This is a genomic window from Microcoleus sp. Pol10D4 (assembly GCF_036701555.1).
Taxonomy (GTDB): Bacteria; Cyanobacteriota; Cyanobacteriia; order Cyanobacteriales; family Microcoleaceae; genus Microcoleus.
Genome location: NZ_JAUBRA010000006.1, coordinates 1 through 113660 on the forward strand (window position 1 = coordinate 1; position 113660 = coordinate 113660).

Below are 113660 nucleotides of genomic sequence, written 5' to 3' on the forward strand. Positions count from 1 at the left end.
TTTAGAAAGTTTTTTTAGTTATTTAGCAATGCACAAATTTAGGTGTTTGTCAAATTAATTTAGATGCGTTTACCCTGCATCTTGGAGATTGTGATAAAATCTATCCACAGCAATGTGCGCGCACGGTCAAAGTGTCATAAACCATGCCAGCGCAACCTCAACTCGGACACTACCTTTAAGAGGATTTAACCCATGACTGTGGATGAAGCTCTCGCCATTGTCGAAACAGTCCTAGATGACGACGAACAGTTAAACGACGTGCAAGAGCTAATCTTCAAACAGTCCTGGGAAGGCAGACAGTCTTATGAGGAAATTGCTAAATTTTCTAAATATGATGATGAATATATTAAAGCCGCTGGCTATAAACTCTGGAAGTTACTCTCAGACGCTTTTGACGAAAAAGTAAAAAAAAGTAATATTAAAGCAGTTATAAAACGATACTTACGGCGACATCAAGTGACATTACATCGAACTCAAGTAATTGGAGTAAATCTCAGCGGTGCTAACTTAAGCGGAGCCAGAGTATTGCTCACAAACTTAAGTGAAGCCGATTTTTATCAGACTGATTTAAACAAATCAATTGTAACTGAGGATAAGACGGCATCAGATGAAATTATCAAGGCTGAAGACGCACATAACCAGGGAATGTTGTCAAGCATAGAAGAAGGGATTTATCACTGGAATGATTTGCGCTTTCACAGCCAAGAACAAGTGAAAATTGCCGAAGCACTCGATCGCACAAACACCCTCTTTTTCCCCAACTCCAAAGCCCGCCTCACAACACCCGCAGGTAGACAAAACCAAGAACCAGATTTCCTCATATTCCACCAAGGCAAATGGGGTATTCTGGAAATATCGCATTCCGATACAGAAAAAGATGAAACGCGCGATCGCCTGTTTGCATCTCACGGTATCAGCATCATCCACTACTGCGACGCTAACAGATGCACAGAAGAACCCGATCGCATTGTCCAAGAGTTTTTAGACATATTGAGTCACGGATAGGGCGAGTGGTTTTTTCATAAGGGCGATCGCATAGGGGCCCAGAAACCGGGTTTTTTACGATAATACTTCGTTGTATCCCGCAGATTCGGTAAAAAACCCGGTTTCTTTGCTTGGAGTGCGTAAGTGCATACGGGCGATCGCACTCCGTAACAAAGTAGATTGTGCCTTGACAAATTACTCACTTTGTGATAAATACGAGTGGTGGAAATTTTTAAGGGCGATCGGGATCTACTTCTGCAAAACGGACGATCGCGATCGATCCTAACTCATTCCCCAGCAGCTTCAGCCGATGCAGCGAATCTATCCGCTACAGCTTTGCCAATTAGCGCCACCTGACTCAGAGGCAAGAACCTAATTTTATTGACAATATCTTGAATATCTAACGGATCTGAAACTGGCTTCCCATCCAAAAATCTCAGAAGTTCTTCCAGCGAATAACCAGCTCTCGCAGCGAGCTTAGCCAAGTTTTCAGTATCAGGAACCGTATCGCCCCTTTCCCAAAGCTGAACAGCGGTAGCGGAAACGCCCAAAAGCTTACCAAACGCTCGCTGACTCATTGTTCCGCGAGCAGTTTTGATGATTTCGCTAAGTTTTTGTCTATTTTCGATGTTCACGACTCGAAGGTTACTCAACCGTATCTACCAGTCTACTTACGAAGTGATACATCAACTATATTTCCCAGACGACTCAGCCGCCGCCGCGAGTCTATCCATCACGGCTCTACCAACCACGGCTAACTCACTAATTGGTATACATTGAATTTTTTTCAGCAGATCGTTAGTATCTACCGGTTCACGCATGGGTTTGCCTTCCAGATGAGCCAGCAGCTCTTCAAGTGTAAACCCGGCCCTCACAGCAATCTGAGCCAAATTTTCTGTATCTGGGATGCTCTGACCTTTTTCCCACAACTGAACCGCAGTCGCAGAGACGCCCAGAAGCTTGCCGAATGCCCGCTGACTCATCGAACCGCGAGCTAGTTTGACAATCTCGATCAATTTTTTCTTAGCTTCTGCGTTCACGGTATCAGCCACCAGATAACCACAATTCCCAGTTTACAGAACATCAACCATACTTCCCAGAAGCTACAGCAGCAGCAGCCAGTCGCTCCATACCAGCTCGAACAATCACTGCTAAGTCACTAAGTGGCATACATTGGATTTTTTTAAGGAGCTCGTTGGTATTAACAGGTTCCGGCATTGGTTTGCCTTCGAGATGAGCCATTAACTCTTCCATCGTAAAGCCCGCTCTTGCCGCAATCTGAGTCAAATTTTTCGTATCCGGGAGTACCTGGCCCTTTTCCCAATACTGAACAGCAGACCCAGAGACTCCCAATAGCCTACCAAAAGCGCTAAAACTCAGGTCGCCACGGGCTAGCTTCACAACTTCGCTCAGTTTCTTCCTAGCTTCTGTGTCCACAGTATTAGTCACCAGATCAACACAACTCCTAGTTTACTTATCTACCAAAAAATCTGTCTTTCTTGCTTGACAGCAAAAAGTTTACCAGTTAGAGTGTAAATACTTTTGAAATCATAATTGTATTTGTAGCCAATCAGGGGCAGTAAAAATGACTCGCAAGACACGCAATACACGTCAAAGCCTTACAGCCTCCGGTTGGCTAAAACCCCAGTGCTGGCAAATCTCCAAAAAAGAAGCAGCCGAAGCCCTGAGAATGCCCGTCAACCGCATAGTGAAAGTCTACCCCAAACACCATCAGGTAATAGTTGTTTACCTGAACAAAAAAGGACAAAAATGCAGTTCCTTTTTCAGCTACAGACTATTTGCCAGATGGCAACAAGAGGCGATCGCAGCAATTGCCAGTTGTCGAAACCAGCAAATCCTAGCACCCCTAGAAGTCATTGTACAATACGACCTCGAACATTTCAAATATCCCGTCCAAAGCGCCGATGCAATTTGGGAAGCCCTACTCAACCAGATCTCCCGCGTAACAAGGGAACTGAGGCTGAGCAAACAATGCGCCTAGTCCCCCATCACTCCATCAATTAGTAGAAGCAGCCAATTCAGCCAAACGTTCCTGCTGATCCTGAGAAATGCAAGTTTGAATAATCCCCTCAATATCCCCTTCCAAAACACTATTGAGGGAGAAATTTTCCCCCAAACGGTGGTCGGTAGCCCGATTGTCCTTATAGTTGTAAGTGCGAATCTTCTCCGATCGCGAACCCGTACCAACCTGAGCCAAACGCCGCGACTTCACCTCATCCTGCTGCTCCCGCAACTTCATCTCATAGAGCTTAGCCCGCAAAATCTGCATCGCCCGCTCCTTATTCTGCAACTGACTGCGCTCCTCAGTACAGAAAATCCGAATTCCCGTCGGCTTGTGAAACAAATCCGCAGCAGTTTCCACCTTGTTCACGTTTTGACCGCCAGCGCCGCCCGATCGAGCCGTGCTCATCTCAATATCCTTCGGATCGATGTGAATCTCCACATCATCAACCTCCGGCATCACAGCCACCGTCGCCGTCGAAGTATGCACCCGGCCGCCAGCCTCAGTCACAGGCACTCGCTGCACCCGGTGTACCCCCGCCTCAAACTTCAGCTTGCTGTAAACGCTGTCGCCTGTAATTTCCAGAATCACCTCTTTAAAGCCGCCCATTTCCGCCAGCGACTCGCTCACCAACTTCACCTGCCAGCCTTGAGTTTGAGCGTAACGGGAATACAGCCGCAGCAAATCTCCCGCCCAAATACTAGCCTCATCTCCGCCAGTACCCGCCCGAATTTCCAGCATAATATTCTTGTCATCGTTCGGGTCGCGGGGGAGCAGCAAAACCTTCAAATGACTTTCCAAATTCTCCAGCTTCGCCTCAAGTTCCTGAACTTCCAGCGCAGCCATTTCTTGCATATCTCGATCGCCCGCGGCTTCCTTGAGAACCTGTCGCGCGCCCACCAAATCTTCCTGAGTGGTTTTCCACAGAGCAAAAGTATCGACCACTTCCTCCAAGGACGATCGAGCTTTTGCTACACGTTGAAACTCTTGATTGTCTCTAGCCACATCCGGGTCAGCCATGCGGCGAGTCAACTCATTAAAAGTTTGCTCTACCGACTTCAATTTATCCAGCAAATAAGATTCAGCCATTGTCAGTTGTCCTTTGTCAATCGATTTTAGATTTTAGATTTTAGATTTTAGATTTTAGATTTGAAGAACAGTCGGGATAGAATCTCGATAGAACTCAACTGCCTGCATAGCGAAGTCTTCAATCTAAACTCTCCCATCCGAGGGCGGATCGATTTTAGATTTTAGATTTTAGATTTTAGATTTTAGAACTCAAGAGCAGTTAGGATAGAATGTCGATCGAACTCTACGCGATAGAACTCAACTGCCTGCATAGCGAAGTCTTCAATCTAAAATCTAAAATCCGAGGGCGGTAAGTTGCCAGTAAAAAGAACTACTCTCAACAAACTGCGGACAAATGACAATCCGGCTACTTCTTCTTTTTGCCTTTACCAGCAGCCTTAGCAGCATCTGCTTTCGGATCTTCCATTTTCAGCGGTCCAGAGGAAGCATCTGCCTTCGGCATTTCTACCTCGGTCATGCCGTATTTCCGCATAAAGCGCTCCACACGACCTTCAGTATCAATAATCTTCTGAGTGCCAGTATAGAAAGGATGATTTCCCGACCAGACATCAACTTGAAGCTTGGGTCTAGTTGATCCCACAGTCATCACAAGTTCCCCGTTGCAATAAACCTGAGATTCGGGATACCACTCAGGGTGAATGCCTTCTTTTGCCATTGTTTTTTACTCTCTAATTTTTGACTTTACAACCATTTTAGCTGCCGCAGGACTTGTACACCAACAACAGCACGAATTTTGCCTTATATCTGTTGGAACCAGGAATCAGGAATCGGAAATAAACTTCAAAAAAAGGCAGATAAAATCTGGATAGATAATTTTTGCCTTTTCCTTCGTCCTTCTTCCTTCGTCCTTCTTCCTTCTTTCCTGGATTACCGTTTCGAGTATTGAGGAGCTTTGCGAGCTTTCCGCAAACCGTACTTTTTCCGTTCTTTGGCCCGCGGGTCGCGAGTCAAATAGCCCTCAGTCTTCAGAGGCTTGCGGTTGTCCGGGTCTAATTGACACAGTGCTCTAGCGACACCCAAGCGAATCGAGTCAGCCTGACCTGTCAAGCCACCGCCTTCGACTTTTACCAAAATGTCGTACTCATTTTCCAGACCCAAAGTTTCCAGAGGGGCCTTAGCCAGAGCCAAATAAGTAGGATTGAATTGCAGGTACAAATCCCCCTCTTTACCATTGACAGTCAGTATGCCAGTGCCGGGAACCAAGCGCACCCGCGCTACGGAACACTTGCGGCGGCCGGTACCCCAGTACACAGCGCGACCCGATGTATCTGTTGCTTGCATTACTCATTTCCTCCCGGAATCGTGTGAACAATTAATTCTTCTGGTTTTTGAGCTTGGTGCGGGTGGTTGGGGCCAGCGTACACCTTCAATTTAGTAAACAGTTGTCTGCCCAGAGAAGTGTGAGGCAGCATTCCTCGTATAGCTTCTTCGACAATTCTTTCGGGCAAACGTGCTTGCAATTTGGCAAAAGTTTCTGTTTTCATCCCGCCCGGTCTTCCAGAATGGCGGCGGTAGATTTTCTGCGTGCGTTTTTTGCCAGTAACAGCGATTTTGTCCGCATTGATGACAATTACGAAGTCGCCGGTATCCATAGAAGGAGTGTAAGTCGGTTTGTGTTTCCCCCGGAGGTACATGGCAACTTCTGTTGCCAGACGGCCCAGCCGCTGGTCAGCGGCATCGACCACGTACCACTTGTGCTCTAGGGAGTCTTGAGTAGGGACGTAAGTTTTGTTCATTGTTTGTTGTTAGTTGTCTGTTAACTGTTAACTGTTGTTAGGTGTCAGTTGTCAGTTGTCAGTTGTCAGTTTTTAATTGTTAGTTGTCCTTAGTTTTTTATTAGTAGTTACCTAATGACTAATGACTAATGACTAATGACTAATGACTAATGACTAATGACTAATTTTGGCTGGGTGTCGTACCAGACATCTGGGGGAAAGGGAAATTCTGAATAGCCAACCCGCAGCAGGCACAAACCTTGAGCGGGAGCGGCATATTTTACCATTTCTCGGCGTTCGTTGACCCAGATATCGGTGAAATTGTCGATCGGCCTTTCCCCGCGACCCACCTGCACCAGCAACCCCACCAGCAGCCGCATCATCCCGTACAGAAACCCGCTCGCTTGAACCTCAATATAGATAAGAGGCCCAGAACGCTGACACTCGGCTGCTTGCACGTCCACCCAGGAATGGGGGCGGGCAGAACCCGCGCGGTGGAAAGCAGCCAGGTGATGCCGCCCGATGAGCGGTGTCAAAGCTGTCTGAATCAAAGATTCATCCACAGGGGAGTGATAGCAGTGCCAAGCAAAAGGACGCACAAACAAATTAGGGGTCGGGTCTGTATAAAGGGTGTAGCGATAGCGCCGCCAACTGGCTGAGAACCGAGCGTGCCAGGTAGGTTCCACCTTTGCCGAAGCTCGAATTAAAATATCTTTTGCCAGTCGAGAGTTGAGAACGCTTGCCCAGCGGTGAGCCGGAATTGGGCCGTGGGCATCAAAATGCGCTACTTGAGCAGCAGCGTGAACTCCTGCATCTGTTCTCCCAGCAGCGTGCAGCGTTACCGGGCGTTCCAGAACAGTCGATATTGCTGTTTCAATTTCTTCTTGTACTGTACGCTGGTTCGGCTGTCGCTGCCAACCGTGAAAGTTAGTGCCGAGGTATTGGATCACCAGAGCAACGCGCTGTATCGATTGGGGATTTTCGATTGGGGAGTTTGGATTGTCAGTCATAAATCACAAATCTCCAACCCAAAATGGAATTAAACCAGTTCAACGATCGCCATTTCGGAATTGTCTCCTTGACGGGGGACTGTTCGTACTACGCGGGTGTAGCCCCCGTTGCGCGAGCCGTACCGTTCTTGTGCCGCCTCAAACAAGGCGTGTACTAACTGTTTATCGTAGATATAGCCCATAGCTTGGCGGCGAGAAGCCAAGGAGCCATCTTTGGCCAGGGTAATCATCCTGTCCGCCTCTGAGCGCAGCGCTTTGGCGCGGGCGAGAGTGGTAGTGATTTTACCGTGGCGGATTAATTCGGTGGTCAGCGAGCGCAGTAGGGCGCGGCGCTGGTCAGCCGGTTTGCTCAGTTGGGGAACGCGACAGCGGTGACGCATAGCAGTTGGTAATTGGTAATTGGTAATTGGGCGCCGGGATAGATAGTCTGCGAACTCGGGGGGTGAATTCTTTAACTTAAAAACTCACCTACTTAAAATTCAGAACTTTTTTACCCGTTACCCGTTGATTAACTTTTAGCTGATTTTTCCTGTGGCAAGGTAATGCCCAAGCGTTTTTGTAAAGCTTCAATCACTTCTTCTGCGGACTTCTGCCCGAAGTTCTTGATCTCGAGCAAGTCTTCTTGGGTATAATCCAATAAGTCTGCAACTGAGTTGATCTGAGCCCGCTTGAGGCAGTTGTAAGCCCGGACGGACAACTGCAATTCTTCGATCGGAATTTGGCTGGTAGGATCGGCTTCACCGGGATACTCTGGTTTGAGAGAATCTTGGGTGATGTCTTTGAGAGGTGAAAATAAATCTACCAGGATGTTGGCAGATTGACTCAAAGCTTCTTGAGGAGTCACGCTGCCATCAGTCCAGATTTCCATAATCAGTCGGTCTTTCTCGACCGTCCCGCCTACCCGAGCATCTTCAACGCTGTAGTTGACTCTGCGAATCGGCATAAAGATGGCGTCAATTTGGAGAAAATCCAAAGCCGATCCATCATCGCGACTGCGGTCTACTGCTCGGTATCCGATGCCTTTTTCAATTCTGAATTCCATTTCCAGAACTGAGCCTGGGGAGAGAGTTGCAATGTACTGGGATCGATCGATCAATTCCACCTCTGAGGGCAAATCGAATCTATCGGCCGTAACTGTGACTGGCCCCTCAATCCGCAACCTGCCGATTTGCGGCTGCTGAGAATGAGTTTTGAGGACGACCTCTTTCATGTTCAGGAGAATTTCTAGAACATCCTCACGTACCCCTTCGATCGTGGCAAACTCGTGATTGACGCCCGCGATTCTGACTGAAGTTACTGCTGTTCCTTCCAAATTTGACAGCAGAACTCGCCGAAGCGCATTCCCAACAGTTGTTCCTTGACCGCGATCGAGCGGTTCCAGGACAAATTTTCCGTACTGACTGCGGTCTTTGTCAGTGTTAGACTCTATACATTCAATTTGAAACTGCGCCACGGAGTGACCTCCCTTTTCCACTTTGGATTTTTGATTTTGGATTTTAGATTGCAGAGCATACCCCTGAACGGATTTCGGATTTTGGATGGACGGGGCAACAGTTAGAACCATTAGTTTTTGACTTTAAGCAGTTAGCCATTATCCAAAATCTAAAATCTAAAATCTCAAATCGTTTTAGACTCTACGCCGCTTGGGAGGGCGACAGCCGTTGTGAGGAATTGGGGTAACATCTCTAATCAGGGTGATTTCCAGTCCCGCCCCTTGCAGCGCCCGGATTGCAGTTTCTCTACCTGCTCCAGGCCCGCTCACCATTACTTCTATTTGGCGCATTCCTTGGTCGTTGGCTCTGCGGGCAGCACTTTCTGCTGCTGTTTGAGCGGCAAAGGGAGTTCCCTTTTTAGCTCCTTTAAAACCGCTGGAACCTGCCGATGCCCAGGATATCACTTCGCCGTTGAGGTCGGTAATAGTTACAATCGTGTTGTTAAAGGTAGACTGGATGTAGCCTACCCCATTGGGTACATTCCGTTTCTGCTTTTTTGCACCAGATTTCTTGCCTGTTTGTTGTCGCGCCATATTAGTCTCTTTAACGTTTCTCTCAACTAATGTCCCGAAGCGCTAGGAGCCAGCAGCCCCCAGCGTATTTTTCCCAAAAAGATGTTACTTCTTGGAAGGTGCCTTTTTCTTGCCCGCAACTGTTCGGCGGACGCCACGACGGGTTCTGGCGTTGGTACGGGTTCGTTGTCCCCGCACCGGCAGACCCAAACGGTGACGCCGACCGCGATAAGTTCCGATGTCCATCAGGCGCTTGATGTTCATTGACTCCCAGCGCCGGAGGTCCCCTTCGATTTGGTATGTGGTTTCTACATGAGCCCGCAGAGCTGTCACGTCGGCCTCTGTTAAATCCTTGACGCGAGTGTCAGGATTTACGCCTGTTGCAGCGATAATTTTTTGGGCCCGCGACAAGCCTATTCCGTAAATGTATGTCAGACCTATTTCGACGCGCTTATCGCGTGGAAGGTCTACCCCGGCAATCCGTGCCACACTTTTTGTCTCCCTAGTTTTCCTGTTTGGCTACAATGTTCAATTAGGATGCACCTGCGTGCAGTGCCCAATCTTCTTTTTTTCTAACCTTGGCGTTGTTTGTGTTTCGGGTTAGTGCATATCACCATCACTCGACCGCGACGGCGGATGACGCGACATTTCTCACAAATTTTTTTGACAGATGCTCGAACTTTCATCTTTCTTCCTGCCTGGAGAACCCCGCTCTACCGGATAGCAGGCACGCTGGGACTGCCCGTAGAGCGGTGGGAGGAGAGGCTGGGCAAGGTGTAGGCCTCTCCTCGATTAAATTGTATAAAGTGCGGGTTGTTTCATGAAGGAGCCCGCTTGCACCCACTCCCATTGCTGGGTAAAGTTCGCCTGCGCCAGAGTGTTGGCGAGCCATACTTTTACGGTGTAACAATGACTTAACCCGGTACACCGGTGGGTTGTTGACGCCCTTCTCGGCAACACTACAAACGTAGCATTATAGCATAAATTTGAAGCTTTTTACCAAATTCTCTCTAATTAAACTTAGAATTAGTTTTTAGAAAGTTTTATCTAAGCCTATTTTTTCCGAAGGCGATAAGTAATCCTGCCTTTGGTCAAGTCGTAGGGAGTCAATTCGACTTTGACGCGATCGCCAGGCAGAATTTTGATGTAGTTGCGACGGATCTTGCCGGAAATGTGAGCCAGCACGTTAAACCCATTATCTAGGTCAACGCGAAACATCGCATTGGGCAGGGATTCCGTCACTGTCCCTTCCATTTCAATTAAATCTTGCTTAGACAATTTGGTATTTACCTCAACTCTACATTTGATTAACTAGGAGTGTCCCGCTGTTTGCCTTAAAACCTATTTACTGGTAGGAGTCAAACGGGAAGGGGGGCAAAAATTCGGGCGACTCGATCGACTTCTTGACTCAACCAACCGCTCGCTTTAGCTTTACTTGAGTAAAGTTGTGGCAATTAGTATCGAGTTCAATCCGGTCTCTAGCAACCCTCACAAAACCTGATAGCACAAAAAGCTCCTAGTTAACATATCTTAGCAAAAGCTTGTGAGTAACAAGCTGTGTTGAGAGGGTTCAAGAGTCGCGCGAGAGAGCTTGTCGCAGTTCTGCTGTGACTAATTCCATCGCTCGATCGCCATCAACCGCAACTAACTGTTGGCGGCCGCTGTAAAAATCTATCAAAGGCTCAGTTTGCTCGCGATAAACTTGCAATCGGCGGCGGATCGTCTCCTCATTGTCATCTTGACGCCCCCGCGACAGCAGGCGAGCCACCAAAACATTGTCAGGAACGTCCAAATTGACAGCTCTGAGAGCGCAGTCCTTTCCAGACGTACTTCCTTCAACATCGCAGAGCAGTTTGTCAAAAAAAGCTGCCTGCGCGACTGTGCGGGGAAAGCCGTCGAGAATCCAGCCAGCACGAGCATCTGGCTGATTCATACGTTCTTGCACGATATCCATCAATACCTCGTCAGGAACCAACTCTCCTCGATCCATGTAGGATTGTGCCTTTTGACCCAAGTCGGTTTTCGCTACCACGCAGGCGCGCAGGATTTCGCCCGTAGAAATGTGGGGTATTTTCCAGAGAGCGGCTAAGAGCTGAGCCTGAGTTCCCTTTCCGGCCCCTGGAGGCCCCATAAAAATCAATTGCATTGCGATTACTTCACCATTCCTTCATATCGTTGGGAGATGACGTAAGTTTGAATTTGCTTAGCAGTTTCGATCGCCACACCTACTAGAATCAGTAGGGAAGTTGCGCCAAAACCTCTAAAAGTTTGCACACCGATCGCGCTTTCTACAGCAGTTGGTACAATGGCCACCAGACCGAGAAAAATCGCTCCCAAGAAAGTCAAACGGTTCAAAACCTTCTCCACATAATCACTCGTTTTCTGACCCGGACGAATTCCAGGAATGCTGGCGCCCATTTTCTTCAAGTTCTGAGACATATCTACGGGGTTGACAATCAACGAAGCGTAGAAATAGCTAAAGAACAGAATCAAAGTCAGATAAAACAGCGCGTAAGCCCAAGGAGCCGGCCCGTCTGGCCTCAAAACATTAGCAACTTGAACCAAAAACGGGTTATTGAGAGACTGAGCCAGGAAAGAAGGCACAATCAAAACCGAAGATGCAAAAATAATCGGCATCACTCCGCCTTGATTCAACCGCAGAGGCAAATAGCTGCGACTTTCCCGGTAAACTTTGCGGCCGACTTGGCGGCGGGCAGAAATAATCGGGATGCGACGAGTACCTTCCTGAACGAAAACAATCCCGACAATCGTCACCAAAAAGACCAGCAGCAGAACGACTACGCGGCCGACAACTTGCGTGTCCCCGCTTTGAGCCAATTCAAAAGTTTGTCCCAAAGAGCGCGGCAAAACCGACACAATGTTGATAAAAATCAGTAGCGACGCTCCGTTCCCGATACCTCGTTCCGTCACCACTTCCGATATCCACATTACAAACATTGAGCCTGCTGTCAGAGCCAAAGCAGTTTGTGCTATGAATAAAGGCGATGGAGATTGAGCAAAAGGGCTCACCCAAATCGCAATGCCAATACTTTGCAGAATTGCCCAGCCCAAAGAAACGTAGCGAGTAATTTGAGAAATCTTGCGTCGCCCTGCTTCTCCTTCATTTTTCTGCAAGTCTTCTAAGCTTGGCAGAGCCGCAGTTAGAAGTTGCACAATAATTGAAGCATTAATGTAGGGCAAAATCCCCAACGCGAAAATCCCCAAAGCTGACAAGCCGCCTCCTGAGAACAAATCCAGAAAGCCAACTAAAGGGCTATTTTGAACGTTTTGGGCAAAGGCGACTCGATCAATGCCGGGGACTGGCAAGTGGACACCCAGGCGTACTAAAATCAGTAAGCCAAGGGTTACGAGGATGCGGCCTCGTAAACCAGCAGCTTGAGCCATCTGCATGAACGTCTCTTGTGCAGTTGGCGCTTTCTCTCTACTAACGTCCATAGTTACGATTTTGGATTTTAGATTTGGGATTTTCGACTAAATCATTTTCTGATAGCAAGCTTGAGGATTTGAGATTTGGACAGACTCTCAAACCTCAAATCTTCACGCAACTAATTCGCAACTTCCGCCTGCCGCTTCAATTTTGGTGCGAGCACCTGCGGTAAAAGCCGAGGCGCGCACTTGCAAAGGCACATTCAGTTCGCCATCTCCTAAGATTTTTAGCGGCCCGTTGTCTGTGTTGACAATTTTTGCTTGGATCAAAGACGTGAGAGTAACTTCTGTGTTTGCTGGCAGCGATGCTAATTTACTTACATTAATGGTAGTGTACTCTTTCCGGTTCACTAGAGGGAAGCTTTTCAACTTGGGGAGACGGCGGTAGAGAGGATTTTGACCTCCTTCAAAACCGGGTCTAGTGCCGCTACCGGCTCTAGATTTTTGACCGCGCATCCCTTTGCCGGAGCTCGCGCCTTGACCGGCAGAAATACCTCTGCCCAAGCGTCGGGGGCGCTTTTGGGAGCCTGCTTTGGGTCGGGCGTCTTGCAATCTCATAGTTTTAGTAATTGGTAATTGGTAATTGGTATTTAGAGAGGGGGTACGCAGTAGTTTTGAGTGCGTGAGTTTTAAGTGGCGGCTTTTTTTATTTTCACCGCAAGCACTTAACACTCAAAACTTACAGTTTCCCATTCTCGCGTGCCCTAACCGTAGAGATTTTCTACTGGAATTCCGCGCTCTTGAGCAACTTCGGACAAGGTGCGGAGGGTGGAGAGGGCATTGACTGCGGCTCGGGCGTTGTTTAAGGGATTTCCAGAACCTAGCTGTTTGGCTAAGATATTGCGGACTCCTGCTAGTTCGAGAACAGTTCGCACCGCTCCCCCTGCAATTACCCCGGTTCCCGGGGCTGCCGGCCGCATCATCACTTTAGCTCCGCCACCGTCACCGTTGATGGGGTGAGGGATGGAGTTAGATTTGGTGAGGGGGACTTCAATTAAGTGCTTTTTGCCGTCAGCGACGCCTTTTTTAACGGCACCGATTACGTCGCTAGCTTTGCCGACTCCTACTCCAACTTGACCGCGTTCGTTGCCGATAATGACTATGGCGCGGAAGCTGAGTTTTTTACCACCTTTGACTACTTTGGTAACGCGCCGAATCTGAACAACCCGTTCTTGCCATTCGGATTCTTTTTCGCGCCCTTTGTTGTTGCTGCTGCTTTTTTTCTTGTTGCGCTGTTCTTTTTGTTCTGCCATAGTTTTGTTCTTTGGGAATTGGGGATTAGTAACTGGTAGTTGGAAATGAGAAATTAACAATTAGGAATTAAGAATTTTGTTGTATATTCTTTTTTCCTTCTTCCTTCTTCCTTCTTCCTTCTTCCTTCTTCCTAAAAGTCTAACCCCGCTTCGCGAGCTGCTTCTGCGAGGGCTTTGACACGACCGTGATAGAGGTTGCCCCCCCGATCGAATACGACTTTGACTATGCCAGCGCTGGAACAGCGTTTGGCAATCAACTGACCGACTTGCACGCTCGCGGAGCAGTTGCCGCCAGAACTGAGAGTTGACTTCAATTCGGGATCGAGGGTTGACGCGGCGGCTAAAGTGTGCTGGGCGGTGTCGTCGATTACTTGAGCGTAGATGTGCTGATCTGAGCGAAATACCGCTAGTCTGGGACGTTCGGAGGTGCCGAACACCTTGCGCCGAACACGGCGGTGTCTGCGCTGGACTGATTCTTTGCGAGTAAGCTTCATTGTTACTTCTTACCTGTTTTGCCTGTTTTACCAGCTTTGCGCCGGACGACTTCGCCGCTGTAGCGTATGCCTTTGCCTTTATAGACTTCGGGCGGACGCACCGCGCGGATGCGGGCGGCTGTATTGCCTACGAGTTCTTTGTCAATGCCGGAGACAATGACGTTGGTGTTGCCTTCAACTGCCATTGTGATGCCTTCTGGAGGGGGCATTTCAACGGGTTTGCTGTAACCGACGTTTAAAATCAGGTTCCGTCCTTGAACCTGTGCCCGATAACCTGTGCCGATAATTTCGAGACGCCGCTGAAAACCTTGGGATACACCTTCGACCATGTTGGCCACTAGGGTGCGGCACAAGCCGTGCAGTTGTCGGGCGACGCGAGATTCGTCTCGGCGGGTAACGAGTAAAGTCTCGCCTTCAATTCCCATGAGGATTTCGGCTGGGATAACTCGGGAAAGTTCACCTTTAGGGCCTTTGACGGCTACTTTTTGACCGTCTAGGGTGACGGTGACTTTCGTGGGGATGCTAATCGGACGCTTGCCAATTCGCGACATAGTTTTTTGTCCTTTGTTTTTAGTTATTAGTCCTTGATTATTAGTGCTTAGTTATTAGTCCTTAGTGATTGATTTTTGAGTCTGTTGCCAACGACCAGTGACTAATGACTAATGACTAATGACTACCAAACATAACAAAGCACTTCACCGCCCAAACCTTGGCGTCGAGCTTCTCTATCCGTCATAATGCCGCTGGAGGTGGAAATAATGGCAATGCCAATTCCGCCTAATACTCTGGGCAATTCTTTACGGTTCGAGTAAACGCGCAGTCCTGGTTTGCTGACTCGCTTAAGTGCCGTGATAATGGGCTTGCGAGTTTTACCTTTGTACTTTAGAGAAAGCACTAAATGTCGCTTGACCCCTTCTGCTTCTGCTTCTTCAAATTCGCCGATGAAGCCTTCACTTTTGAGGACTTGGGCGATGCTGCGGGTCATTTTTGTAGCTGGAATTTGCGTTGTTTGGTGGCGCGCCATGCAAGAATTGCGAATGCGCGTCAACATATCTGCTATGGTATCGTTAGCTGCCATCTTTTGCTTCTTACTCTAGTGCTTAGTTGTCCCGGAACGGCATTCCCATTTCTTTAAGCAAGGCGCGTCCTTCTTCGTCGGTGTTTGCTGTGGTGATAATTGAAATGTCCATGCCTCGAATTTGATCGATGCGGTCATATTCTATTTCTGGAAAAATTAGCTGTTCTCTCAGACCCAAGCTGTAATTTCCGCGCCCGTCGAAGCTTTTGGGGCTGATGCCGCGGAAGTCGCGGATTCGGGGGAGTGCGAGGTTGATCAGCCGATCGAGAAAATCGTACATCCGATCGCCGCGCAGCGTCACCATAACGCCGACGGGTACTCCTTTGCGGATTTTGAAGCCTGCGATCGCTTTTTTCGCCCGTGTCACCACTGGTTTTTGCCCGGTGATGATGCTAATTTCGTTGATCGACGAATCGAGTGCCTTAGCGTTTTGAGATGCTTCTCCCAAACCGCGGTTCACTGTGACTTTGACGAGTTTGGGAACCTGATGGATATTAGTATATTTAAACTGATCCATCAGTGTGGGAACGATTTTTCCTTGATAAAGAACTTTGAGTTTGTCCGGCATAGTTTTTGTGTTTCGTTAACTGTCCCTGGGCTTGGTCAGGGAATTTGTCGATTGTCCATCCCACCGATGTTAGTTGTTAGTTATGAGTTAAAAAGTCACTTGTCAGAAGACGGACTAATGACCGATGACTGATAACAAATCACTATTGATCGATGATTTCTCCAGTTTTTTTGAGCTGTCGCAGTTTCCGGCCGTCTTCGCTAAATGTATAGCAAACGCGGCTAGCTATTTTTTCTTTTTCGGAATAGTGCATGACATTTGAGCTGTGAATGGGAGCCTCAAACGTCAGTATTTTCCCGGACTCTCCCTCTTGCTGGGGCTTGACGTGCTTTGTTCTGATGTTTACACCTTTAACAATTACTTTGCTGACTTTAGGATATGTCTTTAAGATTTCTCCGACTTTTCCTTTCTCTTTGCCAGTAATTATTTGCACGGTGTCGCCTGCTTTGACGTGCATTCTGTAGCGCTGCGGCTCGCTAGTTGGTTTACCCTTTTTTCCGTACATTTTAAAGTACCTCCGGGGCTAAGGAAACGATTTTAGTAAAGTTTTTATCGCGCAATTCGCGGGCGACGGGGCCGAAGACGCGAGTGCCTTTGGGGTTGCCGTCTACGTTGATAATAACGGCGGCGTTATCGTCAAAACGAATGCTCATGCCACTGTCGCGGCGCAAACCTTTGCGGGTTCTGACAATGACAGCCCGAACGACATCTGATTTTTTGACGGCCATATTGGGGATGGCGTCTTTGACGACGGCAATGATGACATCGCCGACTCCGCCGTAGCGACGGTTGCCGCCTCCCAATACGCGGATGCACATCAGTTTGCGGGCTCCGCTATTGTCGGCGACATTGAGGTATGTCTGGGGTTGAATCATGGTGATTGTTGACTGTTAACTGTTGACTGTTAACTGTTGACTGTTAACTGTTGACTGTTGACGACTAATTGATTAATCAAGTACCGATCGGGCGAGCGCGAGATCGCAATTAACTCTTAGCCGTTTTTTGTCCCAAAAATCTCAGCAACCGTCCAACGTTTGGTTTTGCTCAGTGGGCGAGTTTCAGTGATGCGGACGCGATCGCCCGATTTGCACTGATTTTCTTCGTCATGAGCTTTGTACCGCTTGGTGCGGACTACGATTTTGCCGTATTTGGTGTGGGAGGAGCGGTTTTCGATTGCTACCACGACGGTTTTATCCATCTTGTCGCTGACTACTACGCCAACTCGTTCTTTAATTGCCATAGCTACCTATTTTTGTTGTGCAATTGACTGTTTTTAGCTACTGTGCGATCGTCGGCTCGGCTGCTTCTGACTCTTGGCTGACTGCTGCGGTTGCAGCAGGCTGTGCTACCTGTTTAGATGCGGCTAATTTTTCTGCCGTTTCTTTCTCAGCAACGATTTGGCGCTCGCGTTCAACTGTCATCAATTGAGCTAGCCGGTGTTTGGCGTGCTTGAACAGGTGAGGCTTTTCCATGCGGCCGGTAGCTTGCTGGAGCCGCAATTCCATTAGTTGGCGCTTGACGGCTAAAATTTGCTCTGCTACTGCAGCATCGCTTAATTCTCTAGCTTCTTTAATCTTGGTCAAAGACATAATTGTGTGCTTTCTCGTTAGCGAGCGGTATGACAGAAGACAGAATTGTCTCGCTTGGCTGAAGGTCGAAGGAAAGAAAAGTTATGAAAGCCAGATTTTAAAATGCTGTAGCCGTTTAAAATGCTGATTAATACAGACCTAATTCTACCTTCGCTCTTCGCTATGACTGGCCTTCTTCGCGAGTGATGAACTTGGTTTTAATTGGTAATTTGAAAGATGCCAAACGCATGGCTTCGCGGGCAGTTTCTTCACTTACGCCGCCAATTTCAAACATTACCCGGCCCGGTTTGACCACGGCAACCCAAAACTCTGGTGAGCCTTTACCAGAACCCATCCGGGTTTCTGCTGCGCGCTCGGTGACTGGTTTGTCGGGAAAAATGCGAATCCAGATTTTGCCACCCCGGCGGATATAGCGGGTCATGGCGCGGCGTCCGGCTTCTATTTGGCGGGAAGTAATCCAGGCGGGTTCGACGGCTTGGAGCGCGAAGTCGCCAAAGCTAACTGTATTGCCGCGGGTGGCAATACCGCTCATTCGCCCGCGCTGTTGTTTGCGGAATTTCGTTCTTTTAGGGCTTAACATGGCGAAAGGGAGTTGGGTAATTGGTAATTGGTAATTGGTAATTGGTGATTGCTAATTGCTAATTGGTTTGGAACAACTCACACTTAACAAATGACAACTAACAGTTAACAATTAGCTAGCCTTCGTTCGATCGATCTTCAAAGTTCTGGCGGCGGCGCTTTTGTTTGGTGCGGGGCACTGCTGCATTTGGTGCAGCCTCTTGTTCCTGTCCGGGAATAATTTCGCCTTTGAAAACCCAAACTTTAATGCCCAGAATACCGTAGATGGTTTGAGCAGTGCAGTAGGAGTAGTCGATGTCTGCCCGCAGCGTGTGCAAGGGGACTCTTCCTTCCCGTGTCCATTCGGTACGGGCAATTTCTGCACCGTTGAGGCGTCCGCTGACTTGAATTTTGATGCCTTGGATGCCGACTTTTTGGGCGCGGGTGATTGCTTGGCGAACTACTCGGCGGAAGGATACGCGCCGTTCTAGTTGCTGAGCGATGTATTCCGCGATCAGTGTGGCATCGGCATCTACTCGCTGGACTTCGACGACGTTGATGCGGATTTGGCGGTTGCTACCGAGTTGCTGCTGCAAACCGACGCGCAAGGTTTCGATGCCTGCTCCGCCGCGGCCTACGACAACGCCTGGTCTGGCGGTGAACACTTCTAGGTCGATTTGATCGGCTTTCCGCTCAATTCTGACCGATGAAATGCCAGCATTGCTGAGGGTTTTACGAACGTACTTGCGAATTTTATAGTCTTCTTGCAAGAGTTCTGGATAGTTTTTGGGATCAGCAAACCAGCGAGAGCGGTGCTCTTGGGTAATGCCGAGGCGAAAACCAATTGGATGTATTTTTTGGCCCATAATAGTTGATGAGTTAATTGGTAATTGGTAATTGGTAATTGGTAATTGGTAATTGGTGATTACCCATTTTTTTCAACTTTAAGCTGTTTATTACCTCTTACGTTTTTCCCTGGTTTAGTTTTCTACGAGCGGAGCTACTACTACGGTAATGTGACAGGTTGGCTTGCGGATTTGGTAGGCGCGACCTTGAGCGCGGGGTCTAAAGCGTTTGAGGACTGGGCCTTGGTCTGCGTAAGCTTGAGAAACTACCAGCTTGGATTTATCCAATCCTGCGTTGTGTTCGGCGTTTGCTACTGCCGATCGCAAAACTTTGACGATTGGTTCGCAGGCGCGGTAGGGCATGAATTCAAGTAAAATCAGCGCTTCTTGGTAGCTTTTGCCGCGAATTTGGTCGAGGACTCGGCGCACTTTGAAGGGGGATGTCCGGATGTAACGGGCGATCGCCTTAATTTCGGATGTGGTATCTATAACCATTTCGATTTGGGTAATTGGTAATTGGTAATTGGGAAAAAGGTAATTGGTAATTGGGAAAAAGTTTGTCCGATTACCTATTACCTGTCACCTAATTCGGCTATCTTTTTGCCTTTTTATCACCACTTTTCGCGTGACCTCTAAAGGTGCGAGTGGGGGAAAATTCTCCGAGTTTGTGACCTACCATTTGATCTGTGAGGTAGACTGGTACGTGCTGTCTGCCGTTGTGAACGGCGATCGTGTGACCTACCATTTGGGGCAGGATTGTGGAAGAGCGCGACCAAGTTTTAATTACTTGTTTTTGGCCTGCGGCGTTGAGTTTTTCGATTTTTGTCATCAGAGCATCTGCGACAAAAGGCCCTTTTTTTAGCGATCGAGACATGATTTTTTTAGTAATTCAGGAGTCATTAGTCAGCTTTCACCAGTCATTTGTCATCAGTCCTCAGTCATTAGTTAGCAGTTAATAACTAAGCACTGAAGACTGCTGACTGATGACTAGCTTTGTCTGCCGCCCTTGCCGCGCTTGGAAGATTTGCGGCGGCGCCGGACGATTAAATCGTCGCTGCGCTTGTTTTTGCGTCGAGTTTTTGCACCCAATGCTGGTTTACCCCAAGGAGTGACAGGCCCCGGACGCCCAATAGGAGCTCTGCCTTCGCCACCGCCGTGCGGGTGGTCTACCGGGTTCATGACGCTACCGCGAACGGTGGGTCTGCGACCTTTCCAGCGGGTACGACCTGCTTTACCCAGGCTGATGTTTCTGGCGTCGGTGTTGCCGACTTGACCGATGGTGGCGTAGCAGTCGGCGCGGACTTTGCGCTGTTCACCGGATGGCAGTTTGAGGGTGACGTAGCTACCTTCTTTTGCCATTAGCTGAGCGCTGGAGCCGGCGGAGCGAACGATTTGTCCGCCTTTTCCGGGTACTAGCTCGACGTTGTGGATGCTGGTACCGAGGGGAATGTTCTTCAGGGGGAGGGCGTTGCCAATTTCGATCGGCGCGTCTGGGCCTGAGACAATTACTGTACCGACGTTTAAGTTGAGCGGGTGCAGGATGTACCGTTTTTCGCCGTCTTTGTAGAACACGAGGGCGATGCGGGCGTTGCGATTGGGGTCATATTCGATCGCCTTGACAGTAGCGGGAATGCTGTGTTTGTCGCGGCGGAAGTCGATGTCTCTATACAGCCGTTTGTGACCGCCTCCCCGGTGGCGACAGGTGATGACGCCTCGGTTGTTGCGGCCTTGTTTGGTGTGCTTATTGCTGGTTAGAGACTTTTCTGGCTCTGATCTGGTAATTTCAGCAAAGTCCGAGACGGTTTGTTCTCGGGTGCTGGAGGTATAAGGTCGGTAAGAACGGATGCCCATAATCGATCTATTTTAGATTTTGGATTTTGGATTTTGGATTTGACGTTTATCGATTTTAGATTTTAGGTTGAAGATTGGCGATCTTTGGTTAACTTACGAGTTTTCTGGTTCGAGAATTTCCACCAGTTAACCGCAATTTAAAATCTAAAATCTAAAATCTAAAATCCAAAATCGTCTAGACTTCTGGGAATAGGAGTTTGCGGATCGAGTCTCCGTCGGTCAGAGTTACGGTTGCTCGCTTGTAACAAGGTTTAAAGCCGACGAATTTGCCAACTCGACGCTTTTTGCGCGGCGGGTTTTGGGTGTTGACGCCGATGACTTTGACCTTAAATAGTTCTTCGATTGCAGCTTTGATTTGAGGCTTTGTCGCTTTGGGGGCTACGTCGAATGTGAATTGATTTAATTCCATCATTCGGGTAGCTTTCTCGGTGAGAATCGGACGCTGGATCAAATCTGCGTAGTCGCGGGGGTCGATTTTACTCACCGTAAATCTCCTGAATTTTAGCTATGGCTGTAGATGTGACGATAATTTTGTCAGCCGCGAGAACGTCGTAAACATTCAGGGAGGTTGCCAAGATGACGTTTACTAATTCGATGTTGCGTCCTGATAAGTAGACGTTTGGTTGCGGTTCTGGCAAGATTAACAGAACTTTTGTATCTGGTTCGATGCCCCAGCGGGCGATCGCACTCAGCAATTCTTTGCTTTTCGGTCTCTGAAATTGCTCTGCAAATTCTTCAACCACAATGATGTCTTCGGTACGACTGAAGAAGGCTGTCCGCAAAGCGAGACGGCGTTCTTTTTTGTTCATCTTGACTTCAAAGTCTCTCGGCTTTGGCCCGAAGATGACACCGCCGCCCCGCCACAGCGGAGAACGGATAGAACCTGCTCTGGCTCGGCCGGTGCCTTTTTGACGCCAGGGTTTGCGACCACCGCCTCTAACTTCCGATCGAGTTTTGGTGCAAGCATTTCCTTGACGGGCGTTATTCAGTTGCCGCGTCAATGCTCTGTGAACGATGTGAGACGCATTTTCTTCTTTGGCTACGCGCAGTTCTAAAGTTGTTTCCCCAACTTCTTCGCCTTGCCAATTTCGGACTACACAATTAACCATATCTTTTGTCCTTTGTCTGTTGTTAGTTGTCTGTTGTTAGTTGTCTGTTGTCTGTTGTCTGTCGTCTGTTGTCTGTTCTCAGGTCTTAGTTTTCAGGTCTTAGTTTTCAGCTTTTAGTTCTTAGTTATTGCTTGCTACTAACGACCAACCACTATCTACTGACTGCTGACTACTGACTATTTACTACTGACTAACGTCCTACTTTTTTCTCAGGCACAACATTGACTAAGGCGCCAGCTTTGCCGGGAACTGCTCCCTTAATTAGCAGCAAGTTCTGCTCTGTATCCACCCGGATAATTGTTAGTTTGCGGACGGTGACTTGAACGTTGCCCATACGTCCCGCCATTCTTTTCCCAGGATAAACGCGACCAGGAGTAGTTCCAGGCCCGATCGATCCAGGCTCGCGGTGGTTCTTGGAACCGTGAGACATCGGGCCTCGTTTAAAGTTGTGGCGCTTTTGAAAACCTGCAAAACCTTTACCGATGCTGGTACCGATGACATCTACTATTTGTCCCGGTGTAAAAGTATCTGCTTTTAGTTGTTGACCTAATTCAAAGGAACTGGTGTCTTCCAATCGGTATTCCTGCAAGTGGCGCAATGGATTCGCCCCCGACTTGGCAAGGTGTCCTAGTTCTGGCTTGTTGAGAGCCTTTGGTTTGACTTCGTTGTATCCAACTTGAACGGCACCGTAGCCGTCAGTTTGTTTGGTTTTGATTTGAGTTACTGTACAAGGCCCTGCTTGTATGACGGTGACGGGGATGGCTCTCCCTTCGGCGTCAAACACTTGAGTCATGCCTAGTTTAGTGCCAAGAATGCCTACAGACACGGATTTTCTTCCTTTTATTTACGCAAGAGGTTTCGGATTGCGAAGTTTTCGTCAATCCGCTTGCTCTTGTGCAGAAACATTTATTTCAGTGTTCCTGCAATTAACTGTTATCAACCAACAGCCTTCCTCGGTGTTTAAAATTTGAGTTTTAAATTTGGGAGCGAGCTTGTGGAAGTCTTGCAAGGGTTGAGATTTACGGCTTTTTACCTGCTAGATCTCCGAGTTTTGTCTCGGTCTTGCTTGTTTGCACCAGGACTTGAGCAGCAAACCACTCAGTATCCTTTACGGCGACAATTCAAAATAGTACATGAAGTGTTTGCCGTTTGTCAAGGCCGCGATGAGAATTTTTCGCCTCAACTTTAGGATTTATAATATTTCCAGCTCGCAAGCAGCGATCGACCAAATTTTGATACAGCAGGAAACACAAATTTATGGGACTGATTACGACGGGATCGGATCTAATTCGGGATTTGGAAAAGTCGGGGTCGCTGGCCCTGTACGTTCCTTTAGAGGGAGGATTTGAGGGGCGCTACCTGCGGCGGCTGAGGGCTGCGGGCTACGGTGCGTACACGATTTCGGCGCGGGGTTTGGGTGATTTGGCGATGTATTTGACTGGGGTTCACGGGGTGCGGCCACCGCATTTGGGCAAAAAAACTACTGGCAATGAATCGGCAGTGGGTTATACGTACTACGTGCCGCCGATGTTGAAAACTCAATTAGACAATTTGCCACCGAAAGCAAAAGGACTGGTGTTGTGGATTATTGAAGGGCAGATTTTGTCGAGTCAGGAGATTGAGTATTTGACTGTTTTGCCGACGTTAGAACCGCGAGTTAAAATAGCAGTTGAGATGGGGGGCGATCGAGCTTTTAGCTGGAAGCCACTTAAAGATGCTTTAGTTGCAGCTTAAATTCCGGTATTTGCGATCGCAAATCAACTAAAAAACGCAGCGAGCAACTAAAGCTCAACAGCTTCTGCTCGCTGGTTTTGCTATTTTTGGGAAAAACTTAATTAACAGGAAAAATCTTATGCTTCAGAACCGCGATTATACCATCATCATTGACAAAAGCGGCAGTATGTACACAAAAGACCAGATGGGCGGTAAAAGTCGGTGGGCGCTCATGCAAGAATCGACGATCGCATTGGCGAATAAATGCGAAGAACTTGATCCTGATGGCATAACAGTTTATGTGTTTTCTGGTCGCTTCAAGCGATATGACAACGTAACAGCAGCTAAAGTAGTGCAAATTTTCCAAGAAAACGAACCTTCGGGGACTACCAATTTAGCTGCTGTTCTGCAAGACGCCCTGAACAGTTATTTTAATCGCAAAGCATCCGGTAAGACAAAGCAAAATGGGGAAACAATATTAGTGGTGACGGACGGGGAACCGGACGATCGCAAAGAAGTGATGAAAACGATTATAGAGGCTTCGCGGAAGCTCGATCGAGATGAAGAGTTGGCGATTTCTTTTATTCAAGTAGGAAATGCGCCCGAAGCTACTAAGTTTCTCAAAATATTGGATGACGAACTGCAAAGCGCCGGGGCTAAATTTGATATCGTTGATACTGTCACGATGGATGATATTGAAGGAATGACCCTGACAGAGGTATTGCTGAATGCAATAACTGATTGAGGAGGCGGGCGAAGTTCACGCGATTATATTTGGATCAGTTGACCCAGCAGCATTTTTTAGGGGGGTTTAAGTTATGGAATCTATCGAACGCCTGTTAGGTGAACTTAAGGCAGAGTATCAAGCATCTCAAAAAAATGCTGAGTTGAAAAGTCAGACACCGGTACAAGCACAAGCGCCTGTGCCACAAGCAGCAGTGCCGTCAAATCAAACATTTAAAACATCAGATATAAATTTGTATGCTGGTTCTTTGGATAAGGATTTAGCTCAAATTAAGGCTGAGTACGAAGCGCAAAATAAAGCTCAGGAAGCAGTTTCACAGCAACCGCTTAAGGCTGAGCACGAAGCACCAAATAAAGCTCAGGAAGTGGCTGCACTGGAACTACTGCCAGCAGAAAAAGTCGCGGGGCTGCAGTTGGACGTACAAACGCACAGACAGAAAGTTAGGCAAGCTCAGGTTTGGCTGAAAAAGTTGGATAAAAATTCCGATGAGGGATATTGGTTCGATCAGTTTGCTTTTAAGTATTCTTCGAGGATAGATGCGGCAATCGAGTATTTGCAAGTGGTGAATGAGTTTGATTGATTGAACTACACGGTATTCACAATTTGTCAGGCCACCTTTTGGTTAATTGCCAGTTCTATTTGTTGTAAGGGTATGGCAGTGCTGTGTCTTTGCAAGACGTAAAGTAAATATCCTTTGTATTACGCGGGATTTAGGATAGGGCACTGCCGTATCCCTACAAATTGCCAGCCAATAAATATCATTTATAGGGACACAGCACAGTTATTTCCTGTGGCTGCGACAACCACGGGGAGGATTGATCCTATACTAATTTTTTGGCGACCGATGTAGGATGCAACAAAAACAAAGCCGCCTTTTTTGCTGTATCTTCAGATAACTGAATTTGTTTTAACTCAACAATACCTTCACTGATAAAAGTATCTCTCAAAGCAGCTTTTTCTCCGCTGTTAAAACTCGTTTCGTAAAACACTTCTCTAATTCCAGCGGCAATGACTAATTTCAAACAATAGATGCAGGGTTCTAAAGTGACGTAAATACTAGCCCCAGCAGTAGATATACCGTGTTTAGCAGCTTTGGCGATCGCATTTGCTTCCGCGTGAACCGCCCTTGATGGCAAAGTTTTACTGGCGTCGCAACTACTCAAACCAGGATAGCAGAAGCCTTGAGTAGTACAGTGTGCCGAACCTGACGGCGAACCGTTGTAACCCGTTGCTAAAACTTGCCTGTTTTTAGTTATCACCGCGCCTACAGGAAAAGCCAGACAAGTCGATCGAGTAGCAGCCAATTTTGCTAACATTAAGAAGTATTCGTCCCAACTCGGTCTTTCTTCTTCTAGATTCATCGTCTATCCTGGATGTATTGCTTGCTCGTTTTCAGACACTCGGCAGCCTTCTGCAACTCTATTCCCAAATAACCAATATGCTCGCCTTTGATAGCCGGGGAAGCCGCACAAATTTCTCGCACTAACTTGAGAGGGTTTTTTCCAGAATAACAGGTGACAACTTCGCCGCTGCCGGGGGTGGTTTGCGTGACAACTATCTGATTGTCGGCTACTTCAACTAAAAAATTGCCTGCTGCATCGAAAAAGTCTCGATCTTCGCAGATTTTAGCATATTGGGTTTGAATTAGTCGATCGGCATTTTCAAAGGTATCGTCATACAAGTGAGCCGATTGACTCAGCGTTACCAACGGGCCCATTGTCAAATTATAATCGGAACGCCTCGCAATTTCATCTCGAATGTGCTGCTGCAAAGCCCGCAAACCCATTGCATTTGCCGGCCACGCCGCAAACATATCGTTACTGCGAAGAGTTGCTGTTAGGGATATTTCTTCATCCACAACTCGCACCCAAATGTGATTTAAACAAGGACTGCCGCTGTGCTGGTGGTCGGAGGAACCGTCAGGTCTTCTGTTAACATTTCCGCCCGCATCCCACAAACTAATTACAGCACTTGCCGCGTCAATTTCCTTAATTAGTTTGGCAATAACTTCTTCAATTTGATCTCGTCCAAACCACGACCGCATCCGCTGGGCGTAGGTATATTTAATGCCTTCGTTATAGGGGGCATCTTCGAGCATTTGCGGTTTGTACTGTTCGAGAAAATCACGGTCTATTGGTAAGTAATTCGGTTCGGGAAAATAGAACTCCGCAGGTTCATCTGTAATCACTGCCATTAAGTCGATTAATTCTTGCCACTGTCCGTCGTAACCAGTCGGCCGCAGGGTGCCAGTGGTCTTAATTCGGTGGATGATTTTTACCCAAGTTTCGGCGATAGTTTTGCCTTCGATTCTGTGTCCGTATTTCTGGCCGGGGAGTACAGTCGGGACGATTTCGACTAATGGAAAAGTTACGGTTTCTCCCCAAGGTTCAACCACTGCTTTTTCGGAAAAAGACTTGACAATAGTCACTGTTTCTGCTATATCTATGGCTTCTTTCCATTCGATTGAATGACGCAATAGTTCTAAGGCTTCTGCTGCTATTTCAATATCAATGTAGCCAAATATTGAAGATTTAATTAACCAGCAATCTCTACCAGTATCGCTTTTGCCGGCTTCAAAGCCGTTGCGAAAAAAGTCAATCAAGCACGCTGCGGCACCGGAGTTGCGGTCTTCTTTGGTAGCGTTGAGAATTACTAAAAAGCGGACGTGGGGATTGCACAGCAAGTTTCTAATTAAGAAGTTGATGCCGCGAGTAGGCGAGTAAAGTTGTCCGATGACAGCAAATTCGTTGGGTTGTAAATGTTTGCCGATCGCACTTTTTACTGTCCAGCCGCTGACAATGGCTGTTTGCCCCGTTCCGCAAATTAATTGATTTGGTTTGTATAGGGGTTTGTACTCAAATTTATTGACGAGATTTGTGGCTGTCATGGTTTACCGTTTTTTGCACCGCGTACTACTATATCAATAGTTTGGATGGTTTGAAGGGGCGCTATCAATCATCTTTATGCTGCCGCTGCAATGATTTGTTATGCTGCGTCAACGCAGATCGTTGCCTGAATGTCTTTTACAGCGAGATCCTTCACCGGAATTGAAATCACAAATTCTGTACCTTGACCTAAAGTTGAGTTGACTTCTAGAGTTCCAGAGTGTTTCTGGACTACGATTTGACGGGCGATCGCCAATCCTAGCCCTGTTCCGTACCCCACGCCTTTGGTGGTAAACAAATGCTCAAAGATTTTTGGCTTCACCGCATCCGTAATGCCAATCCCATTATCCTCAATTCGGATCACGGCCTGAGACTCCGACAATTGGGTTTTGACAGTAATCTGGTTGGGGTTGGCTTTGATCTGAGCAAAACTGCGTCCTTTATTTGATTCCTCCAGGGCATCGATCGCATTTGCCAGCACATTCATAAATACCTGATTCAACTGTCCGGCAAAGCATTCTACCTGTGGCAGATCCCCATAATCTGTGATGACTTGAATTTCCGGGCGAGATTCGTTAGCTTTGAGGCGATGTTTGAGAATCAAGAGCGTGCTGTCAATCCCGTCGTGGATATTGTAAGGAATGGGGCGATCGCAATCAGAACGCGAGAAGTTTCTTAAACTGGTGCTGATTGTGTGAATGCGCTCGACTCCTTCTTGCATCGAATCGATTAACTTGGGTAAATCCTCTTGTAAATATTCCAAATCTATTTCCTCCACGAATTCCTGTAGTGAGGCACTTGGATAAGGGAGTTCTTTTTGGTATAACTCAATTAGTTGAAATAGGTCTTTAATATAGTCCTGAGCTGGTTTCAGATTGCCAGCAATAAAGCAAAGCGGGTTATTAATTTCGTGCGCGACACCCGCGACTAAATTTCCCAAAGCAGACATCTTTTCGGTGTGGACTAAATGAAGCTGAGACTGTTGCAGTTGTGTGAGTGCTGCTTCTAAATCAGCCGTTTGCTCAGCTACACGCTGTTCGAGATTTTTAGTTAACTGTCGTAGCTGCAAATGAGTTTTTACCCGTGCTAGCACCTCCTGTTCTTGAAAGGGTTTGGTGATGTAGTCCACAGCACCCAGGACAAATCCTTTCACCTTACTGTCGGCATCGGAGAGAGCAGTCATAAAAATGATCGGAATACTGGCTGTTTTCGGATCTGCCTTCAGACGTTTGCAGGTTTCAAAGCCGTCAATTCCTGGCATTTGAACGTCGAGCAAGATCAGATCGGGAGGATAAGCTTGGACTCGCTTAAGAGCGCGATCGCCGTTGATTGCGGTTGCTACTTCGTACCCCGCATCACTTAAAGTTTCACAAACTACTTCTAAGTTTGCAGGGGTATCGTCCACCACCAGAATTAATTCAGGACTAGACATCGGCTTTCTTCTCTGTGAGATGTTGTTGTAGCAACTCTTCAATCTCTTCGGCTTTAAATTGCTTGGCCAACTGAAGAATTTGTGAGGCAAAATCAGCGTAGCGAGGGTTAGAGTGAGCAATATGCTCTGTGTGCGATCGTAGGCGTTTTAAGTTGCCTTGCTGCGCCAGTTCTAGTAACGTCCTTAACTCTACAGGGGAAGGAATAATAATCCCTTCTGGGTTTGCTAATGCAGTGGTTGGAGTGGGTACCCCAGAGTCGTTCGAGGCTGTCATTCCATATTTCCACTTTAATTCCAAATGAGTGGCTAAGAGATTAAATAATTCACTGACTTCCACTGGCTTGGCCAGGAAATCATTTCCCCCTGCATCTAAACTCATCTGTTGATAGGCTTGTGAAACTGATGCAGAAGAGACAATGATCTTCTGGTGGGGCAAATCTTTTGCACTGCGAATTTGTTTGAGCAGCTCAAAGCCGTCCATGACTGGCATTGCCAAGTCTGTAATCACTAAGTCAGGTTGAGAATGTCGTATTTTTTCCCATCCTGCTTGTCCATTTTCGGCCTCACTAACTTGGAATCCTAGTGGCTCTAACAAGTTGACGAGAACGGCTCGGTTTTCCCAACGATCGTCTACCACAAGTATGCTACGTCGTTGTCCTTCGTAACCAATAATTTGTTTTCCTGTTGTGAAGGAGTTTTGCTGTACCCAATCGGTGGCGATCGCCAGTTCCACCTCAAAAAAGAATTCACTGCCGACTCCGGGTTGGCTCTTAACTTGGATTTGTCCGTTCATGAGTTGGACAATCCTTTGGCTGATCGCGAGCCCTAAACCCGTGCCCTCGGCTTGGCGCTGGCGATCGCCCACTTGTTCAAAAGCATGAAAAATTTTATCCAAATGATCGGGCGCAATTCCTACACCCGTATCCTCAACTTGAAATTTGAAAGAGCGAGTGGACGGATTGGGAGGATTCTCAACTACGGCAACCTTGAGCGTGACAGAACCTTTGTCGGTGAATTTAATCGCATTTCCCACCAAGTTGAGTAACACCTGACGCAGCCGTTTTTCATCGGCAAAAATCCCTTCACGCAAATGTGGATCGGGCTCGTAAACGAAGCCAATGTTTTTTTGGTCGGCACGAATGCGGCAGATTTCAGCGACACCTTGGACGAATGAGGGAAAGTGAATCGCTTTAGGTGCGAGTTCTAGTTTGCCGGCTTCAATTTTGGACAAGTCCAACACATCGTTAATCAGCGTCAGCAAATGAGAACCGCACTGGTAAATGACCTCTACTCCGTGACGTTCTTTTGCGGGCAATGCGCTGCTGCGATTGAGGATTTGAGCATAGCCCAAAATACCGTTGAGGGGAGTGCGGAGTTCGTGGCTCATGTTGGCAAGAAATTCGCTTTTTGCCTGGTTCGCGCCATCGGCTACAAGTTTTGCTTCTTTCAGTTCTGCGGTGCGTTCCTCAACCCGGCTTTCCAGTTCGATAAAGGAGGTTTTGAGTTGACCCGCCATCTGATTAAAGGAATCTGCCAGCGATTCTAATTCACTAATACCTTGCACCTGAAGTGTTTGATCCAACTGCCCCGAACTAATCGCCTGACTGGCTGTTTGTAGCTGCAAAATCGGTTTGGTAATCCAACGCGAAGTAAAAAGACCCAGTATAGTCGTCACCACCAAAGCCCCTAGACACAGCAAAATTGTGGTGCGAGTATTGGCATTGATTTGTGCCATGAAATCTGATTCAGGCACCACAACGACGCTGAACCAATCGATACCTCGTTCGTCTCGAATGGCGGAAACCTGCACGAACTGCCGTTGGTTTGCCAGCATAAAATCAAGCTGTTGATTCTGTGCAATAGCGTTGAAGTTGCCAAATCGATCGAGGATAGCTTGCGCTGTGGCACGAATTACAGAACTTTCAGACTTGACTGCAGGAATTTGTTGCAACTCTTCATTTTTAAGATCCATAATGTAAGGCTGACTGATCGTTGAACTGGCAATCAGATTGCCCGATCGATCGACGATAAACGTTTGTCCCGTTTGACCCACCTTCAACTCGCTCAGAAAACGATGAATCTTGTCCAGCCGAAAGGTACTTTTTTGCACTCCTAGTAACGTTCCACCGCGATTGTAAATCGGCTGGGATAGAGCCATGGTAGCCGATTGATACGAACTGCTAACATAGGGCACAGATGTCCAGGCTGGTTTTCCTGCTTTCTGTACAACTTGATACCAGGGTCGAGTCCGGGGGTCAAACTCTGCCTGAGTTTTGAGCAGTGCGACCCGTTGACCTCGATCGTCAAGTTTGTAGAATTGGCGTTGAGGTAGACGCGCTTTGTCACTGAGGCGAGAAACGATGCCGTCATTGATTGTTGTATCAAGAGCAATATTCGTGCCATCCTCTAAACCAATTTGCACGTCTTCGAGGGTATTTTGGCTGACTAACCGCCACAAAGTTCGTTCCAGTTTGGTGAAATCTGTTAAATCAAGCTGACCCTCTTGGGCCGCAACTACGATCACTTGTCCGGCAATATAAGGTTTTTCCAAATAGTTCAGAACTTGCAGGTTGAGGCGATCGCTCATTTCTTGACGTAACTGACTGGCAACATCATTGACTGCCTTCTGTCCATTCCGCAGGGAAAAATATCCCGTTAGTCCAACTGCTACGAAGATTTGTAGTACAAACGGGACAATCAAGAGCGATCGCAGGGAAAGTTTGCGCTTAAGTTTAAATAGATTCAAGGATGAGTTTGGCAGAGACATGGTAGTAGCTTCTCTAGAAAATAGACTTGAGGAATTGGTAGCTTGATGTTCAATCGACCTTGGTAGAGCTTTCAAGGCGCTTAAATTCCTGGCTAGACACCGACGCTAATAATTAATCTTGTACCTCCAACAAGCAGTCGCATTAGCAAGTTGCCAGTGGTTTTCTTTTGTTCACGGAAGTGCAACAATCGCTAAGTTGGTTGATGTTCCGTTGATTGGTGGAGTGGCTGGGAGAATGTGATCGGCTCGGATATGTTAGCCGAGTGTGATTTTTAGTAGATCGGGCGATCGTTCTGGCTGAAATTTAAAGGCGATCGCACGCACTCCACCAAAAATCTCTCAACCCCATTACAATCGAAGACTACCGCTTATATAACCCACTTGAGATCTTTTGGGCGAGGGGAGCATCTCATATTTGTAAAAACACTTCTTCTAGCTCCTTCTTTCTTCCTCTTTCTTCCTGTCTCCTGCCTCCAATGGCTCCTTCTTTCTTCCTCTTGCCTCGCAGCCCCGCGCCTCGCAGTATCGGGCCTCCAAACTCCAATTTCTAGCTTGACTGCTTTCATTGAGATGCTCCCAGGGCGATCGAGTAAAATTGACAAAAAGAGGTAAATTTAATCAGATTGGGGTTGAAAATGGTTTATTCCAGCGATGTCACGGACAAGGAGTGGGAAATTATTGAGCCATTACTGCCCCAAAAGAAGAAAATCAGACCTCCGGTGTGGACTTGCGCGGCAAATCCTTTTCGCGGATATTTTATCAACTCAAGAACGGTTGTAATTGGTCAGACTTGCCCAGAGATATACCACCATATTCTACTGTCTTCTGGCATTACAAAAATTGGTGTGAGGACGGTGTACTTGATCGGATCATGACCGAGTTAAATAGTAAGGTGCGCTAACAAGTCAAAAAAAACCGCAGTGGACAACCCTAATCATGATTGACTCACTCATGGGAGAAAAACACGCTTCTATGCTAGTGAGGAGTCTAAAGAGTTTTGTTTCTACAAATAAATGCACGCTTTGGCGTCAAAAGATATCTAGTTGTCGATATACTTGGCTTTCCCTTCTTTACCCATTGTACTAAAGCTATCTTATCTGATGATCTGCAAGCTGATTGAAATGCTTTCCCAAAACATCAATTACTTCAAATCTAAACCTGCCGAACTTCCCAAAACTAACATCTTGTTAGACAACGGGTACCACCCTGAGAAACGCAACTCTTGCCTTGGAGGAGATTTATCCTCAGATTATGGCTAAGATTCAATTTGAACTGGCAACCGGGCAATCAAAAGCCGAAAATCACGCTAAAGGGCAATCTGGATTTGGGCCATCGGCGGCTAGATGGGGGAAGAGAACCTTCAAACGCTTGGGTGGAAAGATGCAAAAGCTGGCGTCAAAAAATTCGATCGCACACTCACTCGTTCAAATGCCAAACTCAAGCTTTGCTTTATTAGACTGATGCTTAAAAGACTAGCCACCGCGTAAAAGATCTCAAATGGGTTCTATAGATTAGCGGGAATTTGCCGATCGCACTCAGCTTGAGTCTGTCCCAAATTTGTCGCTGCTGAATTTACCGGGAAAACTGGTTGCAGGCAAACTGCTACAGGTACTGGGAACAAAAAAATTATCAAAAAAATAAAAAAGTGCGATCGACCGCGTTAGCAATTGCCGATAATTAGCGGCCCACTTATTTTGCACTATCGGGCTGATTCCCGGTTGATGCGTAGATACCATGCCACCAAACCCAACATTTCTCCGAGAAACTGGGTTTACCAGGCTTTGTCCTAATTAAGATACAATAAGAACCACAAAGAAAGTGCGATCGACATTATTTGATAGTCAAGCTATGCAATCTACAACTCAGTCCGAGACAGAACTGGCGATGGACGCTCCCAAACACGGATTGCCCGTTACAATCATTACAGGATTTCTCGGCAGCGGCAAAACAACCCTGCTCAACCACATCCTGACCAATCAGCAGGGTTTGAAAACAGCAGTTTTGGTAAATGAATTTGGCGAAATCGGCATCGACAACGAACTGATTGTCACCACCGACGACAACATGGTTGAGCTGAACAACGGCTGCATCTGCTGCACAATTAATGAAGATTTAGTTAATGCAGTTTACAAAGTTCTGGAACGTCAAGAAAATCTCGATTATCTGGTAGTCGAAACAACCGGACTCGCCGACCCGCTGCCAGTAGCGATGACTTTTTTAGGCACAGAACTGCGCGACCTGACTCGTCTTGATTCGATAGTTACAGTAGTAGACGCAGCCAACTACAGCTTAGATTTGTTCAACTCTCAAGCAGCTTACAGTCAAATAGCTTACGGCGATATAATTATCCTCAACAAAACTGATTTGGTTGAAGAAGCAGATTTAGATTTGTTGGAAGTTAAGATTCGCGATGTCAAAGAAGGTGCTCGAATTCTGCGAACAGTAAAATCGCAAGTTCCCCTACCGCTAGTCCTCAGCGTCGGATTGTTTGAATCGGACAAATATTTCCAATCTGAAAAAACTGCTAGCAGTCACGACCATCACGACCATCACGACCATCACGACCATCACGACCACAGCCATCACGACCATCACGACCACAGCCATCACGACCATCATGACCACGGCCATCACGACCACGGCCATCACGACCACGGCCATCACGACCACTCCGACCATTTAGAAAATGACGGATTTACCTCAATTTCTTTCCAAAGCGATAAGCCGTTTTCTCTGAGAAAATTTCAATATTTCTTAGACAAACAACTGCCAACAAATGTGTTTCGCGCGAAAGGGATTATGTGGTTTGAAGAAAGTCCCAAACGGCATATTTTTCACTTGAGCGGGAAGCGATTTTCGATGGATGACGACGAGTGGAAAGGCGATCGCAAAAACCAGCTTGTTCTCATTGGTCAGGGTTTGGATACCGAGACGTTGCGCTCGCAACTCGAAAACTGTCTTTGTATGCCTTCAACCAATCGCGGCAAAGGTTTTGGGAAAAACTAACAGTAAAATATTCTTTTGTAGTGGTTCCCAGGCCAAGAGCCTGGGAACCGATGTCTAGAGGCTCTGCCTCTCTGGTTCTCAGGAAGATAGGAGGCAGAGAATAAGAATTTGCGTTACAAGACTCTTGGCCTGGTAACGAGTAATTACCTATTACCAATTACCGATTTCCCATGCGAGTCATCATCCAGCGAGTAAAATCATCTCAAGTCGAAATAGACGGTCAAATTGTCGGCAAAATTGGCTGCGGACTTAACTTGCTGGTAGGTATTGCAGACACCGACACCGAAGCAGAACTCGATTGGATGGCTCGCAAATGCCTGGAATTGCGTTTGTTTCCCGACTCGGCCACGGATACCGGGCGCTGGAACAAGTCAGTACAAGACATCGGCGGCGAGTTGCTGGTTGTCAGTCAATTTACGCTCTACGGGGACTGTCGCAAAGGTCGGCGACCTTCCTTTGACCGAGCCGCAGCTCCTGAACGAGCTGAAATTTTTTATGATAAATTTGTCGAAAAGTTGCGCCAGAGTGGCTTAAAAGTTGAAACAGGCGTGTTTGGAGCGATGATGCAAGTCTATATAGAGAATGACGGGCCTGTGACTTTGGTATTAGAGAAAGAATCAGGGTGAATTGTTGGCAAACAAAGCTTTATGTGCTTCTTTATTATTCCTTCTTCCTTCTTGGATCAGATCAAATTTTCAGATTAACCGGGTTTCCTAACTGCTGTTGCGTAGGTTCTGAAGACATTGCAGATAGCTACACTCTGCGAAGTCTCGATTCCACAATCTCTAACGGCCAAAACCGCCTCAAATAGCCAGTTATTAGATTGTCCACTCAGCGGCCTCGCAGCACCCTCAATTTTCCTCCCGATCGCCCCACGCACATAACAGCTCAGAATGCTTGTACAGTAAGGCTTTAACGGCAATAAAACCAATCTTCCACAGCCAGCGCTTAGAATCAGATTCAGCAGCCAAAAACTGTTGCATGAGAGAGTGGAACACTGGCATAACTACGGTTATCTCTACTTCCGTAACATTCAATGTATAGAGAGTTGAATCAGCACAGCAAGCGAAACGGCCAGCAACTGCCACCTCACTCTCTGACAAATGTCCTCGCACACCCGCTGTGCCCTACCACCCGATAAACGCCATGACTCTCAAAGCTGCCACCAACACCGTCAACTGCAACACCGCTTCTGACATCAACAGCATTCCGGCTGCATCCAGCGAACAAACCGCCGAAATCAATACTCTTCCCAGCATCGATATCCTCGCTTTGGCTAACTTCGCTCTCAAAGAATTGCAAGGGGAAATGAAAACTGCCAGCCGCAGCGCTCAACCAGTGGCGATGCGGATTGCTAAGGAAGTCGAACGGATTTGCCAAAAGAGCGATCGCATCCAAATTTCCGGCGAAGTTGAAGCTTGGCAAATCACTTTGGCCGAGCACCGGTTGCAAAAAACCCTGCAATACTACCGCCTCGGTTCCAAACAAGGCCGCGTCGAACTGCATTCTCACCTCGCGGCGATGATTTACCGCCATGTTGCTTCTTTCCGATCGAACTTGAACTTCCAAGCTCGCTACAACATGATTGAAGACTTTTTGCAAGGCTTTTACATCGAATCTCTGCGAGCTTTCCGCCGCGAACACCAACTCGATGTCACCTACCAACCCCGCACCCAGCTAGAATTGGCTGAGTACATGGCTTTTACCGAACACTACGCCAAGCGCCAAATTGGTTTGCCCGGCCGCAACCGCCAACGCCTGATCGTGTTGCGCGCTCAAGGATTTGCCAAGGGCCAGCCTCCCGAAACTGCGATCGACATTGAAATGGCTGTAGAGTCGGGCAAGGGAGAAGATGCGGAAATGTACAGCCGCTCTCCGGCGCTGCAACAAGTGCGCGAGCAAATGGTATCGGAAACTGTCGATCCGGCTGATGCTGTGCTGCGCGATCGAGTAGTATCGGAATTGATCGTCTATCTGGAATCGCAAAATCAGCCAGAATGCGTGAATTACTTAACTTTAAAATTGCAAGACCTTTCGGCTTCGGAAATTGATCGCGTGCTCGGTTTGTCTTCCCGCCAGCGCGACTACTTGCAACAACGTTTCAAGTACCACGTCGAAAAATTTGCCCGCACTCAAAATTGGAAACTCGTCCACGAATGGCTGGGTGCTGATGTCGATCAAAAGCTGGGAATGACTTCGGACAAATGGGAAGCATTTCGCGCTCAACTTGCGCCCGAAATGCAGCAACTGTTAGAAATGAAGCGGAATCAAGAAAGCGACAAGGCGATCGCCACCGCGCTCAAATGCACTCCCAAACAAGTCCAAAAACGCTGGGCGCAACTGTTGGAGCTGGCTAGCCAGACTCGCAACAGCAACCAAGCTTAAGTGGTACTCAAATATGAATGCAACTGTTTTCTTGAGACTGGAAAATGCGATCGGGTGCGGCACCTGCACAGGACTGCCCGCCCCGGCGTCCGCTCTCAAATCAACAAGCGCTCCTACTAAATTATCGCCGCTTTTTGGCCTATTCAATTTATTTATTAAAACAACATTACTTTTTTTAATATTTTTCGTTCCCTGGTTAGACCGGGGAATTTGTTTTTATTAGTCATTAGTCATTAGTCATCATTTATGGGAAATTGCTTGCTTAAGAGGCGGCATCACCTATATTCATAATGATATTTAAACATAGGGAGTAGCATGATCAAGGCAAAGTTTTTCAAATATATTGCCCCAAAATATTTCACACAAAAGTCTACTTTTAAAGTAATAAATTATGTGTATAAGGTTTTTTGGGTCGTTAGTATAAAGTATGAAAGCCTAATTTATAAAGGTATTTTTTTATAAAAATAGTTAAAAACCGATTGTGAAAGTTGAGGGTGCGAAAGGTGTATAAAAAATGACGAGTCATCTATCCAAAGACAGAAAAAAATTAAAATAAATATACTAATCCTACTATTCTGTTTCACTTAATCCTTCATAAGAAGGAACCATCAAATTTGAGATCTATCTAAAATGGGGGCATAACTAGATGTAGATAAAAAGGGAAGCCACTCTTATGTTACTTTACAAAATTGAAGATTTTAATCCCAACTACCGCGAAGCTGCTTTTAATGGCGAAGATATCAAAGGTCTGGATATCTATGCTGGAAATACAGATGAGAAGATTGGCTCTATTGATACCGCGCTAGTTGATGAGACAGGGCGTTTCCGATATTTTGTGGTTGACACGGGTTTCTGGATATTTGGCAAGAAGGTATTAGTTCCAGTTGCTCTTTGTCGAGTTGACGTTGATGCAGAACGCATCTACGCGACGGGTTTGAAGAGTAAAGACCAAGCAGAAAGACTACCCAGGTATGAGGATGGGATGGTGGTTGATTACGATTATGAAGAACAAGTGCGGGGTGTTTATCGTACTCTAACGGTAGAAGGGTCTGCACCTGTAGAAGCATCATTGCCTTTAGAAGCATCTGCACCAGTTTCTATGCCGCGTCCGGTCTCTAATCAAGCTAGGGCTACTGGTTATGACCGCAACACCTACACTTACGAACAAGAGCCTCAATTGTATCAGATGAACGATCGCGAGCATCACAAATTCCGACTCTACGAAGAACGACTGGTTGCAGAAAAAAGCCGTCACAAAGCTGGCGAGGTAGCAATTGGCAAGCGAGTAGAAACCGACACGGCACGAGTTTCTATTCCAACAGAAAAAGAGCGAGTTGTAATTGAGAGTGTAACTCCAGCAAAGGCAGGTGCGCCCGTAAATCGGGATACTCCCTTTAAGCAGGAAAAGGTGATGCGTATGGAAGTTTACGAAGAAACTGCTGATGTCAAAAAAGAAGCTTTCGTGCGCGAAGAAGTTAACATCAGGAAAGAAGTTGAAACGGAGATTGTTGAGGCAACGGAAACACTGCGTCGTGAAGAGTTGGACGTGAAGAGGGAAGGACGTTAGAGTACCAATGAATTGAACAAGGGTTTGTAGTTGCGCTGTCTTCGACCATCTGTGCGTTGAAGCGCAAAGACGAACCTAAAAAATCACTACAACTGTAAAAATAGAGGTGATTTTTTATGTTTAATTGCTGCCGTTTGCCGCTAATAAGTGCAGCATTCCTAGCTTTCTCGTGTAGCATCGGTGCGACAAGTTTTTTAGTAAAGCCTGAGCCAGTTGCAGCTCAACAAGCTCAGCAGAAGTTCCTGATGTCCCGCCTAATTACTGGGCGCGTCCATTTATTCAATTTTTAGCTGAAAAAGGCATTGTTACCATTTATATTTTTGTATTATTGGGTTTAGCCCTGCCGTGGCAACAATGGCTAGAACTTGGGTGGAAAGGTTTGCTACTAGCAGTAGCAGTATTGCTGTTACGCTGCCCTCCTGCTTTTTTGCTGTTGCGTCCCCTTTTGGGTCAGTTAAAAAGCTGGCAGGATACTTTGTTTTTAGGATAGTTTGGTTCCATCGGTGCGGCAGCGATTTTCTATGCCATGCTGGCGCTACGTAAAACGGGATTAGAGTCAGCTTGGGTCATTGGTAGCCTAATTATTTGCGAGTCAATAATCGCCCACGGCTTTACTGCTGTGCCGTTGGCGAAAGCTTATGCTAAAATGCAGCGTAAAAGACAAACTTCTAATGATTTGGTAGGTAGATGAACACCCCCAACCTGGCAGAAAAACAAGCCATAGAACAAGAGCAAAGCGAGATTTTTCAACAGCTAGAAGATTGGCTGGAAATTCCTATGCTGGTGCTGGCATTTGTGTGGCTAGCCCTATTTATTATTGAATTAACTTGGGGATTAAACCCACTGCTAGAAGTCATTAGCACTACTATTTGGATTATCTTTATTGCAGATTTTCTACTTAAATTTGCCTTGGCGCCCCGCAAAATTTCCTATATCAAAAGCCATTGGATAACGGCTTTTTCTCTGCTGTTGCCTGCTTTGCGTACCTTGAGGATTGTACGAGTTGTGCGAGCATTCAAAACAGCACGGGCTGTACGAAGTTTGCAGTTGTTGCGAGTTATGACTGGTACGAATCGAGGTATGCGGGCATTAGCTGCGAGTGTTAGCCGTCGCGGATTTGGTTATGTCGTAGGACTAACGATAATTATTACCTTGGTAGGTGCAGCAGGGATGTATGCTTTTGAAAAAGATGTCGCCGATGGTTCCTCCGGGTTAAATAATTACGGCACAGCCTTATGGTGGACCGCAATGCTAATGATGACAATGGGTTCGGAATATTGGCCCAAAACGCCAGAAGGTCGCATACTTTGCCTTGTTCTGGCACTCTATGCGTTTGCGGTTTTTGGTTATGTAACTGCGACCATCGCCACATTTTTTATTGGTCGCGATGCAGAGGATGACGAAGCAGAATTAGCAGGAACGAAATCAATTGCAGCACTTCACACTGAAATTGCTGCCTTGCGGACTGAGATTCAGCAATTATTGAATCAGAATTCAAAGTCTTGAATTAGGTAGATGCCAAGATCAAGTTTTGGTCAGCGCTGGCACTACTTTTTCGCCAAATACCTCAATAAACTGCTCTTGTTCTCGGTTAACGTTGTGCAAAATTAGTTGATCAAACCCCAATTCAATATCTTTTTGCAACCACTCAATATGCTGTTCTTGGTCTGCCGAGATGCGGAGGTGTTGATATAACTCCTGTGGTTGCACAAACTCCCCGGCGGCATCAAATTGATCGGGTGCTATCAGTTCTGTCAGCATTTTGCTTTTGAAGATGTTACTGCGCCATTGATGATGAGCGCCTTGTAGTGCTTTCTCTGCATTACTGTCATAGGAAAGCTGCACTTTCAAAATCATTGGTTTTCCTTCTCCGCCACCGCGACGAAACGCATCGACGACTTTTTTTAACTTTTCAGGTGGGCGAGAAGTAGTAATTAATCCATCTGCCCAACTGCCCAACCATTCTGCGGTTTCTGGGGTAATTCCCGCGCCGATAATTAATGGGAGAATTTCCGGGCGGGTATAGAGTTTTGCATCTTCTACGCACACTAAACCGCGATGGGTGACGGTTTCTCCTGCCCAAAGGGCGCGGATAATATCGACACATTCTTTGAGGCGCGCGTTGCGATCGCTCTTAGTAGGCCACTTATCCCCAGTAATATGTTCGTTCAACGCTTGACCGCTGCCAACCGTTAGCCAAAAACGATTTGGAAACATTTCTGCCAACGTTGCCGCAGCTTGGGCAATAATAGCCGGATGATACCGCTGTCCGGGAGCGCAAACAACCCGATAGGAAAGCGTCGGCGTTGCTTGCATTGCTGCACCCAACCAAGACCAAGCAAAACCACTTTGTCCTTGCGCTTCACTCCAAGGATGAAAGTGATCGGAAGAAAGGGCATGGGTAAAGCCAGCTTGTTCTGCCATTTGGACATATTTCAGCAGTTCGCTGGGCTTAAACTGTTCGTGGGAAGCATGATAACCAATTTGTGCCATAAGTTTTTAGGAATTTTGAGTTGAGTAGGGGCGGTGCCCCCGTGCCCGCCCTGAATTGTGAGTTAAAATCTCCCGACTTAAAAGCAGATGATTGAATCAAAACCCCTTATAAAAGTTATGAGTTTGGAGTTAGATAAGTAAACAAAATCTAACTCAAAATTCATAACTTTCTGTATAACGGGCAAGCTTATGAACGGAAAATTCGCCGATAGCGAGCTTCAATTACCGAGTAGATACCATAGGCAATTAAACCCAAAGGTACTAGAGCCAAAATCACTGGACTAAAAGGCTGTTGTGCCAGAATTCCCAACACATCGCCCAATCCCTTCGTTTGACTGGCATCCGATAGCCTTGCTGCTTGAATTAAGAAAAAACCGATTATAACGAAAACAACTCCACGGGCAGCAATTCCGAATCGACCCAACCGTGTCGCCCAAGTTTGCTCGGTTTGGCTCATTTCATCTAGCTTGAAATGGCGACGAAATTTGGCTTTATATGCTTCGTAAAAATAAGAAAAACCTACACCAATAACAATTGAGCCTGCCAATCCTACCAGCCATTGTCCAAACGGTTGCGCTAAAATTTGGGCTGTCAAATCTTGGGTTGTATTGCTATTACCACCGCCCGAACCCATTATCAGTTTTACAGCAGTTAAAGCCAAACCTGCGTAAGCTAAAGCACTTAAGGCGTAGCCAATGCGTTGGGCAATTCGCTTGGCATCCATTTTCTGTCCTTGGTGTTCTGGGTCGAGAATTGTCTGAACAATACGCCAAAGGGCATAACCAATAATGCCAATCGTTACAAGAAATAGCAGAAATTTACCGAACGGTTGGCTAACAATTTCTGATAATGCACCGCTAGTATCTGTTGTCCTGCCGCCCATACTAAAGACGGCTTGTGCTGCTAGAAAACCGACAATAAAGTAAACTAAGCCTTTGGAAGCATATCCCAATCTTGCCAGTCGCTCAAACCAGGCATGAGAAGCTGCTTGCCGAATTGACTGTTTAATGTTGTCGGTGGGTGAGTTGTCTCGTTTCATATTTTTTGACAATTTAGTTGTTCACGACTGCTGCCATAGGCAATGGTGCATTTCTTTCCAGTTAACTGAGTTTTTAAACAAATAATTTATGTTATTATCTATTAATTAATAAATAGCTTGTTTAGAGATTTTTGTCATCTGTCTTGAGCGGGACTCTCATCGGTTGATTGATTGATAAACTTCACATAAAGTGGGCTTGACAAATATAGCTTTATGGGTTATCTGCTGGCTTCCCTGATGGAGCAGTCTGCCAGCGGTCTAGTATATCTTTGATTAAAACTTCTTTAACCCAAATTTGAATAACAATTAGAATTGGTAGCGCTAAAAATAATCCCAAAAAGCCAAAGAAGAATCCGAATGCTGTCAAGAGAGCTAAGGTGTAAGCGGGAAGCAGAGATACCTGCTTTTCCATAATGATAGGTGTGACTAAGTTGCCTTCAACTTGTTGAATTAGGAAATAAAGCAACAACACCGCGCCTGCTTTTGAAGGCGAATCTAATAAAGCCAGCAGCAGCGGTGGAATTACGCTTAAAATTGCGCCCATATAGGGAATTAAGGCCAATATAAATGCCAGAATCCCGTTCACAAAAGGCAGTGGAACTTGCAAAACAAACAAACCAATAATGCTCGTAATACCAATAAAACTCATGCTTAATGCAACGCCTGCCAGCCAACCCATTAAACCATCTTCGCATTTTGAGAAAATTTCATCGGCTCGCTGACGGTAAAAAGCCGGAAAAAGGCTGATAATTGCGTGGCGGTATGGCATCGGATTTACCAGAAGCATGATTGTCAAAACGGTAATTAATAAGGTATTGAGAATCAAGCTTAGATAGTTGGAAAACAACAGATAAATATGCGAACTTGTCCACCGAAAAAGCGTTTTAATTTCTTGGGTTAAATCGTCAATACTGGGAAGGTTATCAAAAATTTGTCCGGGTAATTTTGCTTGCAACCAATAGAACCCAACTCGCAGTTGTTCTATTCCTAGCGGGACGAGTTGGGACAACTCTTGAAATTGATTGCTCAGGCGCGTTACGATGAGAGTTAGCAAGACAGCGCTCGCTGTGACTAGAATCGCAATTGCTAAGGCGATCGCCACTCCCCGCTTTGCACCCGACTGCTGCAATCTTCGCACTAAACGGTTGAGAGCGATCGCTAAAATTACGGCTGTAAAAAACAGTAAAACAATCGTTCTAATTTTCCACAAAATATAGAGCGAGGCTACCAAAGCAAAAAAACCGATCCACTTTCCTAAACCCATAACAAAAGCCTCTCTATTCACCCACACTTAACTCTAGCAGGGAGATTTTTTTGGCTAAACTTTCTACAGCGAGAGTGAGCGATCGCATCAATTCCGAATCCTCACTGTATTCTGCAGAAGCCAAATTTATCAGCCGCTGACTTTGGCTAACTTCTATTTCCTGACTCCACTCTTGTGCGGTAGTATCTTTATAAACCCCAATCGTTATTCCCTGTTGTTCATTCAAAAGCGAAAAACAAGGAATATCTGATGCCCCATCACCCACATAAATGACTTGCGTTAGCGGGATGTGCAATTCTTCCGCCGGAACATCCCGATAAACAAATGTCTTGCCATCGTCTTTTGGAGCGTTGTCAACGCCTTTGGCAAGTTGAAACAAATAGCGAGTTTTTTCCGTGTGAGTTACAATTTTTTTGAGAAACTCAATCTCGCCCTCTTTACCATAATGGAACTCGCAACCCCACATCGCCTTAAACTGGGGGGCGATGCAATTATTACGGGCAATTTCCACCATACCGCAGCTAATTAGATAAAATTCAACTTCCACTTTGGGGTTGATTGCATAAGCGCTTTGACGTAGGCGATCGAACATTTCCGGAGCGCCATCAAAGGGCGCTAATTTTTTTCCAAAATTTGCTAGATATTCCTGGGTTATTTTGTTTCCTTGACGCTTAGATTCCTCGATAATTGCGTAAAATCTGGCTAGAATATCGTCCCAACCGCTATCAATTAAAGGTTGAATTCGCTCGCGACGAAAGGCGAGGGCATCAATATTGAGGCTTTCTAACAGACTATCGACGGTATCAGGGACAAGGGTATCGTCGAAGTCAAACACGACGGCGATATAGTTAGATAAAGGTTTGGTTGCGAGAGTCATAACAATTTGAAAGTGAAGGTTAACTAACAACAGCAACTTGATAGTTGCGATTTTCCCTATTTTGGGGAATAGTCCAGAAACAAGTAAAGTGAATCGGAGATGTTTGCTTGTGGTCGATTGCAATATCTAAAAATTCTATTCCGATTGCAGTTGAGGGGGAGTTTGTATCTGTTACAGTTTGCCAGTTATCCCCAGACAAATGTAACTATTATTTTTGCGAAATTATGGCAATTTCACCTGCTAGCGCCACTATAAAAACCCTGTTTAACTTCCTCCTCCACTCGTGCCAATTATCCCGGTCAGTTGTAAAAGATAGATAACTGCAAAGCAGGCAAAAAAGATTCCTGCAATTACCGTTCCACCCCAGATAAACTTCGAGGGTCGCAATTCCTTGGGCAGCATTCGATGATTCACATAAAGCGTTAATCCAGTCACAATGGGAATGTGAGCTGCTTCAATGCCTCCAGCCATTTGTAACAAGGAAACGGGTTCGCCGAAAATCAGATAAATCGCAATGGGTAACGCAGCTAACAGGACTATAATATAAAATCGCTGCAAAAATTTTTCATTCGTCCAACGACCCTGCACGCCAAATCCTTGCAGTAAAATTTGCGTGCCATCGGCAAACATCCGCCCAAAGCCATCTTGGACTGAAAGCGTGGTGCTACAAAAAGTAATAAAAACAATTGCCACCATAAACCAAAAGCCAAATGGCCCCCAAAGGTCGCCTAGCAAACTACCCAAAATTTCTGCTACTTGTTGTTCTTTTGGCACTAATCCTTGGGGACGCAACAACTCGCCACCGAGAATCAAAAAAGCGAGTGCCGCTAACAGCGCACCCACGACTGCTAAGGTGTTGGAGAAACTCATTAAAGTCACCCACCCCTGCAACCTTTTTACTTGTTCGTGGCTGATTTGATTAAAATCAAGGGGTTGTTCTTGTTTGAGGGAAGCAGCACCGTATCCTCTGGCTTCCACCCAATAGGAATACCACATCAATCCTGCTGCCCCTGCTAGCATAAAACCCAGCCAAGGTAGGATTTCTTGATATTGCACGTTTTGGGGAATTTGAGGCACTAACCCCGCTGCGAATTGTCGAAGGTTGGGAAAAACAAAAATCGCCGCGGCTACCACTGCCAACGTGCGGCCGATGCCGATAATTGAGGAAATTTTTTCCACAACTTCATACTGCCCCATGAACACAATTGCTGCCGTCACAGCGATAATAATCACCGTCCAAAGTTTAACTGTTCCTCCTGTTACTAGAATCAGTGCTGTAGCGGCGGCACCTGCAAGTCCGGCAACTGTGGAAATTGCTACTACCACCTGCGGCAATAAAATCAGCCAAATCGTCCAATTTTTCGGTCCAGGAATTTGCTTAAAACCTTCTAAAATCGTTGCGCCCGTACAAACCGAAAACCGCCCGACTTCATTGTTGATAAACCACTTGAGGATAACAGCCGCTAGCAGCGCCCACAACAGCGAGTAGCCGTAAAGTGCTGCAATTCGAGGTGTAAATAGTAACTCACCAGAACCAGCAGCCGACAGCATCCATAAAAAACTCGGCCCCAACCATTTAAAGCGGTCCCAACCCTCTGGCGGCTGCGGGATTTGTTGACTTGTATTTTCACCCTGTTGGTTAGTTATTTGTGCAGAAGAACTGCGATCATCGCTATCTCTATTCATTGTTATTACTAGATTAGTAACTGGTCAACACCGATCGATTTACCCACGATTTATGGTGAGGTTGAAATTGTGGATTTTCATATTCCGGTGCTTCACAGCTTGTTAAAACGACGCTTGCTGGTGGCTTTTACCCAAAGCCGGATTAAACCAAAGACAACTGCGATCGCCAGCAAAAACGTTACATTGAACTGAATGTCAAAGTCACTTGCATGATTGTGCCAACGTAAAACTCACCGCAGGTCTTTGCCAATTGCAAATGAGGGTACGCGCAAAGCCAAAAAAACTGCTGCTAGTCCCAAAAAAACGGCAATGTCCACAACGAATCCGATCGCACTCAGGCTTGACTAGGTTCTCAAGTTTGAGAGAGGACTTTTCCTTCCCAATTACAGCGAGCGAACCAGCTAGAAGCATCCACAATCGCATTCGTGGTTGAATTTTTGAATTGGTCAGGTTTTCTTGTACTCAAGGAATTAATTTTGTACAAAGATACCTCCTAAGACTGCCACTCTTACATTTTTACCCTACACCTATGTCGGGCAATGATTGTGCAAAATTAAAGCAAATAGCCAAATATATTACTTAAGATATATTGCTTTTACATTCAATTTTAAAATCACCCAACTTAAGATAGATGCTGCACGGCTATTTTTTCTCTACAGAGACTTTTTAGAAAAACCCAAAGCTCATTCTCAGGTTAGGCGCGTCGCTATTGTTTAGTTTGTATCCTGAGACTACGGAGTTCATATAATTTAACAAGAGCGAGATGACACAAAATAGCGATCGAGCCAGCCAAGCAATAGAATTGCTGGGTCAACAAAAATTGGAACTAAGCGATCGCGATCGTGAAGAGATCATTGAGCGCATCCGTCCCACTGCCTTAATCATTTACGAAACGATTAGGATTGAGGGTGAAAGTGAGTTGTGCCGTCCAGTTTCAGCCCTAGCTTGGTCTGGATTAGCCGCAGGACTATCTATGGGATTTTCCCTGGTGGCTCAAGGTTTACTCCAAGCAAATTTACCGCAGCAATCTTGGAGTTCCATCATTGTCAGCTTTGGGTACAGTATCGGCTTTGTCATCGTGGTGATGGGGCGTCAGCAGTTGTTCACTGAAAATACTCTGACTGTTATTCTGCCTTTGTTAAGCGCTCGCAGACCCAAACTTTTTATGCGAGTGCTGCGATTATGGGCAATTGTGTTAGCAAGCAATTTGTTAGGTGCATTCATATTTGCCTCAATAGTTGCACAGCCTGGAGTCTTCCCGCCTGAAATTCAAACAGCGTTTAGCGAAATATGTTTAAGAGTTATCGATGGAGGATTTTGGATAACTTTATTGCGGGCAATCTTTGCTGGTTGGTTAATTGCTTTAATGGTCTGGCTTCTCCCCGCCGCTGAGTCTTCCCAACTGTGGGTAATTGTTATCATCACTTCCCTGGTTGGGGTAGGTGAATTTCCTCATATTATTGCCGGATCGCTGGATTTTTTCTATGCAGTGGCAATTAAAGCTGTTTCGTGGCCAGAATATTTTGGCAAATTCATGATACCTACTCTAATTGGTAATATTTTAGGCGGAGTTACCTTAGTGGCTGCCTTAAACCATGCCCAAGTTGCTCAAGATGATCTCTAGAAATTGAGTTAAAATAAACCACAAAAAGGTCAAGGAAAACCCCGATTTCTCTTTCTCTAAGAAATCGGGGATGTGCGATCTTAAGATAGAAGGAGAGTGATTATGACTACAAACTGGCGTGGCTATCGAGTTGCAGCTTGGGTAGGACAGGCGTTATTAACAATAGCAGTAATAGCTGCTCTGAGTCAGGGAAAATGGCAAAATGCCTTGGGGTTAGCCTTATTCTTGGTAGCATCCCTGGCGTTTGTGGTGAGGGAAGACCGTTTGCCAACGCTGTTTGATTTCCTGTTTGTGCTTGCTGCTTTACTCAACGCCGGAGGCTGGGTTTTGGGGCTGTTTTATCAACCGGGACCTTATGATGAAATTGTTCATGCTTTCACGACTTTTGCCGTGACTTTAGCATTGAGTTTTTTAGCATACAGTTCAATGCTGACTATTTTTCACAACCATAAACTGCTGTACTTGCTAACAATAACCAGTTTTGGGATTGCGATTGGTGCTTTGTGGGAAGTTGCCGAGTGGACGGCTGGTATTGTTCTCTCAACCGAAGTGATTGAGAGTCTGAATGATACGATTGTTGATTTGATTATGGATAGTTTGGGAGCTGCAATAGCTGCCCTAACTAGCTTATGGACGTTGCAAGAATGGATGCGCCCCAGTGCGACAGTGGGGAATCAAGCATCTATGGGCAATAGTCCGAGCGATCGCACTTAACTCAAAGCAAATTCATCATTTTTTCTTCAATCATCTTTCATCAGATAGATATTTTCTTATTGCCTCCGACAGATGGCAAGCTTTGGAGAGTTGAGATTAAATGTAGAGAGATAAACAAGTTTTGAGAGAATGTAGAACACAGACAATCGACCTTTAGCCAAAGTCAATTTTTAATAATTAATTTAAATTTTCACGTTACTGCAAGAGGTTGGTTGTTGCGATTTAGGAGGATTTTATGAAAATAAAATCATTTTCAACGGCAATTGGACTGGTTATGTTGGGTTCAACCCTTTATTTACCGGAAATTGCCCAAGCTAGTCCCAAACCCTCGATCCAAGTAGCTCAACGAAGAGTAGTCGGCTCTGATATCGACAGTTTTACCGCGTATCCAGTACAGCGATTAGATCCGGGAACAGAACTCTTTTTCGTGCTGCGAGGGGCCCCGTATTCTAGAGCTACGTTGACTATCCCAAATGCAGTGCAAAATCTGCCGATGCGGGAGGTTCAACCGGGAGTTTACGAGGCAAGCTACATGATTCGCGAGGGCGATCGAATTTCCGAAAATACAGTTGTGCGGGCAAATTTGCAACAAGGCGATCGCATCAGTAGCACCCGCTTGCAAGAACCTCTAGTTGCTGGTTATAGCGATCGCGGCTTTCAATCTTTGTCTATTAACCGCTTCAGTGCTCAACCAGTACAGCAGTTAGATCCGGGAACCACGCTCAATTTCAAATTGCTCGGCACTCCTAACGCTACAGCTAATTTCTCCATTGAAGGAGTTGCTTATAACATCCCCATGCGGGAAGAATCCAACGGCGTTTACACAGGGGAATATACGATCCGCAGGCAAGATTATTTCCCCCCTGCGGGTGCAGCGGTTACGGCTAGTTTGCAGTCGGGAAATCAAGTTATTCGTTCCCGTTTAGATCGAGAGCTAATTGCTAGCGATGATGGCAGTTCCAACACTGCCGAAATCCCGCTAGAAATTATCACTCCCGAAGAAAATGCTCGCGTCAGCGGGACGGTTGAAGTGGAAGGACGCAGCGCCCCAAATGCGACAGTTAATGTCAACGTTCAGGCTACCTCTTCGGTGGCAGGTTTGTTTGGAGTTGAACGAAATATCCTCGAACGCACAATTCGGGCGGATGAACAAGGTAAATTCAGCTTTGCTTTTAAGCCGACCATTTCTTTACCAGGAACCCGATACGAGGTGAATCTCAGTTCGAGTAGAGGCGATCGCACCAGCGAAGAAACTTTGGTACTGTTTCAAAATTGAGCAGCGACTCGCGACTATTTGCCGCCAAAAATCTGGCAAACCCTGACTAAATTTGAAAGATTCCATCAGGAGATATCTATGTATGAACTAAATCGCTGGAAAAAAACGCCAGGGATATTACAAATCATCTCTGGAAGTTTATTAATCGCGCTGCCAACGGTTCCTCTTGTGGCATCAGCAGCTCCCGATCCTACACTCAACCCCTGTCCTAAGATTTACTATGAAGAACCTTTTAACAGTAATGTTCGGGTTTCTCAAGGATGTCCGCCTAATGCTGCAAGTCAAAGATTGAATCAGCAAGAGTTGGGTCAAAATATGGTTCCTCCCGCGAGGCGAACCAATGTTACCCAACCACCTTTGCCAGAAACAAGACAGACTCCCCTTGCCACTGTCACACCAATGGCAGGTGAGGTGAGCGTGAAATTAACAAACAGCACAAATACGCCGATTTCCTATCAGGCGATCGGGCATACTGAATCCCGAATGCTAGGGCGCGGAGCTGAAATTGTTCTGCAAAATCTACCAACGCCTGTGACTGTCACAATGGTGCGCGTAGATGGAGGGCTGCTGAAAGTTATACCCATGTCTAGTTCTGAAAAAGGGATGCTAGCAGTTTCAATAGATGAAACGAGTAACTTTGATGGCAATCAAGGAGTTCTAAGAATTCAACCTGACGGTCAAGTGTTTTTGAATTAGGTTATAAAAAGACCCGGTTTTGAACACGAATTCTGTAGCTTCATCAACAAAATAAACAGAAAAAATCTTGGAGGTTTTTCAATGGTTAATAATCGTTTGAACAATTACACTCAAAAGCTCTCGAATGCTAAGGGAGGAGCGATCGCACTCGCACTAGCAGCTATGCTGCTTCCGGGTTGTACTACCCCACAGCGGCAAGCAACGGCACCTGTACCTGTACCTGGAACACCCGGTTCGGTTGCCACGACAACCGAGAATGTGGTTGATAACACAGCACAACTGCTTGGCAAAACTGTGACCATCAGAAGCGAACCAGTCAAAAAATTGGGGCCATCGACCTTTACAGTTAGCGATCAGGAGTTTTTTGGCAGCGAACCGATTTTGGTTGTCAATGCCACCGGCAAGCCTTTTGTGCTGCCGGCTGAATCAGGTCAAGAAGTTCAAGTAACGGGAACAGTTCGCAATTTTGTCCTTGCAGATATTGAGCGCGAGTACAAATTAGGCTTAGAGCAAAACTTGTACGCCGAGTACGAAAGTAAACCTGCGATCGTTGCACAATCGATGGCGCTAGCCCCCACACCGGGGGAACTCACCTCAAATCCCCAAAAATACTACGGCAAGACACTGGCGGTCAGCGGTGAAGTCGAAAGCCTCAGAAGTCCAAACTCGTTCACTTTGGATGAAGACAAATTAATTGGCGGACAAGACTTGTTAGTGATACACACAGTTCCACAACCAAGCGTGCGAGAAGGTGAGAAGGTTGCCGTAACCGGCGAGTTGCGTTCGTTTGTCCTCGCTGACCTTGAGCGGGACTACGATCTGCAATGGGATTTGACCTTGAAGCAGAAGCTAGAAGCCGAGTATACCAACAAACCTGTCTTAGTTGCTACAGGAGTATATCCCTCAGCCATTCCTGACTAACCAATAGACCTCTCTCATAACTACTGCGGGGTAGGTAGGCATCATGCCTGCCCTTAACCGAGTTTTATGGAGAAGTCTAATAGCTAACCACAAGGCGATCGCGATCGCCAGGAAGACAAGCATAACCTCTTTCTTGCCTCGTTTGTTTTGACGATCAATTCAGCAATAAGGTGTATATAATGAATCAACCAGAATCCTTGCCGCAACCGCTGACCCAAAGCGAATTCGTCGCAACTTTTCGCTTGTTCAGTCGATTTAGCTTCTGGATACAGTTATTCTTGGGTGCTGTTTCCGGCATTGTTTTAGTATTTGCTATGTTGGGTCGCAACATGAGCGAACAAACCAATAATGCAGGTATTGGTTTCGGGGTATTTTTAGCGATAGTTGGTATTTTATTGCTGTGCTTTAGAATATTTTGGGATTTTCGCTATCGGCTTTTAGGCAGACTTTTGCACGCCGAAAATTCCCAGGTATATCCCAGCAAAGAACATATTACTCACACCTTACGGATTGGATTAGTTTCTAGTTTGGTGGGGGTATTAATCGCGTTTGTCGCTTCTGAAGAAACAGTTGCTGTAGTGCTAGCGAAAACTCTTAGTCAGCCCCAAGCGATGGCAGCTTATGCGCCAGAAAATGTGATTCGTTCCCTAGATATTTTTGTGACGATGGCAAACGTCAATCTGATTGGCGCTCACTTTTTTGGAGCTGTTACTTCTCTTGGCTTACTCAATTGGGTAGAAGAGTAGTTGGCAGCATTGGCGATCGCTAAAGGCAAACACAAATCCTATGCTGTAAGGACTTACAAGCGCTGACCGATGTAACTAAGGTTGGTGGTTTTGCACTGTCTTGGCGAAAGAAAGCGAAGACAGTGGAGCTACAAGCTCAACAAGTTGGCTATTTGGATGAACATCTAATCTGAAATAGCGATCGCTCCAGCTAATGCTAATCAGCCTGAGCAACCGTTTTTTTTTCGTAATTGATTTATTATAGTGAGAGATATTTCATCGAGCTTGAGATGGATAGATTTTGAATCTGGACAAACATAACTTAGGCTCATCTTCCGAAGGATGAGCTATAGCCGTGGAATTCAGCTTCCTAAATGGCCCTGTGACCAGGTTTCTGAACACAGCCATGTTACACCCTTTTTCTATTAAGAAATTTACTGATATGAAAGACCTCTGGTATAAAAACGCAATTGTCTACTCCCTTGATGTTGAAACCTTCATGGACTCGGACGGCGATGGTGTCGGCGACTTTCAAGGACTTATCAACCGCCTAGACTATTTATCGGCGCTAGGAATTACTTGTTTGTGGTTGCTGCCGTTTTATCCTTCCCCTAACCGGGACAATGGCTACGACGTGATGGATTACTACAACATTGATCCGCGACTGGGAACCCTGGGAGATTTTGTCGAGTTCATGCACCAAGCAAAGGAACGAGGGATTCGCGTGCTGATCGATCTAGTAGTAAATCATACGTCCCATCAGCATCCTTGGTTTGTGGCATCCAAAAGCGATAAAAACTCCAAGTATCGCAATTACTACGTGTGGTCAGAAAATCCACCCAAAACTGATCCAGAGTTGCTGGTGTTTCCCGATGCTGAGGACAGTATTTGGGAGTACGACGAACAAGCAAACGCTTACTATTTGCATCACTTCTATAAAGAACAGCCAGATTTGAATATTGCCAATCCGGCGGTACGAGAAGAAATCTGCAAAATTATGGGTTTCTGGCTAGAACTGGGCGTGTCTGGATTTCGCATTGATGCTGTTCCCTTTTTAATTAAAGGAATTGGCATCGAAGGTGCAGACCCCGAAAGCCTGCGAGGTTTCTTGGAAGAAATGAGAGAGTTTGTGTCATCACGTCGGGGTGATGCAGTCTTGCTGGCAGAAGCAAATGTCGATCGCGAGCAAATTTCTATCTACTTTGATAAGGGCGACAGAATGCACATCCTGTTCAACTTTTTGCTGAACCAGCATCTGTTTTTGGCACTGGCGCGTCAAGAATCCACAGCATTGCGCGATGGACTAAAAACCTTACCGGATATTCCTGATATTTGTCAGTGGCTTAATTTTGTGCGCCACCATGATGAACTGACGCTAGACCGCATTACTTCATCGGAACGAGAGGAAATTTTTGCAGCGTTTGCCCCTGAGAAAACTATGCAAATTTTCGGGCGCGGGATTCGTCGCCGCTTACCACCGATGATGGGAGGTGACCGCCGCCGGATTGAACTGGTCTACAGCTTGCTTTTCACTCTGCCTGGTACACCCATGCTGCGCTATGGCGAAGAAATTGGCATGGGGGATGACCTTTCGCTGGAAGGTCGAGACAGCGTCCGCACGGTGATGCAATGGTCAGATGCAGCGAATGGTGGCTTCTCGACGGCTGCAACTGATGCCCTTGCCAGACCTGCGATCGCCAACGGAGAATACGGTTACAAACAAGTCAATGTCGTCGCAGCGCAGCGCGATCCTGGCTCATTAATTAACTGGATGGAACGTGCAATCCGCATCTGCAAGCAATGTCCTGAGTTGGGTAGGGGCAAGTGGCAAATTCTGGAAACCGACTCTCCCTCGGTTTTAGCCCACTGCTGCGACTGGCAAGGCAGGACGGTGATGGCTGTCCACAATCTAGCGGACAAGCCTTGTACCGTTACGCTCAAATCTAACGAATACAGCAATCTGTGCGATTTATTTGGCGATCGGATCTATCAATCTATCGATGCCGACTCGCCCTCTATTCCCTTAGAAGCCTACGGCTATCGCTGGTTTCGAGCCAATGGAATTCAGGGGTAAAAAAGTTAATTTTGAGGGAAGAACTAGCGACGTGGGCTCGTAGGAATGTACTTAGCAGTATTCTTGTCTGGAAGCGGTTGTATCTGACCTTGATTGACCAAAGCTTGATGAATTAGGGCAGTAGCACTACCCCGACTGAGCAACTCGTTCGGATTAAGAGCTCTGGGATCTGGATAGTTGACCACTATCTTTGCCTTTGTCGCTGCTGCCACTGGCTCAACCGCATATTTAGGAAGTTTCTCGGCATCTTTATAATACGACTTGAGAAAATCTAATGCTGAATTTTTAGCAGGCGCAGTTGCAGCTTTTGTCGTTGTTGGTGGAACAGTCTTAGCCGATTTAGCTGCGGGCGCAGCCGCAGGCTGCTGTCTTGCCACTACAGGTAATAACGGCTGCATCAAAACAGTCGCTGCGAGGGGAAATGCCAAACGGTTCCTAGCAATTCGACGTTTATTTACTGGGGTTGGGCTTGCTGGAGTTGTAGCAGCTCGATCGGGTTTGACAACAGGGCGATTGTAATCCATATTTAAACCCCTCATTAACACAACTAATGCTTGTGCCTTAGTCAAGGGCTGCTTCGGACGAAACTCATTTCCGGGAAAATCATTCATAAATCCCGCTTCATAAGCTTCTTGAATCGGAGTTTCTGCCCAGTAGTTTTCAGGCACATCCTTAAAGTAACTTCCACTGGGTATCTTTCTAACGCTTGCTCGATTAAAAGCTTGGCGGATCATCGCCGAAAATTCATCCCGATCCACAGCCTGTTTGGGTCTAAAAGTTCCGTCTAGATATCCGGTAACAATGTCTTTTTCAGCTAAGGAATTAATAAACGGACGCGCCCAGTAATTCGGCGGTACATCAGGAAATTTTGATTTAGCTTGTTGAGCAGCAACTTGCTGGGAACTTAGCACAAAGCCAGTGCCACTGACACTAACTGCTAAAGCTAAAAAGGCTACGCTGATTGACGGTAAATGCCTGCGAGTAGACATGATAAATTTCCTCCTGATTTTTGCATTTTTAACGATACTCTTTGGCTGAGTTAAAGCGGATTACTTTTTTTTCGCTCCGAATCCGATTCTGTTTTTTTTACTTCTAACTCTTCGCGACGTACTGTGTCTGTTGCCTCAACCGTATCTTGCTCAACTTCTTTTCTGACTTGCACTTCCTCGCGCACGAAGGCTTGCTTTTTGATATCGACACTTTCTTCGTAGATTTCAAAGTGTGCCATTTCTTCTTGCTTGAAGGCGGTATCTGGAGTTACTCGACTCCCTGCATATTCTGGAGTTGTGTGATCAATCACAACTCGCTCTTTTTCTACAGGAACTTCCAGTTGTACCGTTTTGGTTTCAACTTGTTTGCCAATTATTACCTCGCCTGTTTTGCGACGGGTTTTATCTGCAACTAATCGTTCTTCGTACAGTTTGAGTTTTTGATGATCCTGTTCGTTCATCTGATACAATTCGGGTTCTCGCTCGTAAGTGTAGGTATCCCGGTCATAGGGAGCTTTACGAGCTGGAGGCGAGACAGAATACGTTCTCGAAACTGGAACAGGCCCTTCTAAAGGTAATGATGCTTCTACTGGTACAGACGCTTCTACTGTTGAAGTACGATAAATACCCCGCACTTGTTCTTCATAATCGTAATCAACTGCCGTCCCATGCTCATACCTGGGTAGTTTTTCCACTTGGTCTTTACTCTGCAAACCTGTAGCGTAAACGCGCCCCCCATTAAAATCAATCCGACAAAGAGCGATGGGAAGTAAAACTTTTTTGCCAAAAATCCAAGAACCAGTCTCTACCACAAAATAGCGGAAACGTCCTGTCTCATCTACCAGCACAGTATCGATCGTGCCAATTTTATCATGGGTACTTCCGCCATAGACATCCAGCCCTTTGATATCGTCGTCATCAAAAGCTGCTTGGCGATAGTTGGGATTAAAATCCTCAATTTTGTAAAGTAACATTGTTGTTTCCTGTACTATCTACATCAACTTGTGTACCTACTTTAGATAGATATCAGTTCTAATACTTCCTTCTTATGAATGATTCAGCAAATTGAAAATTATCAAGATAGCGATATTTTTTTCTATTTCTCTATCTTTAGGTAGATGAATTTAGTATTCCTCTACTGAATGTAATAAATTTATCTAATCATTCGTAGGTTGGGTGGAGCCAACCTACAACGTTTCTGCAACCAACTATCACAAGGATTTATTAGGTTTTATTATCACCTTAACTAGGGGATATCCTACAAAATTAAGGGCATCTCTAAACGAGCTGCTGGTTTTTTTTAAAAGGAGATTTCGATTTTATGAGCGAAATTACTACTTTTGATATTTAAATTTTTTAACTTAAAAATATTATGCCCATTGGTAGATATTCTGGTAATGATGATTAAGTAAAATTAAATTACCTTCAAGAAAAAAAATGACCACGTAACGCAGGGGTTAATCTTTTATGACTTATCCAGATCGATCGGGCAGTCAACTCACTGATCCTACAATCGTCAATCCGCTGGTGGATTACCACGACCAAGTGAGGTGGGGGCCAATTTTGGCAGGAATTGCGATCGCTCTGGGCACTCAACTACTTTTAAGCGCTTTGGGAATGGCGATCGGATTAACCGCAGGTGCAACAGGGGCGGATGCAGGCTCCGTTGGTATTGGGGTCGTAATTTGGTCGATTATTAGTTTGCTGATTTCCCTATTTTTGGGAGGTTGGGTGATGGCTCAAAGCTGCGGCCCAATGACTAAGAAAACAGCTCTTTTGAATGCAGCAATTCTTTGGGGAGCTACATTAGCACTTAGTGCTTGGTTATTAGGAAGCGGGATATCGGGTGCTGTTGGCGCTGCGGCTGCTAATGCTGGAGAAATTGCAAATCAAGTACAACAACAGGGCGGCGTTAATATACCCAATCAAGCGCCGAATGTAGACCCAAATCAAGTTCGCGATATAGCTGGTAATACAGCTAAAGCTACTTGGTCATTTTTACTTGGCTCTTTGCTGAGTTTGGCAGCGGCAATGATGGGTGCTGCTGTTGGCGCTCGCAAACCTCGCGTTTATGCTTGATTAGCGGTCAACCACCCACCACTAATCGGAGTACCGATATAGTGGGGGCACAGAAAATGCCAAGTTGACCAGTCTAGGTGTTAAATCACTACGTTTAAGGCAAGTGTTAAAGACCTACCAGAGAATGCGTAGCTAGTTCTCTGCTCTAGAACTTAAAAGTTAAACAGGTGTAAGGGTTAAGCCAGTGCTTTTAAGATAGTTACCGACCTTAAACATTGACGAAGCTAACATTACCCCGAAAGGGAGGACTTAAAATGTCTAACTTTGTTTTTGTACTAGATACCCAAAAACGACCGCTCAATCCAATCCACCTAGGAATGGCCCGTAAATTGCTAACTAATGGCAAAGGTGCTGTTTTTAAAAGGTATCCATTCACACTAATTCTCAAGGTAGAGGTAATAACAACCCAAAAACCAATCACTCTCAAAATAGACCCTGGCTCTCAAACCACTGGGTTCGCATTACTGCAAGGAGAAAAAGTAATCTTTGGCGCAGAACTGACTCACCGAGGTCAAGCTATTAAAGCCAGCCTTGAATCTCGTCGTTCATTACGTAGAGTCCGGAGAAATCGCCATACTCGTTATCGTCCAGCTAGATTCCTAAATAGAACTCGCCTTAAAGGTTGGCTAGCCCCAAGTTTACAACATCGCGTTGAAACAACTCTAACATGGGTGACTAAATTGATGAAAGTTGCCCCCATTGTTTCCATTGTTCAAGAACTTGTGCGGTTTGATTTACAACAATTAGAAAACCCAGAAATTTCGGGAATTGAGTACCAACAAGGCGTTTTGTGTGGCTACGAGGTTCGGGAATATTTGCTCAACAAGTGGGAGAGAAAGTGTGCTTACTGTGGTGTTACAAATACACCATTACAAGTCGAACATATTCATCCTAAAGCTAAGGGTGGTTCTAATCGCATTTCTAATCTTTGCCTTGCTTGTGAAAAGTGCAATATTAAGAAAGGAACTCAAAATATTGAGCAATTCCTGTCTAAAAAGCCAGAGGTTTTAAAACGGGTTTTGTCTCAAGCAAAGCGTTCTTTAAGAGACGCGACAGCAGTCAATTCAACTCGTTGGGCATTATTAAATCGGCTTAGCATGATTGGTTTGCCTGTTTCTACTGGCAGTGGTGGCTTAACAAAGTTCAATCGCACTCGATTAAGTCTAGCTAAAACTCACTGGTTAGATGCAGCTTGTGTTGGGAACGTTGAATCGCTGAAAATTCTAACAAACAAGCCGTTGTTAATTAAAGCTACTGGGCATGGGACGCGCCAAATGTGTCGTACCGATAAGTTTGGATTTCCATGTCGCTATGTTCCCCGGCTTAAGTTTGTTAAAGGTTTTCAAACGGGAGATATTGTCAAAGCAATCGTTACTTCTGGCAAGAAAGTTGGTAAATATGTTGGGCGTGTTGCCGTTAGAACGAGTGGTTCATTTAATATTGCTGCATCAGAATTGGTGTCAGGGGTTAGCCACAAATATTGTTCAATTATTCACAGAAAGGATGGTTATTCGTATGCAGCATAAACCTTGCCCCCCCTTGGACTCCCACCACGCTCCCTGAGTACAGGTGAGCGTGGGGGTCTCCAAGGGGGAAGACAGATGAACGAGCTAAAAACCTTTTCTAAGGTTTTGGCATAGAGATTTAAAAGGAGATAAAGCGATGCAAGAGCAGAGTATCTGGCAAAAATATACAACGTTAACAAGTTCGATCTTGTTAACGGCAACGGTTTTAGTTGCTCCCTCGTTCGCGACTAATACAAATCAAACACAGATTCAAGGTGAATCTTTACTAGCGCAAGTACCGGATAGCTGTCGCCAGGTTATTGCGAGGAATGGCCTTAATGTTCGGCGACAACCGACGGCTAACAGCGAAGCGGTTGGCATCATCGGTTCCGCACGAAATGTGACGATTCAGAATCTTGGTGAGAATGGCTGGGTACCAATTACAGCCCCGATACAAGGCTACGTATATGGTGGTTTTCTCGGAGCGTGTGAAGCGGCAACTGTCCCGCCTCCTACTAACTGCCGCCAAGTTGCAGCAGCCAGAGGAATTAACGTACATCAAGCACCTTCCACTGATGGGGAAAGGGTTGGAGTCGTCGCGAGTGGACGAAGAGTGACGATTGAAAGTATAGGAACGGATGGTTGGGTGCCGATTACAGTGCCTCTGAAAGGTTACGTCCAAGCTGAAAACCTGGCGTATTGTAGTTAATTGAAAAAACAGTGATGGATGACCAATCAAACCCAAAAAAAGAAACTAATTCACAGCAAAAACCTGGTTTGTTAAATTTCATTGCCGAGACAACAGAATCTGCACTGAATACAGGCAAAGCGGTTGTTGACACAGCACTTGATTTGGGGGAAGCTGCTGCTAAACAAACTTATCGATGGATTGGACAAGCGACGCAAGGAACCGGAGATGCGGTAACTTATGTTGGCAATCTTCCCTTTGTTAAACAAGTGGCAGGGGTACTCAGACTTGATTGGTTAGTTGGGGTCAGCGATCGCATCGACTTAGCCAAAGCCGAAGCTCAAGTCAAGGAACTCCAACAAAAGTATCCCAAGGAAGATCCCAGCGAAATTGCCCATCGCATTATGGTGGAAAAAGCGATCCACGCCGGTGGTGTCGGATTTGCTAGCAGCATTTTACCCGGTGTCGCGGCTGCACTGCTGGCGATCGATTTAGCCGCGACTACTGCGATTCAAACCGAAATGGTTTATGAAATTGCAGCCGCCTATGGGATGGATTTGCAACAGCCAGCCCGCAAAGGCGAGGTTTTGGCAATTTTTGGGTTAGCGCTAGGCGGTAGCAACGCAATGAGAGCTGGTTTGGGCTTTTTACGTAACGTACCGCTGGCTGGCGCGATGATTGGTGCGAGTACGAATGCTACGATGCTGTACGCGCTGGGATATGCAGCGCGCCAGTTTTACGAAGCCAAACTGAGGGAAGAGACTGAAGAACCTGGAACCGAAACGCTGCAAGCGATCCAGCAACAAAGCGAGAAATATCTCGATGTTGCGATCGCCCAGCAAGCAGGGATGGATCAAATTATGGTTCACATGATTTTGGCAAGTTATCCCAACAAAAACTGGGAAGATATTCTGCCAGAATTGAAGGTCTTGCAATTAAATGCTGATTCTCTCAAAAGGATTGCTGCTAACATCAAGTCCCCCAAACCATTGGGTGCATTGTTAGAGCAACTTACCCCCGACTTTGCAGTACCGCTATTAGCTCAATGCCGTCGCATTGCCGAAAGTAGCGGAGAGCTTTCCGAAGCAGAACAGAGGGTGCTGGATGCTATTCACCAAACAGTGGACAAGACTAGACAGCTAGTTCATACACTGGACAAATAGCCAGCCTAAGTATCTTGAATACTACGTTTTGAGGGTGATGACACCTACGGCTGCTTTCCAGCTTGTAGCTCTGTCGTTAGAGATTAAACAGATGTATTTGGTTAAGTCAGTGTCTCTAACACAACAAGCCATCAAAACATTGGCGAGGAAAACATAACCTGAGTAATCAGAGGACAAAATGTCTAACTTTGTATTCGTTTTAGACACCAACAAACAACCACTTGAGCCAGTAGAACCAGGACAAGCAAGACGATTGTTAAAACTAGCCCAAGCTGCTGTTTATCTCCGTTACCCGTTCACAATTATTCTGAAATATGCGGTTGATAGCCCAAAAACCCAACCCACTCAATTAAAAATTGACCCAGGTTCTACAACTACTGGGTTGGCTTTAGTACAGGGCGATAAAGTTATCTGGGGTGCTGAGTTGACCCATCGCGGACAACAAATAAAAAATGACTTAGAGTCACGTCGCGCCCTTCGTCGCAATCGTCGCAACCGAAAGAATCGTTACCGCAAACCACGTTTTCTGAACCGCACAAGAGCGCCTGGATGGTTGCCACCAAGCTTAGAATCCAGGTTAAAAAACATCGTGACTTGGGTCAACCGCATCCGTCGATATGTCCCAATTACAGGCATATCCCAAGAGTTAGTTAAGTTTGACTTCCTTGCAATGCAGAACCCTGAAATATCCGGCAAGGAGTATCAGCAAGGTGAACTTGCGGGCTATGAAGTCAGAGAATACTTGCTTGAGAAGTGGGGGAGAAAATGTGCCTATTGCGGTGTTGAAAACTTACCTTTTGAGGTAGAACATATGCACCCAAGATCAAAAGGGGGGAGCGATCGCGTTTCCAATCTTACCCTAGCCTGCCGTGGCTGCAACCAAGGCAAAGGCAATCAAGATATTCGGGATTTCTTGTCCAAAAATCCTGACATCCTGTCCCGTATTTTGAAACAGGCCTCACAACCCTTGAAAGATGCAACTGCTGTGAATTCAACCCGCTGGGCATTGTTCCAACAACTTAAACAAACAGGATTGCCAATAGAAGTTTCAACAGGAGGTAGAACAAAGTACAACCGCACTCGTTTAGGACTACCTAAAACTCATTGGCTGGATGCAGCTTGTGTAGGAAACGTAGAAGTGCTGCAAGTTTTCACGAAGCAACCGTTGTTAATTGCAGCTAAAGGATGGGGCAGCCGTCAAATGTGTACAACCAATAAATACGGATTTCCTGTCAAGCACAGAACACGGTGCAAAACGTTTTTTGGGTTTGGGACAGGTGACATGGTAAGTGCAATTCTTCCCTTTGGGAAGTTTGCAGGCACTCACGTCGGCAGGCTGACGGTTAGAGAAAGCGGAGTTTTTGAAATGAGAACGCCACTCGGCAAGGTTAGCCCAGTGCGTCATAAATACTGTAAATCAATCCACCGCAACGATGGGTATATGTATGCGTTTTCCACTTTTGTCCAATGAATCAGCGATTAGAGGCGTAGCGATCGCACAAAAACTCAACGGTCAAGATATGGCTTCGATATCCACTTGAAAAAAATTGTTGGTGCGTTAGCTTTCTGCGTAACGAACCATCCCCAATATTTACTGTGGCTGTGTAAGTCCTAAATTAGCCTCACGTTAAAGTAATCTACAGCCTTAAGATAGAGTTTGACGTGGCTAATTTTAATACTATCAATAATGACTGATGCAAGAGGAAGTTGTATGACAGCAGAAATATCCGCAGTCTGGGACAAGATTGAGAGCATGATCAATGGCTTCATTGTCCTGCTGCCTAATATGATACTAGCGTTAATTGTTTTTGGAATCTTTTTCTTTGTTGGCAGGTCAATTAAGAGAGCGGTCAGGCGGCTTACCCGCAACCACCGCCAATCCCGGAATTTGGGACTGGTGTTGGGAAGGTTAGCGCAGGGTATTACTGTTCTGATTGGTCTGTTTATTGCCTTGTCGATTGTAATTCCCACATTTAGAGCAGGCGATTTGGTGCAACTGCTGGGAATTAGCGGGGTAGCGATTGGTTTTGCCTTTCGCGATATCTTACAAAACTTCCTAGCTGGTATCTTAATTCTTTTGACGGAACCGTTCCAAATCGATGACCAGATTGTGTTTAAAAACTTTGAGGGAACCGTAGAAAGTATTGAAACTCGCGCTACAACAATCCGAACCTATGATGGTCGCCGGATTGTAATTCCCAATGCGGAATTGTTCATTAATTCTGTTACTGTGAATACCGCCTTTGATAAACGCCGGATGGAATACGACGTTGGTATCGGCTACGGCGATGATATTCAGCGAGCCAAGCAGTTAATGATGGAAGCCCTGCACAGTGTGGAAGAGGTTTTGAAAGACCCTGCTCCTGACGTGTTGCTGATGGAACTTGCAGGAAGTAGCGTCAATATCCGCGCTCGATGGTGGATTGCTCCGCCGCGAAGAATGGACGATCTGCGATCGCGGGACAAGGTACTTTTTGCGATTAAGGAAAAGCTGACTGCCAATGGCATCGACTTGCCCTTTCCTACGCAGCAAATTTTGTTTCACGACCAAACCGAAGAGACGGATGGCGATCGCAAACGTCAGCGCGAAGGATGGCCCGCTGGTAATGGCGAAGTTCCCAAACCGCGCAGCATCAGCGGTTCTCTGCGACAGCTAATTGAACAGCGAGCGCAACAAGATGGCAACGGCAACGGATAATCTTAACCCGACCCCAACTCATGAAAAATGTCAAGTTAAGCAAAATTTGGGACTCGCTGCACTCTAGCTACTGGTTTATCCCAACGTTGATGGCGCTGGGGTCGATGATTTTAGCGATCGCCATGCTGACACTTGACCGCACGGGTAATATACCAAACTGGAGGTGGATTTACACGGGTGGAACCGATGGTGCGCGATCGGTTCTTTCATCGGTTGCCGGTTCAATGATCAGCGTTGTTGCTACAGCTTTTTCCATTACTATTGTGGCGCTTCAGTTGGCGAGTTCAAATTTTGGTCCCCGATTGCTGCGTAATTTTATGCAGGATACGGGCAATCAAATCGTGCTTGGCACTTTCATTGGCACGTTTATTTACTGTTTACTCGTACTGCGAACCATTCATGCAGAAGGAGAAGGATACAGCCTCTTTGTACCCCAACTCTCGGTTACAGTTGGTACCGGATTGGCAATTGCCAGTATCGGCGTACTGATTTACTTTATCCATCACGCATCAACCATTATTCAAGCCTCCCATGTAATTACTCAGGTTAGTGGCGATTTAGACAAAGCTCTAGATCGTCTGTTTCCCGATAAAATCGGACAAGGTAAAGCGAACAACTCGCGACAAGTGGGAGAAATTCCTGCAAATTTTGACTCGGAAGCAAGTCCAATCAAAGCCACTGGCGAGGGTTATTTGCAAGCAATCGATGACAACGAATTAATGAAAATTGCCCGTCAGTACAATCTGCTTGTACGTCTTACAACTCGACCGGGAAAGTTTATCGTCAAGGGCAGCGATGTAGCGATGGTTTTCCCGGAAAAACAGGTGAATCAAAGCCTGAAACAACAGATTAACGATGCTTTTATTCTGGGCAAAGAACGGACTGAATATCAAGATGTAGAATTTCCAATCGATCAATTAGTTGAAATTGCCTTGCGTGCGATTTCTCCTGGTATCAACGATCCGTTTACTGCGATTCGGTGTATCGATCGACTCAGCGCCGGATTATCCCGCCTCGCTCAAAGGGATTTTCCCTCCCCCTATCGCTACGACGATGAAGATAATTTGCGCGTCATTGTTGAAGGAGTGACGTTTGAAGGCTTAGTCAATACTGCCTTTAACCAAATTCGCCAGTACAGTAAATCAGATGTGGCGGTAACAATTCGCTTATTGGAAGCTATAGCTTGCATCGCCACTTACACCCGCAATTCCAAACAACGAGAAGCTTTACGCCGTCACGCGGAGATGATTTTAAATAGTAGCCGCGAACAAATCTCTCAGGAGCAAGACCAGAAAGATGTCCAAGAGAAGTATTACCAAGTCATTAAAGCTTTAGGCGAGGATTAATTTGCTTGACCATAATTATGGTAATAACAGCAGCTTTACGACCTGCTCCTAATACTTTAGCTTTAACCGCGCTGATTGCCATTGGTTTAGCGCTGACACATTTATTTTGCGGCAAGTTGCGGTTTGATCCTATTCCTCGCAGTGGTTGGCTTTCAGCAGCAAGTGGGGTTTCGGTAGCTTATGTTTTTGTGCATATTTTACCGGAACTAAATCTGCACCAAGCGGTATTAGAGCAAGTAGAAGCAGGAGTTATTTCTTATCTAGAACACCACGTTTATTTAATAGCTTTGTTAGGATTGACTGTATTTTACGGCCTGGAGCGAATGGCAAATTTATCTCGTCACCGTGGCGAAGAGGATGTGACCAGTCTTGGTGTTTTTTGGTTGCACATTGGCTCTTTTTCAATCTACAACGCTCTGATTGGCTATCTGCTGCTGCATCGGGAAGAACCGGGCATTACCAATCTGCTGTTGTTTTCTTGTGCAATGGCACTGCACTTTGCAGTGAACGACTCTGGTTTGCGGCAACACCACAAGCATATTTATGAGCGCATCGGACGCTGGATACTAGCAGCAGCTATTATTGTGGGGTGGGTGTTGGGTAGCGCTACTGAAATTGGAAAAACTGCGATCGCAGTTTTATTTGCTTTTTTAGCGGGAGGAATTGTTCTCAATGTCCTCAAAGAAGAATTGCCAGAAGAACGAGAAAGTCGGTTTTGGGCATTTGCCCTTGGTGCTGGAATTTACACGGCTCTTTTATTGGCTTTGTAGAGGAATCATATTGTTGACTGTTGACTGTTGACTGTTGACTGTTGACTATTGACGGTAAGTCAAAAGAATGAATATTACGCGAATTATTTGTGGGCAGCTTGATTCGACTTTTCGCCCGACGCTGAAGCGCGGATTTGATATCATCATTCCGGCGCAGTCGGAATTGATATCAAATAAAGCCAAAACGTTCGAGCTTAAAACCATTATCAGGAATCAAGTGTTCTTTCAGACGCCGCTTAAAATTACCGGAATAATTTTTTATAGCACTGCTACCAACTGCGATGGTATTAACAGTCTTAACTTTAAAAAGTAAGACTCTGATCGTAGTGTAAATGCTTAACAGCTTACATCTAATGGCAGACTTTTTACTCCATCATATAAATGTGTAGTTACTAAGACTACCCAGTTATCAGTTTGGGTGATTCCACGCCATATATTGTCGGCAAACTCTTGCAGTTAAAGATCCACTTTTTCGCCCTTACCTGAGTCATCTATGATGAGGGTGAATCCCGTTTTTTGGGATTTGTCGGTAAAAACATCGTCTCTCGCGACGACACCAATTATCGAAGCATGGGGACATGGTGGTGGGAGTTGTTTCCTTGATGAGAGTTTTTCGACGTGGAAGCGCCAACTACACTACAATGGATTTTACAATAAAAGGGACTAATTTTTGGTTTAAGCTCCTATAATCAACATTAAAAGCCGCAGCCTGTCAAGAGGTGTTGGAAGATTTATGTGTGTCAAGTTAGGGCATATCCTGGATGAAAGGTACGAAATTCTCGCTTTGTTGGGAGAGGGAGGGTTTGCTAGAACCTACACGGCTGTACAAATAAACAAACCTAATAATCCTCTGTGCGTTGTTAAGGAAATTCCTTTTCCCCCATCGAACGATCCGCGCGTCTTGGAGAGGGCAAGGAAGCGATTTGAAAGGGAGGCTAGCGCTTTGCGCCGTCTCGGCAACAACTCGCGCATTCCCGAATTATTCGATAGCTTTGAAGAAAACGATTATTTTTACTTAGTTCAAGAATATATTGAAGGACATCCGCTTAGTCAAGAACTCACTGCGGGCGATGGGTGGAATGAGAAAAAAACTGTTGCTTTGTTACGGGAAGTTCTGGAAATATTAAAATCTGTCCACCCAGAAAAGATTATTCACCGCGATATTACACCTTCTAATTTAATTCGGCGCGAAACAGATAAAAAAATTGTTTTAATTGATTTTGGGGCTGTCAAAGAAATCAGCACTTTTACCTCTAACTCTACTGGTGAAATCTTCACCTCGCAGGCGATCGGCACCAGCGGTTATATGCCTGCCGAACAATACAACCCGCGGTCTACCCCGCAACCCTACAATGATATTTATGCCGTAGGAATCATCGCGATTCAAGCCCTCACGGGGCGGCGTCCCACCAATCTGCCACAAGACCCCGAAACTTGTGAAATTATTTGGGATTACTCGATGCCCGATCGCCCTGCGGTACAAGTTAGCGACAACCTCAAAAATATTTTAACCCAGATGGTGCGTTTCCACTTTCAAGACCGCTACCAATCTGTGGAGGAAGTTTTGCAAGACTTGGATTTGTCGATCGTCCCAGGGCGCGAGTTACCCAAAACTTCGCGGAAGTTGCGATCAAGCTGGCGCTGGCTGCTGTTCAGCTTTGCGGGAATTGCGGCTTTTGGGGCGATCGTACTTTTAATCCCCAGAATTTCCCCGCTAATCCCCAGAATTTCCCCGCAACCAACGCTGGCTACACCCTCCGCAGATGGTGTAAGTTCCGGCGAAAAACTCCTCGTGCAAACCTCCGCCTTGTGGTCAAAACAAAGGGGAATTAATGAGTTTGCCGACTCAAATTATCCCGAAGCTTTAAAATTGCTCAAACAATCCTGGCGGGAAGACCGCAGAGATCCAGAAACTTTAATTTACATCAACAATGCTCTGCTGAAGGCAATAAATGCAGAATATTACACGATCGCAATTGTTGTCCCTATCCGTCGCAATCAGGACGGCAGCATCCTCAACGCAAATTTAGCAGAAGAACTGCTTCGTGGCATTGCTCAAGCTCAAACCGAAGTTAATTTAGGTCTTCTGGCTGCAAATGAGAACAATAAAGATTTTCCCGGTCAAGGCTTTCTCGAACCAAAAGCTATTAAAGGAAAAGGTCTCAAAGTCATCATTGCTGATGATGGCAATATCAAATCCTACGCCGTTCAAAGGGCTAATTATCTGGTCGCTCAGCCCGATATTCTAGCAGTTATCGGACACTACACCAGCGACATGACTGTGGAAACAGTAGATATTTACAATCGAAATCAACTCGTCGCCATTTCTCCGGGAAGCACCACAGAAGAACTGACGCGAAAACCTCGAAAATTTTTCTTTCGGACGGCTCCGACAACTAGCATAGAAGCTGAAGCTTTAGTAAATCAACTGCTAGGGGTCGGTGAGAAAAAAGCCGCAGTATTTTACAATCCCAACAGTCCGTTCAGCGCTTCTTTATGGGAAGAGTTCAAAAAGCAATTTGAAGCAAAAGGAGGCGCGACTTTTAGAATCAGTAATTATTACGACTTATCTAAAAATAATTTTAAGGCCGAAGCAGCAATCAAAGAAGTTGAGAAAGCAGGAAAAACAGCCTTACTTGTCATTCCCGACGGTCAAGTCACTAATTCCCTGGAAAATGCGATCGAAATGATTAAAGCTAATGGCGATCGCAATTGGATTGTCGGGCCCTGGACTCTGTACGAGCCGAGAACGTTAGAAGTCGCAAAAGAGCTAAAGTCTGTTGAAAAACTGGGCGTATCTGTGTTTTGGCATCCGTTAATAAGTTTTGACAAAAAATTTCCGCACAATGCTGAAAAATTGTGGGGAGGTCCGGTCAATACTCGATCGGCTTTAACCTACGATGCCGCCCGGACGCTGATTAAAGCCCTAGAACTGCAGCCAGAACCCAGCCGCGAAGGAATGCAAAAAACCTTAGCCGATCCCAACTTTAAAGCCGAGGGAGCCACGGGTATAATAGAGTTTGACTCAAAGACTGGAAATCGGAAAAACCCTCCTAAACGAGTGGCGCATATTGTGCCGTGTTCTAGAGAACAGTTTGGAGTTACATTTGTGCCGAACGAATTTCCCACAGCCGCAGATGCAGGTTTAAAGTGCGATTGAATTGATATAGCAATCCTTGCAGGAGTCGTAAACTTTTTACCCCACCCCAACCCTCCCCTTATCAAGGGGCTACCGTGTACACACAAGTCAAAGTAAACTAGGCTCATGTTTTGAGAAAGGTATAAACCGTGGACAATCCTATACTAATTCACGCCTCCCTCCTCGAAGGAACAGCCTTGGGTCTCCAAAGGCTGGTAAAAAGGGGGCGGCATTATATGAAGCTTTCTTGCCAGCATCAATCGGTAAATATTCGTCAAATCAGCCGAAATCGAGCTGAACAACTAGGATACTATCGTTTTTTGGAGAATGAAAATGTGACCGTATCGGAATTAGTGCAAAGCCTATCGAGGCATTGCCAAAAAAATATAGAAGGACGGCACATATTAGCCATCAGTGATAAGCTGTTGCACATTTAAACTGTGATACAAACATTACCCTTGTTTTTGATTGTGCGACCATATTTAATTATTAATTGCCCTTCATTTAAGAGGCGGTGTAATAAATACTCTAGCTCTTCAATAGATGTAAAAAGTCTATTGGCAATATATTCTTTTACCGAATGCCATACTAATTCAATTAAGTTATAGTCGGGGCTGTATTCGGGGAGGAATTCTCAATGAAGGTTAGGCATTTCTGTTTCAATTATTTTTAGGTACTCTTCTTTCTTGTGAAAACTAACATTATCAAGAATAATCACTATTTTCGCTTTTTTTTCAGCAAATTCTGAGGCTTGATTACCTGCAACGCCCAATCTTCTACCCTGATGCTGTCTGTTGAAACTATCGCAGGCAGTTTTTTTTTCAAATTGCAAGTCTCCGAAAACGTCAACGGTCGCTGGCATCTATCTTATTGTTGAACCTGATAGCTGATCGCCAGCAACCGTTGCCGTTCTTGAGAACTGTTCGCTAGTCTCACAGCGATCGTACTTTTTGACCTGCTTCGTCTAAACTCCAATCGCCAACAGTCTCTTCTATTTGACAATACACAGCCTCTTTCTGATATTCAGATAGGGGCTTTGTTGTTTTTGCTGATTAAGTTGCCATACCTGTTAAAGTAATTCCGATCGCCCTCAACCCTCAACACGATTTTATGCTATGTGGGACAAAATTGCCGCGCACATCTGTGAAACAACCGGAGAAACATTTTCGATAGACAATCGCCGTTCCGTCAGCGGTGGCTGCATCAATCAAGGCTATTCTATCAGCAGCAGTTCCCGCACTTACTTCGTGAAAATCAATCAAGCTTCCCAAGTCGCGGTGTTTGAAGCAGAAGCGCTGGGTTTGCAGCAAATGGGGGAAACCCAGACGATTCGAGTACCTGAGCCGATTTGCTGGGGAACGGAGGGGAATTCAGCTTATATTGTGCTGGAATGGCTGGATTTGAGAAGTAGCGGGGACGATCGAGCTTGGGAAGAAATGGGGCGAAAACTCGCCGAAATGCACAAATACACTCCCCCCAACCCCCCGTTGCTAAGGGGGGGAGAAAAGGCGAACTCAACCTTGCTAAGGGGATGTTTTGGGTGGGATATTAATAATACGATCGGCTCAACGGTGCAAATTAATAATTGGACGGCAAATTGGGCAGAATTTTGGGCAGAACATCGGATTGGTTATCAGTTAAAATTGGCTAAGCGTCGGGGCGGTCATTTTCCGCAAGGGGAACGTTTATTAGAGGTAATTCCTGAGTTGTTAGCAGGCCACGAACCGCAACCTTCGCTGGTTCACGGGGATTTGTGGGGGGGGAATGCGGGGGTAACATCTGCGGGGGAACCGGTGATTTTTGACCCGGCGGCATATTTTGGCGATCGAGAAGTTGATATTGCGATGACGGAGTTATTTGGTGGGTTTCCAGCAGAGTTTTATCGAGGATATAATCAGGTTTGGGCGTTGGATTTAGGGTATGAAAAACGCAAAATTCTTTACAATTTATATCACATTTTGAATCATTTTAATTTATTTGGGGGGAGTTATGCATCCCAGGCGAATCAGATGATTAATCGAATCTTGGGTTAAAACTTAAATAGTATCTGGATTCTATTTATAAATGAAGTACCTGCACTGCGGCATCAAGTTGGGATTTATCATTTTGTTTTTGACAGGCCTTACGCCTGGAAAGTCTTTAGCAGCTTTACCCTTGCAAGTGGGTGTCTATCATGGTGGTGGTTCTCGATACATTCAGATTGCTGAGAAACAAAATAGAATCTGCTTCAAAGGCTTTTCTTCTAACGGAGTTACTGTCGCTTCCGTGGCGGTAGATACTAGCAGCCAAGAATTATACGAAATCAACGGATTTGGCGGTACATTGCTATTTCAGGAAGATCAAGGAACTCTTTTGTTTGGTCAAAGGAATCAGTTGAGTAAGTATACGGCAGATTATGGATTTCCTAGGGATTTAGATGATGATTTGAAAGAGTGTCTGAGTTCCAAAAAGCCATTTTTTCGGCAGAAGTCGGGTGGTAGAGGTGCTCGTTAATATTGTAGGGACACGGCAATGCCGTGTCCTGATTTCTTGGTTTTTGAGACTTTATTTTTGCTTAGCTGTTGCTTTTTTCTTCGCTTCTTTTTCGGCTTTTTTAGCCACTTTTTCAGCTTCAAGTTTGGCTAACTTGGCTAGCTCTTTTTCTTCAGCAATTTTATCCAGATAGTAGTGGTAATCTCCCAAATAAGGGCGAAACTCTCCATCCCGGATTTCGACTATTTTGTTGGCGACTTGGGAGATGAAATAGCGATCGTGCGAAACGATAATTACGGTACCGTCATAATTCTGAATCGCCTCTTCCATCATCTCTTTCGCCGGAATGTCGAGGTGATTTGTCGGTTCGTCCAAAATCAGCAAATTCACGGGAGTTAACAGCATTTTTGCCAAAGCTAAGCGAGCTTTTTCTCCCCCGCTTAAAGCGCCAACCTGTTTGAATACTGTTTCGCCCGTAAATAAGAAACGGCCCAACAAAGTCCGAACTTCTTCATTTTTCCAGTCGGGAACTTCGTCGTGAATCGTTTGCATCACGGTTTTATTCAAATCTAAGGCCTCTGCCTGATTCTGTTCAAAGTAACCGGGGATGACGTTGTGACCTCCCAATTTGACCGTACCTTCAGTCGGCTTTTCCAAGCCCATAATCATCCGCAGCAGGGTTGATTTGCCCGCGCCGTTGGGACCGAGAAAGGCAATGCGATCGCCCCTTTCAATTAATAAGTCGGCTCCCAAAAATAGGATTTTTTCGCCGTAGGTATGCACCAAATCTTCAATTATTGCTACTTCGCGGCCGCTGCGGGGTGCGGGGGGAAAGCGGAAATGCAAAGTTTTTAATCCGCCTGTGGGCGCTTCGATGCGTTCGATTTTGTCTAACTGTTTCTCGCGGCTTTTGGCTTGGGTGCTGCGAGTGGCGCTGGCGCGGAATTTTTCTACGAATGCTTGCTGTTTTTCGAGTTCTTTTTGCTGGCTTTCGTAGGCGCTGAGTTGGGCTTCTCTGGCTTCTGCTTTTTGCAGCAGGTAGGAGGAGTAGTTGCCGAGGTAGGTGCTGGAAACGCCGCGTTCGGTTTCGACGATTTGGGTGCAAAGCCGATCGAGAAATTCCCGGTCATGGGATACGATTACCATCGGGGTTATCAGCCCTTTCAGGTAAACTTCCAGCCATTCGATGGTTTCTAAGTCGAGGTGGTTGGTAGGTTCGTCTAGCAGCAGGATGTCGGGTTTTTGCAGGAGAATTTTGCCTAAACTCATCCGCATTTGCCAGCCGCCGCTGAAGGCGCTGACTAATCGATCGCCGTCTTCGGGTTCAAATCCGATTTCGGGCAGAATTTTCTCGATTTGGGCTTCTAAACCGTAGCCGTTTAAGCCTTCAAATTGCCGTTGCAGCCGATCCATTTTGTGGATCAGTTCGTCGAGATTTTCTGGGGTGGAGGTTTCCAAGTCTCGATGCACTTGCATCAGGGATTCGTGGACATCGTTGGCTTCGCTGAAGGCGCGCCAAAATTCTTCTCTGACGGTGCGAGTCGGATCTACTTCAAATTCTTGGGAGAGGTAGGCGATGTGTAAGCTGGCGGGGCGAATAACTTCGCCTGCGGTGGGTTCGATTTCGCCGGCGATGATTTTGAGTTGGGTGGATTTGCCGGCACCGTTAACGCCTACTAAGCCGATGCGATCGCCTGGCTTGACTTCCCAGGTGACATCTTTGAGTACGACGCCTGTGGGGTAAATTTTACTGATGTGTTCGAGTCGCAGCATTGTTGTGGGGACTGGGGAAGGGCAGGTTTAGCGGCGGATGGGATGCCGGCGCTGAGGTCGAGTTAATCTTAACAAATTTTAATTATATTTAGGGTATTGCCAGATTTTGATTTGGTAGGAGTTACGCGAAGAAACGGGGTTTCTATGAAAAATCGCAGATTCTGGGCTAGAGATATAGGAAGAAACCCGGTTTCTGGCCTCGATGTGGATTCAGGACTATTTGGGTGGGGCGATCGCTGCCGATCTTATGAGTTAATAAACCTGTCAATAATCCCCTATAAGTCAATACGGTTCAGTTAAGGCTATGCAATGCTTCAAACAATAAATATCAGGAGGATTCATTATGATTCCAGTACCTCTGTGTTTAACTTGTTTAGACAGAAACTTTGAGACAGGCTTTTTCACGACTCTTGGGTTGTTTCTCGGAACTCTTTCCGGTATATTTTGATCAAGAATCTCCCAAGTCAACCAAGCCCAAAAAAGGGAATTGCCTGTGGTTGTAACCCCTGAAATTTTGGGAGCGCACGACGAACAACTCGTAATCTGCCAGTAAAAGAAAGACGCAAGGGTGAAATGCTTGAGTTGCTTGCCGTTTGAAAAATCAATGACCTTACCGATCTTGGGCCCTAGTAGGAAACCATAAATTTCTTGTACCCCCTCCTTTGGTTTTTGAGAACGAATATGAGTTTTTCGTCCTAATAAATATACTTTCAGTTCATCAATCGTATTCTCAACTTCCCAACCTTGATGATATTCATAGGCAAGGAACTGGGCCCGAAAATTTTCCGCGTCCAACAAGCTGGTAATTAAACGATATCTAATTTGTGCTTCTGGGCTGTAGTAATTCTCAATTGTGTACTCAATTACTCTTACCTTTATGGCCTGAAATCCTTTTTTTATTAAATTGCCGGATGGATAAATCCAACTCAAATATGAACCATCATCTAATTGTGTTTCGTTTAAGAATTTAACGTGGGATGGAATTCGCCCCCAATACTCACAACCTTTACTGACTGTGGCTTCTACCATCGCATAAGAATGTAAACCTCTATCCCACATCAATAGCATTCCCGCCGTTGCAGAACGTAAAAACTTTAACGCTCTTACTCTTTATCCCATTTTATATGGACACATTAAGGCGTAAAATATTAAATGTGTTCCTGCCTCTACTAAAATGACTAATCTAGCTTTGGGGAACGCTGCTATCGTACCCGGACGACTTCCTGGACGACCACAAGCCCTAGCATTTTCATCACGCAGAGGGGATATCTAAGCAGGTTCCATCTATCACTACGACCCTGACTTCGCTGATAAAAGCTCCTACTGTTTCAACTGTAGCCATTGGTCGCACTAATGAATGAAACAACTGTCTCATCACGCCTGCTCCTAATCTTTGTCTGGCTTGAGTAATTGCCGATTTACATGGAAACTGCCAATATTTACCAATTTTTATCCATGCTTCATTAAGACCATTAATTAAAATTTTTCAGACATTCCGCATTGAATCTTTTGACCACAGGCTCATGGCGATTACCAGACACACTACCAGTTATGCTGGCGCAGGCGCGATGACGTTTTTCTTCAACATTTGTTTTCGCAATAGCTTGTTCGATGGCACTTGCTGGAATTGCTATCTCTATGGCGTTGAATATCTCCTTACTTGGGATTTTGGCAGATAAAAAGTGAGAATTATTTGAGATGCACGCTAACTTGCTCTCCTTTTGTGGACACCATACCTAACTTACCAGGGTTTGAGCCTTAACTGAACCGTATTGAATTATAATATTATTTATTGTTTAACCACTCGGTTACTTCAGTATTTTGTCGAGCTGTTAAATACCCTTTTCGCCCTTTATGTCCTAGTTTGATTCCGGCGATGCCTTTGGTTTTAAATTGCTTTTTCCAATAACCAATAAAAAAATTACTTACACCTAAAATATTGCTAATTTCATGGTAAATATTACCTGAGATCGCCATCCTTACAGCTATTGCTCGTTTTAGTTATCTGGCATCGAGATCGCTTTTAATGAAAGATTCTCTCATAAGCTATTTCTATTTCCCTATCTTTTTGTTGCAGTTGTAAGTTATTCATTTTTTTATTGTCAAATCAAGTATTGCATATAATTGCATCATAGTCTTGATAATGATTTAGGATTGCTATAATTATTTGGCGAAAGTGCACTCATAAAGATGGGTCAAATGCGAACTCATTGCTGTAGCTTCATTGACCGATAAAGTATTGTAGATAGGGGTTTTCCCGGATTTGTTCTACTATTGGACGATCGCTAATTCCTAATTTTTATTTAAAAATTAATGCCCCTAATGCCATCCTAAATGATTTGGCGGGTGCACTCTTTTCTACGGGGAAGTTAGCCGCATATTCTGATTCAAATTCATCCCACGGGATTAGTTGGGCCATTTTTACCCAACGGTTAAGGAGTGACAACCTTCCACATGAGGGGAGTTCAAAGTCGGAGGGTGAGGGGGAAGCAAGCTCAGCTTTTATGTACACGAGCGCAGGCTCGTGATGCAAAGATTTTGTACTATTTTACCTGTTTATTTTGCACACTTTTCTTGATCGTGCGATCACCTAACCAAGGCGTGTAACCTTTCTGCACTTATCCAGCAAGCCCTAATTAGATTAATAGCTTAAGGTGCGCCGCAGCGCACCCTACAGAATTAGATCGCAGCTATCAATCCTGCAACTTCAGCAACGGTTCAATCTGCTGCCTTTGAAACTGCAATTCATCCGCCAAAGGCTGGTAAATTTCTCGATCGCCCGATTCATTGCAATAATCCCACAAACCATTGTAACAGTGCCTGTCGTCGTCCCAACCCGGATGGTTAACAATCGGATACAAGCAGATTCCCTCTATCGGAACTCCTGCTTTCATCGCCGCCATTACCTCAGTGCACACATAATTAAACCAGACAGGTCTAAAATCGTCTTCAGTGCCTGTTTCTGCTATGAATAAAGGGCGGCGGTAGCGCTCAAACACTTCTTGCAGCATTTCACGAAACGGGCGGTACAGCGGATCGGTGTATTTCATCGGGTCTTCATTGTGAATCCACTGATTGCGATCGTAATAATTCACCCCAATAATATCGAGATATTTTTCCTTACCGCCGAGTTCCGGGCGAAAACGTCCAGCCAACATATCCCAAGCTTGATATTGAGATAAGCGATAACCTTCCGCTGCGTCCCGATCCTCCGGTTTGTCAGGATCGGCAATAATGTTAATTGTGGGATCGATTTGAACGATGCGAGTGCGGGGATTGACTTCCCAAACTGATTCTATCGCTGCGATCGCAGCTTTGATTAACTGGATTTTGAGCTCGTCTCCCCGCCCTTTGGCAAACGGATTGATGTAGGCGACATCGCCGCCGGCCCAAGCAATAAATGAAATTTCATTAACAGGTGTCACGAAAGGTGTTTGGTCGGTTTCCTCAGTTAGCACTTCCATAAAAGCGCGCACCATGTTTGCAAACCTGGACACAAATTCTGGACTGAAAATATCAATATCGTCTGGCCAGCCGTAGTGAAACAAATCCCAAATTACCTGCATTTTCATGTCGCGGGCGGCCCGGATGATTGGCAGGGAACTGGAAAAATCGTATTTTCCGGGTGTCTGTTCAATTAAGTGCCAGCGGAGGCCTTCGCGGACTGTATAAATGCCTTGTTCCTGCAAGCGTTGGTAGTCGGCTGCTGCAAATTTATCGTGACCGGTGGCGGCTGTGACATCGAGGCGTTTTCCAGATTGCACTCTGTGGGTGGAACATTCAAATCCGCCCATGAAAAAACTTTGAAACATCAATCGAATGGGTAATGGGTCATTGGGCATTGGGCATTAGGCATGGGGCATGGGGCATTGGGCATTGGGTATTAGGAATTTAGAAATTGGTAATTGTTAGCAATTAACTAATAACTAATAACTAATAACTAATAACTAATAACTAATAACCGATCCCCCATGCCCCATGCCCCATGCCCCATGCCCGATTAGCACTGAGTAATAGCTTGCGGCTGTGAACTTTCTTCGGGAATATCCCAGCCGAGAGTTGCCGCTGCGATCACCTCTATGGGAAACTTGGGAGTACGATCGGCATACAGCAAACCGTTAGCTTCTTGGTAAGTATCGGTTAACTGGGTGTAACAAAATCCGCTGAACATTTCCACTTGGTTTACCACCTTCAACAGCGCGCTGTAGCGCCTTTGCAGTTCCTGGGTGTCCGACGCGCGCACGTAGCCCCAAACCCTGTAAAAATCGGGGTTTTCGCGACCGGCGCAGGCGATGCCACCGAATTCTGTCAGCATCATCGGCTGTCCTTGGTGCGGGTGCCCGTCGAGGGTGAGGACTCGCCCGCCGGGACGCCCGCGATCGAACAAATCCGCTAGCTGGACTTCAGGCCCGTAGCGCTTGGCTAGGGTGTGCGGGTTGTTGTCGTAGTCGTGAATCGCCAGGATGTCGGTATCGATGCTTTCCCAGCCGTCGTTACCGATGACGGGGCGAGTCGGATCGAGGGTTTTGGTCAAGAAATACAGCGCTTGCACGTAGTTGCGGTGGGCGGCTGCTTCGACTAAATTCGGAACTCCCCAGGATTCGTTGAACGGCACCCAGACTACGATACAGGGGTGGCTGCCGTCGCGCTCAATGACTTCCGTCCACTCCCGCGTCAGCCGTTGCACGGCTTTGGGAGTGAAACGGTAGGCGCTGGGCATTTCTTCCCAAACTAAGAGCCCGAGCACGTCAGCCCAGTACAAAAATCGGGGGTCTTCGATTTTTTGGTGCTTGCGGACGCCGTTGAAACCCATTGCTTTGACTAATTCGACATCGTGCCGCAAAGCTTCGTCGGAGGGGGCAGTCATCATGGTGTCGGGCCAGTAACCTTGGTCGAGCACCAGTCGCAAATAGTAGGGGCGGCCGTTTAGCATGAAGCGATCGCGCTGGATGCTGACCGTCCGCATGGCGGTATAAGATTTAACCTCGTCGAGTAGTTTGCCGTCTGCCCACAACTGCACTTGAGCGTTAATTAGCGTCGGTTTTTCGGGACTCCACAGCAATTCGTTGCGGTAGTCGTCGATACCAGGGTCGGAGAGGGCGATGCGGCGGTGGATTTCGCCATTGAGGACTTCGTAGGTGTCGTTGACCAGCAGCAGACAGCCGATCGACAGTTTAACTTTAATCTGGATTCCCGACTGGCGATCGCCCGCGACAAACGCTTCAAAACCGATTTCCCAGCGTTCAAACTGGGGAGTCCAGCGGATGCGCTCGATATAAGTGTGAGGCACCAATTCTACCCACACTGTCTGCCAAATGCCTGTCGTGCGCGGATACCAAATACTATGTGGCTCTATTTGCCAATCTTGCTTGCCGCGCGGTTGCTCCAAACCTTGCGGGTCGTCCTGGGCCCAGACTGTCACCCGCTGCGGCCCGTTGAAGTTCACAACTGCTGTAATGTCGGCAGTGAAAGGAGTGTGTCCGCCTTCGTGTTCGATGACAAACTGACCGTTCACCCAGACGCGGGCGCGGTAGTCTACGGCCCCAAAGTGGAGGAGAACTCTGCCTTCTGTGTGAGGTATGTCAAATTCGCGTTCATACCAGCAGTTGGCGTGAAAATTCGTGTCGCCGATCCCGCTTTTTGCCGATTCTGGAGCAAACGGCACTTCTATAGTGTGAGTCCACTCAGAAATATCGATCGGCTGCACGCAGTGGCCCGCGTCATCGTAAGCAAACCTCCACTGACCATTGAGACAAATCCAGTTGCTCCGGCGCAGTTGGGGGCGCGGATAACCTGTTTTCCGTCCTTGAACTGTCACCTTACTATCAAGAGTTGCAGACTCTTCTATCTCGCAATTTTCTAGTTCTCTACCTAACCAACTCATCGGCACATCTACCTGAAGTTATATATATAGGTTAGCGACAATTGCCCCGACTTTGACAAGTTTTTTGCTGATTAATTTGCAAAAGTTCTGCACCTTAAAACAGCCTCATCTGAAGGATCTCTTGTGCTGAACTCATTAATCAAAAGAAAGAAGAAAAAACCAGGAATATTTTTCCTATCACTGACTCTCCACCTCTCCCCCTCTCGCTCTAGCTAGCAAGACTTTGCAAACCTCCTAACGGTTCAGTTAGCTCACTTTTGAGAGAAAATTCTTCGGCAAACGGCAAACAATGAAATATTTGCTGTAGTCCCGTGAGTTCAAATAGAATTCTAACTTGTTCGCTCATGGCAGAGAGCAAAAGTATACATTCGCTGTCTCTAACTAATTTCACGATCGCCACTACAGCCATTAACTCGGAATTTTTCAGGAAATTTATTTTTGAGAAATCCAGCATAATAATTTTGCCACCGCTTTCAATTAGGCGCTGTATTTCTTTCTGAAACTGAGCAGATTGAGAAATTTCCAAAACCTCATGAGACAAAACAATTTTAACTATAACTTTCATTTTCACCTCAATGTTTGTTTGAATTATTAAATAACTTTTGATGAAAACCGAGTAAGGTGCTCCGTGGGCACCTTACCTTTTACCCGTAACTCGCAGCTTCCAGCTACTTGCTAACAGATTTGCTGTTGCCGTTGCCGTTGCTGTTGCCGTTGTTGACAGCAGCGACTTCTAGAGAAGCTGCTGCTGGGCGAGGGGCAACTTCATTGGAGGAGCTTACATTAGAGGCAGAACCGTTAACATTTTCTACCAATTCAATCACCGGCTTGGTAGTAATTTGTTTGTAAGTTGTCAGAGCTTGAGCGACCACTTGATCCATGTTGTAATACCTGTAAGTCGCCAGCCTTCCTACGAAAGAGACTCCCGGAGTTGCATCAGCCAAAGCCTTATATTTCTTGTAAATTTCGGCATTTTCAGGACGCGGAACCGGGTAGTAAGGGTCTCCCTCAGCTTGGGGATATTCGTAGACAATGCTAGTTTTTTGATGCTCTTGTCCGGTGAGGTATTTAAACTCCGTGCACCGAGTATATAAATGCTCGTTGGGGTAATTTACCACCGGTGCTTCTTGGTGTACAGGTACGTTCAGCGTTTCGTGCTTAAATTCCAAGGAACGGTAAGGAAGTTTGCCATAGCAATAATTGAAATAGGAATCGACCGGCCCGGTGTAAATCATTTCCCCGTAAGGGATAAAACCCTCAATCTCCCGGTAGTCGGTATTCAGCATCACCTTGATGTTTGGGTGAGAAAGCATCTTTTCAAACATCCGAGTGTAGCCGTGCAGCGGCATTGCTTGATAAGTATCGGTGAAATAGCGATCGTCCCGGTTAATGCGAGTGGGTACGCGCGCAATCACTGAGTTGTCGAGTTCCGACGGGTCCATTCCCCACTGTTTGCGGGTGTAGTTGCGGAAGAATTTCTCGTAAAGTTCGCGACCCACTTTGCTGACAACTACATCTTCAGAAGTGCGAATGTAATCCTTTGGTTCTGCTACTTTCGCGAAGAAATCTTCTACTTCAAATGAGGTGAGATTCAGTCCGTAAAGTTTGTTTACGGTGTTGAGATTGATCGGAATTGGCAGGAGTTGACCGTCAACGCTGGCGAGGACGCGGTGTTCGTAGGGCCGCCACTCGGTGAACCGTGAAAGATACTCGAAAACTGGGCGCGAATTGGTGTGAAAAATGTGGGGGCCGTATTTGTGTACGAGGATGCCGTGGTTGTCGTAGTGATCGTATGCGTTCCCACCGATGTGGTTGCGGGTATCAATTATCAGAACTGTTTTTCCGGCTTCATTTGCTAGTCTTTCGGCAATGACGCTACCTGCAAATCCTGCTCCGACGATTAAATAGTCAAACATTGAAACACCTCTGATTGTGGGTAAGGGTAAGGAATAATTGGTAATTGGACATACAGCGAGGAGTGTTGAGTGTTAAGTTTTGAATCCGTAACGTGTAACTCTTTAACTTCAACCTCAACATTCCTAACTTAAAACTTTCATCCTGCCTTCGGCTTTCTGCCTTTTATCATCGATCGCACTTTCGATCAACCCCAGCATTTCGCTCCAGGTATTGTCCCAAGAATTGTCTGCTAAAAAGGCGTCTACTTCGCTGAGCCATTTGGTGCGAACGTCCGAACTTTCGCTGAATATTTCTTCAGCACAAGCAACGAATTCTTCAGAATTGCTAGCAATCCGAACCAAGCCGTTTTCTCCGTAGGGTCGCACCACGTCGCGGATCGGAGTAGAAATCACAGGTTTGCCTGCAGCGAGGTATTCTGGAGTTTTCGTCGGACTAATAAACTTAGTCGATTCGTTAATCGCAAAAGGCAGCATGGCTATATCCCACCCGGCAAGATACGCTGGCAGTTCTTGATAAGATTTGCCGCCGAGATAGTGGATATTGGGGGGAGTTGGCAGAGTTTCCGGATCGATTTTTACCACCGGGCCAATGATGACTAAATGCCAGTCCGGCCTTGCTTGGGCCATGCCCGCCAGCAGTTCGATATCCATGCGTTCGTCTATGACGCCATAAAATCCCAAACGCGGGTGAGGAATGTCTTTTTGATCCGCCGGTTCTTCTGAAAGATTCCTGGCTGTCGCAAAGTGTTCTTTTTCGATGCTGCTGGGAAAGGGGTGAATGTTTTCGTGCTGGTGCTGTTTAGCTTCGTAAAGGCTGTGTCCGCCTGTAAATACTACGCTAGCGCGCTTTAATAGTTGATTTTCATTGGTTTTTAAATCGGGGTGTGCGCCTTTGAATGCTGACAGTTCATCCATGCAGTCGTAGACTACAGCTAGCGGCTTTAAGTGGTTTGTGAAACTGACAGCCATTGGTGTGTAATACCAGAGTATGTACTGACTAATTTCTGCCGCTCGAAACAAATCATCTAGCATGGCTTGCTGAGCAGTTTGTGCTGTTGCTTCGCTGGTTCCTTCGCTGAGGTGCGGTACTATTACCCAGACTCCGCTTTCGTGGATGCTGACATCAAGCCACCAATCTGTAGCCGCGCTCAAAATAGGTTCTTCTACAAAGAATACGCGACGATTTTTGGCACAGCGACTCAAGAGATGTTGCGGCCGCTGATAGACAAAATTCCACCGCAGATGAGACAGGCAAACTAAATCCGGTGCATCTAAAGCATCACCTTTTGATAAGTTGGCGCGCAATGCGGGCGAGGTAGCGAATTGAGAGGGCGATTTGGCTGAATCTATAGAGGTAAATCGTATCTCCCATGCTCGACCTTTATTGCTATAATTATTGTTTACTGAGTTTTCTGGGGGCGACATATTAGCCTCTGGAATTTGTCAATGAAAATTTGTCAGTTAAAACTGGTCAATAGGATATATTTCTCAGCATTGTCTTACTGAAAGTCGAAAGCATAAATCTGAGAACTTTTATTGACGAGCAAGCGCCGCATTCAGGGAGCCAAACAAAGAAACTGTTTAGCTGCGGAAAAAACAGGCTTATCTGCTTTTTTCAAAATTGAAACTTAGAGATAAGTTATTATTGTTAGACTTGCTATTGTTGTTAAATGTAACCCAGTTTTTCTGCCCTAACTTCTATCTGAAGGATGACTTTTATCTCAGGAGACACCTAGCTTGCACGCTGGGTTCAAAAGCCGTTAAAATGCCGATCGACCTTGTAAAATGACTCTTAACTGGCAGGTACGGGGTGAAAAAAGAGCGAGTTTTATTGCTTTATTTGAAGATGAGAGAAAATTTGCCATCAAGTTTATGTTGCTTTTTGATTTGACAAACCTTGCTTTTTTTTAACTCATCAGATCTCTAATTTGGTAAATTTGTATCCTAATATACAGAAACTTAATCGACATTTCTGACTTCCGATAGATTAACAATTGACAGTTTATAGAGTGGGGTTAAACTCACCGAAGAAGACCTGTCTCAACAATACGAAAGAAACCAGGCAACCGCAACGATAAACCTAAGATTTTGCGCGAGTAGATGCCAAGAAACCAAGGTGATGACATTTGCGCTGTGGGCGTCAGTTTCACCTCGCGCCCACAGCACAAATGTCAATCATCCCTCTAAAGCCGCGTTCGCCGATATCTGCAATCAAACGCCAAATATCGACGTAAACCCGCGACTAGAAAATAGCAGCAACTTTACAGTCTGCGGCTGTCAATTTTGGCGATTCCTCCTCCAAAGGCAAAATCTTGCACCGTTGAACTCTTTAAGAAATCGTGAGGAAAACCCAATTCAATTGCACTTACTTTGTCTAACTGCTGCATTTGTTCCGGGGTTAATTCAAACTCCAAACAGGCCAGATTTTCCTGAAGTTGTGAGAGTTTGCGCGAACCCACAATCGGAATAACTTCGACTGGTTGTTGGATCAGCCAATTTAGAGCTACTTGAGAAGCAGGTTTGCCAATTTCGGCTGCTATTTTGCTAACTTCGTCAGCAATTTTGAGGTCTCGTTCGTTAATTTTTCCCGATTCAGGTGAATTCAGCCGTTTAGCTTCACTGGCTGTTTCTGAAGTGTTGTATTTTCCTGTCAGTAAACCGGCTGCTAGGGGGCTCCAAGCTGTGACGCCAATATCAAAGGCTTTTGCCATAGGGATCAACTCCCGTTCAGGAGTTCGCTCTTTTAAAGAATACTCGATTTGCAAGCCGATAAATGGTGTCCAACCGCGCAGATTGGCGATCGTATTTGCTTGAGAAATAATCCAAGCCGGCGTATCGGAAATGCCTATGTAAAGAACTTTGCCGGCGCGCACCAAATCGTCAAAAGCGCGCATTACTTCTTCAACGGGTGTCGTAAAATCCCAAGCGTGCAGCCACAGCAAATCTATGTAATCAACTTGCAATCGCTTCAAACTTGCTTCTACTGCTTGCACCATATTTTTGCGGTGGTTGCCGAAACCATTGATTTCGCCATTCTTCATGTTGAGGCTATACTTCGTGGCAACTACCCATTTTTCGCGATCGGCTGCGATGAACTCACCGACATATTTTTCGCTAGTACCGTTGGTGTAGAGATTCGCGGTATCAATGAAATTGCCGCCCGCTTCTGCAAAGGCGTCGAACATTTTACGGCTTTCGTCGTAGGAGCTCCCCCAACCCCACTCTTCCCCAAAAGTCATAGTGCCGAGGCAGATTTCGGAAACGCGAAGTCCGCTGTGACCTAGTAGTTTGTATCTCATGTCACTCTTCCCCTAATTAATGGTTGTTAACAGTTTAAATCGGGATTTCCCAAACTGTTGCCATCAGTCGGGGTGGCGGGTTTTTGTAAGGTGTTAGCGCTGCGCTGAAGGTTGAGTGTTTTGCCAAGTCAATCAAAATGTCGTAGCAGGGGCGATGCTGTCTCGCCCCTGCGTTTACCTTTAAACAGCGCGCAGGGGCGATCGTCTTACTAATGTATTTAGGATTACATGAATAAATAAAAATACAGTAAAACGGAAAAACAAATATCTACCTTTAGATAGGTATTTTAGGACAAGAGTTGAATAAAAAATGCTATCTTAAATAATCAGAAAACCAGACAGAACCAGAGAAAAAATTAATGTAGCTAAATTAACTTTTTAGCGTTATAGTGATTTATAGATTACAAAAACTAGGTGACTCACTTGGCTGATATCGTTGATACCGCCGTTTCGGCAGGCTCTTTTACTACCCTAGTTGCTGCAGTCCAAGCCGCTGGTTTAGTAGATACTCTCAAAGGCGCTGGCCCCTTCACAGTTTTCGCGCCTACTGACGAAGCTTTTGCTAAGCTTCCCGCAGGTACTGTAGAAGCACTGCTTAAGGACATTCCTAAGCTGACAAAAATCTTGACTTATCATGTCGTTTCTGGCAAAGTTATGGCCGCTGATGTGGTCAAGCTGAAATCTGCCAAGACAGTGGAAGGTTCAGAAGTTAAAATTGATGCTTCCAATGGCGTCAAAATCAATGATTCTACCGTTACAACAGCCGATGTTGCTGCTGATAATGGCGTCATCCACATTATTGATTCAGTCTTGCTTCCTGCGTAAGCACAGATTTAGATAGCCCAATACTATCTGGAGGGCGGTGGCTGTTGTTAGCCGCCGCCCTGTTTTAATTGATAGTTGAGATTTCAATATTTTATGCAGCTCGATAATTAAAACTATCGCTCTTTTGTCTGTCCAGGCGGAGGAAAAGTGGAAATCAGGATCATCTTCAATTACAGGAATGACTCCCTCGGCGCTATCATAATCAGGCACCAGGTTTCAGCGATTTTCCTTGATTATAGTCTTCCCAGAGTGACAAAAGAGCGATATACCGCTGCTTTTGTTCTTCAGTAAACGCCATAAGTAGGCAAAATTAAACGGGTAACAGACTAAGAAAAATTGATTACTCGTCCATTATGATGAAGCTGAGCTGCACACTCTTTAAAATCCAGAAAAACGCCTTTGAGTTAATTGGAAATAACAGAAATTTATAGTTGGGACACGAGCGAATTTATCAAGAGTTCAAAGTTACCTTTATAGGATATTGAATTATGTTTGTTCGCTCCAATATACTCATTAAGCCCCGTCTCAACCTAAAGTTAATCATATTAAAATCCATTGTTTTAACTGCTATTTTTGTAATTTTAATATATTATTTTAACAAATTCCTCAAGCCAACAATTCACTTACGGCTACGCTAAAACCTGCAAGCACACTTTGAGTGTTAACAAGTTCATCGGCATTAAACAACCGCCAGCTTTGCCCCCCATTGACAAATATTAATCTTGCTTCAGGAAACAGCAACCAAACTTCTAAACATCCTGATTCCAAATATTCTTGAGCTTTTGCGAATAAATCTTCGCCGCTATCTTCGGGGGAAGCAACTTCCGCTATCAAAGGAAAACTTTGGGAAAATGCTGTAAAATTGCCTGATTGTGGCAGAAGTTCAGGAGTAATGTAAGCAACATCGGGACGGCGACCCTGCTTGCTAGTGCGGCAAAGTATTTCGGTGAGAACTTCTCCTCCCTGTCCGCTGGACTCTTTGTAATTTCCCCAGTAACGGGCTAATTTAGATTGAGCTAGACTGTGCTTAAATGTCATTCCTGTTTTATCCACTAAGTTGCCGTCAACCCATTCCATTCTATCGGGAGGGTGGACTAAAAACTCTGCGAGAGATATGACTTTTTCTTGCTCAAATTCTGGCGGAATTTCTGCTGTGTTTTCTAAATTTTTCGGTAATTCTGGCTCTGAGTTTTGGTCGGCATTTTTTGGTATAATTATAGTAGCTGTCATGCTCGAAACCTCTGTTTAACGATTATAACTTTACAAGCGCTCGCTCTCGATCGCATCGTGACGATTTTAGTGAACTTGGTAGATTTTGTCTTTTCAACTTAGCCCTACAATTTATATATCATAGCAATTCAGAAAGGTGACTTTCATGATTCTCTCAAACCGTTTTTCTGAAGCCCTCACCTATGCTGCCGAATTGCACGCTACCCAAGTTCGCAAAGGTTCCGGCGTTCCCTACATTGCCCATTTGTTGGGCACTGCTAGTATAGCTTTAGAATATGGGGCAAATGAAGATGAGGCGATCGCAGCTTTGCTTCACGATGCGATCGAAGATCAAGGCGGCGCCACCACCCGCGAAGCCATCCGCCGCCGCTTTGGGGATACTGTCACAGCTATTGTAGACGGCTGTACCGACAGTGACGAGACGCCGAAACCCCCTTGGCGACAGCGAAAACAAGCTTATATCGATCGCATTTCTACAGCTTCAGCCTCAGTAAGATTAGTCTCGGCTGCTGATAAACTTTATAATGTTCGATCGATCCTGAAAGATTCCCGTCAATTAGGAGATACTGTTTGGGAACGCTTCAAAGGTGGCAAAGACGGTTCTCTCTGGTATTATCGTTCTTTAGTAGAAGCATTCCGCCAAGCTGAGTTAACGCCTATAGTTGAAGAATTAGACCGCACAGTTTTAGAATTAGAACAGTTTTCTGAACCCTGAAGGCTGAAGGTAAAAAGCACTAATTATCAATTACCAATTACACTTAAAAAATGGCAAATGTTCGCTTAGAAAATATTACCCGACGCTACCAAAACGTCACCGCGATCGAAAACATCAGCTTCAAAATCCCGGACGGGGAATTTTGGGTATTAGTCGGGCCCTCCGGCTGCGGGAAATCGACAATTATGCGGACAATTGCAGGTTTAGAAACCGCCACTTCCGGCAATCTTTACATCGGAGATAATTTAGTTAACAACATTCCGGCGAGACAGCGGGATGTAGCAATGGTGTTTCAAAATTACGCGCTTTATCCGCACATGACTGTCGCAGAAAACTTGGCATTTGGATTGCGGATGCGGAATGTTGACCCGACTAAAATTCAAGAACGAGTCGAAACAGTAGCCCGATCGCTCTCGATCGACCACCTTCTCAAGCGTAAGCCCAAACAGCTATCAGGCGGACAGCAGCAGCGGGTAGCACTAGGAAGGGCGATCGCCCGCGAACCGAAAGTATTTCTTTTAGATGAACCGCTTTCTAACCTCGATGCTCAACTGCGAGACGACACTAGAGCAGAACTCAAACAACTGCATCAACGGCTGGGAATTACCACAATTTACGTCACCCACGACCAAGTGGAAGCGATGACTTTAGCTGATAAGATTGTCGTCTTAAATGGGGGAAAAATTCAACAAATTGGAGACCCGCAAAGCATTTATGCGAAACCAGCTAACCGCATGGTTGCCACATTTTTAGGCAATCCCGCCATGAACATTTTGCCGGCCATTTATACTAACGAATCCTTTCAAATAGGAGATCAAGCTTTAGCCTGTCCGCCCTCGATTCAGAAAAAATTGCAGGCGAGAGAAGGACAAGGGTTTGATTTGGGCATCCGTCCAGAAAATATAGAAATCTTTACGCCACAAACAGTAGAAGATGATGATTTGAAAACCGATGTTTGGGCTTTAGAAAAAGTCCCCCTCGATGTAGAGGTAAAAGTAGTGGAACCTCTGGGGCGAGAAACTTTGATTCGGGCGAGTTTGCCTTTGTTGAGTGCTGAAACTACTGTACAGTTGCAAGTACCTGCGAGTGTTCGCTTGCGATCGGGCGATCGACTAAAGGTACAGCTTGACTTCGATCGAATATTTATATTTGACCCCTCCACCGGTGAGGCGCTGTATCCTTAATGGGCTTGAACAGGATTTACGCACGGGTAATCAGCCACCGGGTTTTTTAGTCGCAGTGCCTAAGTCCTGTTCAATCTAAAATCTAAAATCTAAAATCTAAAATAGACTGAGCCTTCCTGTTGGAAAGTCTCGATTCGTAGTTACAAAAGTTTACACTTGACATTTATTAATTTACGCAGTAATGGTACGATTAGTATTGGCACAACGGTAAAACGTCCCCCCAAAAGCTGATATTTCCTGAATCGGGGCGATCGCGACCCACAACGCCAGCATCTTCGGGCTAAGAAGCGGCTTTACGCCCCGACTTGGGAGCAACTAGCGAACCAAAAACTCAGAAAAACGTTCTAGCGGCATTTTTAGATGAATCCCGACAACCTGCCTCAAATGCTGCAAACAGGATTTCACCTAACTTTAGGTGCAACTTCCTTTTTAATTGAGACATTGCAAGATCCCCTGAAGCGAGAAGAAAATCTTGACAAACTTAAGTCAGATTTTGGCCAGCTAGCCGATGAACTGCTGGAAAAAGGAGAAATGACTGAGCGAGAAGCCCGGAATTTTGTAGATACTATTTTCTCTCAACCGGGCGATCGGGAGAATGCAGACAGTGAATCTGTCTCGCCCAAGCAATCAGATGCAGCGACTGATGCTTCTCCCGAGTCGGTTGTACAGCCTAACGTAAAGCTAGAGATTCAAGAATTAACTGCACACATGGCAGCGCTGAGGGCCGAGTTGGAAAATTTGCGCGCCGAAAATTCCCAGCATTAAAGAATCAAGAGTCTTTAACACAGCCGGAGTTTACTTGCCAACTTAATTTAAGAGAACCAAAATTTAGTCATTGTCCCATTTTTCAGAACCGATCAGGTCGGCAATGCGATCGCGCAGCAAGAAGTCGCATTTTTCTAATTCGCACTCTACACAAGCCCATTCCCGGGGCGGAATGAATTGGCAAAGCGTGTATATAGGCTGTTGGCGGCTCAGTACGCCCTCGTGGACAAGGTGACGCGCTTCATCTTGGATCACATCTAAAGAGTATTGGATTTGGGGAATAGTGGAGTGAATCATAATGCGCCCTCAATGTTTTACTAAAAAATTTTATGGCCCTGGTAATAATATAGTCCAAACTTACGAATATGGAAGTTAAATTTTGTCCGTATACAGCTATACAATTCACTGCCGTAAATAAAAATAAATTATACGAATCATTAGTAAGTGATGGGATCTGTCTTAGGATATTGATAAACAGCACATTTTCCCCATAAGCAGGCGGATCTGCTGGAAAGTTCAATTCAGAACTTAGGAACCCGCATCGGATTCCCGGTTTCTGGATGCTTTGCCACCAAAGGCAACATTTCTTGCGAGAAACCGGGTTGATGAATTTAAGTCCTGACGGAAACACCAAAGGAAAGATTTAGGAGTCGGGCAACTCAAGCATTACCAGTTCCGTCAATGCCGAATAGCACTTCTAGAACGAGAGATTGCGCTGCCGGCATTTGCCCATAACAAAATACATAAGGAATACTCGGAGGCAAGTGTGGCAAAAATTGCTCTAAAACGTAGGGACTGCCGTAAATTAACACAGCTTGCAGTTCTCCCGTCTTTAATAATTTCTTAAACCAATCTTGAGCTGCTTCGGTCAAACCTGCACTGCCTCGGAAGCAATTGCCACGAATGAAAATTTGCAGCAGTGTCGGAGAAAAATGCTCTGCACCTGTATTATCAGCGATCGCACCTGTGCGATCGTCAATCAGTTGCAATTCGTAACCAAACTGTTCCGGAAGGGCGATGGCAGGAGTGTGGTTTCCCAAAAACTCGCACCCCAAAACATCATCTACAACAATCAAATTCCGCAAAAGCTGGTTTTCTGGGGGTTTTGCAACCTGCAAAGGTAGATTGCCACCAAATTTCAAAGAATCTCGCAAAATATCGGCAGCAGTTGCCCTTGCCTGTGGGTTTGCCAGCAAACTTAAGTCGATCGACTCCAGGGATTGTAAATTCTTGCTCCCCCCCTTAGCAAGGGGGGGTTGGGGGGGGTCAGAAATCAACATACCCACCTTTATTTTCGCTTTCCAAATGCGCTTGACAGATTCCTTAATTTGTGATATTGAAATCCGCCCTTGAGTGACAGCTTCGCAGACCGCGAGAATCGCCCCTTCCGGGTCAAGTGGCATCAGCAAAACATCAGCACCAGCCTCAGCAGCCAAAACAGCAGCTTCATTAGCGCCGTACTTATTGGCGATCGCGCCCATCACCAAAGCATCCGTCACAATCAAACCTTCAAATCCCAACTCTTCTCGCAGCTTCCCGATCAAAATTTTGCGAGAAAGAGTAGCAGGAAACTCGGCATCCCAAGTCGGAATCAGCAAGTGAGCACTCATCACAGCATCGACCCCAGCAGCGATCGCCTCAACAAACGAAGGCAACTCAACCTCGGCCAATCTCGCTGGCGAATGCGGCAAAACCGGCAATTCCAAGTGAGAATCAACCGCCGTGTCTCCGTGGCCGGGAAAATGCTTAGCTGTAGTCAAAACCGGGTGCTCACCTGCGCCGCGAATAAAAGCAGCGGCTAACTTCCCGACAATTTCCGGTGTCTCGCCAAAAGCGCGGACGTTAATCACAGGATTGTCGGGATTGTTGTTAACATCAACCACTGGTGCGAGAATCCAATTTAGACCGATCGCCCTAGCTTCGATCGCAGTGACAGCGCCCATTTGTTCAGCATATCGATCGGCTTTACCTGCATCGTGCCGCGCAATTTCAGCAATCGCCATCGGCGGCCCGAACCAAGTCGCCCCCGCGAACCGCTGGCCGACACCTTCCTCAATATCAGCCGCCAGCAGTAGCGGAAACTTTGCCCAAGACTGCAATTGGTGCGATCGAACTGCCAACTCCGCAGCACTTCCCCCGACCAAAATCACACCGCCGACGCCCAACTTTTCCAGATAATAGCGGAGTTTGCTAGCAGTTGGTTCCCATTCGGGATAGCGAATTTGGTGGTCGAACAAGCAGCCAGAAGCGCGCACCACGAACATCTGGGCTACCAGTTCGGGCAAGGAAAGATTGTCAATCATGGGAAATTAGGAATTGTTTGTTGACTGTTGACTGTTGACTGTTGACTTTGGGCTGTTGACTACCTTCAGACCTAATCCTCGTCTGCTTCTAAATCATCATCATCATTTTCATTGCCATCGGCCAATTCTTCGTCATCAAACATACCCGGTTTGCGATCGGCAGAAAGCTGATTCAGCAGTATCAACATTTTATCGCCCCGTTCCAAAGAACGGTCTTCGAGAAAAATCACTTCCGGCGTCCGGCGCAGTTGCAATCGTTGGCCCAACTGGTTGCGGACGTAGCTAGTAGCAGATTTCAAACCTTCCATAGTTTCAGCCTTCGCCTCATCAGTACCGTAGATGCTGACAAAAATTTTTGTATGCTGAAGGTCTCCAGAAACAATTACGTCGGTAACGCTAACCATACCGGCACCTACCCGATCGTCCTTGATTCCATTCAGCAACATCAGGCTGACTTCCCGTTTAACCATTGAAGCTACACGCTCAATGCGACGACTTGTAGCCATAACACCTACTCCTCTACTTTCCTAATCAGCCATTTTCATCCCGATTGACAATTGTAGCGCGATCGGTCATGGGTGTTACGGGCGATCGTCCGAGTTCGGGGTGAGATACAGCTTAGAGGAAAAAAATGTTTGATTGCCTATAGGTGAATATATAGCTAATATAGAGAGGTAGAGTGAGAGACAGCTTAGAGGAAAAAAAATGTTTGATTGGATTGTCAAAACCGTAGCCGATGCTTCAGGGGTAACTAACCAGCTAAATATAGCTGAATGGGCAAGATTGAACAGAACTAACCCTTTCGATATGGGAGCCAAAAACTACCAACGATGTATTCATGACTTAGGGTTAGGGGGAAAATATTATGAACTTGAATATAACGAAGATGGTACCCTAAAATATCAATAATTTTGCCGATAATTCCCTTAATTACGCTTCATAGTTCTCCATTTTATTATCTTCCCTAATCAATCAATCAAACAAAAACATTCTTTGTTAAAATTCCTTTATCGCCGTGTTTTTTTAGGCAATAAAACTTATGGAAAAAGAATTTACAATCGGTCAAAAAGTCCGAGTTGTGGCAATGCCACCTTACGTCAAAACTGCCGAACCGATGCCAATGCTGCGGCCTGCGAATTTAATTGCGATCGGCGCCGAAGGCGTTGTGATCGATCGGCGTCCCGGCAATTATTGGGGAATTCGCTTTGACAAAGGTGCTTTTCTGTTAGACAGTCAGTACATTGAAGCAGCGGAAACAATTGTAGAAGGTAATGGGTAATGGAAAAGGGGGAATGGGGAATTGAGATCACAACTTAACATCTCCCTTTTCCTTGTTCCCTCAACATCCCTCCCTTAAATCCGTTAAATCCCATTGCTTGCTCCTTGCCCAACATCCTTCTTCAACAAGCCAGCTTACCCTCAAAAGCCAAAGAATTAACAGGAAACTCCCCCAAAACTTCCTCTAAAATAGGAGAGGTGAAGTTACAAGGTTGAGGCTTGCCCAAATGATAACCTTGAGCGTAATCTACCCCAAGTTCATTGAGTTTATCCATAATTGTTTGATTTTCAACATACTCGGCAATAGTTTTAATTCCCATGACGTGAGCGATTTTGGTAATAGCTTCCACCATTGCGATATCAATAGGATTATCGACAATATTCTTAATAAAATTGCCGTCTATTTTGAGATAATCAACCGGCAAGCTTTTGAGGTAAGCAAAGGAAGACATCCCGCTGCCGAAGTCGTCCAAGGCAAACTGGCAGCCTAGTTCCTTGAGTTGCCAAATCAAGCTGGCAGCCTTGCTGAGATTACCGATCGCCACGGTTTCGGTAATTTCAAAACAAATTATTTGCGGCGGTATTTGATGGATGGAAAACTGTTCCTGAATAAACTCGATAAACTTTTCTTCGTTGAGGCTGTCCCCAGAAAGGTTAATTGAATAAAGGTTGGGATATTTGCCAAATGACGATGGCAGATCAGACAAAAGAGAGCAAGCAGGGAAGGTAACTATTTTATCGCTGTCTACATCGGGGTTTTGGACTAATAAATTTGCCGTGAAAATTTTAGATAAATTGCTAAATAAAGTGCGAATTACCCAGCGGTCGATCGCGTGCATCAAGTTGTAGCGTTCTGCCGCCGGAATAAACGCCATCGGCGACACCAACTCACCAGTTTCCAACTGGAGGCGCAGGAGGATTTCGCAGTGGGTTCCGGTGGTGGGAGAGTTGAGCAAAGGTACGATCGGCTGAGAGTACAAGCAAAAGCGATTCTCTTCTAAAGCTTGATGAATTTGCACCACCCACTCGGTTTCGCCGTGCTGTTTGATTAATTCTTGATCGCCGGCTTGATAAACCTGTACCCGGTTGCGACCTTTATTTTTAGCAGCGTAGCAGGCCATATCGGCGGCGCTCAAAATCGCAGATGTCGAGGCTGTTTTGGGATTGATTGCTACCAAACCGATACTGACGCCGATCGAAAAAGTTTTGTCCTGCCACGCAAAGCGGAAGCCCTGAATGCTTCGCAGCAGCGTTTCCGCAACATTCAATCCTCGTTCGACGGGACGATTGTACAGGAGTACGGCAAATTCATCGCCGCCGAGACGCGCCAAAATATCGGTTTTGTGGATATTGCTTTTAAATAGCTGGCTGACTTGGCGCAGCAGTTCGTCCCCAGCAGCATGACCGCAGGTGTCGTTAACTATTTTGAAGCGATCGAGATCCAGGTAAAGCATCACGTGTTCTTGGCCGTAACCTTGAGCGCCGTGTAGGGCGTGCTCTAGCTGGTACTCAAATTCCCGGCGGTTGACTAATTGCGTCAGGGGGTCATGAGTTGCCTGCCAGGTGAGTTGCCGCGCTTGAGTTCGCACTTGGGTGACATCTCGGAACACAACAACGGCCCCGACAATTTCGCCGCTGCTAGCGTGGATGGGGGCGACGCAGTGGTCGATCGCAAATTCGGTGTTGTTGTGGGCAATCAGCAAATTGTTGCGCCCTTGGTCAACAATCCGACCTTCGCACAAAGCGATTTCGGCGATATTTTCGATCGGCAGCCTGGTAGTTTCGTCAACTATTCTCAGCACGCTGGCGAGGGGCAAACCTTTAGCTGCCGAGGTAGACCAACCCGTGAGTGTTTCGGCAACTGGATTCAGGGTGGAAATACAGCCGTCGGCGTCAGTAGTGATGACGGCATCGCCGATCGATTGTAGTGTTACCTGAGCGAGTTCTTTTTCTTCAAAAAATGCTTGTTCCATGCGCTTGCGATCGGTAATATCTCGCTGCACGGACACCCAGTTGGTAACGTTCCCGGAGGTATCGGCAATGGGTACGCTGTTGAGTTCCACCCAATAAGTTGAACCGTCTTTGCGGTAGTTAATCAATTCTAGGCGTAGGGGTTCTCGGCGAGAGAAACCCAGGCGAATTTTAGCGACTTGGGTGGGGTCGCTTTCTGGGCCGCGCAAGCAACTGGGGGTTTGTCCGATGATTTCTTGGGGTAGGTAGCCCGTCATTTGGGTAAAAGCTTCGTTGGCATAGATGATGGTGGGGTCGGAGATATCGCTGTCTCCGGCATCCATAATCACGATTGCGTCGTTAGCGTTCACTACAGCAGATTCTAAAAGGTGGAGTCTGGCCTCGGCCCTAACGCGGATAGCAATTTCGCTTTCTAGTCTGGCGTTAGTCAAGCTGAGGGATGCGATCGCTTTTTCCAATTCCCTAGTTCTTTCTGCCACTGAATCGTGCAGAACATCGATCGCCCCGGACATTTCCATGGGGTCAAGTACGCGCAGTATGTTGGTTTGAGTAACTATTCCCAGGAGTTCTCCGCATTCTCCCGTTACTACCAACCTGCGGACTAAACGCTGGTGCATTTCCTGATGAGCTACCCACAGCGAGTCTTCTTGCTTGAGGCTAAATAAGGGGGTACTCATCACTGTTTGGGCGATCGTTTGCGACAAATCTATATCTAAAGCTTGAAATTCCACAATATCCCGTTCTGTGACTATACCTACTGGAATAGGGAACGGTGAATCCCTCGATAATTCTGTTGATTCAGTAATTACTACGCAGCTAACGCGGTGCTGCGCCATCAACTCAGCTAAACTCCTAACTGACGCGGAGCGAGGTGCTTGAATGACTTGTGCGGTCATTACTTCTTTCACGCAGCGCATTTTTAAGATATTTGCCGGTTTGAGCATGGCTTGGCGGATGCTTTCCGGCGTAATTACTCCTAAGAGTTGACCTTCACTATCCAATATTGGCAGATGCTTAATTCTTCGTTGCCCCAGCAGAATTAGGGCGCTGAAAATGTCTTGACTCTCGGATTTTGTCAGAGTTGCTGTCGGCTGCCTCATCACTTGTGCGATGGTGACACCTTTTAAGTTTTTGCCCGAGGCAATCAAATCGACAAGATCCCTTTCTGTGAAGATTCCTTGCAATTGAGAATGTGGAGCACAAGGCGAGGATAATTTTAAGAGTGATTTTTCCACGACAAAGACGCAGATACCTGTGGCGTCTCTGAATGCACTTGATGTGGGCGGATTTACGATTTCTGTTAGTGGCTGATAGATATCGGTTGGTGGAATGACTGCGTTTAGAGAGCAACTTGGGCGCCGTTGGCCCATCAGGGTAATTACTTCTGCTAGTGGGGTATCGGGCGCCACTGTCAAGGGGTAGCGGTCTATTACTTGAGCTAAGGTGGGCAGATACTTGGATGAATCGTTTTTGAGCATATTTAATTGAGTTTTGCGATCGCGTGGAATCTGCGACATTCCAAAAAAGTGCTGATTTCCAAGCACTAGGTGGATTTTTACGGCGCTGGTGAGACCTAATTAAAATTTATTGTTAAAAATGCAGCAGAGCTTGGGCTGGGGATCGGGCCAGTGACTGCTTTTCTTCTACCTATAAAGTTAGAAGCTTATCTTTATTTTAAGTTAAATTTTCTATCCCGTGACACATTTATTAAAAATAATGTATTTGTTGTGAACTTTTTGCGATAAGATTATCGGCTAAAATCATCCATAGCATTGCGAATCATCTCCCTCTTCAGAAAGACGCATCTGTTGGCTGTATTAGCTAACCTAGAAAAGGTTACTACAAAAAGGCACTGTATTAAGTTCGGCAGTGTTAAGTTTTGCAAAATTAAGTTTGGCAAGCTGGTCGAGACCATGTATGCGTTGTTGAGGGCAATCGATATCACAGCCAATGTGTGAATTAGATCGCAAGTTGCGAAAACAACCATGGTACGATTGTAGATATCAAGACAAGAACTTGAATACAGAGTCTGTGAGGAAAAGAGATTATGAAACGCAATCTATTCGCCGCTACTTTTTTAATTGCTCCCCTAGTGTTGGCAGGCCCGGCTCGCGCTGAAAATCCCGTTCACGTCGAACAGTTATTGTCAACCGGGCAATGTTTTAAGTGCGACTTGTCGGGAGCCGATTTAACGGGAGCTCATTTAATTGGTGCTGATTTGAGAGAAGCAAATTTACGAGGAGCAAACCTATCTCAGGCAAACCTCGAAGGTGCTGACTTGACGGGTGCTGACTTGACGGGTGCTAACTTAACTAAAGTTTTCCTGACTAATGCTAGTTTAAATGACGCAGACCTCGATCGGGCAAATCTGACCGCGGCTATCATTAACACCGCTGACGTATCCGGCGCATCAATGGAAGATATGACCATCACTGATGCAAAAATCTACAATACCCAAATCGGCGTCGGCGGCAGCTACGACCAGTAAACTCGTTAAAAGAATGGAAAACACCAATTTTGAGGTTAAAAACCCGGTTTCTCCCCAGAAACCGGGTTTTTAGTATTTTTGTAGGCTGCCCCGGAGCCTCACATTTTATGTCGTATTTCAAGCGAACAATCTGACGCACCCTACCATTACCACTAAAAACCCAAATCAACCGCTATTCGGTGCGCGCAAGCAAACCCAGAAAACGCCACCGCATTTAAACCCTGTCCGGGAAACGTACTGTCACCCACACAATATAAACCAGGCATAGAAGTTCGATTAAACGGCATTCCCAGCAAACCCATTAGCTTCTGTCGCGGAATCGGCCCGTAAGTTCCATCTTCGCGCCCCAAAAAGCGGCGGTGAGAACGCGCTGTCCCAACTTCCATATAATCCAAACCGGCATCTAAACCGGGAAAAATCTTTTCTAATCTTTCAATAATTCTTCCTGCAGCCTCTTCCTTTTTCTCCTCGTATTCCTGCTGCGAAAGTCCTTCCCACTCTTCCATCCAACTCGAAGTAAAAGCGTGAACGATGTGATATCCTGCGGGAGCTAAATCCGGGTCGAGCACCGTCGGAATTGACACCAAAACAGTTCCCTCCGGCGCTTCCATTTGGTTCCAATCTTCTAATAAAATATGGTGGCAGGCACTACCTGCAGGGATTACGCTTGCTTCCACTCCCAAATGCAAACTCAAGAAACTGGGGGCTTTTTGATAGCGCTGCTGCCATTTCTTTTCGCTAGCGGGCATCTCTTCGGCAGACAGCAATTTCTCAAAAGTGTCCCAGCGCGTGGCGTTAGAAACTATCCGCTTTGCCCGGTAAACTTCGCCGGTTGCTAGCTCTACTCCGACAGCGCGGCCGTTTTCTGTAATAATTTTTTTCGCCTTAGCTTTGTATTGAATTTGCCCGCCGCATTTTTCTAATCCTTCGACTAATTTTTGGGCGATTTGACCGACTCCGCCTTTGGGATAATTGATGCCGCCGTAATGTCTGTCGGAAAATACCATTCCGGCATTGATCATCGGCGTCAAGTCTGCGGGTACTACAGACCAGTAGTAGCATTCCATGTCGATAAATTTCAGCAAAGTAGGGTCTTTGATGTAGCGCCGCGCAATGTCGCCAGTATTTTGAGGCAGATATTTTACTAATCCCAAACAGGCTAAAGGATTCTGAAAAAAGACTCGAACCAGATATCCGGGTTCTTCTAGAGATAGCAATTCCATGCCGTTGAGGCAGTTGAAGACGTTCCAGCATTCGCCGTAAAATTTGTGGATTCCTTCGCGTTCGTGAGGGAACCTGTCAGTTAATTCTTGCAAGTATTTCTCATAAGCCTGGGGAACTTCAAGTTCCAAGCCGCTGGGTAAGTGATAGTGAAGCTGTACGGGGTCGGGAATCGTTTCTAAGGTGACGTTGACTGCTTTCAGGGCGCGGGTGAGGAGGTTGGTTGTGCCACGCTGTCCGAAACCAAAAATCATGGAGGCGCCGACATCGAATCTGTAGCCTTCTCGATCGAAATATCCAGCACTACCCCCCGGAATTGTATAGCTTTCGAGCACTAAAACTTTGGCTTTCTTAGCGGCTAGCTGAGTGGCTGTCACGAGTCCGCCAATGCCGGAACCGATGACAATTACATCAAACTCTTGCTCTGTTGGGCGGGAGTTGGAAGGAAATAACTGGGATTGGGTAGGAGCTGACATTCGGTTAAAAATCTTAATATTTCTATGATTTTACAGTCGATCGCTCCCGAAGCAAGAAGTTCGGCAACGGATTATGTAGCGGATGTAACGGATGTCAAGAAGACCGAAGTTCGGCAATGCCCGATGCCCTGTTTGCCCGATGCCCTGTTTGGCCGATGCCCAACGCTCAATGCCCCAGCTTCAAAAAAAAATGCGGGAACAGTCTACCATTGCCGACTGCCCCCGTCTGCCGATCCTTTGAGAGGAGAACACTAAAAATCACTATATCCTTGTTGCTAATTAATGTCAATACTATTAGAAAAATATTTCAATAAGGTGATGGAGGTCGATCGGCGAATGGGTTCTAACTCAATCTCTGGCTTGTATGCGCCCTCAAGGATGTGATAAGTTGCACAGAGCGATCGATCGCCGGTTGTCGAAGCCCTCGAAGAAGATCGATCGCACCGCATAAAATCCCTCAAACCTAGCAATCTCCCCAATTTCCTAATGTCCCTGCAACTGCGCGTTTACGTTCCCCCGCATCCGTTAATTAAACACTGGCTGGCTGTTGCCCGCGACGCCGCTACCCCATCGGTACTTTTTCGTTCTGCAATGACAGAATTGGGAAGGTGGCTGGCTTACGAGGCGATTCGAGAATGGCTGCCGACAGTGGAAACAACGGTGCAGACTCCTTTGGGCGAATGTCCGGCAACTTTTATCAACCCGGAAGCTCCGTTAGTTGTGGTACCGATTTTGCGGGCAGGTTTGGCACTGCTCGACGGAATTCAGACGGTTGTGCCGCTGGCGTCGGTTTACCACCTCGGCATGGCAAGAAATGAGGAGACGCTGCAACCGACTTGTTATTTGAACAAATTGCCGGCGCAGTTTATCCCGCAAACGCGGGTGATAATTAGCGAGCCGATGCTGGCGACTGGCGGGACGATTATAGCGACAATGCAGGAATTGACGAAGCGGGGAATTGATCCGAGCTTGATTCGGATTATCTCTGTGGTGGCTGCTCCTCCGGCTTTGAAGAGGCTGAGTGCAGAGTACCCCAGTTTGATGATTTACACCGCAACGATCGACGAAATAGTCAACGAACAGGGCTTTATTGTACCTGGTTTGGGAGACGCGGGCGATCGAACTTACGGCACATGAAGCAAGTCAGTCAGTCAATTTTAGATTTGAGATTTGAGATTTTAGATTGACTAGACAGATAAATCTGGGGGCTTGTATCCCTTTTTGGGCGCGGTGAGTGGTTCCAGGAATGAGTTGCTTAAATCTCCTGGGAAAAAGATGACCCTGGTTTGGTAAAAGCAGGCACCGAGAAAGTTAGAATCAAAAGTACAAGTCAAAAATAAATAGCGTTTAGCACTCATTGCCCGTGAAACTTGATTCTGTTCCGCCAAGCTTGTCTGCTTCTGACTCAGTAAACCTCAATTATGATTTGCCACAACAGGTACAACTACAAATAAAAGAGGTTACTGAGATTTGTGCTGCTTTAACCCCGGAGCCCGCTGAACTCTCAGGGACTATCAATCCCGATATTTGTCAGGAACAAAAGAAACTGAAGCCCAAGCACTGGGCAATTTTTGCTTCGACTTTTGCAACTATTTTTTTAGCTGAAATTGGAGACAAAACTCAGCTCGCGATTTTGCTGATGACGGCTGAATCTCGAAATCCTTGGATCGTGTTTGTGGGTGCGGGTTCGGCTTTGATAGCGACCAGTTTGCTGGGGGTGTTGCTGGGAAGGTGGCTGGCTAGTCGGATTGCTCCGAGAACTTTGGAGAGAGCAGCCGGAGTGATTTTACTGACGATTTCGGCGGTTCTGCTGTGGGAAGTGCTGGGTTAATTGTCTGCCTTGTCGGTAAGTCCTAGATTTCTACAATAGCTAACTAAGAACTAAAAAAACATGGACTGGCAACTTTTGGGCATCAGTTTTATTACAGTGTTTTTGTCAGAATTGGGAGACAAAAGTCAATTAGCTGCGATCGCCCTGGGCAGTAGTTGTAACTCGCCGCGGGCTGTATTTTTCGGCACCGCGTCGGCCCTGCTGCTGGCGAGTTTAATCGGTGTGGGCATTGGCTTCAGCACGGCAGAGGTGTTGCCGGAACGACTGGTAAAGGGACTCGCAGCGATCGGATTTGCGGTAATGGGCTTGCGCTTGCTGTGGCCAAAAGCAGATTTACCGGAAGCATCCGAGTAAGGCGTGTCCTCAGTCGATTTTAGATTTTAGATTTTAGATTTTAGATTTATTCTACAGATGAATCTGGGAGTTTGAACAAAAGTCTAAAATTTTGCTTTCTCCACGGGAGGAGTTGTTCGCAAGTATCCGTTTTTGCGCGGGTTCAGGAAACTTGAAAGTATAGTTAGATCAAATCTGTTAGCATCGGAGATTATTCATCTCTCTATTCTTTTCATCTGCGTGAATCAGCGTCAATCCCTTGTCATCTGCGGTTAATACATTCTCTTTTTTTAACCGCAGATGAGGGCAGATGCAACACAGATTAACGCCGATGAATATCAAATCCGGTGTTTACGATCGCCTTAAAATTTAAAAAAAATTAGCAGCGGGCGTGAATTCATGCCTGCTGCTAAATGTTGAGTTTTTCTCAACTCAACCTCTGAGTCTTGTGTCGATTAAACTTGGTTTTGGTAGCACCAGCCCAGCAGCGTACCGGCGACAGCCAACTTCAGGGCTTCCAATGCAAAATAGCCTTGGTGCAGTAGATTCATCCCAGCGGGTACTTCTGCTGCGGAATCGAACAGATTTAGCTGCATTCCCAAGGCGCTCATTTGGGGTGTCAGGGCGTAGGTGTCAATCAGGGCGATCGCCAGAAGTACCAATGATAATAAAATTGCTGTGCGGCTGCGCTTGCCGAAGTCACCGACTAAATTGCTCAAAACCATCAAACCCGTTGTCACCAGGCCCGAACAGATTAACTCAACGCGGTTGAATCCCCAGAACATTAAATTGCCGGCCGTTGTAAACTCGGGAGATGTCATCATGCCAGATACGTAGAGACTGGGCATAATGACTAGATCCAAAACCAGGCTAACGCTGAGCCAGAAAATTAGGGCTACCATGACAATTGCTTGCCAGCGCGGTTTGATTGATTCCACTCTTGATGTTGTAATAGCTGTCATATAATTAGACCCTCTAAAATTTTCTTCTGCCTTTTCTAGAGTTTAACTAACTTTTTTCTAAAATTCTGTTAAGTATTTTTAAATTAATGGTAACTTTTGTGTAACAGACGCTGAAGAATTGTTAAGCTCACTTATGTTGATCATCACCTCGGTTAACTAATACTAATTCGGAAAAAGTACGGAATAAATTAATAATTACTCACAGGACTTATGCACTGCGATCAAAGACACCTGTTTTTGACTCTGATTAAACACCGTAACGTATTTTTTATAAAAAACCAGGTTTCAGCGTCCAGAAATAACTCCTAATTTAACTGTATATGCCTAAATTTCAATTATCCTCTTGGTTGCCCCGCTTCCCCCCTCAAGTCTGGATTCTTGCCGCCGGCAGATTCCTCTCCCAAAGCGGCACCGGTTTTACTTTATTTTACGCGCCGATATTTTTTGTCGATCGCGTCGGTTTATCTGCTACTGCTGTTGGGATTGGTTTGGGTAGCGGTTCAGTTTCGGGAATATTCGGCAGAATTTTGGGCGGTTCTTTTTGCGATTCCAAATTTTGGGGAAGGCGCCGAACTTTACTGCTGGCGACAATTATTTCGGCGGCTGCTTCTTTTGTACTGGCGGGGACTAATGATTTCCCCGGCTTAATTGCGGGCAATTTACTGATGGGTTTTGGCGTTGGTTTGTATTGGCCTCCAACGGAGACGATGGTGGCGGATTTAACCGAGGGCGAACAGCGACAGGAAGCTTTTGCTTTGACACGACTGGCGGATAATTTGGGTTTGCAAGTTGGGATTATTTTGGGCGGTTTGTTGATTGAGGTAACGGGTAATTATCGATCGCTCTTTATTATTGATGGTATCTCGTTTTTAGTGCTGTTTGCGGTGGTGGCGATCGCGATCGGCGAAACCTACAAACCAGCTAATTCAGCCGATATAGGCAAAAAAAGTCTAAAAAATGGTTGGATGGTGGCGCTGAGCGATCGAAGTCTTCTAGTTTATGCTTTAGTAAATACTCTGTTCACCTTATATATTTCCCAAATCCAAACCACAATGCCGCTGTACTTTAGCAAGTTTGTCGCGGTGGGGACGGGAACAGGCTTTTCAACAGGTACAATTACCGTTTTGTTTGCTTTTAGCACGTTTTTAACTGTGGCTTTGCAACTGCCTGTTGTTAAAGCTTTGAGGCGGTTTTCTTGTCCAAAAGCTTTGATGATTTCTGCGTTGCTGTGGGGAATGGGATTTATCGCGATCGGCTTGACGGGAATGGCTGCCACTGGCAATCTATTTTTAGCTGTTTTAGGCTTGAGCTTTTTGTCGGTTGCGACTGTTGCTTATACGCCTTTTGCTTCTGCTTTGGTGGTGGATTTAGCGCCGGAGTCTTTGCGGGGCGTGTATTTGGCGGTTAATTCTCAGTGTTGGGCGATCGGCTATTTAATCGGGCCACCGCTGGGCGGTTTGGCTTTGGATAGAGGTAAATGGGCGGCGGATAATTTTTGGTTGGGTTTGGCTCTTAGTGTGATTGCGGCTGTGGTTATTTTGCAAAAGCTCGATCGAATGTTAAAAAAATAGTTGCTAAAATACAATTTTGTGATAATCTAATCCACCCGATAGATAAATAACTAACTCGCAAAAAATGCCTAGCGGTCTTAAGCTCTGATCGCAGGCGGTTGTTTTACTTATTTTATTAGACATATAAAAAATATTAACTCAAAACTTTGTGGTTGGCGATATTAAATAGGTTTACAATTCCTAGGAAGCTAATAGCAATTTTACCATCCAATTTGTGAGGAGTTCTAGTGAAAGCACATCTACTATTTAGTGCGGGCGCAGTAGGTTTACTGTATATACTTGCCTGTTCTTTACCATTGGCAGCGATGCCTCCCGCCGAAAAAAAGACATTAGGTAGTGAAGATTTAAAAGAGTCAGAGGCTAAAATTAGCCTGAATACAACTGTTGAAAATCAGGTCAAAGCCCCTGAAACATCCGAGTTAAAATTAGTTGAGTGGCTGCAATTTGACAACACCGTCTCAACAACCAATCAACTCGCCAATCTCCCCCAAGAAACTGCCAACCTGAATCTGCCCGAAACAGCAGCATTAACCGCAGAAAATTCCGGGGAAAACTCATTAAACTTAGCCGAAAAACCAGCAAACCCAGCCCCAGCAGAAGTCACAGAACAAGTATCTGTTGCCCCTTCCCAAAACTCGCAGGCACCAGTAGAAGTCACAGAAAAAACATCTGTCATTCTCGCCCCTAACCCTGCACCAGTAATTGCCCAAACAGAAACTTCTACTTCCGAAAAGTTAGCTGAAATCGAAAACAGCGCTTCCTTAGAACCCGCAGCAACCAACAGCGAAACTTCAGAATCCAGCGAACTCCAGCAAGTAACCTCTGTATCTCAACTCTCCGACGTGCGCCCGACGGACTGGGCTTTTCAAGCCCTGCAATCTCTAGTAGAAAGATACGGCTGCATAGCAGGATATCCAGACGGCACGTTCCGAGGCAATCGGGCAATGACTCGCTACGAATTTGCCGCAGGTTTAAACGCTTGCTTGGATAAAGTTACTGAGCTAATTAAATCAGGTACAACCAACTTAGCAACCAAGGAAGACTTAAGCAAACTGCAAAGATTGCAAGAAGAATTTGCAGCAGAATTAGCCACTTTGCGGGGTCGAGTCGATGCTTTAGAATCCCGTACCGCCGAACTAGAAGCCAATCAATTTTCGACAACAACTAAACTCAGCGGCGAAGCAATTTTTAGCGTTGCCGACACTACCAAAAACAATAGCAGGGAGACTGAAACAGTCTTAAACTACCGATTGCGCTTGAATCTGCTGACCAGTTTTACAGGCAAAGATACGCTGATAACTGGCTTGCAAGCTTACAACATTCGCAGCTTCGGACCTAATTTAGGTTTGTCAACAGGGGCATTTAGCGGTTTGTCCGACAGTCAAGCCAAACTGAGTTTTGAACCGCAATTTCCCGGAATTAATCCTCAGACTCTATCTAGCATTGACGCCAATGCTGTTGAACTTTACAAACTGCTTTACGTTTTTCCAGTTTCTAACAGCATCACTTTATTTGCCGGCCCGAAAGCTGAAACTTCTGATGCTTTTCAAGCTATTACTCCCTTTGCCGGAGAAGGACAAGAAGCTATCTCTAGGTTTGCAGGTTACAACCCTGTAGTCCGCGTATCCGGCGGCACTTCTGGCACCGGTTTGGCATCAGCAGGCGGGTTTATTTGGAACGTTTCCAAAAAAGTCAATCTCACAGCTTTGTACGGCAGTGTGAATGCAGCATTGCCCGCTGATTTAGGCTTTCCAGCCACGCCTTTAGGAGCAGGTGCTTTTGAGGGAAGTACGGTGGCTGCGGCGCAGTTAACGATTAAACCTACCAGCAGTATCGACATAGGTTTAAATTACGCTTACAGTCGCCACCAATTGAATATTCTTGCTACAGGATTAGGTGATGCCGATTTGGGTTCTATTTTGGGATCAGATAGAGAACCTGTTAACGGTGGCGTGAGGCTCAATTCCTTTGGCGGTACCGCAACTTGGCGGTTTTCTCCGAAAATTGCTGTTTCTACCTATGGAGGTTGGATAGTTGCTGACGCTGAAAGAAGCAATCAGGGTAAACGCATCTAAATTAATTTGACAAAAACGTGAATTTGTGCATTACTAAATAACTTAAAAAACCTTCTTAAAATTATTAATTTTCACCCGACCTGAGCAGATTAAATCAGAACCTTAAGATTTTCTGAACTTCTTAAAGCCGGATAATTTTCCTTCTTAGATAGATGTTAGATTTCGCTCATTAACTGGCAGAGTTTAAAATTTGAACTAAATAATTATTGTCCATTGCCGCTCGATACCGTTTCATTTTTAGACTTTGTTTAGAAGTTTTTTCTTGTTTTAGTAAATTTATAGCTAACCGACGTAGGAGAGCAAAATTTTCGGAAGAATGATCTTTGCGAATGCGACTCTTGTCTTCAGAAAATGTAACATCTAATGTCCAATGTAAGCTATTTTCAATGCCCCAATGACTGCGAATCGCCCCAGCAATTATTTCAGCATTACTGCTTAAACTACTCAAGTAAAAACGAGCTTCTGTCGTGGTTTTATTCCACAGCCGTCGTTCACTAACTATCATGACAACTGTTTTTAATCCACTCCATAATGCTTGATTATGAAGTGGTGGTAACTCAGATACATCAACAGTCCATACCTGTCTTTTTTCCACTCGATGATGTCCAGCTTCTACTTGTTCATGATAGTTATACTCTCTACCTAGATAATCTGATGTTTGGGCTAATTCAAACCATTCTTTTACGGCTTTATACAGGAGTGGTTGATTTCCTTTTAAAGCTACAATATAATCTCCTTTTTTCTTAACAATCAGAGATGTTATGTCTTTTTGACATCCCATAGCATCGATGGTTATTACACTTCCGGCAATTTCTAACATTTCTATTAATTCCGGAATTGCTGTCAGCTCGTTAGATTTCTTATGGACTTTTTTTTGTCCTAAAACCAATTGATGAGATGAAGACCAGGCAGTAACTATATGTAGCGCTTTTTGCTGGTTATTTCGGTCATAAGATTGTTTCATTGTTTTGCCATCAATGGCAATCACGTTTAGTTCTAATTCCCCGACTATCGCATTTACCCAACTCAAAAAACATTCTTGAAACTGCTGCGGTTCAATTCGGGCAAAGACTCGACTAAATGTGTCATGAGATGGTATACCATTCGGTAATTCTAGAAAGCTTTTTAACCATTCATATTTGGCGTTACCATAGGCTTCTATTGCCACCCATCCGTCGGCACCGCTGATGAGAGCTAGAATCGCAATCGCTATAATATCTTTGAGTAAGTGTTCTTTACTTCTTTCTATCCTTGGGTCGTTCAACTTGGCAAAATGTTCTAAAAAACTGGTATTTAAAATATTCATTGAAGGCAATGAATCTGTTTTTTTTTGTTGGGAAGTTACAGCTTTACTAAAACCTCTTGCCATTGATAGCACCCCCAAACTACAACAAACTACATTGAAATTTACTCGGATTTAACTGTAGCATATTTTGGGTGAAAGTTAAGATGCGTTTACCCTGAAGAAGCAATGCTTCTACAACTTTCACCAGTTGGATGGTAGGTTTCCATTTCCGAGATTTGTTCGCACAGGGCAATAATGCAGGTATTCTGTTTGGACAGCCACTCGATCGCGATTCAGTAAGTGGCGGTGCTCGCTTTCAGCAAAACAAAGCAACTCCTTACCATTTAGAAGCTTATTACCGCTTCAAAGTCAACGATAATATCAGCATTACACCCGGAGCTTTTGTGCTGTTCAATCCTGAAGGAACTAAGGATAATGACACCGTAGGGGTGGGAGTCCTGCGGACAACTTTTACCTTCTAAATGGAGTCGCGACACTATCTGCAATTGGCAGGAATTGATGCTGTTGCCGCTTAAGCAGTGCTAACCTAGATAGGACTTACGCACGAGTACGTATGGGGGTTCAGGAACCGGGTTTTTTTAGCAAAATAGTTCGTTAGAGCATTGCAGACTTGGTAAAAAACCCGGTTTCTTCACTCGGAGTTCGCCCAGGACTTACTTGGTTAAAACCCTCAATTACACAGGATTTACACCTGGGGGCCCAGAAACCGGGTTGATGGGCGAAAATACTTCGCTCAACCAGCAGATTCGGTAAAAAACCTGCTGGTTGAGCGAAGTCGAAACCCGGTTTCGAGGAGTCGGAATGCGTCCAGGAGGGCAATTATCAATTACCAATTATCGATGCCAAATTACCAATTCCCAATTACCGATTATTTTCGTCGATCGCCCAATTTGCGGTAAACTGCTCTTAAATCAACTTGATGGTGAGCCAAAGCAACCAAAGTGTGATAAAATAAATCCGCAACTTCTCCAGCAATTCCATCTTTGTCGTCGTCTTTGCAAGCCATTACAACTTCCGCCGACTCTTCGCCAATTTTCTTGAGAATTTTGTTGTCGCCGCCCTCGAACAATTTGCAAGTATAAGAACTTTCGTTAGGATGATCGCGCCGAGCGCAAATTACGGCAAATAATTGAGATAACATATCCCCTGGCGGGGGTGAAATTTCCCCATCAACTTGGTGAAAACAACTTCTTTCTCCGGTGTGACAAGCAATATCTCCGATTTGTTCGACAGTGACTAGCAAAGTATCACTATCGCAGTCGTAACGCAGCCCTTTGACATTTTGAACGTGTCCCGAAGTTGCGCCTTTGGGCCACAATTCGGAACGAGAACGACTCCAGAACCAAGTTTGCCCGGTAGAGAGCGTTTTTTGCAGCGACTCCCGATTCATCCACGCCATCATCAACACCGTACCGTCCAAATAATCTTGGACGATCGCAGGCACTAAACCGCGATCGTCGTAACGAATCTTTTCAATTGGGATCGATCGGCTCAAACTTGATAAATCAGTAGTAGACATAATTTTATTTCAACTTGGTAAGATAGATTAACGCTTTCCTGTGGGAGATTTTTTTTTATTAACCGCAGAGAACGCAGAGCAGGGAGAGGAAGAGAGAAGATTGAGCAACTGATGGCTAAATTGTCAAGAACTATTTTACAAAAAATTACATTTTAGGGCGATTCCCTACGGGATAGCTTCGCTTCACGGTGCGGGTGCTACAAAGCTTGAAAAACCCAAGCTAGTATTGCTACTCATTGGTTTGTACCCTAAAATCTACTAGAATAGTTTCCTTGAATAGACATAACCTTTATGCTGAACTGGCTCTAAAATTATTCTACCAACAACAGACGTTCACTAAGGAGAAAACATTGGTTTCCACAACCTTGAAAACGACCAAATCAGAAGAAATTTTCGCCGCAGCCCAGAAGTTGATGCCAGGTGGCGTCAGTTCCCCCGTCCGCGCCTTCAAATCCGTAGGCGGACAGCCCATCGTCTTTGACAGGGTAAAAGGAGCCTACATTTGGGATGTGGACGAAAACCAATACATTGACTATGTAGGCACTTGGGGCCCAGCCATCTGCGGCCACGCCCACCCGGAAGTCATCAAAGCCCTGCACGAATCTTTAGAAAAAGGTACGAGTTTCGGCGCACCATCGCTGTTGGAAAACGTACTCGCCGAAATGGTCATCGATGCCGTTCCCAGCATTGAAATGGTGCGATTTGTCAACTCCGGCACCGAAGCCTGTATGGCCGTTTTGCGGCTGATGCGAGCTTTCACCGGACGCGATAAACTGATTAAATTTGAAGGCTGCTATCACGGGCACGCCGATATGTTCTTGGTAAAAGCCGGTTCCGGCGTCGCAACTCTGGGCCTTCCCGACTCTCCGGGCGTCCCAAAATCCACTACTGCCAATACCCTCAACGCTCCCTACAATGACTTAGAAGCAGTCAAAGCTTTATTTGCCGAAAATCCCGGCGAGATAGCAGGCGTAATTCTCGAACCAGTGGTGGGGAATGCCGGTTTTATTACCCCGGATGCAGGTTTTCTCGAAGGTTTGCGGGAAATTACTAAAGATAACGGTGCTTTGTTAGTTTTTGATGAAGTAATGACCGGTTTCCGCATCGCCTACGGCGGAGCTCAGGAAAGATTCGGTGTCACCCCGGATTTGACTACTTTGGGTAAAGTTATCGGTGGCGGTTTGCCGGTGGGAGCTTACGGGGGAAGGCGGGATATTATGGGGATGGTGGCTCCTGCTGGCCCGATGTATCAAGCGGGTACGCTTTCGGGAAATCCTTTGGCGATGACTGCTGGGATTAAGACTTTGGAATTGCTGCAAAAACCCGGCACTTACGAACAGTTGGATAAGATTACCAAAAAACTGTCTGACGGATTGCTAAAAATTGCTAAGGAAGCTGGACACGCGGTTTGGGGCGGGCAAATTAGCGGGATGTTTGGCTTGTTTTTTGCGGCTGGCCCGGTTCACAATTACGAGGATGCTAAGAAGTCGGATTTGACGAAGTTTAGCCGCTTTCACCGGGGAATGTTGGAACACGGAATTTATCTTGCTCCTTCGCAGTTTGAGGCTGGATTTACTTCTTTGGCTCATACTGAGGAAGATATCGATCGAACTTTGGCTGCAGCGCGTGAAGTGATGGCAAGTATTTAACGTGTGTAGTAAGGATCTTTGTCCTTAAAACTCAGGAATAAATAATTAAAGTCCTTGCTGTTTGTTGGCAGTAAGGACTTTAATTTTTAACTGTTTTATCAAATAAAGTCCTGAATCATACAGTCTATTCAAGACTACCTTTTAACCAGGTTTACAGGCTTTTTTAGTAAAGTTTCACGGGGTAATTCCTGTTTAAGGGTGTGGGGAAATTAAAAATTAGTAATTATAGAAGCTCTCTACTTTGCGGTAGCAATCCCTAACTTAGCTCCTTTAATTCGGCGTAATCGATCCATAACTTCCACAACATTTCCGTGATTGACGCTTTTATCCGCATTCAACACAATTAAGGAGTTCTGATTTGAACCCATCACCTGTCGCACCGTACTCTCAACCTGGTCTAAGTTGACTAACTTTTTATCAACCATTAATTTTCCCTGAGCATCAATCGTGACGGTAATTTTAGCAGGCGAGTCCTGAACCTGAGACGTTGATGCTTTCGGTAAGTTTACGGGCAAACCCTCGGATTTGGATAAAGACAGAGAGGAAACAATTAAAAACGTCAATATGGCGAAGACCACATCAATCATTGGCACGATGTTAATCTGGGGAATACTATCAGGTTCATCGGGTAGGCGCATAGTTAGATTCTCTTGGTAGTTTTTCGTAGCGGTGACGGTACATTAACTCTAGCTGACCTCCAGCTTCCTGAATAAAAGCAATCTGCTGTAAGTAAAACCCGCGAAACATATTGGCAAATAAAAGTGTAAAGATTGCCACAACTAACCCTATTGCCGTAGAAACGAGGGCTTCGCTAATCCCAGAAGTAACACCTGTGGCATTGGTACCCGTGGCATTCCCCAGTTTGAGGGAGGCAAAGGTGGTAATTAACCCCAAAACTGTTCCGAGCAACCCAAATAGTGGGGAAAGGCTGATAATGGTGTCAAATATTGTATTGAATCGCTTCAGGATGGGGATTTCTGCCTGAGCGCCACTCTCTAAGGCCAAACGAAATTCTTCGATGTTGGGCGAGTCTAATTCTAAAGCTTCTAAAAAAATCCGGGCTAGGGGCAAATCGCCGTTTACTTGTAACTTTTTGATGGCGGAATCGGGGTTTTGACTGTAAAGCTGTAGCACTTCTCGCACGACTCGCCGCTGCCGCCGATTTACCCTAAACCAAAAGGCAAGACGCTCTATGATCAGCGCGACTGCTGCGATTGAGGAGGCCAATAGCGGCCAAGCAACAATGCCTGCGGCGCGAAAAATGTAAATGAAAGCATCCATTGATTTGTACTCTCGCTAGCTCTGTTGAATGATCGCAAGCTGCCTAATGCTGCAATTAGCCCGATCGAAGGTTGGTAGAGTTTCTGCGTCAAGTCGGCACAATGGATTCAGACTGCGAATTTTTTCACTCAAGCGCGATCGCAAGCGTGATCGCAAGCGCGATCGCACTACCTGTATGTGACTATCTTCGTCTGAACCCAAAATGCTCCTACTGTGATCTCGATCGAGATCGCGACAGATTGTTCTGCCAGTGCTTCTTTGCTAAATATTTGCGTTAGGACTTGACAATAATCTTCAATAATTTAAAAGATTCTCAACTAGATTTTCACAAACTTCAGGGTTTGTCAAGTCATGAGCCATACCTTATAATAACAATTGTTTATTAGTTGCAATAGTTTTAATTAGTTTTTGTTAACTAAATAAATTTATGAAAAGCTTGAGAATGTGGAAATTTGTTGGTAAATTACGGGCTAGAGTATTGCCGTTAAGGCATTTTGGAACATTGCGCTGCCAGAACCAGAACATTGACACCGCCCCTAAGAGCAAAGTAGACGCCCCCAAAAGAAATGCTGATTGGTAGCCTCTAGTTGGAATCTCAAAATTAAATAATGAAAATTAATTGCAAGAGTCTTGAACAGGGTGACAGTCTTCTTATAGGATGGGTAGGTTCATCAGTGATAGCAAGCTCAACCCGCAGTTGGTAGCTTGTTTCGGGTGATGTCGGGGAGCCAGCGAGGATGTTGCCATCCATAAAGGAGAGTGAGAAGGCATGAGTTTTTCAAATATTTCGGCTACGCAAAGACAACAACAAGAAGAAGCTCTCAAAAAAGTTCTGGCGATCAGTCTGTTAGGCTCAGCCTTACTGCACTGTGTCGCGCTGCCGTTGAGCCTCAACTTAGTCAAACCTGCTGAATTTGAAGAGGATGCGATTGAAATTGTTGTGCTTGATGAGCCCACAGTAGAGGAAACCCAGCCAGAGCCGACTATTCCAGAAAAGGCATCTCCCCCGCCTGAGACGTTCAAACCAGAACCGCCACCAGAGCCAACTCCCCCAGAGGAGCCACCGGTAGCCGCAACGCCACCACCGATTCCAGAGGAGCCACCCGTAGCGGTAACGCCACCACCGATTCCAGAGGAGCAGCCGGTAGCGGTAACGCCACCACCGATTCCAGAGGAGCAGCCGGTAGCGGTAACGCCACCACCAATTCCAGAGGAGCCACCCGTAGCGGTAACTCCACCACCAATTCCAGAGGAGCCACCGGTAGCGGTAACTCCACCACCAATTCCAGAGGAGCCACCGGTAGCGGTAACTCCACCACCAACTCCGATCGAGCCTTCCCCCCCACCTCAACAGGATTTAAATTCCCCAGAAACTCCTAAAACTCCGATCGCCCAGGAACCCGAAACCCCTTCGCCCGATCCTCCAAAAAGCGAACCACCCGTTAGCGACTCCCGCCCCAAGGGTGCTGCGAGTCTCCCAGACTTTACAAAAAATGCTGGAAATCCCAACTCCTCCGACAGCCCTGAAAAAAATAACCCGCTCTCGTCATCTGCTTTGGCGGGTAGCGGGGAGCCTTCCTCAGAGCCATTAAATCCTTCTTCCGGGCCATTAGCGCGATCGCCCGCGGCTGGCCCGCCAGTCACAGCTACTAGGCCAGGAGGCAGTGGCAATTCTGGAAATGCGATCGGGGATGTAGGAAACCTCCCCTCCCCTGATAGCCCCGGAGCAAGTGCGTCGAACTCACCAGCCGGTGCCAGCAAAAATGGCGACATACCTTCCTCAGAGCCATTTGCGGCTGGTTCTGGGCGATCGCCCCGATCGCCTGCGGCTGGCTCGCCAGTCATACCTACCAGGCCAGGAGGTGGCAGCAATTCTGGAAATGCGATCCCAGATGTAGGAAACCTCCCCTCCTCTGGTAGCCCGGTCGGAAGTGCGTCGAACTCATCACCCGGTGGAGGTGAAAATGGCGGCGGGGGTTCATCAGGGCCATTTGGTAGCGGTTCCGGGCCAGTGCCAAAACCGACAAATCCAGGAAGAGGGGGGAGTCCTTCGCGCCCTCCCGGCCGGCTTCCCGACTCTTGCATTAGCTGCGGTAGACCTGAATATCCGAGCGCAGCCAGAGAAGAAGGGCGGCAAGGCGAAGTGGAAGTCGTGTTTGACATTGACCCCAACGGTAAGCCATTCAACATCAAGATCTCGACTCCTAGCAAATACAACGACTTGAATCGCGCAGTGATTAAAGCAGTAGAAAAATGGAAACTTGCCTCATCAGAGAGTGGCATTAAAGGAGAAAGAGCATCCATTACCTTCCAGCTCGATGAGTAGGGATTTTTTTGAAACTCTAGCAATTTGGCTAGGAATTCTATAGCACCGTCCAAGGAATAGCAAAGTTAAAAGTTGAATTTTTTGTGAATTATGAATTTGGGAATGTCGTCAGCAATATTAAGTAAACTTCAGCGAGTTGGACTCGCTCTATTACTTGGTTCAAACTTGGGAATGGCTGTGTTGTTTGCCAACCCTGACAGCGCAATGGCAGGAGTAATTACTTTACCCGATGGCGGACGTTGCGAGGGAGAATTGAGTGAGGGAAAACTCAGCGGGCCCGGCAGTTGTCAATATGCCAACGGCGATCGCTACGAAGGCCAATTTCTCAACGGCCAACCTCACGGTCAAGGCATCTATACCTTTAAAGAAGAAGGTCGATACCAAGGAGAATTTGCTTTGGGTGAATTCAACGGTCAAGGTGTCCGCGAATTTGCTAACGGCAACCGCTACGAAGGTACTTTTAAAAACGGTGAGTTCGACGGTACAGGCACTTTTACCTCAACTAACGGCATTCGTTACGAAGGCTCTTTTACGAGTGGTTCTCCCAGCGGTCGTGGGGCTTTTACGTTCAGTAATGGCACTCGATGCGAAGGAGATATTAAAGAAGGAAAAGTTAACGGCAAAGGCGTCTGTCAATATGCTAATAAGAACCGCTACGAAGGAGAGTTGCTGAATAACTTACCTCACGGGCAGGGAATTTATACCTTTGCGGTCGGAGGTCGTTATGAGGGGCAATTTAGTGAAGGGCAGTTTCACGGTAAAGGGGTTCGCGAATATCCGAACGGCAACCGCTATGAAGGAGAGTTTGTGAAGGGCAACATTCAAGGTCAGGGGTTGTTTACTTTTAAAGAAGGGGGACGTTATCAAGGGCCGTTTGACAATGGAGAATTTAGTGGTGAAGGTGTCCGTGAGTTCGCCAATGGAAATAGCTATAAAGGCACTTTTGTCAAGGGTAAGATGAGCGGGAAAGGAATTTTCATTTTTGCGAATGGCGATCGCTGCGAAGGCGAATTTAGCGATGGTCAGTTCAACGGCAAAGGTACTTGCATTTACGCCAATGGCGATCGCTATCAAGGTGAATTCCTCAACGGGCAGAAACACGGGCAAGGTTCTTATCTATATG

118 protein-coding genes and 6 pseudogenes (1 of these 124 running past the window's edge) are annotated in these 113660 nt (G+C 45.9%); 53 read left to right on the plus strand and 71 right to left on the minus strand.

Annotation, left to right across the window (positions count from 1 at the left end; all coding sequences use genetic code 11):
• Positions 1 to 192: 192 nt before the first annotated feature.
• Positions 193 to 1005, plus strand: a complete 813-nt coding sequence (locus QUA36_RS05075; protein WP_333364752.1) for a pentapeptide repeat-containing protein — start codon at positions 193 to 195, stop codon at positions 1003 to 1005.
• Positions 1006 to 1271: 266 nt separating this feature from the next.
• On the opposite strand, the gene QUA36_RS05080 is transcribed toward QUA36_RS05075, so the two are convergent.
• From QUA36_RS05080 to QUA36_RS05090, 3 genes are read right to left on the minus strand one after another with little or no spacing between them, the layout of a single operon-like run.
• Positions 1272 to 1619, minus strand: a complete 348-nt coding sequence (locus QUA36_RS05080; RefSeq protein ID WP_333160395.1) for a helix-turn-helix transcriptional regulator — start codon at positions 1617 to 1619, stop codon at positions 1272 to 1274.
• A gap of 51 nt (positions 1620 to 1670) precedes the next feature.
• Positions 1671 to 2036: a helix-turn-helix transcriptional regulator gene (locus QUA36_RS05085; protein ID WP_333130221.1), complete on the minus strand. Its 366-nt coding sequence runs from the start codon at positions 2034 to 2036 to the stop codon at positions 1671 to 1673.
• 31 nt (positions 2037 to 2067) lie between these two features.
• Positions 2068 to 2433: a helix-turn-helix transcriptional regulator gene (locus tag QUA36_RS05090; protein WP_333057801.1), complete on the minus strand. Its 366-nt coding sequence runs from the start codon at positions 2431 to 2433 to the stop codon at positions 2068 to 2070.
• A gap of 136 nt (positions 2434 to 2569) precedes the next feature.
• On the opposite strand from QUA36_RS05090, the gene QUA36_RS05095 reads away from it, so the two are divergent.
• Complete coding sequence (locus tag QUA36_RS05095) at positions 2570 to 2986, plus strand: hypothetical protein (protein WP_333455949.1); 417 nt, start codon at positions 2570 to 2572, stop codon at positions 2984 to 2986.
• 15 nt (positions 2987 to 3001) lie between these two features.
• Here QUA36_RS05095 and prfA read toward each other — a convergent pair whose 3' ends face one another.
• The 31 genes from prfA to rplC form a co-directional block, all read right to left on the minus strand.
• A complete protein-coding gene (prfA, locus tag QUA36_RS05100) occupies positions 3002 to 4096 on the minus strand; it encodes a peptide chain release factor 1 (protein ID WP_333160391.1) in 1095 nt (364 codons plus the stop codon).
• 346 nt (positions 4097 to 4442) lie between these two features.
• A complete protein-coding gene (rpmE, locus tag QUA36_RS05105) occupies positions 4443 to 4751 on the minus strand; it encodes a 50S ribosomal protein L31 (RefSeq protein WP_333057796.1) in 309 nt (102 codons plus the stop codon).
• Positions 4752 to 4963: 212 nt separating this feature from the next.
• Positions 4964 to 5377 (minus strand): 30S ribosomal protein S9, encoded by a 414-nt coding sequence (gene rpsI / locus QUA36_RS05110; protein ID WP_194067224.1) that lies wholly within the window; start codon positions 5375 to 5377, stop codon positions 4964 to 4966.
• Positions 5377 to 5832, minus strand: coding sequence for a 50S ribosomal protein L13 (gene rplM / locus QUA36_RS05115; protein ID WP_015178725.1), 456 nt, complete (start codon positions 5830 to 5832; stop codon positions 5377 to 5379). The genes rpsI and rplM overlap by 1 nt, the downstream gene beginning before the upstream one ends.
• 146 nt (positions 5833 to 5978) lie before the next feature.
• Positions 5979 to 6821, minus strand: a complete 843-nt coding sequence (gene truA / locus QUA36_RS05120) for a tRNA pseudouridine(38-40) synthase TruA (protein WP_333160389.1) — start codon at positions 6819 to 6821, stop codon at positions 5979 to 5981.
• 29 nt (positions 6822 to 6850) lie between these two features.
• Positions 6851 to 7201, minus strand: a complete 351-nt coding sequence (rplQ, locus tag QUA36_RS05125) for a 50S ribosomal protein L17 (protein ID WP_006634978.1) — start codon at positions 7199 to 7201, stop codon at positions 6851 to 6853.
• A 128-nt stretch (positions 7202 to 7329) separates the two neighbouring features.
• Positions 7330 to 8274, minus strand: coding sequence for a DNA-directed RNA polymerase subunit alpha (locus QUA36_RS05130; protein ID WP_333057810.1), 945 nt, complete (start codon positions 8272 to 8274; stop codon positions 7330 to 7332).
• A gap of 174 nt (positions 8275 to 8448) precedes the next feature.
• Entirely contained in the window at positions 8449 to 8847 is a 399-nt protein-coding gene (gene rpsK, locus QUA36_RS05135; RefSeq protein ID WP_006634980.1) for a 30S ribosomal protein S11, read from the minus strand.
• Between the two features lie 84 nt (positions 8848 to 8931).
• Positions 8932 to 9315: a 30S ribosomal protein S13 gene (gene rpsM, locus QUA36_RS05140; RefSeq protein ID WP_006634981.1), complete on the minus strand. Its 384-nt coding sequence runs from the start codon at positions 9313 to 9315 to the stop codon at positions 8932 to 8934.
• An 83-nt stretch (positions 9316 to 9398) separates the two neighbouring features.
• Positions 9399 to 9512: a 50S ribosomal protein L36 gene (rpmJ, locus tag QUA36_RS05145; protein ID WP_015178722.1), complete on the minus strand. Its 114-nt coding sequence runs from the start codon at positions 9510 to 9512 to the stop codon at positions 9399 to 9401.
• A 367-nt stretch (positions 9513 to 9879) separates the two neighbouring features.
• Positions 9880 to 10104 carry a translation initiation factor IF-1 gene (infA, locus tag QUA36_RS05150; protein ID WP_006276978.1) on the minus strand — a complete coding sequence of 75 codons (225 nt, stop codon included), beginning with the start codon at positions 10102 to 10104 and terminating at the stop codon, positions 9880 to 9882.
• A 292-nt stretch (positions 10105 to 10396) separates the two neighbouring features.
• On the minus strand, positions 10397 to 10972 hold the full coding sequence (locus tag QUA36_RS05155) for an adenylate kinase (RefSeq protein ID WP_333455951.1): 576 nt from the start codon (positions 10970 to 10972) through the stop codon (positions 10397 to 10399).
• Positions 10973 to 10977: 5 nt separating this feature from the next.
• A complete protein-coding gene (gene secY / locus QUA36_RS05160) occupies positions 10978 to 12282 on the minus strand; it encodes a preprotein translocase subunit SecY (RefSeq protein WP_333160385.1) in 1305 nt (434 codons plus the stop codon).
• Between the two features lie 102 nt (positions 12283 to 12384).
• Complete coding sequence (rplO, locus tag QUA36_RS05165; RefSeq protein ID WP_333160383.1) at positions 12385 to 12831, minus strand: 50S ribosomal protein L15; 447 nt, start codon at positions 12829 to 12831, stop codon at positions 12385 to 12387.
• A gap of 146 nt (positions 12832 to 12977) precedes the next feature.
• The gene (rpsE, locus tag QUA36_RS05170; protein ID WP_190745441.1) at positions 12978 to 13526 is read right to left on the minus strand and encodes a 30S ribosomal protein S5; all 549 of its coding nucleotides are present in this window, start codon (positions 13524 to 13526) and stop codon (positions 12978 to 12980) included.
• A gap of 131 nt (positions 13527 to 13657) precedes the next feature.
• Positions 13658 to 14020 (minus strand): 50S ribosomal protein L18, encoded by a 363-nt coding sequence (rplR, locus tag QUA36_RS05175; protein ID WP_333101803.1) that lies wholly within the window; start codon positions 14018 to 14020, stop codon positions 13658 to 13660.
• Between the two features lie 2 nt (positions 14021 to 14022).
• Positions 14023 to 14571 carry a 50S ribosomal protein L6 gene (rplF, locus tag QUA36_RS05180; protein ID WP_333039622.1) on the minus strand — a complete coding sequence of 183 codons (549 nt, stop codon included), beginning with the start codon at positions 14569 to 14571 and terminating at the stop codon, positions 14023 to 14025.
• A gap of 122 nt (positions 14572 to 14693) precedes the next feature.
• On the minus strand, positions 14694 to 15098 hold the full coding sequence (rpsH, locus tag QUA36_RS05185) for a 30S ribosomal protein S8 (protein WP_190657976.1): 405 nt from the start codon (positions 15096 to 15098) through the stop codon (positions 14694 to 14696).
• 22 nt (positions 15099 to 15120) lie between these two features.
• Positions 15121 to 15666, minus strand: a complete 546-nt coding sequence (gene rplE, locus QUA36_RS05190; RefSeq protein ID WP_333082089.1) for a 50S ribosomal protein L5 — start codon at positions 15664 to 15666, stop codon at positions 15121 to 15123.
• 142 nt (positions 15667 to 15808) lie between these two features.
• Positions 15809 to 16171: a 50S ribosomal protein L24 gene (rplX, locus tag QUA36_RS05195; RefSeq protein WP_242719707.1), complete on the minus strand. Its 363-nt coding sequence runs from the start codon at positions 16169 to 16171 to the stop codon at positions 15809 to 15811.
• A 1-nt stretch (position 16172) separates the two neighbouring features.
• Entirely contained in the window at positions 16173 to 16541 is a 369-nt protein-coding gene (rplN, locus tag QUA36_RS05200; RefSeq protein ID WP_006634991.1) for a 50S ribosomal protein L14, read from the minus strand.
• A gap of 116 nt (positions 16542 to 16657) precedes the next feature.
• The gene (gene rpsQ, locus QUA36_RS05205; RefSeq protein WP_006634992.1) at positions 16658 to 16906 is read right to left on the minus strand and encodes a 30S ribosomal protein S17; all 249 of its coding nucleotides are present in this window, start codon (positions 16904 to 16906) and stop codon (positions 16658 to 16660) included.
• Between the two features lie 37 nt (positions 16907 to 16943).
• Complete coding sequence (gene rpmC / locus QUA36_RS05210; RefSeq protein ID WP_333160381.1) at positions 16944 to 17255, minus strand: 50S ribosomal protein L29; 312 nt, start codon at positions 17253 to 17255, stop codon at positions 16944 to 16946.
• A gap of 160 nt (positions 17256 to 17415) precedes the next feature.
• Positions 17416 to 17835, minus strand: coding sequence for a 50S ribosomal protein L16 (gene rplP, locus QUA36_RS05215; protein ID WP_333039615.1), 420 nt, complete (start codon positions 17833 to 17835; stop codon positions 17416 to 17418).
• 115 nt (positions 17836 to 17950) lie between these two features.
• Complete coding sequence (gene rpsC, locus QUA36_RS05220; RefSeq protein WP_242719701.1) at positions 17951 to 18679, minus strand: 30S ribosomal protein S3; 729 nt, start codon at positions 18677 to 18679, stop codon at positions 17951 to 17953.
• A gap of 114 nt (positions 18680 to 18793) precedes the next feature.
• The gene (gene rplV, locus QUA36_RS05225) at positions 18794 to 19153 is read right to left on the minus strand and encodes a 50S ribosomal protein L22 (protein WP_006634996.1); all 360 of its coding nucleotides are present in this window, start codon (positions 19151 to 19153) and stop codon (positions 18794 to 18796) included.
• A gap of 97 nt (positions 19154 to 19250) precedes the next feature.
• Positions 19251 to 19532, minus strand: coding sequence for a 30S ribosomal protein S19 (gene rpsS, locus QUA36_RS05230; RefSeq protein WP_006634997.1), 282 nt, complete (start codon positions 19530 to 19532; stop codon positions 19251 to 19253).
• 113 nt (positions 19533 to 19645) lie between these two features.
• Positions 19646 to 20509, minus strand: a complete 864-nt coding sequence (rplB, locus tag QUA36_RS05235) for a 50S ribosomal protein L2 (RefSeq protein WP_333455954.1) — start codon at positions 20507 to 20509, stop codon at positions 19646 to 19648.
• Between the two features lie 175 nt (positions 20510 to 20684).
• Positions 20685 to 20993 carry a 50S ribosomal protein L23 gene (locus tag QUA36_RS05240; protein WP_006634999.1) on the minus strand — a complete coding sequence of 103 codons (309 nt, stop codon included), beginning with the start codon at positions 20991 to 20993 and terminating at the stop codon, positions 20685 to 20687.
• The gene (gene rplD, locus QUA36_RS05245) at positions 20986 to 21618 is read right to left on the minus strand and encodes a 50S ribosomal protein L4 (RefSeq protein ID WP_333455956.1); all 633 of its coding nucleotides are present in this window, start codon (positions 21616 to 21618) and stop codon (positions 20986 to 20988) included. The genes QUA36_RS05240 and rplD overlap by 8 nt, the downstream gene beginning before the upstream one ends.
• Before the next feature lie 190 nt (positions 21619 to 21808).
• Entirely contained in the window at positions 21809 to 22444 is a 636-nt protein-coding gene (rplC, locus tag QUA36_RS05250; protein WP_333160376.1) for a 50S ribosomal protein L3, read from the minus strand.
• Between the two features lie 168 nt (positions 22445 to 22612).
• Here rplC and QUA36_RS05255 point away from each other — a divergent pair, with 168 nt between their 5' ends.
• The 4 genes from QUA36_RS05255 (at position 22613) to QUA36_RS05270 (ending at position 24656) form a co-directional block, all read left to right on the plus strand.
• On the plus strand, positions 22613 to 22807 hold the full coding sequence (locus tag QUA36_RS05255) for a hypothetical protein (protein WP_333455958.1): 195 nt from the start codon (positions 22613 to 22615) through the stop codon (positions 22805 to 22807).
• A 68-nt stretch (positions 22808 to 22875) separates the two neighbouring features.
• The gene (locus QUA36_RS05260; RefSeq protein ID WP_333160374.1) at positions 22876 to 23352 is read left to right on the plus strand and encodes an NAD(P)H-quinone oxidoreductase subunit N; all 477 of its coding nucleotides are present in this window, start codon (positions 22876 to 22878) and stop codon (positions 23350 to 23352) included.
• Positions 23353 to 23470: 118 nt separating this feature from the next.
• The gene (locus QUA36_RS05265) at positions 23471 to 24076 is read left to right on the plus strand and encodes a VWA domain-containing protein (RefSeq protein WP_333450474.1); all 606 of its coding nucleotides are present in this window, start codon (positions 23471 to 23473) and stop codon (positions 24074 to 24076) included.
• Positions 24077 to 24149: 73 nt separating this feature from the next.
• Positions 24150 to 24656 (plus strand): salt stress protein, Slr1339 family, encoded by a 507-nt coding sequence (locus tag QUA36_RS05270; protein WP_333160372.1) that lies wholly within the window; start codon positions 24150 to 24152, stop codon positions 24654 to 24656.
• 241 nt (positions 24657 to 24897) lie between these two features.
• Here the strand turns inward: QUA36_RS05270 and QUA36_RS05275 are convergent, their stop codons facing one another.
• From QUA36_RS05275 to QUA36_RS05290, 4 genes are all read right to left on the minus strand, one after another.
• Positions 24898 to 25437: a dCMP deaminase family protein gene (locus QUA36_RS05275; RefSeq protein ID WP_333160370.1), complete on the minus strand. Its 540-nt coding sequence runs from the start codon at positions 25435 to 25437 to the stop codon at positions 24898 to 24900.
• Positions 25434 to 26963: a thymidylate synthase gene (locus tag QUA36_RS05280; RefSeq protein WP_333455960.1), complete on the minus strand. Its 1530-nt coding sequence runs from the start codon at positions 26961 to 26963 to the stop codon at positions 25434 to 25436. The genes QUA36_RS05275 and QUA36_RS05280 overlap by 4 nt, the downstream gene beginning before the upstream one ends.
• Positions 26964 to 27061: 98 nt before the next feature.
• Positions 27062 to 28393, minus strand: a complete 1332-nt coding sequence (locus tag QUA36_RS05285) for a response regulator (protein WP_333455962.1) — start codon at positions 28391 to 28393, stop codon at positions 27062 to 27064.
• A complete protein-coding gene (locus tag QUA36_RS05290) occupies positions 28386 to 31160 on the minus strand; it encodes an ATP-binding protein (protein ID WP_333455964.1) in 2775 nt (924 codons plus the stop codon). Before QUA36_RS05290 ends, QUA36_RS05285 begins: the two co-directional genes overlap by 8 nt.
• 721 nt (positions 31161 to 31881) lie before the next feature.
• On the opposite strand from QUA36_RS05290, the gene QUA36_RS31295 reads away from it, so the two are divergent.
• The 4 genes from QUA36_RS31295 to dtd all read left to right on the plus strand — a co-directional run bounded on the left by QUA36_RS31295 (position 31882) and on the right by dtd (position 34792).
• Positions 31882 to 32061: a transposase gene (locus QUA36_RS31295; protein WP_445299875.1), complete on the plus strand. Its 180-nt coding sequence runs from the start codon at positions 31882 to 31884 to the stop codon at positions 32059 to 32061.
• Positions 32062 to 32427: 366 nt separating this feature from the next.
• A complete protein-coding gene (locus QUA36_RS05295; RefSeq protein WP_333455966.1) occupies positions 32428 to 32616 on the plus strand; it encodes a hypothetical protein in 189 nt (62 codons plus the stop codon).
• Between the two features lie 392 nt (positions 32617 to 33008).
• A complete protein-coding gene (locus QUA36_RS05300; RefSeq protein ID WP_333455968.1) occupies positions 33009 to 34166 on the plus strand; it encodes a GTP-binding protein in 1158 nt (385 codons plus the stop codon).
• 170 nt (positions 34167 to 34336) lie between these two features.
• The gene (gene dtd, locus QUA36_RS05305; RefSeq protein ID WP_333450465.1) at positions 34337 to 34792 is read left to right on the plus strand and encodes a D-aminoacyl-tRNA deacylase; all 456 of its coding nucleotides are present in this window, start codon (positions 34337 to 34339) and stop codon (positions 34790 to 34792) included.
• 225 nt (positions 34793 to 35017) lie between these two features.
• Here dtd and QUA36_RS05310 read toward each other — a convergent pair whose 3' ends face one another.
• Positions 35018 to 35254 (minus strand): hypothetical protein, encoded by a 237-nt coding sequence (locus QUA36_RS05310; RefSeq protein WP_333455970.1) that lies wholly within the window; start codon positions 35252 to 35254, stop codon positions 35018 to 35020.
• A 58-nt stretch (positions 35255 to 35312) separates the two neighbouring features.
• Between QUA36_RS05310 and QUA36_RS05315 the strand changes: the two genes are divergently transcribed.
• From QUA36_RS05315 to QUA36_RS05330, 4 genes are all read left to right on the plus strand, one after another.
• Positions 35313 to 36551: a HetZ-related protein gene (locus tag QUA36_RS05315; protein ID WP_333455972.1), complete on the plus strand. Its 1239-nt coding sequence runs from the start codon at positions 35313 to 35315 to the stop codon at positions 36549 to 36551.
• Positions 36552 to 37224: 673 nt separating this feature from the next.
• On the plus strand, positions 37225 to 38118 hold the full coding sequence (locus QUA36_RS05320) for a DUF2382 domain-containing protein (RefSeq protein ID WP_333455974.1): 894 nt from the start codon (positions 37225 to 37227) through the stop codon (positions 38116 to 38118).
• A gap of 526 nt (positions 38119 to 38644) precedes the next feature.
• Positions 38645 to 38809, plus strand: a complete 165-nt coding sequence (locus QUA36_RS05325; RefSeq protein ID WP_333160350.1) for a hypothetical protein — start codon at positions 38645 to 38647, stop codon at positions 38807 to 38809.
• Positions 38806 to 39624 carry an ion transporter gene (locus QUA36_RS05330; protein WP_333455976.1) on the plus strand — a complete coding sequence of 273 codons (819 nt, stop codon included), beginning with the start codon at positions 38806 to 38808 and terminating at the stop codon, positions 39622 to 39624. The genes QUA36_RS05325 and QUA36_RS05330 overlap by 4 nt, the downstream gene beginning before the upstream one ends.
• Before the next feature lie 18 nt (positions 39625 to 39642).
• Here QUA36_RS05330 and QUA36_RS05335 read toward each other — a convergent pair whose 3' ends face one another.
• The 5 genes from QUA36_RS05335 to QUA36_RS05355 form a co-directional block, all read right to left on the minus strand.
• Positions 39643 to 40611: a TIGR03885 family FMN-dependent LLM class oxidoreductase gene (locus QUA36_RS05335; RefSeq protein ID WP_333455978.1), complete on the minus strand. Its 969-nt coding sequence runs from the start codon at positions 40609 to 40611 to the stop codon at positions 39643 to 39645.
• Between the two features lie 187 nt (positions 40612 to 40798).
• Complete coding sequence (locus QUA36_RS05340) at positions 40799 to 41650, minus strand: DUF1206 domain-containing protein (RefSeq protein WP_333455980.1); 852 nt, start codon at positions 41648 to 41650, stop codon at positions 40799 to 40801.
• A 211-nt stretch (positions 41651 to 41861) separates the two neighbouring features.
• Positions 41862 to 42914 (minus strand): AI-2E family transporter, encoded by a 1053-nt coding sequence (locus QUA36_RS05345; RefSeq protein ID WP_333455982.1) that lies wholly within the window; start codon positions 42912 to 42914, stop codon positions 41862 to 41864.
• A 13-nt stretch (positions 42915 to 42927) separates the two neighbouring features.
• Positions 42928 to 43791, minus strand: coding sequence for an HAD hydrolase-like protein (locus QUA36_RS05350; protein ID WP_333455984.1), 864 nt, complete (start codon positions 43789 to 43791; stop codon positions 42928 to 42930).
• A 264-nt stretch (positions 43792 to 44055) separates the two neighbouring features.
• On the minus strand, positions 44056 to 45477 hold the full coding sequence (locus QUA36_RS05355) for an Nramp family divalent metal transporter (RefSeq protein ID WP_333455985.1): 1422 nt from the start codon (positions 45475 to 45477) through the stop codon (positions 44056 to 44058).
• A 69-nt stretch (positions 45478 to 45546) separates the two neighbouring features.
• Here QUA36_RS05355 and QUA36_RS05360 point away from each other — a divergent pair, with 69 nt between their 5' ends.
• From QUA36_RS05360 to QUA36_RS05395, 8 genes are all read left to right on the plus strand, one after another.
• On the plus strand, positions 45547 to 45669 hold the full coding sequence (locus tag QUA36_RS05360; RefSeq protein WP_333160336.1) for a hypothetical protein: 123 nt from the start codon (positions 45547 to 45549) through the stop codon (positions 45667 to 45669).
• 571 nt (positions 45670 to 46240) lie between these two features.
• Positions 46241 to 47101: a formate/nitrite transporter family protein gene (locus tag QUA36_RS05365; protein WP_333455987.1), complete on the plus strand. Its 861-nt coding sequence runs from the start codon at positions 46241 to 46243 to the stop codon at positions 47099 to 47101.
• A 102-nt stretch (positions 47102 to 47203) separates the two neighbouring features.
• On the plus strand, positions 47204 to 47815 hold the full coding sequence (locus QUA36_RS05370; RefSeq protein ID WP_333455989.1) for a hypothetical protein: 612 nt from the start codon (positions 47204 to 47206) through the stop codon (positions 47813 to 47815).
• 235 nt (positions 47816 to 48050) lie between these two features.
• A complete protein-coding gene (locus QUA36_RS05375; protein ID WP_333455991.1) occupies positions 48051 to 49091 on the plus strand; it encodes a hypothetical protein in 1041 nt (346 codons plus the stop codon).
• 78 nt (positions 49092 to 49169) lie between these two features.
• Positions 49170 to 49787, plus strand: a complete 618-nt coding sequence (locus QUA36_RS05380) for a hypothetical protein (RefSeq protein ID WP_333364658.1) — start codon at positions 49170 to 49172, stop codon at positions 49785 to 49787.
• 81 nt (positions 49788 to 49868) lie between these two features.
• On the plus strand, positions 49869 to 50708 hold the full coding sequence (locus tag QUA36_RS05385; RefSeq protein WP_333455993.1) for a hypothetical protein: 840 nt from the start codon (positions 49869 to 49871) through the stop codon (positions 50706 to 50708).
• A gap of 179 nt (positions 50709 to 50887) precedes the next feature.
• Positions 50888 to 51454: a DUF3611 family protein gene (locus QUA36_RS05390; RefSeq protein ID WP_333455995.1), complete on the plus strand. Its 567-nt coding sequence runs from the start codon at positions 50888 to 50890 to the stop codon at positions 51452 to 51454.
• Between the two features lie 421 nt (positions 51455 to 51875).
• A complete protein-coding gene (locus QUA36_RS05395) occupies positions 51876 to 53507 on the plus strand; it encodes an alpha-amylase family protein (RefSeq protein ID WP_333160324.1) in 1632 nt (543 codons plus the stop codon).
• Positions 53508 to 53530: 23 nt separating this feature from the next.
• Here the strand turns inward: QUA36_RS05395 and QUA36_RS05400 are convergent, their stop codons facing one another.
• Together QUA36_RS05400 and QUA36_RS05405 are read right to left on the minus strand one after the other, a co-directional pair.
• Complete coding sequence (locus tag QUA36_RS05400; protein ID WP_333455997.1) at positions 53531 to 54496, minus strand: S-layer homology domain-containing protein; 966 nt, start codon at positions 54494 to 54496, stop codon at positions 53531 to 53533.
• 50 nt (positions 54497 to 54546) lie between these two features.
• Entirely contained in the window at positions 54547 to 55470 is a 924-nt protein-coding gene (locus QUA36_RS05405) for a DUF2382 domain-containing protein (RefSeq protein ID WP_333455999.1), read from the minus strand.
• A gap of 493 nt (positions 55471 to 55963) precedes the next feature.
• Between QUA36_RS05405 and QUA36_RS05410 the strand changes: the two genes are divergently transcribed.
• The 9 genes from QUA36_RS05410 to QUA36_RS05450 all read left to right on the plus strand — a co-directional run bounded on the left by QUA36_RS05410 (position 55964) and on the right by QUA36_RS05450 (position 65058).
• Positions 55964 to 56575, plus strand: coding sequence for a hypothetical protein (locus QUA36_RS05410; RefSeq protein ID WP_333456001.1), 612 nt, complete (start codon positions 55964 to 55966; stop codon positions 56573 to 56575).
• Between the two features lie 254 nt (positions 56576 to 56829).
• Positions 56830 to 58101 (plus strand): RNA-guided endonuclease IscB, encoded by a 1272-nt coding sequence (gene iscB, locus QUA36_RS05415; protein ID WP_333456003.1) that lies wholly within the window; start codon positions 56830 to 56832, stop codon positions 58099 to 58101.
• 136 nt (positions 58102 to 58237) lie between these two features.
• Positions 58238 to 58789, plus strand: a complete 552-nt coding sequence (locus QUA36_RS05420) for an SH3 domain-containing protein (protein ID WP_333160314.1) — start codon at positions 58238 to 58240, stop codon at positions 58787 to 58789.
• 14 nt (positions 58790 to 58803) lie between these two features.
• Positions 58804 to 59931 (plus strand): hypothetical protein, encoded by a 1128-nt coding sequence (locus tag QUA36_RS05425; RefSeq protein ID WP_333456005.1) that lies wholly within the window; start codon positions 58804 to 58806, stop codon positions 59929 to 59931.
• 178 nt (positions 59932 to 60109) lie between these two features.
• Positions 60110 to 61402: an RNA-guided endonuclease IscB gene (iscB, locus tag QUA36_RS05430; protein ID WP_333456007.1), complete on the plus strand. Its 1293-nt coding sequence runs from the start codon at positions 60110 to 60112 to the stop codon at positions 61400 to 61402.
• Between the two features lie 240 nt (positions 61403 to 61642).
• Entirely contained in the window at positions 61643 to 62629 is a 987-nt protein-coding gene (locus QUA36_RS05435) for a mechanosensitive ion channel family protein (protein WP_333456009.1), read from the plus strand.
• Between the two features lie 20 nt (positions 62630 to 62649).
• Positions 62650 to 63975, plus strand: a complete 1326-nt coding sequence (locus QUA36_RS05440) for a DUF2254 domain-containing protein (protein WP_333311792.1) — start codon at positions 62650 to 62652, stop codon at positions 63973 to 63975.
• A 17-nt stretch (positions 63976 to 63992) separates the two neighbouring features.
• Complete coding sequence (locus QUA36_RS05445) at positions 63993 to 64745, plus strand: hypothetical protein (RefSeq protein WP_333456011.1); 753 nt, start codon at positions 63993 to 63995, stop codon at positions 64743 to 64745.
• A 67-nt stretch (positions 64746 to 64812) separates the two neighbouring features.
• Entirely contained in the window at positions 64813 to 65058 is a 246-nt protein-coding gene (locus QUA36_RS05450) for a hypothetical protein (RefSeq protein ID WP_333456013.1), read from the plus strand.
• A 32-nt stretch (positions 65059 to 65090) separates the two neighbouring features.
• On the opposite strand, the pseudogene QUA36_RS05455 reads toward QUA36_RS05450, so the two are convergent.
• Positions 65091 to 65349: pseudogene (locus QUA36_RS05455) on the minus strand (IS701 family transposase); the annotation flags it as partial.
• A 129-nt stretch (positions 65350 to 65478) separates the two neighbouring features.
• Here QUA36_RS05455 and QUA36_RS05460 point away from each other — a divergent pair.
• Together QUA36_RS05460 and QUA36_RS05465 are read left to right on the plus strand one after the other, a co-directional pair.
• A complete protein-coding gene (locus QUA36_RS05460; protein ID WP_333456015.1) occupies positions 65479 to 67905 on the plus strand; it encodes a bifunctional serine/threonine-protein kinase/ABC transporter substrate-binding protein in 2427 nt (808 codons plus the stop codon).
• 215 nt (positions 67906 to 68120) lie between these two features.
• Positions 68121 to 68303 (plus strand): annotated as a pseudogene (locus QUA36_RS05465) (IS4-like element ISSysp3 family transposase); the annotation flags it as partial.
• 14 nt (positions 68304 to 68317) lie between these two features.
• Here the strand turns inward: QUA36_RS05465 and QUA36_RS05470 are convergent.
• Positions 68318 to 68644: pseudogene (locus tag QUA36_RS05470) on the minus strand (transposase); the annotation flags it as partial.
• Between the two features lie 355 nt (positions 68645 to 68999).
• Between QUA36_RS05470 and QUA36_RS05475 the strand changes: the two are divergent.
• Complete coding sequence (locus QUA36_RS05475; protein ID WP_333456017.1) at positions 69000 to 69917, plus strand: fructosamine kinase family protein; 918 nt, start codon at positions 69000 to 69002, stop codon at positions 69915 to 69917.
• Positions 69918 to 69948: 31 nt separating this feature from the next.
• Positions 69949 to 70377, plus strand: a complete 429-nt coding sequence (locus QUA36_RS05480; RefSeq protein ID WP_333160296.1) for a hypothetical protein — start codon at positions 69949 to 69951, stop codon at positions 70375 to 70377.
• 51 nt (positions 70378 to 70428) lie between these two features.
• On the opposite strand, the gene QUA36_RS05485 is transcribed toward QUA36_RS05480, so the two are convergent.
• Both QUA36_RS05485 and QUA36_RS05490 read right to left on the minus strand, forming a co-directional pair.
• Positions 70429 to 72129, minus strand: a complete 1701-nt coding sequence (locus QUA36_RS05485) for an ABC-F family ATP-binding cassette domain-containing protein (protein WP_333456019.1) — start codon at positions 72127 to 72129, stop codon at positions 70429 to 70431.
• Between the two features lie 464 nt (positions 72130 to 72593).
• Positions 72594 to 73678: pseudogene (locus QUA36_RS05490) on the minus strand (IS4 family transposase); the annotation flags it as partial.
• On the opposite strand from QUA36_RS05490, the gene QUA36_RS05495 reads away from it, so the two are divergent.
• Positions 73653 to 73808 carry a hypothetical protein gene (locus QUA36_RS05495; RefSeq protein WP_333456097.1) on the plus strand — a complete coding sequence of 52 codons (156 nt, stop codon included), beginning with the start codon at positions 73653 to 73655 and terminating at the stop codon, positions 73806 to 73808. The pseudogene QUA36_RS05490 and the gene QUA36_RS05495 sit on opposite strands and share 26 nt — an antisense overlap.
• 106 nt (positions 73809 to 73914) lie before the next feature.
• Here the strand turns inward: QUA36_RS05495 and QUA36_RS31300 are convergent, their stop codons facing one another.
• The 8 genes and pseudogenes from QUA36_RS31300 to QUA36_RS05530 all read right to left on the minus strand — a co-directional run bounded on the left by QUA36_RS31300 (position 73915) and on the right by QUA36_RS05530 (position 83228).
• A complete protein-coding gene (locus tag QUA36_RS31300; RefSeq protein ID WP_445251299.1) occupies positions 73915 to 74118 on the minus strand; it encodes a helix-turn-helix domain-containing protein in 204 nt (67 codons plus the stop codon).
• A gap of 238 nt (positions 74119 to 74356) precedes the next feature.
• Positions 74357 to 74641: pseudogene (locus QUA36_RS05500) on the minus strand (transposase); the annotation flags it as partial.
• A 181-nt stretch (positions 74642 to 74822) separates the two neighbouring features.
• Complete coding sequence (locus tag QUA36_RS05505; protein ID WP_333160292.1) at positions 74823 to 75971, minus strand: beta-glucosidase; 1149 nt, start codon at positions 75969 to 75971, stop codon at positions 74823 to 74825.
• Between the two features lie 158 nt (positions 75972 to 76129).
• Positions 76130 to 78013 carry a glycoside hydrolase family 2 TIM barrel-domain containing protein gene (locus tag QUA36_RS05510; protein ID WP_333160290.1) on the minus strand — a complete coding sequence of 628 codons (1884 nt, stop codon included), beginning with the start codon at positions 78011 to 78013 and terminating at the stop codon, positions 76130 to 76132.
• 208 nt (positions 78014 to 78221) lie between these two features.
• A complete protein-coding gene (locus QUA36_RS05515; protein WP_333160288.1) occupies positions 78222 to 78578 on the minus strand; it encodes an STAS domain-containing protein in 357 nt (118 codons plus the stop codon).
• A gap of 103 nt (positions 78579 to 78681) precedes the next feature.
• A complete protein-coding gene (glf, locus tag QUA36_RS05520) occupies positions 78682 to 79929 on the minus strand; it encodes a UDP-galactopyranose mutase (protein WP_333160287.1) in 1248 nt (415 codons plus the stop codon).
• A gap of 123 nt (positions 79930 to 80052) precedes the next feature.
• The gene (locus QUA36_RS05525) at positions 80053 to 81354 is read right to left on the minus strand and encodes a glycosyltransferase family 1 protein (RefSeq protein ID WP_333456021.1); all 1302 of its coding nucleotides are present in this window, start codon (positions 81352 to 81354) and stop codon (positions 80053 to 80055) included.
• 836 nt (positions 81355 to 82190) lie between these two features.
• Positions 82191 to 83228 (minus strand): aldo/keto reductase, encoded by a 1038-nt coding sequence (locus tag QUA36_RS05530; protein WP_333453074.1) that lies wholly within the window; start codon positions 83226 to 83228, stop codon positions 82191 to 82193.
• 423 nt (positions 83229 to 83651) lie between these two features.
• On the opposite strand from QUA36_RS05530, the gene QUA36_RS05535 reads away from it, so the two are divergent.
• Complete coding sequence (locus QUA36_RS05535) at positions 83652 to 84053, plus strand: fasciclin domain-containing protein (RefSeq protein WP_333053794.1); 402 nt, start codon at positions 83652 to 83654, stop codon at positions 84051 to 84053.
• A gap of 606 nt (positions 84054 to 84659) precedes the next feature.
• Here QUA36_RS05535 and QUA36_RS05540 read toward each other — a convergent pair.
• Positions 84660 to 85283, minus strand: a complete 624-nt coding sequence (locus QUA36_RS05540; protein WP_333456023.1) for a Uma2 family endonuclease — start codon at positions 85281 to 85283, stop codon at positions 84660 to 84662.
• 145 nt (positions 85284 to 85428) lie between these two features.
• Between QUA36_RS05540 and QUA36_RS05545 the strand changes: the two genes are divergently transcribed.
• From QUA36_RS05545 to QUA36_RS05555, 3 genes are all read left to right on the plus strand, one after another.
• Complete coding sequence (locus tag QUA36_RS05545) at positions 85429 to 85998, plus strand: HD domain-containing protein (RefSeq protein ID WP_333160278.1); 570 nt, start codon at positions 85429 to 85431, stop codon at positions 85996 to 85998.
• A 50-nt stretch (positions 85999 to 86048) separates the two neighbouring features.
• On the plus strand, positions 86049 to 87182 hold the full coding sequence (locus tag QUA36_RS05550) for an ABC transporter ATP-binding protein (protein WP_333456025.1): 1134 nt from the start codon (positions 86049 to 86051) through the stop codon (positions 87180 to 87182).
• 360 nt (positions 87183 to 87542) lie between these two features.
• Positions 87543 to 87947 carry a hypothetical protein gene (locus tag QUA36_RS05555; protein ID WP_333160274.1) on the plus strand — a complete coding sequence of 135 codons (405 nt, stop codon included), beginning with the start codon at positions 87543 to 87545 and terminating at the stop codon, positions 87945 to 87947.
• A 63-nt stretch (positions 87948 to 88010) separates the two neighbouring features.
• On the opposite strand, the gene QUA36_RS05560 is transcribed toward QUA36_RS05555, so the two are convergent.
• From QUA36_RS05560 to rbfA, 3 genes are all read right to left on the minus strand, one after another.
• A complete protein-coding gene (locus QUA36_RS05560; RefSeq protein ID WP_333057778.1) occupies positions 88011 to 88244 on the minus strand; it encodes a DUF4327 family protein in 234 nt (77 codons plus the stop codon).
• 362 nt (positions 88245 to 88606) lie between these two features.
• On the minus strand, positions 88607 to 90250 hold the full coding sequence (locus QUA36_RS05565) for a glycoside hydrolase family 3 N-terminal domain-containing protein (RefSeq protein ID WP_333371986.1): 1644 nt from the start codon (positions 90248 to 90250) through the stop codon (positions 88607 to 88609).
• 71 nt (positions 90251 to 90321) lie between these two features.
• Positions 90322 to 90756: a 30S ribosome-binding factor RbfA gene (gene rbfA, locus QUA36_RS05570; protein WP_333456027.1), complete on the minus strand. Its 435-nt coding sequence runs from the start codon at positions 90754 to 90756 to the stop codon at positions 90322 to 90324.
• Between the two features lie 199 nt (positions 90757 to 90955).
• On the opposite strand from rbfA, the gene QUA36_RS05575 reads away from it, so the two are divergent.
• Together QUA36_RS05575 and sipA are read left to right on the plus strand one after the other, a co-directional pair.
• Complete coding sequence (locus QUA36_RS05575; protein WP_333456029.1) at positions 90956 to 91159, plus strand: hypothetical protein; 204 nt, start codon at positions 90956 to 90958, stop codon at positions 91157 to 91159.
• Positions 91160 to 91289: 130 nt separating this feature from the next.
• Complete coding sequence (sipA, locus tag QUA36_RS05580) at positions 91290 to 91529, plus strand: regulatory protein SipA (protein WP_333160268.1); 240 nt, start codon at positions 91290 to 91292, stop codon at positions 91527 to 91529.
• 121 nt (positions 91530 to 91650) lie between these two features.
• Here the strand turns inward: sipA and QUA36_RS05585 are convergent, their stop codons facing one another.
• The gene (locus QUA36_RS05585; RefSeq protein ID WP_333456030.1) at positions 91651 to 95016 is read right to left on the minus strand and encodes an EAL domain-containing protein; all 3366 of its coding nucleotides are present in this window, start codon (positions 95014 to 95016) and stop codon (positions 91651 to 91653) included.
• Between the two features lie 530 nt (positions 95017 to 95546).
• On the opposite strand from QUA36_RS05585, the gene QUA36_RS05590 reads away from it, so the two are divergent.
• Complete coding sequence (locus QUA36_RS05590) at positions 95547 to 95987, plus strand: pentapeptide repeat-containing protein (protein WP_333456032.1); 441 nt, start codon at positions 95547 to 95549, stop codon at positions 95985 to 95987.
• 152 nt (positions 95988 to 96139) lie between these two features.
• On the opposite strand, the gene crtH is transcribed toward QUA36_RS05590, so the two are convergent.
• Positions 96140 to 97684 (minus strand): carotenoid isomerase, encoded by a 1545-nt coding sequence (gene crtH / locus QUA36_RS05595; RefSeq protein ID WP_333160261.1) that lies wholly within the window; start codon positions 97682 to 97684, stop codon positions 96140 to 96142.
• Positions 97685 to 97708: 24 nt separating this feature from the next.
• Between crtH and QUA36_RS05600 the strand changes: the two genes are divergently transcribed.
• Entirely contained in the window at positions 97709 to 97939 is a 231-nt protein-coding gene (locus tag QUA36_RS05600; RefSeq protein ID WP_333160258.1) for a hypothetical protein, read from the plus strand.
• 20 nt (positions 97940 to 97959) lie between these two features.
• Here the strand turns inward: QUA36_RS05600 and QUA36_RS05605 are convergent, their stop codons facing one another.
• Positions 97960 to 98163 (minus strand): hypothetical protein, encoded by a 204-nt coding sequence (locus QUA36_RS05605; RefSeq protein ID WP_333160256.1) that lies wholly within the window; start codon positions 98161 to 98163, stop codon positions 97960 to 97962.
• A 7-nt stretch (positions 98164 to 98170) separates the two neighbouring features.
• Here QUA36_RS05605 and upp point away from each other — a divergent pair, with 7 nt between their 5' ends.
• From upp to QUA36_RS05620, 3 genes are all read left to right on the plus strand, one after another.
• Positions 98171 to 98821 carry a uracil phosphoribosyltransferase gene (gene upp / locus QUA36_RS05610; protein ID WP_333160254.1) on the plus strand — a complete coding sequence of 217 codons (651 nt, stop codon included), beginning with the start codon at positions 98171 to 98173 and terminating at the stop codon, positions 98819 to 98821.
• A 226-nt stretch (positions 98822 to 99047) separates the two neighbouring features.
• A complete protein-coding gene (locus QUA36_RS05615; protein WP_333160252.1) occupies positions 99048 to 99515 on the plus strand; it encodes a TMEM165/GDT1 family protein in 468 nt (155 codons plus the stop codon).
• A gap of 60 nt (positions 99516 to 99575) precedes the next feature.
• Positions 99576 to 99869, plus strand: coding sequence for a TMEM165/GDT1 family protein (locus QUA36_RS05620; RefSeq protein WP_333082112.1), 294 nt, complete (start codon positions 99576 to 99578; stop codon positions 99867 to 99869).
• A gap of 434 nt (positions 99870 to 100303) precedes the next feature.
• On the opposite strand, the gene QUA36_RS05625 is transcribed toward QUA36_RS05620, so the two are convergent.
• Positions 100304 to 100810, minus strand: coding sequence for a hypothetical protein (locus QUA36_RS05625; RefSeq protein WP_333160250.1), 507 nt, complete (start codon positions 100808 to 100810; stop codon positions 100304 to 100306).
• Between the two features lie 320 nt (positions 100811 to 101130).
• Here QUA36_RS05625 and QUA36_RS05630 point away from each other — a divergent pair, with 320 nt between their 5' ends.
• Positions 101131 to 102381: an MFS transporter gene (locus QUA36_RS05630; RefSeq protein ID WP_333453599.1), complete on the plus strand. Its 1251-nt coding sequence runs from the start codon at positions 101131 to 101133 to the stop codon at positions 102379 to 102381.
• A 227-nt stretch (positions 102382 to 102608) separates the two neighbouring features.
• On the plus strand, positions 102609 to 104456 hold the full coding sequence (locus QUA36_RS05635) for an iron uptake porin (protein WP_333453601.1): 1848 nt from the start codon (positions 102609 to 102611) through the stop codon (positions 104454 to 104456).
• A gap of 169 nt (positions 104457 to 104625) precedes the next feature.
• Here QUA36_RS05635 and QUA36_RS05640 read toward each other — a convergent pair whose 3' ends face one another.
• Positions 104626 to 105825 carry an ISAs1 family transposase gene (locus QUA36_RS05640; RefSeq protein ID WP_333456035.1) on the minus strand — a complete coding sequence of 400 codons (1200 nt, stop codon included), beginning with the start codon at positions 105823 to 105825 and terminating at the stop codon, positions 104626 to 104628.
• A 122-nt stretch (positions 105826 to 105947) separates the two neighbouring features.
• Here QUA36_RS05640 and QUA36_RS05645 point away from each other — a divergent pair.
• Positions 105948 to 106223: pseudogene (locus tag QUA36_RS05645) on the plus strand (carbohydrate porin); the annotation flags it as partial.
• Positions 106224 to 106630: 407 nt separating this feature from the next.
• On the opposite strand, the gene hisIE reads toward QUA36_RS05645, so the two are convergent.
• Positions 106631 to 107281 carry a bifunctional phosphoribosyl-AMP cyclohydrolase/phosphoribosyl-ATP diphosphatase HisIE gene (gene hisIE, locus QUA36_RS05650; protein WP_333456037.1) on the minus strand — a complete coding sequence of 217 codons (651 nt, stop codon included), beginning with the start codon at positions 107279 to 107281 and terminating at the stop codon, positions 106631 to 106633.
• 350 nt (positions 107282 to 107631) lie between these two features.
• Here hisIE and hemL point away from each other — a divergent pair, with 350 nt between their 5' ends.
• On the plus strand, positions 107632 to 108930 hold the full coding sequence (gene hemL / locus QUA36_RS05655; protein ID WP_333035451.1) for a glutamate-1-semialdehyde 2,1-aminomutase: 1299 nt from the start codon (positions 107632 to 107634) through the stop codon (positions 108928 to 108930).
• Positions 108931 to 109166: 236 nt separating this feature from the next.
• On the opposite strand, the gene QUA36_RS05660 is transcribed toward hemL, so the two are convergent.
• Genes QUA36_RS05660 through QUA36_RS05670 form a run of 3 tightly spaced genes read right to left on the minus strand, consistent with a single transcriptional unit; the run spans position 109167 to position 110412 of the window.
• On the minus strand, positions 109167 to 109568 hold the full coding sequence (locus QUA36_RS05660; RefSeq protein WP_333456039.1) for a biopolymer transporter ExbD: 402 nt from the start codon (positions 109566 to 109568) through the stop codon (positions 109167 to 109169).
• On the minus strand, positions 109552 to 110211 hold the full coding sequence (locus QUA36_RS05665) for a MotA/TolQ/ExbB proton channel family protein (RefSeq protein ID WP_333160239.1): 660 nt from the start codon (positions 110209 to 110211) through the stop codon (positions 109552 to 109554). The genes QUA36_RS05660 and QUA36_RS05665 overlap by 17 nt, the downstream gene beginning before the upstream one ends.
• 15 nt (positions 110212 to 110226) lie before the next feature.
• The gene (locus tag QUA36_RS05670) at positions 110227 to 110412 is read right to left on the minus strand and encodes a hypothetical protein (protein WP_333456041.1); all 186 of its coding nucleotides are present in this window, start codon (positions 110410 to 110412) and stop codon (positions 110227 to 110229) included.
• A gap of 568 nt (positions 110413 to 110980) precedes the next feature.
• Here QUA36_RS05670 and QUA36_RS05675 point away from each other — a divergent pair.
• Together QUA36_RS05675 and QUA36_RS05680 are read left to right on the plus strand one after the other, a co-directional pair.
• Positions 110981 to 112537: a TonB family protein gene (locus QUA36_RS05675; protein WP_333456043.1), complete on the plus strand. Its 1557-nt coding sequence runs from the start codon at positions 110981 to 110983 to the stop codon at positions 112535 to 112537.
• Positions 112538 to 112627: 90 nt separating this feature from the next.
• Positions 112628 to 113660: the 5' portion of a hypothetical protein gene (locus tag QUA36_RS05680; RefSeq protein WP_333456045.1), read on the plus strand. 53 nt of this gene lie beyond the right edge of the window; 1033 of the gene's 1086 nt are visible here — the first part of the coding sequence; the start codon lies at positions 112628 to 112630; its stop codon lies beyond the right edge, outside the window.

Bases quoted from the DNA above. Each gene is read 5' to 3' on its own strand.
- QUA36_RS05320 (WP_333455974.1), top strand. From the start codon at position 37,225: ATGTTACTTTACAAAATTGAAGATTTTAATCCCAACTACCGCGAAGCT.
- iscB (WP_333456007.1), top strand. From the start codon at position 60,110: ATGTCTAACTTTGTATTCGTTTTAGACACCAACAAACAACCACTTGAG.
- iscB (WP_333456003.1), top strand. From the start codon at position 56,830: ATGTCTAACTTTGTTTTTGTACTAGATACCCAAAAACGACCGCTCAAT.
- QUA36_RS05475 (WP_333456017.1), top strand. From the start codon at position 69,000: ATGTGGGACAAAATTGCCGCGCACATCTGTGAAACAACCGGAGAAACA.
- QUA36_RS05555 (WP_333160274.1), top strand. From the start codon at position 87,543: ATGAATCCCGACAACCTGCCTCAAATGCTGCAAACAGGATTTCACCTA.
- QUA36_RS05575 (WP_333456029.1), top strand. From the start codon at position 90,956: ATGTTTGATTGGATTGTCAAAACCGTAGCCGATGCTTCAGGGGTAACT.
- upp (WP_333160254.1), top strand. From the start codon at position 98,171: ATGTCCCTGCAACTGCGCGTTTACGTTCCCCCGCATCCGTTAATTAAA.
- QUA36_RS05325 (WP_333160350.1), top strand. From the start codon at position 38,645: ATGCTGGCGCTACGTAAAACGGGATTAGAGTCAGCTTGGGTCATTGGT.
- QUA36_RS05495 (WP_333456097.1), top strand. From the start codon at position 73,653: ATGGCGATTACCAGACACACTACCAGTTATGCTGGCGCAGGCGCGATG.
- QUA36_RS05545 (WP_333160278.1), top strand. From the start codon at position 85,429: ATGATTCTCTCAAACCGTTTTTCTGAAGCCCTCACCTATGCTGCCGAA.
- QUA36_RS05480 (WP_333160296.1), top strand. From the start codon at position 69,949: ATGAAGTACCTGCACTGCGGCATCAAGTTGGGATTTATCATTTTGTTT.
- QUA36_RS05375 (WP_333455991.1), top strand. From the start codon at position 48,051: ATGAAAATAAAATCATTTTCAACGGCAATTGGACTGGTTATGTTGGGT.
- QUA36_RS05590 (WP_333456032.1), top strand. From the start codon at position 95,547: ATGAAACGCAATCTATTCGCCGCTACTTTTTTAATTGCTCCCCTAGTG.
- prfA (WP_333160391.1), bottom strand. From the start codon at position 4,096: ATGGCTGAATCTTATTTGCTGGATAAATTGAAGTCGGTAGAGCAAACT.
- truA (WP_333160389.1), bottom strand. From the start codon at position 6,821: ATGACTGACAATCCAAACTCCCCAATCGAAAATCCCCAATCGATACAG.
- QUA36_RS05630 (WP_333453599.1), top strand. From the start codon at position 101,131: ATGCCTAAATTTCAATTATCCTCTTGGTTGCCCCGCTTCCCCCCTCAA.
- rpsQ (WP_006634992.1), bottom strand. From the start codon at position 16,906: ATGGCAATTAAAGAACGAGTTGGCGTAGTAGTCAGCGACAAGATGGAT.
- QUA36_RS05460 (WP_333456015.1), top strand. From the start codon at position 65,479: ATGTGTGTCAAGTTAGGGCATATCCTGGATGAAAGGTACGAAATTCTC.
- QUA36_RS05640 (WP_333456035.1), bottom strand. From the start codon at position 105,825: ATGGCAAGAGGTTTTAGTAAAGCTGTAACTTCCCAACAAAAAAAAACA.
- QUA36_RS05620 (WP_333082112.1), top strand. From the start codon at position 99,576: ATGGACTGGCAACTTTTGGGCATCAGTTTTATTACAGTGTTTTTGTCA.
- QUA36_RS05560 (WP_333057778.1), bottom strand. From the start codon at position 88,244: ATGATTCACTCCACTATTCCCCAAATCCAATACTCTTTAGATGTGATC.
- crtH (WP_333160261.1), bottom strand. From the start codon at position 97,684: ATGTCAGCTCCTACCCAATCCCAGTTATTTCCTTCCAACTCCCGCCCA.
- rplR (WP_333101803.1), bottom strand. From the start codon at position 14,020: ATGAAGCTTACTCGCAAAGAATCAGTCCAGCGCAGACACCGCCGTGTT.
- QUA36_RS05515 (WP_333160288.1), bottom strand. From the start codon at position 78,578: ATGAAAGTTATAGTTAAAATTGTTTTGTCTCATGAGGTTTTGGAAATT.
- rpsI (WP_194067224.1), bottom strand. From the start codon at position 5,377: ATGCAAGCAACAGATACATCGGGTCGCGCTGTGTACTGGGGTACCGGC.
- QUA36_RS05410 (WP_333456001.1), top strand. From the start codon at position 55,964: ATGACTTATCCAGATCGATCGGGCAGTCAACTCACTGATCCTACAATC.
- rplV (WP_006634996.1), bottom strand. From the start codon at position 19,153: ATGGTTATAGATACCACATCCGAAATTAAGGCGATCGCCCGTTACATC.
- QUA36_RS05335 (WP_333455978.1), bottom strand. From the start codon at position 40,611: ATGGCACAAATTGGTTATCATGCTTCCCACGAACAGTTTAAGCCCAGC.
- QUA36_RS05565 (WP_333371986.1), bottom strand. From the start codon at position 90,250: ATGATTGACAATCTTTCCTTGCCCGAACTGGTAGCCCAGATGTTCGTG.
- rpsS (WP_006634997.1), bottom strand. From the start codon at position 19,532: ATGTCTCGATCGCTAAAAAAAGGGCCTTTTGTCGCAGATGCTCTGATG.
- rplD (WP_333455956.1), bottom strand. From the start codon at position 21,618: ATGGTTAATTGTGTAGTCCGAAATTGGCAAGGCGAAGAAGTTGGGGAA.
- rplO (WP_333160383.1), bottom strand. From the start codon at position 12,831: ATGAGATTGCAAGACGCCCGACCCAAAGCAGGCTCCCAAAAGCGCCCC.
- QUA36_RS05365 (WP_333455987.1), top strand. From the start codon at position 46,241: ATGACACAAAATAGCGATCGAGCCAGCCAAGCAATAGAATTGCTGGGT.
- QUA36_RS05665 (WP_333160239.1), bottom strand. From the start codon at position 110,211: ATGGATGCTTTCATTTACATTTTTCGCGCCGCAGGCATTGTTGCTTGG.
- QUA36_RS05370 (WP_333455989.1), top strand. From the start codon at position 47,204: ATGACTACAAACTGGCGTGGCTATCGAGTTGCAGCTTGGGTAGGACAG.
- QUA36_RS05440 (WP_333311792.1), top strand. From the start codon at position 62,650: ATGAAAAATGTCAAGTTAAGCAAAATTTGGGACTCGCTGCACTCTAGC.
- QUA36_RS05525 (WP_333456021.1), bottom strand. From the start codon at position 81,354: ATGTCGCCCCCAGAAAACTCAGTAAACAATAATTATAGCAATAAAGGT.
- QUA36_RS05340 (WP_333455980.1), bottom strand. From the start codon at position 41,650: ATGAAACGAGACAACTCACCCACCGACAACATTAAACAGTCAATTCGG.
- rplN (WP_006634991.1), bottom strand. From the start codon at position 16,541: ATGATTCAACCCCAGACATACCTCAATGTCGCCGACAATAGCGGAGCC.
- QUA36_RS05585 (WP_333456030.1), bottom strand. From the start codon at position 95,016: ATGTCGCAGATTCCACGCGATCGCAAAACTCAATTAAATATGCTCAAA.
- QUA36_RS05485 (WP_333456019.1), bottom strand. From the start codon at position 72,129: ATGCTGCGACTCGAACACATCAGTAAAATTTACCCCACAGGCGTCGTA.
- QUA36_RS05625 (WP_333160250.1), bottom strand. From the start codon at position 100,810: ATGACAGCTATTACAACATCAAGAGTGGAATCAATCAAACCGCGCTGG.
- QUA36_RS05395 (WP_333160324.1), top strand. From the start codon at position 51,876: ATGAAAGACCTCTGGTATAAAAACGCAATTGTCTACTCCCTTGATGTT.
- QUA36_RS05675 (WP_333456043.1), top strand. From the start codon at position 110,981: ATGAGTTTTTCAAATATTTCGGCTACGCAAAGACAACAACAAGAAGAA.
- QUA36_RS05540 (WP_333456023.1), bottom strand. From the start codon at position 85,283: ATGACAGCTACTATAATTATACCAAAAAATGCCGACCAAAACTCAGAG.
- QUA36_RS05510 (WP_333160290.1), bottom strand. From the start codon at position 78,013: ATGAGTTGGTTAGGTAGAGAACTAGAAAATTGCGAGATAGAAGAGTCT.
- QUA36_RS05445 (WP_333456011.1), top strand. From the start codon at position 63,993: ATGGTAATAACAGCAGCTTTACGACCTGCTCCTAATACTTTAGCTTTA.
- QUA36_RS05550 (WP_333456025.1), top strand. From the start codon at position 86,049: ATGGCAAATGTTCGCTTAGAAAATATTACCCGACGCTACCAAAACGTC.
- rplX (WP_242719707.1), bottom strand. From the start codon at position 16,171: ATGTACGGAAAAAAGGGTAAACCAACTAGCGAGCCGCAGCGCTACAGA.
- QUA36_RS05280 (WP_333455960.1), bottom strand. From the start codon at position 26,963: ATGACAGCCACAAATCTCGTCAATAAATTTGAGTACAAACCCCTATAC.
- rpsC (WP_242719701.1), bottom strand. From the start codon at position 18,679: ATGGGCCAAAAAATACATCCAATTGGTTTTCGCCTCGGCATTACCCAA.
- QUA36_RS05425 (WP_333456005.1), top strand. From the start codon at position 58,804: ATGGATGACCAATCAAACCCAAAAAAAGAAACTAATTCACAGCAAAAA.
- QUA36_RS05075 (WP_333364752.1), top strand. From the start codon at position 193: ATGACTGTGGATGAAGCTCTCGCCATTGTCGAAACAGTCCTAGATGAC.
- rplE (WP_333082089.1), bottom strand. From the start codon at position 15,666: ATGCCGGACAAACTCAAAGTTCTTTATCAAGGAAAAATCGTTCCCACA.
- rpsH (WP_190657976.1), bottom strand. From the start codon at position 15,098: ATGGCAGCTAACGATACCATAGCAGATATGTTGACGCGCATTCGCAAT.
- QUA36_RS05330 (WP_333455976.1), top strand. From the start codon at position 38,806: ATGAACACCCCCAACCTGGCAGAAAAACAAGCCATAGAACAAGAGCAA.
- rpmE (WP_333057796.1), bottom strand. From the start codon at position 4,751: ATGGCAAAAGAAGGCATTCACCCTGAGTGGTATCCCGAATCTCAGGTT.
- QUA36_RS05505 (WP_333160292.1), bottom strand. From the start codon at position 75,971: ATGCCCAATGACCCATTACCCATTCGATTGATGTTTCAAAGTTTTTTC.
- rplB (WP_333455954.1), bottom strand. From the start codon at position 20,509: ATGGGCATCCGTTCTTACCGACCTTATACCTCCAGCACCCGAGAACAA.
- QUA36_RS05270 (WP_333160372.1), top strand. From the start codon at position 24,150: ATGGAATCTATCGAACGCCTGTTAGGTGAACTTAAGGCAGAGTATCAA.
- QUA36_RS05380 (WP_333364658.1), top strand. From the start codon at position 49,170: ATGTATGAACTAAATCGCTGGAAAAAAACGCCAGGGATATTACAAATC.
- rpmC (WP_333160381.1), bottom strand. From the start codon at position 17,255: ATGTCTTTGACCAAGATTAAAGAAGCTAGAGAATTAAGCGATGCTGCA.
- rpmJ (WP_015178722.1), bottom strand. From the start codon at position 9,512: ATGAAAGTTCGAGCATCTGTCAAAAAAATTTGTGAGAAATGTCGCGTC.
- QUA36_RS05385 (WP_333455993.1), top strand. From the start codon at position 49,869: ATGGTTAATAATCGTTTGAACAATTACACTCAAAAGCTCTCGAATGCT.
- QUA36_RS05300 (WP_333455968.1), top strand. From the start codon at position 33,009: ATGCAATCTACAACTCAGTCCGAGACAGAACTGGCGATGGACGCTCCC.
- QUA36_RS05345 (WP_333455982.1), bottom strand. From the start codon at position 42,914: ATGGGTTTAGGAAAGTGGATCGGTTTTTTTGCTTTGGTAGCCTCGCTC.
- secY (WP_333160385.1), bottom strand. From the start codon at position 12,282: ATGGACGTTAGTAGAGAGAAAGCGCCAACTGCACAAGAGACGTTCATG.
- rpsK (WP_006634980.1), bottom strand. From the start codon at position 8,847: ATGGCGCGACAACAAACAGGCAAGAAATCTGGTGCAAAAAAGCAGAAA.
- rplM (WP_015178725.1), bottom strand. From the start codon at position 5,832: ATGAACAAAACTTACGTCCCTACTCAAGACTCCCTAGAGCACAAGTGG.
- QUA36_RS05275 (WP_333160370.1), bottom strand. From the start codon at position 25,437: ATGAATCTAGAAGAAGAAAGACCGAGTTGGGACGAATACTTCTTAATG.
- QUA36_RS05420 (WP_333160314.1), top strand. From the start codon at position 58,238: ATGCAAGAGCAGAGTATCTGGCAAAAATATACAACGTTAACAAGTTCG.
- rbfA (WP_333456027.1), bottom strand. From the start codon at position 90,756: ATGGCTACAAGTCGTCGCATTGAGCGTGTAGCTTCAATGGTTAAACGG.
- rplF (WP_333039622.1), bottom strand. From the start codon at position 14,571: ATGTCGCGAATTGGCAAGCGTCCGATTAGCATCCCCACGAAAGTCACC.
- QUA36_RS05435 (WP_333456009.1), top strand. From the start codon at position 61,643: ATGACAGCAGAAATATCCGCAGTCTGGGACAAGATTGAGAGCATGATC.
- rpsE (WP_190745441.1), bottom strand. From the start codon at position 13,526: ATGGCAGAACAAAAAGAACAGCGCAACAAGAAAAAAAGCAGCAGCAAC.
- dtd (WP_333450465.1), top strand. From the start codon at position 34,337: ATGCGAGTCATCATCCAGCGAGTAAAATCATCTCAAGTCGAAATAGAC.
- QUA36_RS05350 (WP_333455984.1), bottom strand. From the start codon at position 43,791: ATGACTCTCGCAACCAAACCTTTATCTAACTATATCGCCGTCGTGTTT.
- QUA36_RS05355 (WP_333455985.1), bottom strand. From the start codon at position 45,477: ATGAATAGAGATAGCGATGATCGCAGTTCTTCTGCACAAATAACTAAC.
- QUA36_RS05285 (WP_333455962.1), bottom strand. From the start codon at position 28,393: ATGTCTAGTCCTGAATTAATTCTGGTGGTGGACGATACCCCTGCAAAC.
- rplQ (WP_006634978.1), bottom strand. From the start codon at position 7,201: ATGCGTCACCGCTGTCGCGTTCCCCAACTGAGCAAACCGGCTGACCAG.
- QUA36_RS05450 (WP_333456013.1), top strand. From the start codon at position 64,813: ATGAATATTACGCGAATTATTTGTGGGCAGCTTGATTCGACTTTTCGC.
- QUA36_RS05530 (WP_333453074.1), bottom strand. From the start codon at position 83,228: ATGAGATACAAACTACTAGGTCACAGCGGACTTCGCGTTTCCGAAATC.
- QUA36_RS05315 (WP_333455972.1), top strand. From the start codon at position 35,313: ATGACTCTCAAAGCTGCCACCAACACCGTCAACTGCAACACCGCTTCT.
- QUA36_RS05265 (WP_333450474.1), top strand. From the start codon at position 23,471: ATGCTTCAGAACCGCGATTATACCATCATCATTGACAAAAGCGGCAGT.
- QUA36_RS05290 (WP_333455964.1), bottom strand. From the start codon at position 31,160: ATGTCTCTGCCAAACTCATCCTTGAATCTATTTAAACTTAAGCGCAAA.
- sipA (WP_333160268.1), top strand. From the start codon at position 91,290: ATGGAAAAAGAATTTACAATCGGTCAAAAAGTCCGAGTTGTGGCAATG.
- QUA36_RS05095 (WP_333455949.1), top strand. From the start codon at position 2,570: ATGACTCGCAAGACACGCAATACACGTCAAAGCCTTACAGCCTCCGGT.
- QUA36_RS05260 (WP_333160374.1), top strand. From the start codon at position 22,876: ATGGGACTGATTACGACGGGATCGGATCTAATTCGGGATTTGGAAAAG.
- glf (WP_333160287.1), bottom strand. From the start codon at position 79,929: ATGTTTGACTATTTAATCGTCGGAGCAGGATTTGCAGGTAGCGTCATT.
- hisIE (WP_333456037.1), bottom strand. From the start codon at position 107,281: ATGTCTACTACTGATTTATCAAGTTTGAGCCGATCGATCCCAATTGAA.
- QUA36_RS05155 (WP_333455951.1), bottom strand. From the start codon at position 10,972: ATGCAATTGATTTTTATGGGGCCTCCAGGGGCCGGAAAGGGAACTCAG.
- QUA36_RS05405 (WP_333455999.1), bottom strand. From the start codon at position 55,470: ATGTTACTTTACAAAATTGAGGATTTTAATCCCAACTATCGCCAAGCA.
- QUA36_RS05600 (WP_333160258.1), top strand. From the start codon at position 97,709: ATGATTTTACAGTCGATCGCTCCCGAAGCAAGAAGTTCGGCAACGGAT.
- QUA36_RS05400 (WP_333455997.1), bottom strand. From the start codon at position 54,496: ATGTCTACTCGCAGGCATTTACCGTCAATCAGCGTAGCCTTTTTAGCT.
- rplP (WP_333039615.1), bottom strand. From the start codon at position 17,835: ATGTTAAGCCCTAAAAGAACGAAATTCCGCAAACAACAGCGCGGGCGA.
- QUA36_RS05390 (WP_333455995.1), top strand. From the start codon at position 50,888: ATGAATCAACCAGAATCCTTGCCGCAACCGCTGACCCAAAGCGAATTC.
- QUA36_RS05660 (WP_333456039.1), bottom strand. From the start codon at position 109,568: ATGCGCCTACCCGATGAACCTGATAGTATTCCCCAGATTAACATCGTG.